Source organism: Bacillus cereus group sp. MS39, from assembly GCF_040448665.1.
Lineage (GTDB): Bacteria > Bacillota > Bacilli > Bacillales > Bacillaceae_G > Bacillus_A > Bacillus_A wiedmannii.
Window position 1 is genome coordinate 1148543 of the sequence record NZ_CP123058.1, and the last position, 113529, is coordinate 1262071.

The following is a 113529-nucleotide window of genomic DNA, read 5'->3' on the forward strand; positions in this document are numbered from 1 at the left end:
CGGTATGAAATTGTACAAGTATTGAAAGAGCGGCAGATTGATAAAAATTGGGGAAGAATTACACGTGCTCATTTTTTCCAAGGGTTGAGAGAGGGAACGTTTATTTTTGTGATTTCCGTGTACGTGTATTTAGCGACGGATAGCGAACTCGCCTTAGGAAAATATAGCTTAGTAAATTCTGCTGTATCATTTGTATGTTACTACTTAGTCACTCGTATGTTAAAGAAAGAGTGGCGGAAAAAAGCAATTTTGCTTGGAGGCATTATTTTATATGCTGTCGTATTTTTAGTTATATTCAACGTTACATACGCAAAATTACTTATTTATGCAGCGTGTATTGCGGTTGCATACCCTATTTTGCTTGTTCCGTACGGGTCCATGACATATGATGTAATTGGCAGAGCGAAAAATGCGAGAGAGTGGCGTGTAGAGTATGTAGTTGTCCGAGAATTATGGTTAAATGCAGGAAGAATTTGCTCGATTTTAAGTTTTTTATGTGCTGTACTATTCTTTCCGCCCGAAAAAAGTTTACCTTACTTATTATGTATTTTAGGTGCAGGACATTTTCTTATTTATTTTGCAGTTAAAAATGTCAAATATGATGAGGGAAATGCAAGTAAAACAAGTGTTGTAACGCAAGCAAATGCGCAGAATCAAACAGAACCAGAAGGTTAACTTCTCGGTTGTTTTATGCTAGAATAGAAAAAGATGTAAGACAGCAGTGAGGACACCTGTATGAAGGTGTCCCTTTCACATTACATAGCTGTTGGTAGAGGGGGTTTGTATGAGCAAGAAGCAGAAACAACAAAAGAAAAAGACTCACGTTCCTTTTCGGTTAAACGTGCTGTTTTTCTGCGTGTTTTTAATGTTCTCCGCGGTTATTGTAAGGCTAGGATATGTACAAATTGTTCGCGGTGAGGAATATAAGAATGAAGTGGAGAGGAAAGAGAACTCGACGATAAGTAATCCTGTGCCACGTGGGAAAATATTTGACCGTTATGGGCGAGCTGTAGTAGATAATGCAGCTGTACGTACGATTACATTTACAAAAATGAAAGGGTCAACTGCAGAGGCTCGCTTAGAAACAGCGAAAAAGCTGGCAGATTTGATTGAAGTACCGACAGATAAATTAACAGATCGTGATAAAAAAGATTATTGGCTTGCTATTCATAAAGAGGAAGCGAAAGAAAAAATTACGAATAAAGATCGTCAAGAGTTTAAAGATAAAAAAATTGACGATAAAGAATTAGATGAGCGTCAACGAAATCGCGTGACAGAAGAAGAAGTGAATCAATTATCCGCAAAAGATTTAGAAATACTAGCGATTAAAAGCAAAATGGACGGCGGATATGCGATGACGCCACAAGTCATTAAAAAGGATGCTACAGAAGAAGAATATGCGATTATTAGTGAAAATCTAGCAGCATTACCGGGTGTAGATACGAATGTTGATTGGGATCGGAAATATGTTTATGATGATTTATTCCGAAGTGTACTTGGCGGGGTGTCAACGTCTGATGAAGGTTTACCGAGAGAAAGACTAGATTACTATCTTGTTCGTGATTATAATCGAAATGAACGAGTAGGAAAAAGTTATCTTGAACAGCAATATGAAGATAGCCTACATGGTACGAAAGCGGAAGTGAAAAATATTACAGATAAAAATGGTAATATTTTAGAAACGATTAATGTATCAAAAGGGCAAAGTGGTAATGATCTGAATTTAACAATTGATATGGAATTACAAAAGCGTGTAGAAGAAATTATCACTAAAAGTTTATTGAAATATAAAGGTGGGCAACCACTTTTAGATCGTGCATTCGTTGTAATGATGAATCCGAAAAATGGTGAAGTTTTATCTATGGCAGGGAAACAGTTAGTGAATGAAAATGGTGAAACGAAAGTACAAGATTTCGCATTAGGAACAATGACAAGTTCTTATCCGATGGGATCGACTGTAAAAGGCGCTACAATACTTACTGGATATCAAACAGGCGCTATTCAACCAGGTTCGGTTCAACTTGATGAACCAATTGTATTAAAAGGACCGCTAAAAAAATCGTCTTGGAAGACGATGGGATATATTAATGACCTTACAGCGTTAAAAATGTCTTCAAACGTTTATATGTTTAAAACAGCGATGAATATTGCTGGTGTTCCCTATGTACGAGGCGGTACGTTAGATATAAAACAAAAATCATATGATACGATGCGTTACTATTTCGGTCAATTTGGACTTGGTGTAAAAACTGGCATTGATTTACCGAATGAAACGGCTGGACAAAGAGGTAGAACAGATCATATGCCAGGTTTCTTATTGGATTTATCAATTGGACAGTATGATACGTATACACCACTTCAATTAGCACAATATGTTTCAACAATTGCAAATGGTGGTTACCGTATGCAACCGCAAGTTGTAAAAGAAATTCGTCAACCGGCAGTGAAACAAGATGAAGTTGGAAAAGTGGTTCATTCAATGGAACCGAAAGTACTAAACCGTGTAGATATGCCTGAATCACAAATTAAACGTGTTCAAGAAGGATTTAGACAAGTATTTAACGATACTGGTGGTACAGCTACGAAATACTTTACAGGTGCACCATATAAAGCTGCTGGTAAAACAGGTACAGCTCAAACTGTGTATGGCGGAGATAAAGAGATTGGTAGAAATGCAAAAGGTGAGCGCAAAGAGACATATAACTTAACGTTAGTAGGTTATGCGCCATTTGAAGACCCTGAAGTAGCATTTTCTGTTGTTGTACCTTGGGTAGATGATAAATCAGGTATTAATGGATATATTAGCCGTGACATTATGGACGCGTACTTTGATTTGAAAAAGGTAGAAAATGGCGAAGCTACAAAAGATGAAATAGATAAGAAAAATAAAGAGCAAGATGATGAATAAAAAAGTTGTAAAAAAAGCACACTATCTGAAAAGATAGTGTGCTTTTTTTTATGGTTCATGCATACGTTTTAATAAAGTGGACAAGCATATCATATCGGGAAATTAAGGGACCTCGCAAATGATACGTATGCATTTCCCTATGGAGGATAAGGATTTTATGGACCAATCATTAGTGAAGATGAATGGTGGCTACGGATTAGAATTTCACCTAATGTTGATTCTTGTGGAACTTTACAAAACTTTTACAAACAATTAAAACCGAATTAATAGTTTAGCAGTATTCTTATATCTGTAATCCTGTTATTTCCGGTTACTTCTAGGAGGAAGAACACGTGAAATGGATAAGTGCATCGATTAAAGTTTTCATATTGTCGACATGTTTCTTTTATGTTGGCACGTCTACTGCATTTGCTGTGAATGAAATGGGAGAAGTGAGAGTTGATGGATCCTCAACAGTTTTTCCTATTATAGAAGCGGTAGCGGAGGAATATACAAAGGTGCATCCAAACGTGAAAATTTCCATCAGTGTTTCTGGAACAGGAGGAGGATTTAATCGTTTCAGTAAAGGAGAAGTAGATATAAATAATGCTTCGAGAGCAATGAAACAAGTGGAAGAAAATGAGATGAAAAAAAACTCCATTCAGTTTACACCGTTTGAAGTCGCTTACGATGGCCTTACGATCGTTGTGAGTCGCCAAAATACTTGGGTAGACAATATGACGGTAGACGAGTTACGTCTATTATGGAGTGAAGATGGAAGCGAAAAGCGATGGTCACAAATTCATTCATCATGGCCACGTGAACAGGTGAAGTTTTATGCGCCAGGTGTAGACTCTGGTACGTATGATTATTTTCAAAATGTCATCTTACAAAATAGTCGCATTGTAAAAAAAGTCTCTTTGTCTGAAGATGATCAAGTTATTATGCAAGGGGTAATGAATGATAAAAATGCCATTGCTTTTGTAGGATATGCTTATTATATGGCCAATCGAGATAAGGCGAGAGCAATAAAAGTGAATGGTGTACTTCCGACGAAAGATACCATTCAATCAGGTAAGTATAAGCCATTATCTAGGCCGTTATTTGCTTATGTAAATGATGCATCTATCCGAAATAAAATGAATGTAGCAAATTATATTGAGTTTATGATTCAGCATGTAGGTAATCTTGCTGAAGAGGTTGGATATGTAAAATTACCAAAAGAAAAATACAATGAACAGCTGCGGATGTTAACAGAAATAAAAAGGTAATGTCAGGGTGGAAAGGGGTTTTCATCTTTGGCTCATAATGACAAAAGTCAAATTACATTTTCTGTACAACATTTGATTGAAAGAAATACAAAACAAAGAAAAAAAACGCAGCGAATCAATCGAATCGTTCCATTATTACTAAAAATAATTGCTAGCGTGTCTATTGTAACGACACTTGGAATTATTTTTACATTGGCAAATGAAACATTGATGTTTTTTCAAAAAATACCATTACACTCCTTTTTGACGGGAAAAGAATGGTTACCTTTTTTTGAAGATCCTAAATTCGGTATATTACCACTTATATGTGGAACGTTCCTTGTAACAGCAATTGCCATGTTCGTAGCAATTCCTATCGGTTTAGCGTGTGCTGTATTTTTAAGCGAATATGCTTCAAACGGTGCAAGGAAAGTATTAAAACCGATGTTAGAACTATTAGCAGGTATTCCGACAATTGTATATGGTTTTTTTGCATTAACAGTTGTCACACCACTTTTACAACGGATTATACCAGATTTACAGTTTTTTAATGCGATTAGTCCAGGTATTGTTATTGGCTTTATGATGATACCTACAATTGCATCTCTATCTGAAGACGCGATGAGAGCTGTAGCGAAAGGAACGAAAGAAGCTTCGTTAGCACTTGGAGCAACTCGGTTTGAGATGGTAAAACAAGTCGTGTTTCCTTCGGCTTTTACAGGGATTATGGCAGCGATCATATTAGCTGTTTCCAGGGCAATTGGTGAAACGATGATCGTTGTAATTGCAGCGGGATCTACACCGAATGTATCGCTCGATCCGACACACTCTATTCAAACGCTAACAGCCTATATTGTGCAAGTGAGTTTAGGTGATGCTCCGCACGGAACAATTACGTATTACAGCATGTATGCTGTAGGCGCAACTTTATTCTTATTTACTTTTATCATGAACATCATTTCGCAGTCTATTATGCGCCGCTTTAGGAGGGTGACATAATATGCGAATGTTGGATCATAAAAAAATACAAGAGAATATGGCATCACGCTTTTTAAAAGACCGAGTTTACAAATTGTTATTTTATATAGCAATTTTGTTTTCAATAGTAATACTGCTTATTTTACTTTTTCAAATTTTTGAAAAAGGTATAAGTTACCTTTCGTTAGATTTCTTTACAAACTTCGCTTCGCGTAATCCGAAAGAAGCTGGGATTGCTGCAGCTTTGTCAGGAACAATATTATTTATGAGTATTGTTATACCAGTCTCCTTTATATTTGGAGTTGGAACTGCTCTTTATTTGGAGCAATATGCGAAGGAATCTATATTTAAAAAGGTAATAGAAATTAATAATCAAACGTTAGCAGGAGTACCTTCCGTTGTATTTGGATTACTCGGCTTAACTATTTTTGTATATGCTCTTCATTTAGGTGAGAGTATTATTGCGGCGGCACTGACGATGAGTTTACTCGTTTTACCGACAGTTGTTGTAGCGAGTCAAGAAGCGATACGATCTGTACCAAGTTCATTATTAGAAGCCTCTTACGGATTAGGTGCTACGAAGTGGCAAACGATGTATCAAATTGTATTGCCATCTGCTTTCCCAGGAATTATAACGGGTTGTACGTTAGCGATATCAAGGGCGATTGGAGAAGCGGCACCGCTATTAGTTATCGGGGCACTTGCATTTGCAAATTATGTTCCATTTAGTATGTTTGATAGATTTACAGTTTTACCAATTCAAATTTTTAATTGGATGAGTAGACCGCAAGAAGAATTTCAGTATGTAGCAGCTGCTGGGATGATTGTTTTGTTAGGTTTATTACTCTTTATCAATATATTTGTCTTATGGTTACGAAATCGAAAATAAGTTGGAAATGGATGAAAGGGGAATTCAAATGGTAGCAACAGTAGTAAATGTACAGGTGAAAAACGAGGAGAAAATCGAGACTGCACCAAAGAAAGTAGTATTTGATACGAAAAACTTAAATTTATGGTACGGAGAAGACCATGCTTTAAAAGATATTAACTTAAGCATTCATGAGAATGAAGTTACAGCAATTATCGGTCCAAGTGGTTGTGGTAAATCAACGTACTTAAAAACATTAAATCGTATGGTAGAGTTAGTACCAATCGTGCGAACTACAGGTGTAATTGAATACAGAGAGCGCAATATATTTGAAAAATCATACCCAGTTGAAGAATTAAGAACTCATGTGGGAATGGTGTTCCAAAAGCCAAACCCATTTCCGAAATCTATTTATGAAAATGTAGCATATGGCCCGAAAATTCATGGTATTCGTGATAAAAAAACATTGGATGAAATTGTTGAAAAAAGTTTACGTGGAGCAGCGATTTGGGATGAGTTAAAAGATCGTTTGCATGATAATGCATACGGTTTATCTGGTGGACAGCAACAGCGTCTATGTATCGCACGTTGTTTAGCAATTGAACCAGACGTTATTTTAATGGATGAGCCAACATCGGCACTAGATCCAATTTCAACATTAAAAGTAGAAGAATTAATTCAAGAGTTAAAGAAAGACTTTAGTATTGTGATCGTAACGCATAACATGCAACAAGCGGCACGTATTTCAGATAAAACTGCTTTCTTCTTAAGTGGAGAAGTTGTGGAGTATACAGATACAAATAAATTATTTACGACACCTTCAGATAAGCGTACAGAAGATTATATTACAGGCCGATTCGGTTGATATCGTTGCAAGGATAAGAGTAAATACCCTCTTAACAGAGGGTATTTCTTATTTTTACCTCATTTAATTAGAGAAGTAATACTTCTCCTATCTTAAGGCTTATTACAAGTAGGCTAGGTAGGAGATCTATATATAATGGCACATAATATTGAGGGGGAAGAAACGATGGTAAGAGAACAGTTTCAATGTGATTTAAAAATGTTACAGCAAAAGGTGATTGAGCTTGGAGAGCTAGCGAGGGAAGCTTTATTGCTTGCTATGGAAGGTCTTCATAAAAGGGATGTAGAGAAAGCGTTAGAGGTAATAGATGGTGATTATCGTATGGATAATTTAGAAGAGGAAATAAATGACCTTGCGCTTATGCTTATTACGAAGCAGCAACCTGTAGCAAGTGATTTAAGAAGGATTTTCATTTCAATTAAAACAGCGACAGATTTAGAGCGTATTGCAGATCATGCTGTTAATATTGCGAAATCAACAATTCGTCTCGGGGAAAAAGAGGTGGTTGTGAGTTTGCACAATCTTGATGAAATGTTTGCAATTGCAAATAAGATGCTACAGTTAGCGCTAGAAGCATATGAGCAAGAAAATTTAACTTTTGCGAAACAAATTGCCGAAATGGATGATTCAGTTGATGAAATATATGGGAAAGCGATTCGTGAATTTATATCTTCAGTTCCAGAACAACCAGAAGCAATTACACAAATTACACAATTATCCTTTGTGGCGAGATATATCGAGCGTGTAGCAGATCATATTACAAATATTGCTGAAAATATTTTTTATTTAGTAAAAGGAAAGCATTACTTATTAAATGAATAAAGAAAAAGGCAGGTGAAACATCACCTGCTTTTTTTAGTCAAAACATGACAAAAAAAGCTCGTTGTTTCCTTTAGTTTATGATGATAAGATGTATCATAATATAATGGAAAAAATAGGACATATATGTTGTTCACTTATTAAGGGATATTTTACTAAGTTAATGGTAAGCGCTTTCTTTTGTGGTGTTGAAAAGGTACATGTATATAGACAGTTTTACCGCCTGTAAAAGCCCGAGTGGTCAGGGCTAATAATCAGTGGGAGATGCACAAAATCCCTACTAATTAAAGTTTCATTTTATACTGCTAGTTAATGCGGGGTAGGTAATATACATATCGTATATGAAGTTACTGATCATTATATAAGTGGAGGCTGAAGTATATGAAGGGGGTTATTTTAGCTGGAGGAAAAGGACGACGCCTTAGACCATTAACATGTAATACTCCAAAGCCGATGTTACCATTATTAGAAAAGCCAGTTTTGGAATACAATATTGAATTATTACGTCAGCATGGTATTCGTGAAATTGCAATTACTGTTCAGTATATGAGTACAGCCATTAAACAATATTTTGGTGACGGTAGCAAATGGGGAGTTAACTTGTACTACTTTGAAGATTCTCCCCCGCTTGGAACCGCAGGGAGTATTAAACAAGCGGAAACATTTTTAGATGAAACGTTTGTTGTGATAAGCGGGGATGCGTTAACTGATTTTCAATTATCAGAAGGAATTATGTTTCATGAACAAAAGAAAAGAATGGTAACTATGTTTGTAAAGGAAGTAGAAAACCCACTCTCATTCGGTTTAGTTGTAATGAACAAAGAACAAGAGGTTACACGATATATAGAAAAACCTAGCTGGAATGAAGTAGTCTCTAATATTGTGAATACAGGTATATATATTATGGAGCCAGAAATTTTTTCTTACATACCGCCCCGAGAGTTTTTTGATTTCAGTCAAGATGTGTTTCCGCTATTGGCAAATAAGAACGCGTTATTTGCATATTTGTCAGAAGGTTATTGGTTAGATATCGGTACATTTGATCAATATCGACAAGCACAATTTGATTTGTTAACGAAAAAATTGCAAGTACCTATTCCTTACACGGAAGTATTGCCGATGGTATGGATGGGGGAAGGTGTGACGATTGGAAAAGGAACGAAAATTCACGGTCCTTCTTTTATTGGAGAAGGAGCAAAGATTGGTGCTGGAGTTGTAATTGAGCCATACTCTATTATCGGGAAAAATAGTGTGGTTTCAAGTTATTCTCATCTTCAAAAAAGTATTGTTTTTGCAAATGCGCACATTGGTCAGTATTGCGAGCTATTAGAAACGACCATAGGAGAGCATACAATGGTGGAAGATGACGTTACACTGTTTCAAAAAAGCATTGTAGCGGATCATTGTCATATAGGGAAAAGTACGGTAATTAAGCAAAAGGGAAAACTATGGCCATATAAGGCGATTGACAGCTATTCAGTAGTAGGATCGGCTGGTGTTCAAGAAAGTGAAAAGAGTGCAGGATGGTTGCAAAAAAGCCGCATTGTAGGAAGAGGTAATGTTGAAATCACTCCTCAATTTATTGTGAAGGTTGCGATGGCGTATGGATCTCTTTTTGCCAAAGGAGAAAGTATATTAATTGGGAGTCAAGAACATATAGAAACGACTTCTTATAAAAATCTCTTTCTTCATGCGATTCATGGTATCGGGATTCATACGATGGAATGCAAAGAAATAAATGAGTCACTTTTTCAGTATAGCATTCAGGATTTACAATGTGCAGGTGGGGTTTTCATTCAAGTGGAAAACGAAAAAGAGGTTGTTATAAAGTTATATGGTAAGGAGGGGGTACAATTAACGTATAAGCAGCAAAAAGCGATAGAACAAGTATATATGTCTGAGTCGTTTTATTACGTATGTGAGAAAGAAATGGGGCGGAATAAGCTAGTCCACGTTTCTTTACATGATTATATAGAGGCTGTATTAGAGCGCGTTGATATTGAGAAAATACAAAAACAAAAGTTTCATCTTCTTATTAATAAGAGGAATGATATGTTACAACATTTACTGATGCTCTTTTTACAAAGGCTCGGATGCACAGTTACATGGATTTATGCGGGCGAACAAAAGGATCATGTGAAAGCTTTGATGAAATCAAGCAAAGCAAATATGGCACTTATGTTTTCAGAGCAAGGAAATTATTTCGAGTTATATGATAATCATAGTAATATTTACCAAGGAACAGATTTTGAAGAGGTAGATATTCCAGATTTATTACTTGAATCAGCAGGAAATATTTACCCGATGTCTTTGAAATTAGGAGAATGTTACCTTCTATTTTATACGCAGGATGAAAAAAAGTCGTTTCAAGCGAGATGGAAGCGAGATATTTTATATCGAATTGGAAAATTATTCGAGTTAATAGCATTGCAGGGGAAAACATTTCTCAGCATAGTAGAGCAATCACCGCCGCTTTATCTACTTTGTGATGAAGTTGTATGTTCATGGAATGAAAAAGGAAAAGTAATGAGGAAATTATTGGCTGATATGGAAAGAAAGGAAGAAGGTATATTTGAAGGAGTACAGTTCAAATATACCGAAAAAGAGTGGTCTTATATCGTTTCTGACACAAAACAACCGAAATTTTTAGTGTATTCGCATGCCAGAAACCCAGTAATAGCAAGGGAAAACATGAAAAATCTTATAGAAAAAATTAGACAATATCAAAAGGTGTAGAATTTTTATTTTAAAAGTGGTATTATAGTATAGTCTGATTTAAGTTATTAGTACTGGAGGGAATAAGAATGCGTGTGAATATTACTCTAGCATGTACAGAATGCGGAGATCGTAACTATATCTCAAAGAAAAACAAACGTAACAACGCTGAGCGTATCGAGCTTAAAAAGTATTGCAAGCGTGACAAGAAGTCTACGTTACACCGTGAAACAAAGTAAGCAGTAGGAATATTTTCCTACTGTTTCTTTTTTTATTCGATTCCTCTGTTAAAAGTGATACACTATCATCGTAGAGCAAAGTATCACTGTGAGGGGGAAAGTGTGTGAGAGAAGAGAAAGTACGTTTACGTAAACAAATAATAGAGCACATGAATTCTTTATCAGAAGAACGGTATACAACTTTATCAGAGCAAATTGCATTTTCGTTGTATGCGCAAAAAGAGTGGGCTGAAGCTAAAACAGTTGGAATCACTCTCTCAATGGAAAATGAAGTGAATACATATGCTATTATCGAAAAAGCTTGGGAAGAAGGAAAGAAAGTTGTTGTTCCAAAGTGTAATAAAGAAACACGAACGATGTCTTTCCGGCAAATTAGTAATTTTGATCAATTAGAAATAGTGTATATGAATTTACGTGAACCAATTCCAGCGCGTACGGAAGAAGTGAATGCAAATGACATTGATCTTCAAATCGTGCCAGGTGTAGCTTATACAGAGCGAGGAGAACGGATTGGATATGGCGGTGGGTATTATGATCGTTATCTCTTGCATTATAAAGGGAAAACGCTATCATTAGCTTATAGTTTTCAAATAGTAGAACATATTCCAGTAGAGCCGTTTGATAAAAACGTAGAAAAAATTATTACAGAAAAAGGAACAATGGTTAAAAATGGGCTTGTATAGACAAATAAAAATTGACGAGACTTTTTCTTCTTGATTATAATAAAATATGTGAACGTTTTCTTATTATAATTTTTTATAGTAAGTGAGCATAGAGGGTGATAAAATGGTATCTATTTATGATATTCAGCAATTGCTAAAGAAATTTGGTACGATTATTTATACGGGTGATCGAATTGCAGATTTACAATTAATGCAAGATGAATTGCGTGAATTAAATCAATCACAGTTAATCGATCCACAAGACTATCAAACAGCTTTATTTTTATTGAAGCAAGAAATTCAAAAAGAGCTAAATAAGAATTAGATAAAGGTAGGTAAGCAACATGGAAGAGAAATGGTTAGTTGGGGTTGACCTTGGTGGTACAACAATTAAATTAGCATTTATTAATGTGTACGGTGAAATTTTACATAAGTGGGAAATCCCTACGAATACAAATGAGCAAGGAAAACATATTACGCTTGATGTAGCGAAAGCTATTGATAAAAAGTTAGAAGAGTTAGGTGAATTGAAAAGCAAGTTAATCGGTATTGGTATGGGAGCTCCTGGTCCTGTACACGTGGCGTCTGGAATGATTTATGAAGCGGTCAATTTAGGATGGAAAAACTATCCGTTAAAAGATTTATTAGAAGTAGAAACAGGATTACCTGTTGTTATTGATAATGATGCAAACTTAGCAGCGCTTGGTGAAATGTGGAAAGGTGCTGGTGAAGGAGCAAAAGATTTAATCTGTATGACACTTGGCACTGGTGTTGGTGGTGGTGTAATCGCCAATGGTGAGATTGTACACGGCGTAAGCGGAGCTGCTGGTGAGATTGGACATATTACAGTAGTTACAGAGAATGCTTTCCCATGTAATTGCGGGAAGTCTGGTTGCTTAGAAACTGTAGCATCTGCAACGGGTATTGTGCGTGTTGCTATGCAAAAAATACAAGAGACTAATAAAGAGAGTGTTCTACGTTCTATGTTAGCAGAAGAAGGGCGTATTACATCAAAAGATGTGTTTGAAGCACTTGGACAAGGTGACGAGCTAGCAGGCGAAGTAGTAGAAAAAGTAGCTTCTTATTTAGGGTTAGCTGTAGCGAACCTTGCTAGTACGTTGAACCCAGAGAAAATTGTTATTGGCGGGGGCGTGTCTAAAGCTGGAGATGCACTATTAGAGCCAATTCAACGTTATTTCGAGCAATATGCTTTCTCACGTGCTGTAAAGAGCACAAAGTTAGCGATTGCAATACTTGGTAATGATGCAGGTGTTATCGGAGGAGCTTGGCTTGTAAAAAAGCACAAATACGAAGCGAAGATGGTATAAGTTGTGAAATATGAAAAGAGGAAGGGGAAACCCTTCCTCTTTTTGTGTGAAATCTTGATGAAGAATAACATGTAAATGAATTAAGCTGCTGGTGGGTACCCGTTATATAGAACAGTCATGATCGTAAACCATCCGAAAACGAGTACAGTTGCAATTGCAAAGCCGCCCGCGAATAAGTTTTTTTCGCGAAGAGTTCTAAGCGTAGCGAATACAGCTAACAGAGTGACTAGCGCAAAAATAATAACAAGGCCCATACAATATCCTCCTCTGTCTACCTATTCCTCAATATGAGTTTTTAGAATATTAACTCTTTTATATTGTACATGTTTTAAAAATGATTGTCGAGATAGCATCCTTTCTTTTCCTAAGAGAAAAAAATGTTGTATCATTGAAAGTAAGTTTAATAATTGGAGGAGATTTTCATATGAAATGGATACAAATGCCGTTAGGCCCATTACAAACGAATGCTTATATTTTAACGAATGATCAAAATGAGTGTATTATCTTTGATCCTGGTCACGAAGGAGAGAAGCTCGTTACATATTTACAAGAAGAACAATTAAAGCCACTTGCTGTTTTATTAACACATGCTCATTTTGATCATATTGGTGCTGTTGACGCGGTAAGAGACGCTTTTCATATTCCTGTGTACGTACATAAAGAAGAAGCAGATTGGTTAGGCGATGCAACTGTAAATGGCTCTCAAATTTTTATGATGAATCGCAGTATTACAGCAAAACCAGCAGATCATATTATTAATGCAGAAGGTGCATTAGCAATTGGTTCATTTAATTTTGAGATTTTTGAGACGCCAGGACATTCTCCAGGCAGTATTTCTTATTATTGTAAAGAGGCGAATGCTGTATTTTCTGGTGATGTATTGTTCCAAATGAGCATCGGAAGAACAGATTTACCCGGTGGAAGTTTTGCTGAATTGATTGGAAGTATTGAAGAAAAATTATTTGTATTACCAGATGAAACAGCGGTGCTATGTGGACATGGTCCAGAAACAAGCATTGGTTTTGAAAAAGAAAATAATCCATTTTTACAGTAAGGAGCTAGTATGGAGATGGAGCTCATTTTAAAAGAATGGATGGAGAAAGAGAAGGATTATTCAATTTCATATAGTACGTATATGAACCTCGTATTGTACACAGAGGGACATGGCTATTATATGAAGGAACGTGAAAAAATTGGAAGACAAGGGGATTTTTTTACAAGTAGCAACGTATCCTCTGTTTTTGCAAAAACATTTGCTAAGTTTTTTATTCGTCTTGTTGAAAATGGTGAAGTTGCTCCGAATATTTGTGAGATTGGTGGGGGAACAGGAAGGTTTGCCTATGATGTTTTACAAGAGTGGAAGCAAGTATCTCCAAAAACCTTTATTGATTTAAACTATTCAATGATTGAAATGAGCCCTTTTCATAGAAACTTACAGCAGAAAAATCTTTGTTCGTTTTCTAATGTGTCGTATTATACGTCGCATAGTGAAATGGGAGAATCATTCGAAGGGATTCTTTTTTCGAATGAGTTATTTGATGCATTTCCTGTTGAAGTAATTGAGAAGAGAAATGGAATATTGTATGAAGTACGCATTACGTACACAGAGGAAGGGAAACTCGCAGAAGTATGTAGACCGCTACAGAAAAATATTGGTCGATACTTATTGAAATATAATATTCATCTTGCTGAAGGTCAACGTTTTGAAGTGCCACTTGCGATGGAAGAATATATAGTAGAAATTGCGAAATGGTTTCAACGAGGTGTATGTATTACCGTTGATTATGGATACACAAAAGAAGAATGGATGCAGCCTGCACATCAAGAAGGAAGTTTACGAGGATATTACGAGCATAAGTTAATCCGTAATCCTTTAGAGCATCCAGGTGAAATGGATCTTACTACTCATATTCATTGGGACGAACTGAAAGAGATGTTTAGCCTGCAAGGCATGAATATAGTATGGCATAAGAAGCAATCTGAGTTTTTGTTAGCAGCAGGAATATTAGATCAGCTTACGGGTCACCAAGATCGAAATCCTTTTTCTGAAACTCAAAAACAAAATCGTGCAGTTCGTTCTATGATTTTGAGCGGAGGATTAGGGAGTGCATTTGATGTTGTGATACATACGAAACATATGCAACAGTTACACTTGGATCAGTATTTGAAAATATAAAAAAACAAGACACAGCATATTTCTGTGTCTTGTTTTTTAATACGACTTTTTAATTATGTAGCATCATATATTTCCTCTCATGATATATATTTATATTAAAGATATGAGATAAAAAATATAAAATACGCCCTTTTTCTCTGTTTATGAGCTCTTAACCTAATAATACGCGAACGAGTTGAATAATTGTCTCGTTTTCTACTTTGTAATAAATTTCCAATCCTTTTCTTTCACTTGAAACGATTTTAGCACTTTTTAATTTTGCTAAATGCTGTGAAATTGTAGATTGTGGCATGTTTAAGCCAGTGTACATTGTTGAAACGTTGCTCGGACCACGTTCAATTAATCCTTTTACAATACATAAGCGAACAGGATGAGCAAGTACTTTCAATAATTCTGCATTGCTTTCATATAGTTCTATTTCTTTTTGAAAGGTTTCTAACATGTTCTTTTCCACCTCCGTGTGAGCTGTTATACCATACTATACATACCAAAAAATTAAAGAAAAGGAAACAGTTGTTGCAGAAAAAAAGTCCTAAAGTAAAGAAATTGTAAGAAAAGAGACCCTGATGTAAATAAAGTAGATAAATTTGCATGGTTTTGTAAAATGACATTTTTGGGCGAAAATTTCGATGCGTTTTAAAAATTGAAAGATATAGATATATTTGTAACACAATTTTATCATGATTTTCTTATTCTTTCAAATGAATATACAAAATTTTTAAAATAATAAGAAAAAGGAATTATAATGTTATATATAGAATATAAAACAGGTTAAAAGAAAGGAAGCTGAATATAGTCAGCTTCTTTATGGTGATAACAAAATATTTGAGTATAGCTGATAAATTTTAGAATTACCAAGACATTAGTTATATATTCTAGAGTTCATCTTTTATCAGCTTTAAAAATCTGCGGTTCCATATGTTCTCATAAAAATCAATTGTCTCTTTTGCGGACATAAATGGATTATTTAACGTAGAGGTTGCTTTCTGTACCATGAAGTTTTCGTATTCTAGTCCATGGGAAAATTTAATCGTAGCATCCATACAGTACTCTGTTTGGGCACCACAAAATTCAATACGGTGTACAGATAATTGTTCTAAAATCTCTTTCAAGTTTGTTTTATAAAATGAATTGGCATGTGTTTTTCTTACAAAAAAATCTTGTTCCTGAACATCTAGATCAGCATGAATAGCCCAAAGTTCTTTTTCGGGTACTAAATCATCGTCACAATGTTGAATAAAAATGATTGGTTTATTTGATTTTCTGTATGAAGAAATTCTTTTATTTACTTTTGTAAGTAAATTTTGTAAATCGAATAAATGCTCTTCGCTATAACATACTCCATTTTGTAAATCGATAACGATTAAAACATCTGCACAAGTATCCATTATTTTTGCCCCCTTTTTTACTTCTTAATATATCAATTAATTCATTATTTGGAAATAGATGGTGCTCTTTTGTTTTTTTTATGGACTATACGAAAAGTAAAAAATATACTTAACGGTATAAAAAAGAAGATATGAAAACTTAATTTCATATCTTCTGTTCGTTCTATGCATTTACAGGTTCTTCTACATAAGAAAGGGCATTTTCAAAATCGGATATTAAATCGTCAACATTTTCAAGGCCGACGGATAACCGAAGTAATGAATTAGAAATCCCTCTTTCATCACGAGCTTCTTGCGACAGTGCTGCATGTGACATTTTAGCTGGGTAGGAAAGAATCGATTCGACAGCTCCTAAACTAACTGCAAAGACAGGTAATTTTACTTTTGATAAAAATTGGCGGAGTGCGTCTTCTGATTGTAAAGTGAAAGATAGGACAGCTCCGGCTGATGTAGCTTGAGATTGTTGAATATCAAATCCAAGATGTGTTTGTAAGCCAGGATAATAGACATTTTTAACTTTAGCGTGCTCTTGTAAATAATGTGCAATTTTATTGGCGTTTGCAGCTGAATGCTCAAGACGTACATGCAATGTTTTTAGACCGCGAAGTACGAGAGAACAATCTTGAGGACCTAAAATAGCGCCGAATGCATTTTGTAAAAATCCAAGTTTTTGAGCGAGTTCGGCATCTTTTACAACCGCTAATCCGGCAGTAACATCACTATGACCGGCAATGAATTTTGTAGCACTATGAAGAACGACATCGGCGCCAAGATCAAGTGGTTTCTGGAATAGTGGTGTCAAAAATGTATTATCAACAAAAGTAAGGGCGTCAATAGATTTTGCAAGTTTAGAAACAGCACGAATATCTGTCACTTTTAAAAGTGGATTAGAGGGTGTTTCCACATAAAAGAGTTTTGTGTTTGGCTTAATGTTTTGCTTTATTTCTTCTACATTTGTCATATCAACAAATGTATGTGACACACCGTAACGGGAGAGCACTTCAGTTATAATTCGGTAAGTTCCTCCGTATACGTCTTCTGAAATGAGTACGTGATCGCCTTGTGAAAGAAGGAGGAATGCAGTAGAAATCGCTGCAATTCCTGATGCGAAGGCAAATCCCTTTGTTCCTCCTTCTAATAAAGCAATGATATCTTCAAGAGCTTCACGAGTTGGATTACCAGAGCGACTATAGTCATATTTTCCGAACGTATCTACATCAAACTGGTGGAATGTTGATGTATTATAGATGGGAACGTTAACAGCTCCTGTTTGCGAGTCATGTTTATATTGGTTGTGCAGTAAGAGTGTATCTATAGAATAACTCATATTCTTACACCTTCTTTTACAAGTTTAATGGCTTGCTTTAAGTCTTGGATTAAATCGTTACTATTTTCAATGCCAACGGAAAATCGCAGAAGACGATTACATACACCGTTTGCTGTTCTGATTTCTTCAGGAATATCAGCGTGTGTTTGCGTTGCTGGATACGTCATTAAACTTTCAACACCACCAAGACTTTCAGCAAATGTAATTAAGGATAAAGATTGTAAGAATGGATTAATCCATGTTTCATCTTTCAGACGAAATGAGATCATGCCGCCTCTTCCAGGATAAAATACATCTGTCACCCCGTCTTCATCATTTAAATAAGCAACAACTGCTTTTGCATTTTCTTCATGTTGTCTCATGCGAAGCGCTAACGTTTTCATACCACGAATTAATAGCCATGAGTCAAATGGACTTAAGACCGCACCAGAGGCATTATGATAATGAGCGATTTCCTCACAAAGTTCCTTTCCCTTTGCAACGACAAGTCCGCTTAGGACATCGTTATGTCCCCCTAAATATTTCGTTGCGCTATGAAGTACAATGTCGGCACCTTCTGTTAATGGCTGCTGTATATAAGGCGTATAGAATGTGTTGTCTACAATAAGAAGTAGTCCGTGTCTTTTCGCTACAGTTGCGACAGCGGCAATATCAGTAACTTGCATTAACGGATTAGTTGGAGTTTCTATGAAAATAGCTTTCGTTTCAGTTGTGATAGCTTGCTCAATTTGTTTAATAGATTGTGTATTTACGTATCTACATCGAACATTCCACTTTTTTTCGTGCTCAGAAAATAATCGATAAGTGCCCCCGTATAAATCTTCAGATACAATAAGTTCGTCTCCGGAACGGAATAGGGAAAGGACGAGGAGAACAGCTGCCATCCCTGAACTACAGGCATAACCTTGTTCACCGTACTCTAAATCTGCGATTGCCTGCTCTAAAAGACCGCGAGTTGGATTGCCAGTTCGTGAATAGTCAAAGCCAGTAGAGTTACCAATTCCTTCGTGACGATAAGCAGTTGAAAAATAAACAGGTGGGTTAACAGTTCCTGTTGTAGTTTCGCTCCGGTTTCCGATTTGTGCTAGTTTTGTTTCAATAGTTGACATGTGAAAATTCCTCCTTTTTAAATTAACAATTAAGTGAATGTAAAATAAAAAAAGCCTTCTAAAGAAGAAGGCTTTCGGTTTGAATAGAGTCTTCTTCTCATCTGTCAAATCTTTCACAATTTGCTGGAATTAGCACCTTATTAACAAATGTTAATGGTTGCTGAGGCGTCAAAGGGCCAGTCCCTCTACCTCTCTAGATAAGAATGTTCGTATGAAATTTTATTATGTTTTTAACTTTACAACAAAAGATAATTGAATTGCAACTTTATTTTAAATAATTTTTATTTTTCCGCAAGTGTCATTGACTTTTGCATTTGTGCATGCTAAATTTATTAAAAAATTAACAAACATTGTTAAAAGGGGAACGTATTTCCTTTTAGCTACATAAATAAAATAATAAAGACAAACTCTTATTGAGAGCGGTGGAGGGAAAGGCCCTGTGAAACCCGGCAACCTTTAAACGAAATGTTTGAAACGGTGCTAATACCTGCAAAACGAATGTTTTGCATAATAAGAGGAGGAACAATTATGTCCCCCTCTTCAAAGTGAAGAGGGGGTTTTTTATATTGATAGAAATGAGGGAGATTTGTGAAATTACTAGATTTATTATCAAAAGGAATTGTAATAGGTGATGGTGCGGTTGGGACGTTATTACATTCACATGGTTTGCAAAGTAGTTTTGAAGAATTGAATATATCTGATCCAGATTTAATTATATCGATTCATAAACAATATGTAGCTGCTGGGGCAGATGTGATTCAAACAAATACGTACGGAGCAAATGAAGCGAAATTACGTATGTATGGCTTAGAGAATCAAGTTGTTCAAATTAATAAAGCGGCAGTGAAGATTGCGAAAGCATCTGTTACAGATAGAAATGCAATTTTAGGGACAATTGGTGGTATGAAACATATCGGAGCTGTTACGACAACTGATATGGAGCGAGAATTTATGTTACTGGAACAGGCAAGTGCATTACTAGAAGAACAGGTTGATGGACTGCTATTAGAGACTTTCTATGATGAGTTTGAATTACTTCATGCTGTTCAGGTGTTACGAAAACAAACGAATATTCCAATTGTAGCTCAATTAGCGTTACATGAGGCAGGTACGACTCAAAATGGAAATGATGTAAATGAAATATTAAAACAGCTTTTAGATTACGGTGCAAATGTCGTTGGATTGAACTGTCAACTAGGGCCACTTCATATGACGGAAGCTTTTAAAATGATATCGATTCCTCAAAATGGCTACTTGTCAGCATATCCAAATGCAGGTCTCCCGAATTATGTGGAGGGACGCTACGTATATGAGGGAAGTCCGGCTTATTTCGAAGCGATGACACCGAAATTTATTGAGCAAGGTATCCGGTTATTGGGTGGTTGTTGTGGCACTACTCCAGAACATATTGAAAGTATGAAACGTGCTACTCTAAATATTACGCCTGTAATAGAAAAGGATACGATTCAAAGACCGAAAGTAGTTCATACACATGAAAAACGTTCGAAAGCTCATGTCACTTTAGCAGAGAAAGCAAAAAAACAAACGACATTAGTAGTGGAATTAGATCCACCGAAAACGTTAGATACGCAGCGATTTTTTGAAGGAGCAAGAGCATTGAAAAGAGCTGGTGCAGATGCTATTACTCTAGCAGATAATTCATTAGCATCGCCTCGCATCTCGAATATGGCAATGGGGGCATTATTAACGAAGCACGATATTCCGGTATTAACGCACTTAACGTGTAGAGACCATAACGTCATCGGACTACAATCTCATTTACTAGGCCTATCAGCATTAGGTATGGAAGAAGTGTTAGCTTTAACTGGGGATCCAGCACGCGTTGGTGATTTTCCAGGTGCCACTTCTGTATATGATTTGTCCTCTATTGAGCTCATTAAAATGATTAAAGAAATGAACGACGGGCGCTCGATTTTAGGGAAATCAATTGGTCCAGCAACAAGGTTTTCAGTGGGAGGTGCGTTTAATCCGCATGTAAGACATTTAAAAGCAGCGGTTAAGCGAATGGAACGGAAAATAGATGCTGGAGCGGAATATTTCTTAACTCAGCCAATTTATGATATTGCGTTAATTGAAGAAGTGTATGAAGCGACAAAGCATTTGGAACAACCTATTTTTATTGGGATTATGCCATTAATAAGTAAAAGGAATGCAGATTTCCTTCATTTTGAGGTACCGGGTATTACACTACCTGAAGAAATAAGGGAGAGAATGGATGGACATGAAACGAAAGAGGCAGCAATTGAGGAAGGAATTCTCATTTCACAAGAATTAATCGATGCGGCGATGAAGTATTTTAACGGCATTTATCTTATTACACCATTTCTAAAATATGAAATTACAGAACATCTTGTTAAATATGTGAGAGAAAAGCAAGAAGTGAAAGAAGGTATTAACTGATGAAATGTATAGAAGAAAAATTACAGAATAACATCTTAATATTAGATGGTGCAATGGGAACAATGATCCAGCAAGAGGACTTAACTGCGGAAGATTTCGGAGGAGAAGAGTACGAAGGCTGTAATGAATATTTAGTAGAAACAAGGCCTGATGTCATTTTAAAGATTCATAAAGCTTATATTGAAGCTGGAGCGGATATTATTGAAACAAATACATTTGGGGCGACGAATATTGTATTAAGTGATTATGAGTTGTCTCATTTAGATGAGGAATTAAATGAGAAGGCAGCACGTTTGGCGAAGCAAGCGGTCAAAGAAAGCGGGAAGGAAGTATATGTTGCGGGAGCAATGGGACCAACAACGAAAGCGATTAGTGTTACAGGTGGTGTGACGTTTGAAGAATTAATTGAAGCCTATACACGGCAGGCTAGAGGCTTATTGAATGGCGACGTAGATGTATTACTCGTTGAGACGAGTCAAGATATGCGTAACGTGAAGGCTGCTTATATTGGAATTCAAGCAGCTTTTGATGAGCTAAATAAAATTGTACCTATTATGATTTCGGGAACGATCGAACCGATGGGAACGACTCTGGCTGGGCAAACAATTGAGGCTTTTTACTTATCAGTAGAACATATGAAGCCATTATCTGTTGGATTAAACTGTGCGACTGGTCCAGAGTTTATGAGAGACCATATTCGTTCACTATCTGATTTGTCGGAGTGTTACATTTCTTGTTATCCAAATGCAGGTCTTCCTGATGAAGATGGACATTATCATGAATCTCCATCTTCTCTCGCTGAAAAAGTGAAGCGATTTGCTGAAGAAGGATGGGTTAATATTATCGGTGGTTGTTGTGGCACAACACCAGAACATATAAAAGCAATGAAATCCGCGTTAGCTTCTCTTAAGCCGCGTGAACACCACGAAAGAGCTGGACACGGGGTTAGTGGATTAGAGGCACTTCAATATGATGACTCTATGAGACCATTATTTGTTGGTGAAAGAACAAACGTTATTGGGTCACGTAAATTTAAACGATTAGTAGCAGAAGGGAAATTTGAAGAGGCTGCTGAAGTCGCAAGAGCGCAAGTGAAGAAAAATGCTCATATTATTGATATTTGTATGGCAGATCCTGATCGCGATGAAATAGAAGATATGGAAAACTTCTTGGCAGAAGTTACGAAAGTGTTAAAAGTACCGATTATGATTGATTCAACAGATGAAAATGTGATGGAGCGAGCTCTTACTTATATTCAAGGAAAAGCTGTTATTAACTCAATTAATTTAGAAGATGGAGAAGAACGATTTAAAAAAGTGACGCCGCTTCTTCAGAAATATGGTGCTGCTATTGTTGTAGGAACAATTGATGAAGATGGTATGGCGGTTAGTGCAGAACGAAAACTCGAAATCGCGAAAAGAAGTTATGAGTTATTGACGACGAAATATGGTATACGCCCGTCAGATATTATTTTTGATGCACTTGTATTTCCTGTAGGTACAGGTGATGAAGAATATATTGGTTCAGCGGCAGCGACGATAGAAGGAATTCGCCTTATTAAAGAAGCCTTACCAGAGTGTTTAACGATTTTAGGTGTAAGTAACATATCTTTTGGTTTACCACCAGCTGGCCGAGAAGTATTAAATTCCGTCTTTTTATATCACGCAACGAAAGCAGGATTAGATTACGCGATTGTGAATACGGAAAAATTAGAACGGTATGCGTCAATTCCAGAGGAAGAAAAACGTCTTGCTGATGCACTACTTTTTGAAACGACGCAAGAGACGTTAGAAGAATTTACAAATTTTTATCGCGCGGCAAAAAAGAAAGATGTCGTTACCCAAGAAAGATTAACTCTTGATGAAAGGCTGGCAAATTACATTGTAGAAGGTACGAAACAAGGGCTACAAGAAGATTTAAGTCTCGCACTTACAGAAGGGAGAAAACCTTTGGATATTATTAATGGCCCACTTATGACAGGAATGGATGAGGTGGGACGATTATTTAATAATAATGAGCTTATCGTTGCCGAAGTATTGCAAAGTGCTGAAAGTATGAAAGCTGCCGTAAGCTATTTAGAGCCACATATGGAATCTAGCGAGAGTGCGAAAAAGGGGAAAGTATTATTAGCAACTGTTAAAGGTGACGTACATGATATTGGGAAAAACCTCGTTGAAATTATTTTATCGAATAACGGATATGAGATTATTAATTTAGGAATCAATGTTCGTTCGGATCGAATTGTTCAAGAAGTACAAGAAAAGAAGCCTGACATTATTGGTCTTTCTGGTTTATTAGTAAAATCAGCGCAACAAATGGTAACGACTGCTGAAGATTTAAAAGCTGCAAATATTGATGTTCCAATCGTTGTAGGCGGGGCAGCGTTAACGAGAAAATTTACAGAAAATCGTATTTCACCATCATATAAAGGGCTCGTATGTTATGCGAGTGATGCGATGACTGGTCTTGATATTATTAATAAGCTTCAAAAAGAAGAAGAGCGTGAGAAGATGAAACAAGATAAAAAAGAGCGTCATCTTCATATCGTAAAAAAAGAGGAGAAGAAAGTAGAAATTCCAGCAGTAATTGAGCCATTAGCGAAGGCAGAGGTTATGATACCTGATTCAACAAAACGAATTGTATTACGTGATATCCCAGCCCTCCATCTCGCTCCATTTTTAAATAGACAAATGCTACTTGGACATCACCTTGGATTAAAAGGAAATGTGAAGAAGCTTTTGCGAGAGGGAGATAAGAGAGCACACGAATTAAATGATTTAATAGATGAATTATTGCAGGAAGGACAATCTTGGTTAAAACCGAAAGCGGTGTATCAATTTTTCCCAGCGCAAAGTGACGGACAAAACATTGTAATATATGATCCAGAAGATCATACGCGTGTTATAGAGCGTTTCACATTCCCAAGACAAGGAAAAGCACCATATCGTACTTTAGGTGATTATTTACGACCAGTTGGAGATGAGATGGACTATGTTGCTTTCCTATCTGTTACGGTTGGGGAAGGCGTTCGGGACATTGCTGAAGAGTGGAAGGCGAAGGGGGATTATTTACGCAGTCATGCCATTCAATCGTTAGCGCTTGAACTAGCAGAAGGTCTTGCTGAAAAAACACATATGCTCATTCGTGATCGCTGGGGTATTCCAGATTCACCAGAACTGACGATGGAAGAACGTTTCCGTACGAAATATAGAGGGATACGAGTATCTTTCGGTTATCCAGCATGTCCAGAACTTGCAGATCAAGAAAAGTTATTTCGCCTTATTCATCCAGAAGAAATAGGTATTTCATTAACAGAAGGATTTATGATGGAGCCAGAAGCATCTGTGACGGCTATGGTATTTTCTCACCCTGAGGCAAGATATTTTAGTGTATTATAGTGTAGAAGGGGGAGACGTATGAAGAAAATAGTCTTTACAGGTGGTGGTTCGGCAGGGCATGTAACACCTAATTTAGCCATCATTCCACATTTACAAGAACGGAATTGGGATATTTCTTATATTGGTTCTCATCAAGGAATTGAGAAAACGATTATAGAACAGGAAGGCATTCCGTACTATAGTATTGCAAGTGGAAAGCTACGTCGTTATTTTGATTTAAAAAATATAAAAGATCCTTTTCTTGTAATGAAGGGTGTTATGGATGCGTATGTAAGGATTCGAAAACTAAAACCGGATGTGATTTTTTCAAAAGGTGGTTTCGTATCTGTACCAGTCGTAATTGGAGGCTGGCTAAATAGAGTCCCTGTTTTATTACATGAATCTGATATGACGCCAGGACTAGCAAACAAAATTGCGCTCCGTTTTGCTTCGAAAATATTTGTTACATTTGAAGAAGCTGCGAAACATTTACCGAAAGAAAAAGTAATCTATACAGGATCTCCTGTACGTGAAGAAGTGCTAAAGGGAAATCGTGAAAAAGGTTTAGCGTTTTTAGGTTTTTTACGTAAAAAGCCAGTTATTACAATTATGGGAGGAAGTTTGGGCGCAAAGAAAATTAATGAAACGGTTCGAGAAGCGTTACCAGAACTTTTGAAAAAATATCAAATTGTTCATCTTTGCGGAAAAGGTAATCTTGATGAAAGCTTACAAAATAAAGAAGGATATAAACAATTTGAATATATACATGGAGAACTGCCAGACATATTAGCGATAACAGATTTTGTTATTTCACGTGCGGGCTCTAATGCCATTTTTGAGTTTTTAACATTGCAAAAGCCGATGGTTTTAATTCCGCTATCGAAATTTGCAAGTCGTGGAGATCAAATACTAAATGCAGAGTCTTTTGAAAGACAAGGATATGCTTCCGTATTGTATGAAGAAGATGTGACTGTGAAATCACTTATAAAGCATGTCGAAGAATTAAATCAAAATAATGAGATGTATAAAACAGCACTAAAAAAATATAATGGAAAAGAAGCAATTCAAACAATCGTTCAACATATTTCAGAGGCATGATGAAACAATCATGTCTTTTTTAGTAGGATGAAAGATTCCAAGGATTGATATTTTTATGTTACAATAACAAATGGATTAGTAGGGAAATTCCAATTAATGAAGCGTGAAAATACGAATGGATTAGGAGTGACTGTGTTGGAGCTAAGTCTCTATGAAAATACTGCACTTATTATATGCTTTGTGTTGTACGTTGGTAGTGTTATTGTTTATATTTCAAGGAAATTTTCGCAAGAAAGAGAGCTTGAAAAATCAGAAATAACAGCTGAACTAGAAATGTTAGCTGATGAAAGTTATAAAAAGAAGAAAATAAAAGAAGAGCATGAAGAATCCCATCATTTAAACGCAAATAAGTTTTAAAGATGGGGATTTTTTTTTGAAGTCGTTCTTTAGTTCTTTATTATGTTTATAGCAAGTAACGCTAAAAGGAGTTTCCCGTACATAATGAAGGAGTGTATATAAATGAATTTTTATGTCGCCTCAGGATTCCAAAATAAACATCTTGTACGTTCTATAGCAAATGAACTGAAACATGCAGGATGGCACCATACATATGATTGGACAAGAAACGAAAGAGCAGTGAATCAAGATCAATTAAGAGAAATTGGTCAGGCAGAAAAGAATGCTATTAAAGAAGCGGATGTCTTTTTACTTATATTAGATGGCGGAAACGGGAGCCATACAGAGTTTGGAATGGCGATTGCGCTAGAGAAAAAGATATATGTATATCATGAAAGAAACCCGCTTCAAACAACGTTCTATCATTTGCCAGAAATAAATATTTTTGAAGGAGATGCAACTGAATTTGCATCTTATGTTATGAATCATGTGAAATAATAATAACGACCTAAAAGGTTATAAAGGTGATCTTTTGGGAACAGTGATGATAAGAAACGTATATAAAGGAGTATATAATATGAAATTAGAAAATGGATGGGAAACGAGCTTTTTAGAAGTTGTACAAAATAGTGAATTTAAGAAAGGGGCCGTTCTTAGTCAATTGCTTTGTGAGGACAGTGAAGAAGTAGAAGAGCTTGTGGATGATTACGGATATGAAGAGATTATTGAACGCGAACATGATGATGAATTAGCAGAAGTTTTAGGTGAAGAACTTTTCGATGAGATGGAACGACACGTATTCTTATCTTCACAGCCAGAAGAAAAACTTATTTCATTCGTAAATGGATTAGGTTTTCATGTGTTAGATTGGATCGTTCTTCTTGAAACAGAATTTGGCATTGATAGTGTACACTTTACGTCGGACGCCGTGAAAATGTTAGAAAAGCGCTTTAGACAATTTCCATACATAGAGGATAAGACGATATTTGATATGACATTTGGAGAAGCAATGGATGTATTAGAATCCATTACAGGATTACAACTGAAGGAAAAGATGAACGTATAATGTAAAAAAAAGAACGTGATATTCTCACGTTCTTTTTTTTACATTATAATAATTTTGTCATCTAGTTTTGTTTGTCCGCTAAGAAGTGCGTTTAAATATTCCACTTTTCTTATACAGGCCTGTATATGTCTTTCAACCTCTTGTAACTCTGCTTGGTGATGTGTTTCAATCGGATGAATTTGTACGTTGAATTTTTCAAATTGACTACTATATGTTATTTCTGCATAGCCGCTCATAATATCCATTTCGTTATGAAATAAAAATTGTTTCGTTTTGTCACAGAATGATACATTCTGAAAGCCATATACTTTTAATGCGTCAATTACTTTGTTAATCATTTTTGTATTCATTTTTTTAACCCTCTTTGCGAAGTTCTACTTATATATTATAACATAAAAAATTACATAGAAAGCGCTTCCAAGTGTATTTTATTATAAACTTTACGTTTCAATCACAAAAATGAAACAAAGAAAAAATAATTGTAAAGAAGGGAGGACTCTTTTATTGTTTCGTCATATATATAGAGAAATAGTGCAAGGAAAGGAAAATTTCCGAATTTGAGTTCGTATTTCAAATTTAAGCGCAATAAAAGAGGTGAGAGACTTGAACTTTGATATTGTAGGACAAAAAGCATATATAAAAGATGGACCGCATCGGAACCGAATTGGAATTGTAAAGAACAGCGAGACAAAATTAGAATCGCAGTTTGCTATTGTAATTGGAGAACAAATCATTGATGTAGAGCTAAAGGATATCGTGTTAGTTGGAGTAGACGTAGGACAATTTCATAAATGGTGCGAACAAAATGGTTATTTGTGAGAAGGACGGGCTGTGAGGTAATAACAATAATTGTAGCAGCATAAGAATGAGAGAATACGAGATTGGTATTCTCTTTTTCGGTGTTTTAGGAGGCGAGAATGAAGTATAAAGAACAAGATTTTACATTGGAGTTAAAAGAGAAAATTCAGTGTATGGAGAAGGAAATAGAGAGAATATCATTTAAACTTTTTAAAGATTATTCACATTTGTACATAGAAAAAAACATGGAATTATTTATAGAACTCATCAGAGATAAAGAAGATCCTTTTGAAACAGGATATTCTTCATCCATTTCGATAGCTGTATTAGATGAAGAAGGAGCGATGATTGAATTTTATACAGTTCCTATCTGGGAATGTTGTAATTATTTTTTAGGAGTACCGCTTCAAATAATGTTTTGGGGAAGTAAGTTAAGTGGTGAACTTGTTGATGAAACTTATTGTGAGATAGAGGAGGAGTTAAAGGAGCGGTTGGAAGAGTTTTTACATTTTGCAGATGAGGAATAATAGTTAGTCTTTAGTTTATAATTAATAGTTATTAAAAAAATGAAAAATGGTAAATTTTCGTTATATCTATACGTAATGATATAGAAGTGGTGTTCTTATCATGGCTGAAGTAATTGGTAGAGCTTTACTTATAGTATTTGAGACAATATGTTATACCTTATGTATAAAAGAAAAAGAGGAAGATGAAAAGAACTAAAAAAGGACGCTAACAGTTTTTGTTAGCGTCCTTTTTATTATGAAGCAATTTCACCAGTTTTTGTATCATCTTGATTGTACGTATCTTGATCTAATTCACCAAGCCATTTACTAGAAATAAGACCTGCTGTCATAGAACCACTTACGTTAAGAGCTGTACGACCCATATCGATTAATGGTTCAACTGAGATAACAAGAGCGACAATACCGATTGGTAAGTTCATTGTAGATAGTACGATTAACGCTGCGAATGTTGCACCACCACCAACACCGGCAACACCGAATGAGCTAATAGCAACGACAGCGATTAAAGTTAAAATAAATTGTGGTTGTAATGGATCGATTCCTACAGTTGGAGCGACCATCATTGCAAGCATTGCTGGATAAATACCTGCGCAACCGTTTTGTCCGATAGATACTCCAAATGATGCTGCGAAGTTTGCAATCCCTTCGGAAATACCAAGCTTTTCTTTTTGCGCTTCAATATTTAATGGCATTGCACCAGCACTAGAGCGAGATGTGAATGCAAATGTTAATACAGGGAACACCTTTTTTAAATATTGAATTGGATTTAAACCAGATAGAGCAATTAATAATAAGTGGATAACGAACATTACGATAAGTGCCACGTAAGACGCTAACACGAAGTTACCAAGTTTTAAAATAGCATTAATGTCGCTACCAGCAACTGTTTTTGCCATAAGAGCTAATACGCCGTATGGAGTAAGACGTAAAATTAATGTTACCATACGCATTACGATTGCATATACAGCATCAAGCATTTTCTTAAATAGTTCTGCTTGTTCTGGATATTTTCGTTTTACACCTATAAAGGCGATACCGATAAAGGCTGCAAATATTACAACAGAAATTGTTGATGTTGGACGAGCTCCTGTTAAATCAAGAAACGGATTTGTAGGTAACAGCTCTAATAATTTATCTGGAATTGTTGTTTTTTCAATAGAAGTAAATCTTTCTTCAACTAGTTTCAGACGAGCAGATTCTGCATCACCTTGTTGCAGGCCTGTTGCAGATACATCAAATCCTGCACTTGCGGCGATACCGACAGCTGCAGCGATTCCTGTAGTAAGAATTAAAATTCCGATAATAAGACCACTAATTTTACCAAGGTTTTTCGTTAACTGTAATTTTGTAAAGGCTGAAATAATAGATACTAAAATAAGTGGCATAACGATCATTTGAAGTAATTTCACATAACCGTTACCGATCAAGCTAAACCAAGTATTTGATTCAATAATTACTTTAGAAGTTGGCTCATAAATAAATTGTAATATAAGACCGAATATAATTCCGACTCCTAAAGCAGTAAATACACGTTTATTAAAAGATACATGCTTACGTTGCATATAATATAGTACGCCAACTAAGATGATCATGACTGCAACGTTAATTCCGACAAGCAGTGTATTCATGTTGATTCCCCCTAATTCCAATCTGTTATATAGAATATAAGGTAATAAAACCTATAAGTCAACTAGGAAATTGCGGAATTAAAAAAAGATGGCAAAATGCCATCTTTAATGTCCAGCTCCAGGGACAAGTAAAAACGTCGTGTAGTATGTAAATCCTATGAAGAAAACAGTTAAATATGCCCCGAATACGTATATATACATACGCTCTGTTAAATTTAAATAGCTTAAAAGTACGAAGAAACCCGTTTGTCCTAAAAATAGTAGTGCAGCCTGTTGCATATCCCCTACGTAAAACATAACCGAGAAAATTCCAGTCCAAAAGCCGAGAACGCGAAACATGCGCTCCATGCCATCTCCCTCCTTTTCTAAAAAAAGTAAACCTCACCTCATTATAGTTCATTTTTCTTACTATTGTAAATATTCGTTCATATAAAAAGAAGCCAATTATAATTGGCTTCTTTTTATATGAGAAAATTAAATTGTTAGTTTGTAATTACAAGATTTACATCCATCTAGTAGACTATCATTTCGTGTTAATTCCGTGTTAGGGAATAGGATTTCAAAAATCCCTTTCATCATATCTCCGTGCATGTTACAAATTTCAGTTGGGTGATGAACAGCAACTTCTTTAAATGGACAATTGTGTACATCGTAGAAAATTTTCGTTCCATCTGCACTTAATTCAAATGCAGGTGATAAACCAGCTGTTGAGAAAGCTTCTTTTGCAATTTGGACTTTTTGCTCTACTGTTAAAGCATCTTCGTTCACATGTAAACGCTGCATATGTTGTTGCATTAACTCGGCCCCGAATTGTTTTCCTGTTTCGTATAGCGCTTTTTCACCAGCGGCGCCAAGACTAAGTAAAGAATTAAATGCTATTCTTGCTAACAATTGATAATCGCGGAATGGAAATTGTAATTGAATCACATCTTCAGATAATACATATAATCTGCTTGGTCTTCCGCCTTTTCCAGTTTTCTTTGTTTCCGATTTCAGCATATGAACATCTTCTAATTTAGATAAATGTAAACGCGCTACGTTTGGATGAATGTCGAACTCATCTGCAATTTCTTGTACAGTTACGTAACTATGTTTTTGAGAAATATATTTATAAATGTAATAACGAGTTGGGTCAGATAATACGCCTGTAATTTTTAAAGCTTGTTCCATGAGGATCTCCACCTTTATCACTTTATCCAAGATAATAACATTATAATACAGATAAACTTCCATATAGGTAATTTCAGACAATAATTCGGAAATTGTTCATAATTTCACAAACATATTTTTCCTTTTCTCTCTAGTGAAAATGTAAAAATACCGATTTTTCAGATGGATTTTTTCATGCTATATACATAGTGGGGAGGGAAAAATGATGAATGGAATTGAAAGCTTTGCGAATATGATTTTGAAAGAGGCGTGTAGGGTACAAGCTTCGGATTTACATATTGTGCCCAGGAAGAAGGATGTAGTGGTTCAACTGCGTATAGGAAAAGATTTAATGACGAAACACTGTATCGAGAAGGAATTTGGAGAAAAACTTGTTTCACACTTTAAATTTTTAGCATCCATGGATATAGGGGAGAGACGGAAGCCACAAAATGGTTCACTGTATTTACAAATGGATGGACAAGAAGTGTATTTACGCCTTTCCACGCTTCCAACCGTATACCAAGAAAGTCTCGTTATTCGTCTTCATTTACAAGCATCTATCCAGCCGTTATCTCATCTTTCGTTATTTCCAAGTACAGCGAAAAAACTACTCTCTTTTTTACATTATTCCCATGGATTACTCGTATTTACTGGACCGACTGGTTCTGGAAAGACAACAACAATGTATGCATTATTAGAGGTCATTAGAAAAAAGAAAACACGTCGCATCGTTACACTGGAAGATCCAGTTGAAAAAAGAAATGACGATGTATTACAAATTCAAATAAATGAAAAAGCAGGTATCACATATGAGGCAGGATTAAAGGCTATTTTACGTCATGATCCAGATATTATTTTAGTCGGTGAAATTCGTGATGAAGAAACAGCGAAAATCGCTATAAGAGCAAGTTTGACTGGCCATTTAGTAATGACGACACTGCATACTAATGATGCGAAAGGGGCGATACTCCGATTTATGGATTTCGGTATAACGAGGCAAGAGATTGAACAATCTTTATTGGCTATAGCTGCACAGCGACTTGTCGAATTGAAGTGTCCGTTTTGCAAAAGAAAGTGCTCAACTTTATGTAAATCAATGAGGCAAGTAAGACAAGCGAGTATTTATGAGTTGTTATATGGATATGAGTTAAAACAAGCGATTAAAGAAGCAAACGGGGAATGTGTCACGTACAAGCACGAAACATTAGAATCTTCGATACGAAAAGGATACGCTTTAGGATTTTTAGAAGAGGATGTGTATGTTTAAGAAAATATGGAGTTTAAGTGATCAAGTTGTATTGCTGAAACGACTAGGAGAACTATTAGAAAAAGGATACTCCCTTTTGCAGGCATTAGAATTTTTACGGTTTCAATTACCTTTAGAAAAGAAAGTACAAATGCAGCGCATGATTGATGGATTAAAAAATGGAAAAAGTCTACACGATTCTTTTCATCAATTAAAGTTTCATCAGGAGATGTTAAGTTATTTATTTTATGCCGAGAAACATGGTGATATTTCTTTTGCATTGCAACAAGGGAGCGCACTTCTTTATAAAAAGGATAAGTATAGGAAAGATATGATGAAAATAATGCAGTATCCTATGTTTTTGGCGCTCTTTTTACTAATCATGATTTTGATTTTTAATCGCATTTTATTACCACAGGTTGACATGGTATATAGTTCATTCGGTTCCACAGCACCGTTATTTACAGAACAAATATTAAGTACAATTAAGCTACTACCCTATCTTATTTTTAGCACTATTTTTATCGTTATGATTGGCTGTAGTCTATATATATTGTACTTTCAAAAACTCCCGCATATGAAGCAGGTAAAAATTAAGCTTTGTATCCCCCTCGTAAAAAAATTTCTTATTTTAAAGCATTCACATTATTTCGCCACTCAATTGAGCGGTTTATTACACGGCGGACTATCAGTACTTGAGGCTCTAACAATAATGATGGAGCAAAATTATCATCCGTTTTTTCAATATGAAGCGGGCCGAATTGAACGTCAATTAATTGCGGGAGAACCGTTGCAATCTATTATTGCTAAAAGCGGATATTATGAGGAAGAACTTTCTTATATTATTACGCATGGACAAGCAAACGGTAATTTGGCGATTGAATTAGGTGACTATAGCGATCTTATTATGGAAAAAATGGAGCAAAAAGTTAAACGTATGTTAGTGATCATTCAACCAATTTTATTTACGTGTATTGGGGGAATAGTCGTTCTTATGTATTTAGCAATGATTATGCCAATGTTTCAAATGATGAATTCTATTTAGGAGGCATTTACATGCAGAATGAAGAAGGGTTTACCCTTTTAGAAATGTTATTAGTTATGGTCGTCATAACTGTATTATTACTATTAATTATTCCGAATGTAGTTACACAGCGTTCATCCGTCGAAGGAAAAGGATGTAAAGCCTATGTGAAATCTATAGAAGCTCAAATACAAGCATACCATTTACAACATAATAAAATTCCCTCGCTAAAAGAGCTAAGGGATGCAAAATATATTACAGCTGATGAGTGTCCGAATGGTGAATCCATTCATATTTCAAATGATGGCACAGTAACAACTGGGAAACTGTGAAACAAAAAGGTTTTACTCTTTTAGAAATGCTACTCGTTCTATTTGCAATTTCTGTACTAAGTATGGTCACGTATTTTAACGTACATTCATTACATGAAAAACAAAAAGTGGAGCAATTTTTAAGACAGTTTTCAAACGATATTTTGTATATGCAACAATTAGCGATAAACCGTCAAAAACACTATACATTACGATGGTATAAAGATAGACATACGTATTATATAGGGGAGCTAAGTGAGAATCTTACTATCATTAAAAGAGAATATGATAGCGATATACAAATTGATTTGAATACTTTTCCAAATCCGATGACATATAATCCGAGTGGAAATATTAATAGAGGTGGCACTATTTTACTTTCGTATCGAAGTTATAAATATGAGATTGTATTTCAGCTTGGGAGAGGGAGATTTACGTATCGTGAAATGTCAAAAAGGGTCAGTGATGGCTGAGATGCTTGTAGCATTAAGTATAGTAATGATGGCAGTATCTTTACTACTTCCGCAAACAGTATTGGTTATGCAAGAACGAAAAAACATACAAATTCGTTATAAAGCATTTGTATTATTAAAAAGGGAAGCAGCTTTATATATGTATGAGAATGGGGCGAAACGACCGCAAGAAAAAGTCGTAAACGGAAATGTATATTACACATATTGGGGAGGAAATGAAGTTTGTGCTATGTGGAAAGATGTGAAAGGAAGAATGATGGAACAATGCTTTTATGCAGGAGAAAAAATAAATTAGAAGTTGGGTTTACATTAATAGAAATGATTGTATGTTTTTTTCTGTTATCACTGTTCTTTTTACTCTTACCACGTTTGAATTTTATTGGAATAGAAAACAACCAATCAAAAGGATTAAATAATTGGGAATGGGATGTGTTTATAGGACAAGTACAGTTAGAGTTTCGTGAAGTATCTTTTGTAGAAAAAATAGTCCCTGAAAATAAAGATAATCTTTTGCGCTTCCGTCTTCGCACTGGAGATGAAGTGACGTATGAAAAATTGAATAATCATCTTATAAGAAAAGTGAATATGCGCGGAAGAGAAGTTATATTACAAAATGTTGAAATGGTTTCGTATGAAGTAACACCTCATTTGCTCTTTATAAATGTGAAAGATATGAGTGGGAAAATATATGAAGGTGTAGCTGTAAGATATAGCGAAATGGAAATAAATACATGAGAAACCAAGCTGGATTTACGATGCCAGGAACAATCATTTTTCTTGTATTATTAACTTCGTTCTTTGTATACGAAACGAATATGTTGCTTATAGATAAAAAATTTTATATTGAAATAGAGCAAAAGTTTGTACTGGAAGAACTACTAAATCGATCTATTACAAATATAAAAAAAGACTTACAGCAAAAAGAAAAGGAAGATACTTTTTTCTTTCAATATGAAAAAGGCGAAGCAAGTGGGAATTACGTCTTTGAAAACGATGTTATACTCGTTTCGTTGCAGTGCAAAATAAAACAAGAAGTTTTCTACAAGGTTAGTTTCCGGTATAGAAAAAAGGATGAGAAAATATTCGATTGGATAGAAGGATAGTATGTAAAATATATGGATAAAACCATAATTTCTTATTTTAAAATAGGTTATTTTTTTATAGGAAATGGATAAATAAAACAATTGAAAGTTTAAATTTTCTCAAAAAAGAGAAAGGTAGAAAGAATATGATATATTCAAGCTATCCAAACATATTTTTTTAGGGAGAATAGGGAAATGACAAATAACAATCAAATAGGTGAAAATAAGGAACAAACTATTTTTGATCATAAAGGAAATGCAATTATGACGGAAGATAGGGAAATACACATTATTTCAAAATTCGAAGAACCTCTTATTGTCGTGTTAGGAAATGTATTAAGCGATGAAGAATGTGACGAATTGATTGAATTGTCTAAAAGTAAGTTAGCACGTTCTAAAGTTGGTTCATCACGTGATGTAAATGATATTCGAACGAGTAGTGGTGCATTTTTGGAAGATAATGAACTTACTGTGAAGATTGAAAAACGAATTTCATCTATCATGAATGTTCCTGCATCGCATGGAGAAGGATTACACATTTTAAATTATGAAGTGGATCAACAATATAAAGCGCATTATGATTATTTTGCAGAGCATAGTAGATCAGCTGCTAATAATCGTATTAGTACGCTTGTTATGTACTTAAATGATGTAGAAGAAGGCGGAGAAACGTTCTTCCCGAAATTAAATCTTTCTGTGCACCCTAGAAAGGGAATGGCAGTATACTTTGAGTATTTTTATCAAGATCAATCACTAAATGAGCTTACGTTACATGGAGGGGCACCTGTAACGAAAGGTGAGAAATGGATTGCAACGCAGTGGGTGAGAAGAGGCACTTATAAGTAAAAACGTGTATGTGACGTTTTGTTCTTCATTGTACAAGGAGAACAAAACGTTTTTTTATTAAATAATGTAATCTTTCGTTATAATAACAAATAATAACGGATGATTGAGAGGAACGAACATGAAATCTATATACATAACCGGTTATATGGGAGCTGGGAAAACAACAATTGGAAAAGCGTTAAGTAAAGAACTTCATATGGATGTTGTCGATACAGACCAAAAAATTGAAGAGAAGCAGGAGAAGGCGATTCGTAATATTTTTGCTGAAGAAGGCGAAATGGCTTTTCGGGAATATGAAAGTGAAATGTTACGTTCACTCCCCAGTTGTAATGTCATTATTACAACTGGCGGCGGAATCATTGAGCGAGAGGAAAACCGAAAGTGGATGAAGGAGAATGGAACTGTCGTGTATTTATATTGTGATCCACATCTAATTGCAGAAAGGCTTCGCGAAGATACGACACGTCCACTATTTCAGAAGAAAGATATAGAGGCATTTGTGACGAAATTTGAATCGCGCCGAGCTTATTATGAAGAGGCTCATATTCATATCGATACGACGAATAAGTCTGTAAAGCAAATTATGAATGAATTGAAAGAAAAGATTAATGCATAAAAAAGTGGACATACTAATCAAGTAGAGGTGATGATAATATGTCTACTAATGATTATGTTCGCTTTGTGACACAGCAGTTTGTGTCGTATATGGATGCTCCAAAAGAAGATCGTAAACAAAAGAAAGAACAACGCCGTGCTGAAAAAGAGCCATTTATGAATAAGTGGTTTGGTGTTATGCCGCTTAGTGCTGCTTTGTTTTATCGAAACGTAAAAAATAAAAGAAAAAAATCAAGTTAACGATTTCGTAATATGTATAGCAAAATGAAAATCCCCTAGTAGCATCATACTACTAGGGGATTTTTTATTTACTGCACGGATTCCTTTTCTTCTGTAACGGCATGTATTTTATTGTTTACCCAGACAAATCCAATTCCGATACAAATGGAAATGCCCCACCCAACAGCGGTCATAATTGCTCTCATTTCACCATAGCCATCTACACCGAAAACAGAGATGAAATAAATTTTTAAGAAGCTTTTTAATATGAATTGTAGGCCGAAAAATAGCGTTAAGTATTGTAGTGCTGGATAGATGCGACTATCACGATACAGTTCACGACTTTTATCACGGTCATGGCCTTGCAATGCGGCAATATCTGCTGCGAAATATAACATAAGTGGTTTTTTTATAAAAATGGTACATATAACGATAATACCGAGCACGATGTGATAATACGCATCGTTCCATAACATTCGTTCAGCTGATCCAGATAATAGGTCTACCGTTGTATTAGAAATGAGTGTAATTAAAATAAAGAATCCTGTTACGTTAAACTGTTTTTCTTTTTTAAAGGTATACAGTGTATAAATAATCCCCGGAACAGAGGAAAGTAACATCGCGTAATAAGGGTCGATATAAGGTTTTGCGAATTTCCAAATGAGGAATGGGATTACGAGATAAAAGACAAGATCCAATATAGCTTTTTTATTTTGATTCATACATGGCCTCCTTAAGTCATACATATATTTTATAATATAATTTCTGAAAATTATATAAGGTTTAGTGGGAAAAGCAAAAGTATATTCATATTTGAGGTATTGGTAGATTGAAAAATTGCCCCTAGCGTAGTAAGTTTTTTTAGTATATAATAAAGGAAACGCTTTCATTTTTTGGTTTGTTCACAAAATGGACGGAAAATCACATAGTTACTGTCGATATGTTGCTTTATAATGAAACTAATTAAATATACATGCATACAATATTGTGAAATAAATAACATAAATAATCTATATAAATGTAAACGTTATCAAAATAGAGAGGTGGAAACAATGAGTAAATTTTTCTTCAATCATAATCCAGCAACAGTAGAGGATGGAAGGCTTGTTAAGTATGCTGAAATTATTTATGGAGAAGGTGGCCGTTCTGTATTAGAAAATTTAATGGTGAAGGCATCTATCAGATTGCGTGATCGTTATCCGAATAAATCTGACGAACAGATCTCGAACCTCGTAAATAAAGGCATCCATGATATGTTTCGAAAATATGTGAGTGAGTAAGAGTAGCCGATGGCTACTCTTATTTTTTTTGCATAAGGATGGTGCCTCTAGCTGAAAATAAGGGTGTATTTTGAAAGATATAAAAGGAGTGAAACAGATGAGCAATGGAATTGGCCGTTCAAAAGAAAATCTTCCAACTGATGCAAATCATGTGAGTGCAAAGGATCGTGCGTATCAAAAACGTATGGCAAAGCAAAAACAACAAGAGCGTAATGGCGATAGAGGATAACGCAAAGTAAAGCTCCTTCTAAAACAGAAGGAGCTTTTTAAGATAGAAAATGATTCGCGGTAACATAAAAAAGTCCACCGTTAATAATTTGCACTGTAATGCGGGGTTCATACTGTTCTTGCAGTGCTTGTTTTTCAATTTCATAGCTTTCAGGAAGTTCATCACTTTCTTCATAAAAACGATTTAAAAGGTCCAAATCGTGATTCCAGCGCACCCTTGCTTCTTTCGCCCACGTATGGTCATCTTCTGCAATAATGCTTTTTAAAGCATCCTCTATACGTTGTAAACCGCTTTGCGGTTTAATGATAGGCGAGAGCGTAAAACAAAAGTCAGGTATTTTCGGTGTGAGTTTAATTTTAGCTAATGTTTCATGAAAGTTTGCAATCATTGTGCCAGAAATAAGATGAATTCCAATGGAGTGGAGGATATCTTTTTTTCGATCACATTGATAGGAAACTTTAATATTTACACCGAGCCACGGATGGAGCGGTGTATGTGTCGCCCCGCTATGCCGTACTTCCTCATATAAACGTATGTAAGACCCTAATTCTTTTGTCGTTTGAAAAATTTGATGAAGACGTGGTGAACCGTAGTGAATAAGCTCGCCATCGTTTTCTTCATTTTCTGGATTTGTAATAAGGGTAAGGCGCATCGGATTCGGTACGCCTCCTGTTTTCTCAAGATAGTGCCAATAAAAAGGGCGGTTCATTAATAATTTATCCATCTCAATTGTTAACTGCACGTCTAATAATTGAGGAGAACGCTCTAAAATTTCGCAGTTATTCGCCTCGAAAAAATTATATAAGTAATTATGAATTTCATGTTGCTGCATAGCCTTGCACCTCAGCTTCATTTCGTTTCGCGAAGTCGATAATAGATGTTAAGTTTTCCATCTTAATTCGGATTTCTCCTTCGCTTTTTGATTGCGCAAATATTTCTTGAATGTGCGCGTCGATGTTTTTCATATTAATTCTCGTTAAAATTTCATCGAGTTCACCGATAACACGCTCGAATAAATTGATTTTTTCATATAACAGTTTCAAAATATGTTCTTCAACAGTGTGTTTTGTAGCTAAGTTATAAATATGAACATCATTCTTTTGACCAAGACGGTGAATACGTCCGATTCTTTGTTCAAGGCGCATTGGGTTCCATGGTAAGTCGTAATTGATCATATGGCTACAAAACTGTAAGTTAATCCCTTCACCACCAGCTTCAGTTGCAATTAACACTTGCGCACGGTTTTGGAAAAGTTCCTTCATCCAATCTTTCTTCCCGCGTTTAAACCCACCGCGGAATGGTACGGAAGAAATACCGTGTTGTTGTAAAAACCATTGTAAGTACATTTGTGACGCTCTATATTCTGTGAAGATGATGACTTTATCGTCAATTTCTTTTATAAGCTCTAGAGCTTTATTCGCTTTTGAGTTAAAAGGAATATGATTAATTTTGTCCATTAGCACATCAATATGCGGGTCTTTTATGTAATGTTCATTTTCCTTCTGTCGTTTTTCCACATGTTTTTTTAATGAATAGTAAACAGCCTCACGACTACTGCACGCTTCCCGTTTTAAAGTTAACGATGAGAAAGCGGATGTGAAGGCATCTTGTCCTCTCCAATTTTCAATATCATTATATAAAGCTTGCTCTTCTTCATTAAACTCAACAAAAATTGTACGTACATGTCTCTTTGGCCAATCAATTCCGGTATTATGACGCCGATTTCGGACCATTACTTTGTTAATAAGAGCTTTTAAATCTTCATCAGATTCGGCAGAACGATTTTTTGAAGCGTAATATTCTTCAAAGTTGGATTGATTGCCTAAATGTCCTGGTTTTAATAAAGAAACGAGGTTGAAAATTTCATCAATCTTATTTTGAACAGGAGTAGCAGTTAATAATAAACAAAATTTCTTTTTTAATCGTTGTGCAAATTCATAGTTTTTTGTTTTATTATTTTTAAGTTTATGTGCTTCATCGATAATAATAAGGTCATATTCTAAGTTCAAAACGATATCACGATGCGGTGAACGTTTTGCAGTATCAATGGATGATACAATCACATCGGCTTGTTCCCATGAATAGCTTTTCTTTTGGGCTACAGCTGGAATGAAAAACTTTGTATTTAGTTCGTATGCCCATTGTGATACGAGAGAGGCCGGGACGAGTATAAGTACTTTTTTCACAAGGCCACGGACCATATATTCTTTTAAAATAAGTCCAGCTTCAATCGTTTTCCCAAGTCCTACTTCATCTGCTAGAATCGCTTTGCCATTCATTTGTTCAATGACATTTTGAGCCACTTCTAATTGATGAGGAAGCGGTGTGAAATGAGATAAATGTTTCGGTGCTTGTAGTCCATCGAAAGTAGGAACAAGTAACGATTTTTCTGTTTCATAAGCTAAATGGTATAAATCCCAGTTTGTCCAAGGGCCATCTTCGTCAATTCTATTTAAAAAATTGTTTTGCCACGTCCGATCTACGGAAATATCGACATTCATTATGACTCTCCCACCTTTTATAAACTAAAGTAATTATTAAAAAAATCTTTATTATATAAGCCTTGTAATAAGGCTCTATTACACTTGCTGAAAGTTAAAGAATAGGAAAAGATAAAGGGCTAAATTTTGAAAATTGTATTTAATAAGATTAAGAATGAAAAATTCTAAATTATTTTTTATGCTAGAATATTGATGAAATATAGCGAATAATGTTAGGATAATGGTGTGAAATGTGTGGAATCTTTCGTATTTTATCCAAGAAAGTGATTTTTTATTTACGCTTTCATAAAAAAATATAATGAGATTCCGTATATCCTATCTTTTCAGAGTGAAAATGTTTAGATATGGCGAGCAACTTTTATTGATTTGTCAAAGCATAAGGGGGAGAGAGCATGATTACATTACAACGTACACCGTTATTTGATGTATACGCGAAGTATGGTGGAAAAACAATCGACTTCGGTGGTTGGGAATTACCAGTTCAATTTTCAAGCATTAAAGAAGAACATGAAGCTGTACGTACGGCTGCAGGTTTGTTCGATGTGTCTCATATGGGAGAAGTTGAGGTAAAAGGTGTAGATAGTTTAGCATTTTTACAACGTGTTGTTACAAATGACGTTTCTACCTTAAAGGTAGGAGGCGCACAATATACAGCTATGTGCTACGAAAATGGTGGTACAGTAGATGATTTATTAATCTACAAACGTGGTGAAGAAGACTATTTATTAGTAATCAATGCATCAAATATCGAGAAAGATTACGAATGGTTAGCTAGCCATGTAGTTGGCGATGCGACAGTAGTCAATGTTTCTAGTGAAGTTGCACAGCTTGCAATTCAAGGTCCAAAAGCAGAAGGCATTTTACAAAAAGTTGTGTCAGAAGATTTGAAAGAAATTAAGTTCTTTAAATTTAAAAACGATATTCTTGTAGATGGAATTCCAGCACTTGTATCTCGTACAGGTTACACAGGTGAAGATGGATTTGAAATTTACTGTAAGAGTGAAGATGCTGCAAAACTTTGGGAGAAACTTCTTGAAGTTGGAGCAGAAGAAGGCTTAAAAGCATGTGGTTTAGGTGCTCGCGATACACTTCGATTCGAAGCAACATTACCACTTTATGGTCAAGAATTATCAAAAGATATTACACCGATTGAAGCTGGCATCGGCTTTGCGGTAAAACCAAATAAAGAAGCAGACTTCTTTGGAAAAGAAACGTTAAAAGAGCAAAAAGAAAACGGTGCGCCTCGTAAATTAGTCGGCATCGAAGTAATCGAACGTGGAATTCCTCGTACACATTACCCTGTATTTATTGGAGAAGAAAAAATCGGGGAAGTAACGAGTGGTACACAATCTCCAACGTTAAAGAAAAGCATTGGTTTAGCACTAATTGATGTAAAATACGCAGCAGTTGATACAGAAGTAGAAATTGAAATTCGTAATAAACGCGTCAAAGCAGTAGTTGTTCCAACACCATTTTATAAACGTTCAAAGTAACGGGGAGAGGGGTAGATTTCATGTTGCATCGTTATCTTCCAATGACAGAAGAAGACAAAAAAGAAATGTTACAAACGATCGGCGTTCAAACGATCGATGAGTTATTCTCTGATATTCCAGAGAGTGTTCGTTTTAAAGGGGATTTAAAAATTAAAGAAGCAAAATCAGAGCCAGAGCTTTTAAAAGAGTTAACTCAAATGGCTAGTAAAAATGCTAACTTAAAAGAATACGCTTCTTTCTTAGGAGCAGGTGTATACGATCATTACGCTCCAGTAATTGTAGATCACGTTATCTCTCGTTCAGAATTTTATACAGCTTACACGCCATACCAACCAGAAATTTCACAAGGGGAATTACAAGCGATCTTTGAATTCCAAACAATGATTTGTGAATTAACAGGAATGGATGTAGCAAACTCTTCTATGTACGACGGAGGTACAGCTTTAGCTGAAGCGGCAATGCTAGCAGCTGGCCATACTCGCAAAAAGAAAATTCTTGTATCTAGTGCAGTTCATCCAGAATCAAGAGCAGTACTTGAAACGTATGCAAAAGGTCAACATCTTGAAGTTGTTGAAATTAATCATAAAGATGGTGTAACAGATTTAGACGTATTACAAAGTGAAGTAGATGATACAGTTGCTTGTGTAATCGTTCAATATCCAAACTTCTTCGGACAAGTTGAAAAATTAGCTGATATTGAAAAAATCGTTCATCAACAAAAATCATTATTTATCGTTTCTTCAAATCCATTATCATTAGGCGCATTAACACCACCAGGAAAATTTGGTGCTGATGTTGTAATCGGTGATGCACAACCATTTGGTATTCCGACGCAGTTTGGTGGACCACACTGTGGTTACTTTGCAACAACGAAAGCATTTATGCGTAAAATTCCAGGACGTCTTGTTGGACAAACTGTAGATTCAGATGGTAAACGTGGATTTGTATTAACGTTACAAGCACGTGAACAGCATATTCGCCGTGATAAAGCGACGTCTAACATTTGTTCAAACCAAGCGTTAAATGCATTAGCAGCATCAGTTGCAATGACGGCACTTGGTAAACAAGGTGTGAAAGAAATGGCACGTCAAAACATTTCTAAAGCACAATATGCAAAACGTCAATTTGAAGCGAAAGGCTTCACTGTAACATTTGCTGGACCATTCTTCAATGAGTTTGTTGTAGATTGCAAGCGTCCAGTGAAGGAAGTAAACGATGCATTATTACAAAAGAATATTATCGGCGGTTACGACCTAGGCCGTGATTATAAAGAGCATGAGAACCATATGCTTGTAGCAGTAACTGAGCTTCGTACAAAAGAGGAAATTGACACACTTGTAAACGAAATGGGGGCTATCCAATGAAGAATCAAGACCAAGCACTTATCTTTGAAGTGAGTAAAGAAGGACGCATAGGATATAGCCTACCAAAATTAGATGTAGAAGAAGTGAAACTAGAAGATGTGTTTGAGAGCGATTATATTCGAGGAGAAGATGCAGAGCTACCAGAAGTATCTGAACTTGACATTATGCGCCACTATACAGCACTTTCAAACCGTAACCACGGTGTAGATTCTGGATTCTATCCACTTGGATCTTGTACGATGAAATATAATCCGAAAATTAATGAGAATGTAGCTCGTTTCGCAGGATTTGCAAATATTCATCCATTACAAGATGAAAAGACAGTACAAGGTGCAATGGAATTAATGTACGACTTACAAGAGCACTTAATTGAGATTACAGGTATGGATACTGTTACATTGCAACCAGCAGCGGGTGCACACGGAGAATGGACAGGCTTAATGTTAATTCGTGCATACCATGAAGCAAATGGTGACTTTAACCGTACGAAAGTAATTGTTCCTGACTCTGCTCACGGAACGAATCCAGCATCTGCAACTGTAGCTGGTTTTGAAACAATTACAGTAAAATCAAATGAACATGGTCTTGTTGACTTAGAAGATTTAAAACGTGTTGTAAACGAAGAAACAGCAGCACTTATGTTAACAAATCCTAATACATTAGGTCTATTCGAAGAAAATATTTTAGAAATGGCAGAAATCGTCCATAACGCAGGCGGTAAATTATACTATGATGGTGCAAACTTAAATGCGGTATTAAGCCAAGCGCGCCCAGGAGATATGGGATTTGACGTTGTGCATTTAAACCTTCATAAAACATTTACAGGTCCTCACGGCGGCGGTGGCCCAGGTTCGGGTCCAGTAGGTGTGAAAGCTGATTTAATTCCGTACTTACCAAAACCAATTTTAGAGAAAACGGAAAATGGCTATCACTTTAACTATGATCGTCCAGAAGCAATTGGACGCGTAAAACCATTCTATGGTAACTTCGGAATTAACGTTCGTGCATACACATACATTCGTTCTATGGGTCCAGATGGACTACGTGCAGTAACGGAGTATGCGGTATTAAATGCGAACTATATGATGAGAAGATTAGCACCATTCTATGATCTTCCGTTCGATAGACATTGTAAGCATGAGTTTGTATTATCAGGTCGTCGCCAAAAGAAACTTGGCGTACGTACATTAGATATCGCAAAACGCCTGCTTGATTTCGGTTACCATCCACCGACAATTTACTTCCCATTAAATGTGGAAGAATGTATTATGATTGAGCCGACAGAAACAGAATCAAAAGAAACATTAGATGGTTTCATTGATAAGATGATTCAAATTGCTAAAGAAGTAGAAGAAAATCCAGAAGTTGTACAAGAAGCGCCACATACAACGGTAATTAAACGTTTGGATGAAACATTGGCCGCTCGTAAACCAGTTTTACGTTATGAAAAGCTAGCTCCTGTACAAGTTTAATTAGAATAACAAAGGAAGAACTCGCTATATGCGGGTTCTTTTTTTTGTATGGAGAATTTGTCCCGCGATTTGTGGGCTGATAATCAATGGGGATGAACAAAAATCCCCCGCTGATTAAAGTTTCACTTTATGCAGAACTAGTGAAGAAAATGTTAAAATTTTATATTTTTTGTTTCATAATGGTGTAAAGAAGTAGTTTCATAGGTGATTTTGTTGAAAAAGTCAGTTTGATAAAAGTATTTATTTTTGTTAGAATTTTATTGAAATTAAGAAGATGCAATGAGATAGGAATGACTCATTTTTATGTATATGTGAAAAAACGAGCAAGTTGGGGGTGAAAATGTGGGATATCGGTGTTATAGAATGATATACCATTTAGAAAACGGAAAAACGATTAAAGATGTAAAAGAATTTTGTTATCGAGACCAAGGAAAAGTATTAGAAAGAGTAGCACATCGTGTAATGGATAATAGAGAAGTGACGGCAATTGATAAGAAAGGAACCATCATTTCAATAGCATGTGAGGACATTGTAAAGGTGGAACTTGATTACATAACAGAAAGTTAACCTTGAGTCATATCGAATTATTCGATACAATATACTGTTGAATGGTGACGAGAGAAGAGAGGAGTTTATTATGGGTAGTACAAGACACTTTTATATGTTTATCTTAGCGTTTGTTCTTGTTGTAGCATTAACGATTTATTTAATTGTTGATAGCACTTGGTACAACACAGTTCATCCGGCTTTCCTTCTGTTTATGTATGTAGGAATTGCGGTAGTGAGTTTTGGAATGAGAGATGAGATGTTAGATCGCTTTGAAAAGTGATACATATACGAAAGACCAACAGGAAAATGTTGGTCTTTTTTTCTTGCCAAAAATAGGATAGTGTGTATATACTGTATATATAAGGTATATACAGTATATACACACACTGGAGGAAAACATGAATATTATTATTTCGAATTCTTCCCAAGACCCTATTTATGTGCAAATAAGAAAACAATTAAGCCAGCTTATTTTAAATGGTGGTTTAAAGGGTGGAGACCAATTACCGTCTATTCGTAGCTTAGCGAAGGAATTACAAGTTAGTGTAATTACAACGAAGCGTGCGTACGAGGAGCTTGAAAAAGAAGGATATATAGAAACTGTTGCTGGGAAGGGGACTTATGTTTCACGTAAAAATAATGAACTACTAAAAGAACAGCGGCTACGTCTATTGGAAAGTAAAGCGGAAGAGGTTGTAAATGAAAGTAAAGCGTTGCAGCTTTCACTTGAAGATTTACAGCAGATGATTGCGTGTTTATATGAGGGGGAATAAGAAATGTTAGAGCTAAAAAACGTTTGTAAAAGTTATCAAGATTTTGCAGTGAAAAATATAAGTTTTACGTTACCACGCGGATATATTATGGGATTTGTCGGACCGAATGGAGCAGGGAAAAGTACGACGATTAAAATGATTATGAATTTAATTAGAAAAGATAGCGGTGATATAAAAATTTTTGGTAAGGACAATAAAAAAGTCGAGAAGGAAATAAAACAAAATATCGGTTTTGTATATGATGAAAATCATTACTACGAAGATTTAACGTGTGAACAAATGAAACGTATTATTGCACCGCTATATAAAAAGTGGGACGAAGAGCAGTATCAATCGTATATGCATAGATTGCAAGTTCCGAAGTATAAAAAAATTAAAGAACTATCAAAAGGGATGAAAATGAAATTTGCGATTGCTATCGCACTTTCGCACCACGCGGAGTTTATCATTATGGACGAACCGACAGCAGGATTAGATCCAGTTGTTCGAAGTGAATTACTTGATATGTTGCAAGAAATTGTAATGGAAGATGAAGTATCTGTATTATTCTCAACGCACATTACAACAGATTTAGAGCGCATCGCAGATTATATTACGTTCATCAATGATGGAGAAATTATATTTACTGGTGAGAAAGATGAACTAATGGAGAACTACGTAATCGTAAAAGGAAGTAATGACTTATTAGACCGGGAAGGAAAAGAATTATTTGTTGGATTACGAAAAAATAAATTTGGTTTCGAAGGTTTAGCAAAGGATAAACAAGCAATTATCGATTGGTTTGGAAATGAGGTTGTACTAGAAAAGCCTACATTAGATGATATTATCGTTTACACCGCAAAAGGGAGAGGTGCCTATGCGTCAGCTCATCTATAAAGATTTGTTCTTTTTTCGGGGGATATGGCCAGTGTATCTTATTATACCCTTTATATTCTTTTTATTTGAAAACGGTGATGGAATGCTGTTTCCTATGAGTTGTTTATTTATAACTCTTTCCGCAGTTATGATATTAGTCGCAATAGATGAACGAAATACAAGTGACATTATTATGAATAGTTTACCGTTAAGCAGAAAGGATATCATAATTGCTAGATATATTTCCTGTGCAATATTTATTGTAGGTGGCATGTTCTCTACGATGTTGGTTGCTTTTCTTATAAGAGGTATCGCTGTTATTGGTGATATAGGTGCATATCATCCTAATTTATACATTGAAATTCCATGGTATGGAGTAGTAAATGGGCTTATTTACGCCGTGTTTTTAGTTGTCACCTTTTACCCTAGTTATTATGGTACAAAATCGAAGATAGTAAGAAGTATAATATCAGCAGCCTCAATAGGAGTGGGTGGGATACTTTGGATATTTATTAGTGATGGACTGAATAAAACAGCACCTTCGTTCATTGAGTGGATTATGAATCCTATGCATGTTGGTATGTTTATAGTTGGAATTATTACATTAGTTAGTATTTACATTGCTTCTATGTTTCTTACAATTAAAATTTATGAAACGCGTGATTTATAGAGAGGAGAATTCAGATGCAACAGTTGATTTTGAAGGAGTTTTTCTTACAGAAGAAGATATTTCCTTTCTATTTTTTAATACCTATGTTATCTATTTTTAAGGATTCCGTTCAACCAATGGGGGTTGCAATAGGATTATTTATAACATGTAGTACAATTATTTATATTTCTTTTTATCATGAGGAGAAAAGTAAAGCAGAAAAAGTATTAGTGAGTTTGCCTATAACGAGACAAGAGATAGTTATAGCTAAGTATATTTCAAGCACAGTATTTATTATGGTTGGTTTGAGTGCAACTTTTATAGTCATAATATTAAAAAATATTTTGTTGGACGGGGATATAGTTATGCCTGGATATGCAGTGTTTTCAGGAATAGTAGCAACTTTGATTTATTGTGTAGTAACGATACCTACTAATTACATTGGAGGATATAAAGCTATTACTGTCTTGAATGTGATTATGGTTTTTCCTTTAATGGGTATGATTGGCTTTATGTGCAATATTTTTGGTGATGAAATAATCATGTTAAAAGTACTTCACTCTGAAGATGCTACATTATCAATGAGTGTTCTTGGTATCGGAGTGTTAGTAAGTATAGTCATATCAATGTTGCTCTCAATGAAAATGTTTCAGGAGGCAGAGTTATAGAAGGGGCATTTTCATATTAGGAGGTGTAATACATGATCAAGCAATTAGTTTTAAAAGATATGATGATGCAAAGAAAGTTAGGGTTTGTTTATCTTATATGTTTCTTGTTCCTGCTCATTGTTGATTTTCGTAGTGATAGTTTTTTGATGACGTTTAGCATGTTTGTACCTGCTCTTGGCATGATACTGTCAATGAGTTATGAGGGGAAAAATAAAAGTGAACTGATAGTAAATAGTTTACCGTTTGACCGTAAAGATATTGTCATAGGAAAATACATATTTGTAAGTATTTTAGTTGCTCTAGGTGGATGTTTTTCACTAGTGGTTGGTTTAATACAGCTACAAGATGGGCATATGACTGGATTTATGCTGTGGGGAGAAATTCTCGGAGGTATAACAGGTGGGTTTGTTTGTAGCATAATTGTACTTCCGATTGAATTCTCAGTAGGATATAGCAGTGCAAAACAAATTGCTCCGTTCGCCGGACTTGCGTTGGGGTATTTAAGTGGACTGATTGTAAGTAACGTCTGGTTAGATGTAGAAAATGTTTGGAGCACGAGTCTAGTTGTAAATGTTTGTTTTATAGCAGGACTTATTCTTTTGTATATTATGTCCATGTTGCTTTCAGTTAGCTTGTATAATGAACGTGATTTATGAGGGGAGGAGTAATCGTGAGGCAACTCATAATAAAAGATTTTATTATGCAATGGAAGCATTTAATATGGTGCTTAATATACCCTCTTTTTTTGTATATGACATTAACAGATATTAAAAGCTTTTACGTAATTATGTCAGCTATAATTCCAGTTATAGCAATTTTAAAAACATTTAATGACGATAAAAAATATAATAGTGAAGTAATATTAAATAGTTTACCGCTAGCGAGAAAGCAAATTGTGTTAGCTAAATACATAATGGCACTTATTATTTTTATTATAAGTATGATAGTGTCTAGTCCTGTAGTAATCAATCGATTTGAAGATGGAACTTTTGAATTTATAACGACAACAGTAATTACGATTTCTGGCTTTGTTTTTATATATTTTAGCATTGTTTTACCGATATTGTTTTGGTTTGGCTATAAAAAAGCTTCTTTTATTACGTTTTTCATACTAATAGCACCGACAGCAATTGGTACTATGTTCTTTGAAATCAGCATGGAACAAATTCAACTATACAACAGCGTGTTATTCGTTAGTTCAATATGCATATTCATAGCATCTGTCTTCGTTTCAGTGAAATTGTATGAGAAGAGAGAATTTTAAAAGGTGCCCTATAAAAGGCACCTTCTTCAATAACGACAATATGAAAGTAAGAGTTTATAAACAGAGAGGCTACTCGGTACAACATCTTTTGGAGTATGTAATATAAAGCTGAAAACGATAACGAGAATAAGAAAGAGAAAAAATAAAAATAGGATCTGCTTATGTATAGAATTTTGCATATTATCCACTCCTTTTTTAGGTAGTATGTCCAAAAGAAAGGAGTGTATGAAAAATTTTAGGAGGGGAGAATGATGAACAAAAGAAAATGGTTATATAGAATAGGGGTATTTTTCGTTTCAATCGGTCTCATATTAGCAAATGTTTATTCAGATATACCACCGCTATTTCCTAGTTTGCATAAAGGGATTGGTATGAGCGTTGCTATAATTGGCCTGTTTTGTCTTATCGCATCAAATTTTTATAGAAAATCTAAATAGACGTAAAAAAAGGACAGTTACTCTTTTTCAGAAGTACTGTCCTTTTTAAATAATTTATTCCATAGTTTGGCGATACTCCATATAATGACGATTGCAATGGAGGCAATAATAGACCAAGCAATAGATGCAATTTCAAGTGCCATGCTAGGAAGGAAGGTAAAAATGGATACTACTTTATGAAACAACCATTCTATTATATGAAAACTGATTTGCAATAGAATGACGATCCCGAGTGTAATCCATGCTAACATTTGTTTTCCTTTTTCTTTCCACATGACATTCACCTCACGTTAGCTTAATAGTTTTAAGCCAACAGCGCCGCATAGAATGCAGCTTAAGAAGGCAAGACGACGCCAATCCGCTGATTCACGGAAAATAAGAATACCTAGAAGTGCACTTCCGGCAGTTCCGATTCCAGTCCAAATCGCGTAAGCAGTTCCCATCGGTAACGTGTCCATCGCGAGAGATAAGAAGAAGAAGCTTACGCCGAAGTTAGCGATTAAAATAACTTTTGGTGCCCAGCCTTTCTTTTCAGTGGCTACTTTCATAAAGAGTACACCAATAATTTCACAAATACCAGCTAGAATTAAAAATAACCAAGCCATTTTATGCGGCCTCCTTCGCTTCTTTTTCTTCTGTTACTCGTTTTAGCCCAATTACTCCGAAGAAGATTAAACCGATTAATAAAACTTTTACAATAGAGAAAGGTTCTCCGAAGACGAAAATCTCTGTAAGAACGATCCCACCAGCTCCAATTCCTGTAAAGACTGCGTATACAGTGCCGACAGGTAAATCTTTATAAGCTCTAAATAATAAGACGAAACTAATTGTAATTAATAACGCAACACCAGCCCATTCAAGTGGTGCCTCCGCTTTTTTAAGTCCAATAACCCAAAAGATTTCAATAATACCAGCTATGATTACATAAATCCATGCCATATGTCATTTCTCCTTCCTACCAGTCGTTAGGTAAAGGGCTTAAAAACGACGCATTGCAAAGGAGCAATCCGTCAGTTTGAAAGACCTCGCCAAAATACTTGCCAAGAGGCGTTTAAACGAGTCTCAAAGCGATTTAAACCTGCGAATAGTAGTTCCACCATAAGTCCGTCCAGTAAGCATAGAAAAGCTTCTAGAGCGTCTTTTACTTCAATGTTATGCAGTTCACTTTGCTCGTTTGCCTGTTTAAATATAGGGAATAAAAGTTTTCCGACGTTTTCAATGTGTGCATTCGCTTTTTCGATAATTTGTACGCGGAATGCATCAGGCGGAAAATAAGAAGTTCGTAACCAAAACATTGATTCTTCACTTTCACCAAATCGTTTTGCGTAGCCCTTTAGTAACTGTAAGAGCAATTCTTCAGTAGACGAATTTGAAAATTTTTCGATATCGTCTGTGAAGCTTTGTAAATCTTTTTGAAGAGCAGATTCTAAACATATAAAATATAGCTCTTCTTTTCCTTTAAAGTGTGCGTAAATCGATGGTTTTTTAATCCCAACTTCTTGAGCAATATTTGCCAATGAAGTTCCTTCATAGCCGTAGCGTGCGAAATGAGAAAGTGCTACAGCTTTAATGCGGTTTGCTGTCATTTTCATCCCCTACCTACCGTTCGTTAGGTTCATTATATGAGATGGAAAATATAAAGTCAATAGGTGAAGAGCTGAAAAAGAGCGCTACAGGTAACGCTCTTTTTTTAGACAGTATCTCGCTCAATTAAATGGAATGAAAGCTCTTCTGCCTTCCCGGCAATTTGCTCGCTTTGGATTTGTTTATGGAATAAAGAAAAAGCATGTGAGCCCATTGCGAGACCGGGGTGTTCAATTGTGGAAATTTCTAACGCCTTTGAAATTTCATGATTATCAAATCCAAGGATAGCAAGTTCTTCAGGGACTCGAATGCCATGTTTTCGCGCCTCTGTTAATAAACCAGCTGCAACTTGATCGTTCGCTGTAAAAATAGCGGTTGGGCGATTTTTCATGTTTAAAATGCGATGAAGTATTTTTGCACCATCCTGCATCGTATAGCATTGATGAAAAATCCAATCTGGATGTACCGTTTTACCTTCGTTATGCAGCGTATCAGCAAATGCTTTTTCGCGCTCCATAGAATTTGCACTCGTTTTTCTTGCTAAACAGATTCCGATTTTTTCATGGCCTTTACTGAGTAAATAGGCAGTGCCGAGACGGAAGCCTTCATAGTGATCTACGTAGACGGATGAAATGAGGGGATGCTTTATCTTTTCACATGAAATAATAGGGGCAAATTTCGCGAAAGGTTCAATTTGTTCCCAAGAACTCGTTCGAGAGCAAATAATCATTCCGTCGAATTGTTTCATTTTCATCATTTCAAGAACACGAATCTCTTCGAGGCTATCGTAATTTGTTTGACATAAATTAATGTGATATCCAGCTGTTAACGCTTCGTTTCCGATTCCTTCAATAATTGTACTGAAGTATGGAAGATTAATGAAAGGGAGCATAACCCCGATTGTATATGTTTTTCCCTTTATTAAATGAATAGCATTTATATTTTTTGCATAGTTCAATTCTTCAACAGCATCTAGAACACGCTTACGTTTTTCTTCTTTTACGTAAGGGTGATTATTAAGGACGCGGGAAACAGTTGATATGGATACACCAGCGGTTTTTGCAATTTGTTTTATATTGGCCATATGTATCACCTCTCTCCCTTATTATAAGGGGAAAATAATAAGAATGAAAAAATCTTGACCTGAAAAGCTTTTCACAATCTATGTTATAAACATGACTTCTGTTATTCGCGTAACCTTTTTAGTTGAGCGTGAGAATGATGGGGGTCTTTTTTGCGTCTATAAAAGAGTTTTTGTCAAAATGTGTGAGAATAACGTGGAAAGTTTTCAAAGGGGGAGTTTGTTAATGAAGCGAATATGAATAGCATACAAAGTGAAACTTTAATCAGTCGGGCATCTCCCGCGGGTTATTAGCCCCACCAATCGGGCATTAACGCTTTATTCATAAAGAGAGCGGTATGAAGAAAGGGCGGAAACAAATTGAAAAAAAGAATCATTTGTTTCGTGTTTTCTAGTCTAGTGCTAAGTTCATGTTCGTTTCAGCAAACGATGCAAGAAGAAAAAAACTTTGTGGGAACAACAGGGGGAGCGATGGATCGTGTTACGGATCCTATTCCGCTAAAGGAGCTTCCGAAATATTTTCCAGTGAAATTTAAAGTTCCGGCGTTTTTACCGTATGACATTACGAGTGATGTGAAGGGGGAAGTCAGAACGATTGGGAAAAAGAACGCTGTTTTAATCATTAAATATAAACAGCGGGAGCCAGGTAGAAATGAGTATATTGAGTTAAATGTTGCGAACTTTCCTTATAGTTTTCCGGATCTCGTGGAAGAGAAACGATTTCAAGAACAAATGAAATTGAATAGTGGAGCATTCGCTTATATTAAAAATAAAGATGACTCTGGGCGAGGAGATGAATTCGCTACGCTTATTTGGAAAGAGAAAGGACTTGAATATCAGCTGCTGTATCGTAATGTGCAAGAGAATGATAAAGATGTGATTAAGCAAAATTTATTATACATTGCGAATAATATGGAATGAAAAAACTAGCTGAATGATTCAGCTAGTTTTTGTATGTTATTATTTCTTTTTAATTTTTCCAGTCCACGTTTTAAATCCACCTTGTAACTGGTAGAAATCTTTGTAGCCTTGTTTTTTTAAGTATTGAGCTGCACGACCAGTACGAAATCCGCTTTGGCAGTATAAGTAAACTGGTTGATCTTTGCGAAGTTCTTTATGACGAAGGCGAATTTGTGATAATGGAATGTTACGTGCGCCTAAAATATGTCCTGCAGTATATTCGTCTGCTTCGCGAATATCGATAAGCTGTGCTTTACGGTAGCCAGCGCGAAACTCTTCTTCTGAAAGTGTTTTAATTAATTTTCTCTGATAGAAATACATCCATACAGTGTAGCCGATGAACGCTACGATTACGGCTAATAAAATAATCCAAGTTGTTGACACGGTTCTATCGCTCCCTTTTTTCTTATCCTACTTTCAATATTATAATGCCCGTATGTATTTATGCAACAGATTCATTTGCATATAAGAAGAAATTTCGTATTCTTTCACAAATTTTGTCGAATTTGGTAGACTAGAGAATGTGAAAAATAATTGGTTATATGAGGTGCAGGATGGGAAAAGAAAAATGGTGTTATATTAACTCTGGTCAATGTTCACCGGCATTTAATATGGCGTTAGATGAATGTTTATTAAATTGGCAAAGTGAAAAGAAAATGCCACCAACCATTCGTTTTTATGAATGGGAAGTACCAACATTAACAGTTGGGTATTTCCAGCGTGTTGAAAAAGATATTAACATGGATGTAGTTAACGAAAAGAAATATGGATTCGTTCGTCGTCAAACAGGCGGCAGGGGTGTACTACATGATAAAGAATTAACGTACAGTGTTATTGTGTCTGAAGATCATCCAAATATGCCAAAAACAGTTACAGAAGCGTATCGTATTATTTCGCAAGGTTTATTAGACGGTTTTAAGGCATTAGGATTAGAAGCGTATTATGCAGTTCCAAAAACAGAAGCAGACCGTGAAAATTTAAAAAATCCACGTTCAGGCGTATGCTTTGATGCACCATCTTGGTATGAAATTGTAGTAGAAGGAAGAAAAATCGCAGGTAGTGCTCAAACACGTCAAAAAGGTGTGATTTTACAGCACGGCTCGATTCCGTTAGAAATAGATTTAGATGAATTATACGATCTGTTTTTATTCCCGAGTGAACGTGTAAAAGAGCGTATGAAGAGTATGTTCTCTTCTAAAGCGGTAGCCATTAATGAATTAACAGACCGCACGTTTACAATCGAGCAGTTAATTAAAGCGTTTGAGGTTGGGTTTGAAAAAGGATTAGATGTAGAGCTTGTTCCGTATGAATTAACAGAAGAACAGTTACATGAAGTCCAAACATTAGCAAAAGAGAAGTATGAAAGTAAGGAATGGAATTATAAAAAATAAGAGGTGGCAATTGCCACCTCTTATTTTTTTATAGTAAATTAAGTACTTTTTCTACTTTGATTCCTTTATCTTGTAAAGAACGAAGGCGATTTACAACGTCCATAATTTCTTTGTCAAATGTAACGCTAATACCTTGGCTTTGTAGTTCTTTTTTTAAGCTTTCAATAGAATCATCTATGTCGATGCCAAGCTCGTAATCTTGACAAACTTCAATTGTCTTTTTCACAAGTTTAACATAATTTTCTTGTAGTTTTGTATTTGTTTCAGTCAAAGCAGGTTGCTTCGGTTTTGCAGGAGCGACCGGTGCTGTCTCTTGCTTTGTAACTGGAGTTGGTGCTGCTTTTTTCACAGGTGCTGGAGTAGATAGTTCCACGGCTGCTTCTACACTTACTGGCTTCGGTGTCGGTACCGGAGTAGGTTTAGATGCTGCAGGTGTTTCTACTCGCGTAACAGGTTTTGGAGCAGGTGTAACTGCTTTTGGAGCTTCTACAACTACTTCTTTTTTCGGAGTAGCTTCTACAACAGTTTCTTCTTGCTCAGCAGCTTCTTTATTTTCTTTGCTCCACATAACGCGTTCAACTTCTAGAGAAACATTATTTTTGTTCATCGCTGTTAATGTAACTTTACCAACTTCAGCGTTCCCAGTGAAATCAACAATTTTATAAATAACACTCTTGTTCCAATCCACGTTTCCGCTCAAAAATAATTCTTCGTTACATTTCGGCGTTAAGCCCTCGATTTTAATTTCTGCGTTTACACCGTTTTCACTATATACCATAATTAGCGAAGCATTTACATCTTCGTCTGCTAACATTAGTTCACGTACCATTTTGCCGGTGCGTACTTGCGTTTTCTTCTTAACTGACATTTAATTTCTCCTCTCAAAAATTCAGTAATAATAAAAAAATCGTATAACGAAAAATAATTGCTCACGAAGATTTATGATACCGATAATAAAAGCATCACGTCAACAATTAACTTTAATTATTTTGCATTTTTCTTATTTTCTTTATGAAATTTTTCAATTTGTAAAATTAGACAGAAGAAAAACAGCCTTTTGAAAGGCTGTTAAAAATTTGATTTTTTGTATAGTAATTTATATAAAACAAAAAATAAGATAGCGATTAAGGCGTTTTGCCAAAAGGTTAGATGATAAATGAGGTAAGGTTGTTTTCTAAAATAAATATTTACGAATATAGCTGAACAAAATGGAGTAGCAAAAGCGAGCCCGAATAGAATTCGTCTTTTCCAATTTATTTTTTGATCAAAGGAGTAACGCTTTAATAAATATAAAATAAGTAGTACTCCTAGTACAATTAGTGAAACAGACAAAGTAGTCCCAGGGATGCTAAAAGGTGGGCTTATTATATCGGTATCTTTTTCAAACAGGAAAATGAAAAGAGAAGCAAGGGCATCCATTCCAAACTGTATAGCAAGAAGTAAGCTAATAACAAAACCGATTAAAGAAGTTTTTTCTAATTTTGTTTGGACAGGCAAAGCTGATATAAGTTCATCGCAATAAGAGCGTAAATCATTTCCACAAATGTCATAAGCATTTTTATTTTCTGCTTGTGCTTCGATAAGGTGGTCTAATATTTCTAATAAAAGTTCTTCTACTTGATGTTCGGGTACATTAGATAATCGAAGATATACTAGCATATCGCCATAAGCGGTTTCATTTTCGGAAGTTAGAAGCTCACGTTTTTTATTATTCAATTCAATCATGTCTTGTGCATTCATCCCTATCACTCCCCTTGTAATAAATTGTTCACCGTAGTTGAAACCATTCCCCAGCTTTGTTTAAATTCTTCAAGTTGTTCTAATCCTTTAGCGGTTACGTGATAATATTTTCGCTTTGGACCGAGTGAGGAGGCTTTTAATGTCCCTTCAATCAATTTTTCTTTTTGCATACGTAACAATAACGGATATATGCTTCCTTCGCTTACGAATGTAAATCCTTGTTTATTTAATTTTGTACTCAGTTCATATCCGTACACTTCTTCTTGTGAAATGATGTATAGGATGCAACCTTCGAGCACACCTTTTAACATTTGGCTGTGCATGATTTCACCACCTTTCACTCAGGTAACTTGCGTTGCAAGGTAGCTGTTATCCAAATTATAACATTCAGTAACTTGCAACGCAAGTTACTGAAGTGGAAAACTTTAATGAGTGTTAATTTTTCATCGTTTCCCATACTAACGAGAGGAGGGAAGTATATGAAACCATTTATGCCAAAACTCGTTTACTTTGAACCGAAGGCACTCGAATATCCGCTTGGAAAAGAGCTGTATGAGAAGTTTACGAAGATGGGATTAGAAATTCGTGAAACGACATCCCATAATCAAATTAGAAATTTGCCAGGTGAAAATGACTTGCAAAAGTATCGTAATGCAAAGGCAACACTTGTCGTTGGGGTGAGGAAAACATTAAAGTTTGATACGTCAAAACCGTCAGCTGAATATGCAATCCCGCTCGCAACGGGGTGTATGGGACATTGTCATTATTGCTATTTGCAAACGACACTTGGGAGTAAGCCTTACGTTCGCGTGTATGTCAATCTTGATGAAATATTTGAGAAGGCAAAGCAGTATATGTATGAAAGAGCACCAGAAATAACAAGGTTTGAAGCGGCTTGTACATCAGATATTGTTGGAATTGATCATTTAACACATGCATTAAAGCGGGCGATTGAATTCATTGGAGAAAGTGAGCATGGGCGTTTACGTTTCGTTACGAAATATTCGCACGTTGATCATTTATTAGATGCAAAACATAATGGGAAAACTCGTTTTCGATTTAGTATTAATTCACGGTATGTAATCAAAAATTTTGAGCCGGGGACATCACCTTTTGAAGAACGAATTGAAGCAGCTCGTAAAGTAGCAGGTGCGGGTTATCCACTTGGGTTTATAGTTGCGCCACTTTATATGCATGAAGGATGGGAAGAAGGATACCGTGAACTATTTGAGCGACTGTACAATGCGCTAAAAGATTTGTCGATACCGAATTTAACATTTGAATTAATTCAACATCGCTTTACAAAACCAGCAAAAAAAGTCATTCAAGAGCGTTATCCGAATACGAAGCTTGAAATGGATGAAGAGAAGCGCAAATATAAATGGGGACGATATGGCATCGGGAAATACGTATATAAAAAAGATGATGCAGAAGTATTGGAAGAAACGATTAGAGGATATATTCATCACTTTTTTCCTAACGCAGAAATTCAATATTTTACATGAAAAGAACTTGTATTGGAATGCAAGTTCTTTTTTCTTTTAAATATTTAGGCTTGTTTTCAACTTGTCACGTTATTCTTTCTGGTGTATCATTTTATTGATTGCTTCGTACGGAATGAGCAAAATGAAATTGGATGGAGGAAACCGATGCCTACCCCTAGTATGGAAGATTATATTGAACAAATTTATTTGTTGATTGATGAAAAGGGTTATGCCCGCGTATCTGATATTGCTGAAGCGCTGAGTGTACATCCATCCTCTGTAACAAAAATGGTGCAAAAATTAGACAAAGATGAATATCTAATTTATGAAAAATATAGAGGGCTTGTATTAACATCAAAAGGTAAAAAAATCGGAGAGCGTCTCGTATACCGTCATGACTTGCTAGAGCAATTTATGCGTATTATCGGTTTGGATGAAAGTAAAATTTACAATGATGTAGAAGGAATTGAACATCATTTAAGTTGGGAAGCAATTGACCGCATTGGTGATCTAGTGCAATATTTTGAACAAGATGAGATTCGAGTGGAAACACTTCGTGGCGTTCAAAAAGCAAATGAAGAGAAAAGTAATTAAGGGGGAACGTATGTCGTTTCCTTTTTTATTTCAACCGAAAAGGATGGGGAAATTATGAAAGCAATTATTTTTGATTTTGATGGATTAATTGTGGACACAGAAACAATATGGTTCCACTCTTTCAGAGATGCCGTTCGTGAGTACGGTGGGGAGTTACCTTTAGAGGAATTTGCAAAATGTATTGGAACGACAGATGATGTACTATATGCATATTTAAATGAGCAATTAAAAGAGAAGTTTAACAAGGATGCATTAAAAGAAAAAGTGAAAACTTTACATAAAGAGAAAATGAAAATACCAGAAGCTCGTGACGGGGTAAAAGAATATTTAGAGGAAGCGAAAGAAATGGGATTGAAAATCGCATTAGCTTCCAGTTCATCTAGAGAATGGGTTACTTCTTTTTTGGAAGAGCTACAAATTCGAGATTATTTTGAAGTCATTAAAACAAGGGAGGATGTTGAGAAGGTAAAACCGGATCCAGCACTTTATCGAATTGCGATAGAAGATTTAGGGATTGATCCGTCTGAAGCTGTTGTATTTGAAGACTCGTTAAACGGATTAAAAGCAGCGATTGCAGCAGGATTAAAGTGCGTTGTTGTACCTAATGATGTGACACGGAATTTACCATTTGAAAATCATCATCTTCGAATTGAAAGTATGAAAGTTAAAAGTTTGAAAGAAGTACTACAAAATATAAAAAAAGACCGTATTTCCTAAAAGGAAGCACGGTCTTTCTTTTTGTTTTTTTTGCCTTCAATGACAGTTAAATGGGATTGTTTTCTCTTTCGCTTCAAAGTGGAAGGAGCGCCTTTCTTACCTTTGTCATTAGAAGCGTTTGATTTCAAGAAAGAATTGCTTAGGGGTGCTACATTTTGTTTCCCATGTTTGCGGTTCGATTGTTTCGCTGCACGCTTATAAGAGCTTTGCGAATTTGCAGAACCACTAGAATTTGTAAACATCTTGTATAGCAAATAAAAGATACCGACAACAAGTAACATGTACCCGATATTTCTTAATACACCCATTGGATTTGTAATGACAGATGAAACAAGGCCGAATATTGCTAATCCGATAATAAGCATAACTATAGCGAATGTAAACGAACGACCGTTCATAAGGGACACCTCCTAAAAACATATATTAAAATTAGTATATTAACGATGAGGAAAGGAGTTGAACACCAATTTTAAATAATTATTGTTTGTTTTCTAAACGTAATAATTCTTCAAACGATGCAATGGCTACTTCCACTTGATCATCTGTTGGTTCTTTCGTTGTTAATAGTTGCAGCCATAATCCGGGATATCCAAGTATGCGTAATACTGGAATATCGCGTAATCGATTTGTAAATTGTAACACTTCAAAAGAAATGCCGAGAACGACTGGAATTAATAAAATTCGGTTTACGACTCTGGCCCAAAGTGGATCTGTAGGGACAAGGAAATAAACAAACATTCCAATAATGACTGTAAATATAATAAAGCTACTGCCGCAGCGATAATGAAGGCGAGTTTGTTTTTGCACATTTTCTACAGTCATTGGAAGATTATTCTCATAGGCATTAATTACTTTATGCTCCGCACCATGGTACTGAAATACCCGCTTAATAAGTGGGGTTAAAGAAATAAAGTATATATAGCTCAATAATAGCATGAGCTTAATGACACTTTCGACAATGATTTGCCCTGTATGAGAAGGGAAAATTGGTCTCGTTAATTCAGCTAGTAGTGCAGGAACTGCTGTGAAAATGACTTTACCGAATATGAAAGATAAAACGCCAACTGCTGCAACTCCTAATACCATCGTTAATTTCGATTGTTCTTCTTTGTTATTTGCAATTTGTTCGTCTTCTTCTGGGTGGACATCAAATCGTTCTGAAGCAAAGTTTAAATGTTTTGCTCCATTCGCACTTGCATCCACAATAGCGGCAATCCCTCGTAAAAATGGAATTTTTTTCAGGATAGATAATGCTTTATTACGAACGCGTGGTAATCGATAAAATTCAATCGATTTATCTTTACGACGAACCGCTGTAACAGTATATTCTCTACCGCCAAACATAACTCCTTCTATGACTGCTTGCCCGCCATATATTTGTTTTGACTCTTCTGCCATGTTAACACCAACCTGTATTTGTTTCTCTCTTATGTAGAAAAAGAGGCAATTGTCATACTGGGTTCTGTCATTTTGAAATAAGACAATCACCGAGTTTCCTTTATTTTATCGACAAATACAAGTATATGACAAGGAAAAATGTTACGAGAGTCGGACATTTCTTATTCTTTTTATAGACAAATTTCGCAGTATTTAAACATGGTTCAAAATAGTTTCGGGCATACTATTGAGCGGAGGTGTCGATGTGAGTCAAGAACAATTAGGAACAAGGAATTTTGTACAAATTGGTTTATTTGGTGGAATCTTTTGGGGAGGGATATGGTATTTCCTTCATATATTTTCATTTACGGAAGCAGGACCGAACTATTTACTTTTACCATTTGCCTTTGGAAGCTGGAAAGAAGGGGTATGGGGCAATGTGTCAGGAATTGTTTGTATGGGACTACTTTCGATTTTAATTGCCTTTTTGTATAAAGCGTTTTTGGCAAAGTTTGAAGGAATTATTCCAGGGATGATTTATGGGCTATTTTGGTGGGCGTTACTATTTTTCGGAATGGGATTAATAGCGCCTGCCATTAAAAGTGCACTCCATTTACCGAAAGAAACAATTGTGACGACGGTATGTATTTTTATATTGTATGGTGTGTTTATAGCATACTCTGTTTCCTACGCAGTAAATACGAATAAAGCTGAGCGAGAAGGGGAAGAGAAGACAAACTATTCAAATAAGTGACTCCTATGTTAAAATGTTATATAGATATTTAATATTAAGGAGTTTTAAACATATGAAAAAGGTACTGCTCGTAAACGGTCCTAACCTAAATCGCCTCGGTGTCAGGGAGGTAAATGTATATGGAAAGGGCACGCTAGCGACACTTGAAGCAGATATGAAGCAAGAAGCAGAAACAATGGGAGTGGAGTTAGAATGTTTCCAATCGAATCATGAAGGTGCGATTATCGATCGTATTCATGAGGCGGAAGATATATATGAAGGGATCATTTTAAATCCTGGAGCATTTACGCATTATAGCTATGCGATTCGAGATGCAATTGCGAGCATTTCGATTCCTGTTATTGAAGTACATATTTCTAACATTCATCAGCGTGAGTCGTTCCGTCATGAATCTGTGACGGCAGCTGTTTGTGCGGGACAAATTGTTGGATTTGGTTTTTATGGCTATAAGTTAGCGTTATTTGCATTAATGGAGAAATTGAGGGAGGCATAAAGTAATGGAGAAAATCGAAAGAGTAAGAAATGCATTTGATGAGGCTGGTATTGACGGTATTTTGTTAACAAATGAACATAGTCGTAGATATATGGCTAACTTCACAGGAACAGCTGGTGTTGTACTGATTTCGAAAAATCGTGCTCAATTTATTACAGATTTCCGTTATGTAGAGCAGGCTAGTAAACAAGCGGTTGGATACGAGATTGTACAGCATGCAGGATTAATCATTGATGAAGTTGCAAAGCAAGTGAAGGAACTGGGAATTCAAAAGCTTGGCTTTGAGCAAGATACTCTTACATATAGTTCTTATTCAGCGCATAAAGAAGTAATCGATGCTGAATTTATCCCAACTTCTGGGCTTGTAGAAAAGTTACGCTTGATAAAGACTGATTCAGAGATTAAGATATTAAAGGAAGCTGCACAGATTGCAGATGCTGCCTTTGAACATATTCTATCATTCATTCGCCCGGGAGTATCTGAAATTGAAGTGTCAAATGAACTTGAATTTTTCATGAGAAAACAAGGAGCAACATCTTCTTCGTTTGATATTATCGTTGCTTCAGGTCTTCGTTCGGCATTACCGCACGGCGTGGCATCTGAAAAAGTGATAGAAACAGGAGATTTCGTTACATTAGACTTCGGCGCTTATTACAAAGGATATTGTTCTGATATTACTCGTACGATTGCAGTTGGTGAACCATCTGATAAATTGAAAGAAATTTATAATATCGTTTTAGAAGCACAATTACGTGGTGTGAACGGTATTAAAGCTGGTTTAACAGGCCGTGAAGCGGATGCGTTAACGCGCGATTACATAACGGAAAAAGGATATGGTGAATACTTTGGACACTCTACTGGTCATGGAATTGGTCTTGAAATCCATGAAGCACCAGGTTTAGCGTTCCGTTCTGATACAGTACTTGAACCAGGAATGGCTGTAACAGTAGAACCAGGTATTTATATTCCAGGTATTGGCGGCGTACGTATTGAAGATGATATCATTGTAACAAGTGAAGGTAATGAAGTAATTACGAAATCACCAAAAGAACTTATTATTTTGTAATATACAGGAGGATTTTTTTACATGATTTCAGTAAACGATTTTCGTACAGGTTTAACAATTTCAGTGGACAATGCCCTTTGGCAAGTAATGGATTTCCAACACGTAAAGCCAGGTAAAGGTGCTGCATTCGTTCGCTCTAAACTACGTAACCTTCGCACAGGATCTGTTCAAGAGAAAACATTCCGTGCAGGTGAAAAAGTAGAAAAAGCACACATCGAAAACCGTCGTATGCAATACTTATACGCGAGCGGTGAGTCTCACGTATTTATGGATAACGGAACTTACGAGCAAATCGAACTTGGTGAAAACCAAATCGAGCGCGAACTTAAATTCCTAAAAGAAAACATGGAAGTATCTATTATGACATACCAAGATGAAGTACTTGGTGTTGAACTTCCGAACACAGTTGAATTAAAAGTGTCAGAAACAGAGCCTGGTATTAAAGGCGATACGGCTTCTAACGTAACAAAACCAGCTACATTAGAAACTGGTCTTGTTGTACAAGTACCAATCTTCATTAACGAAGGCGAAATGCTTATCATCAACACTGGTGAAGGTAAATACGTTTCTCGTGCATAGTAGAAAAGCACTCGTGATCATCACGAGTGCTTTTTTTTATAGGAAATAGGGTAGATAGTAAATAGTAGTGATAATAAAACTAACTAAAACAAGTGAAAGAGTACCCGCCATATATGGAGTGAAAACAATTTGAAATGGTTTTATTTCGCCAGTCTCAACGCCAGTCAGTGTTTTACTGATTGCGTGATCCGTAATGTTGTTTCTATGAGTATTCATAATAATTAACCACATAATTGCAAATATCGCTAAACTTCCAAGGAAAAAGGTCTCCATAAATGACCAACCGACCAATTTTGAAAAAAGATAAATAAGAGCTAATTCTACTACGACTGTTAAACTAATTTTTACTACCTTCATATTTTTCCTTCTCCTTTTGTAGGTCTAGCCAATTTAGAAATTTTTCACGTGACACGACATGTAGTACGCAAGAAGATTTTACTTCATTCTCTAAGGCAGAATGTTCACCAGGGAATCTATCTTCCACATGCAATGAAATATAAGGCAGTTTTTCTTGTGCTTTTAACGAGCGGACATTATTCGTTTTAGCTCCAGCAAATACGTAGGAAAGTTGTAAGTCCAAAAAAGCAATTTTAAAGATTTCTTTTTTAGCAGCCTCATTATATCCTTTTCCCCAGTATGGATAGCCGAGCCAACTACCAATGTGAGATTGTTTCTTCTCATAATTAATATGTTTAAGTGTGGTGAGACCAATTATTTCGTTTTCTTCATTTACAATCATTCTTGATAAAGACCTCTTTTGGCGCTCTTCTTCTATTGCGAAAAGAAGAAATGCTTTCGTGTCTTCGATCTTTTCTACTTTTATTCCTAATGCATTTTTTACGTGTGGATCACTTGATAGCTTGAAAATCACATTTGCATAGCGTAAATCGAGTGGTACTAAAGTAACGTGTTGCATCGTCTATCCCCCTTTTAAATTAAATATACCATAAAGTAATATGAATATTCAGATTTAATAAAAGTGTTAGAGAAAAGTTATGTTTTTAATTCTGAAATAGACAACCCCTGCATATGGTTGTACAAATATATTCTTTTTTGGAATGTAGCAATAGTAACCGTTATGGGAGAAGGTGGGAGAATGAAACAGTGGCTAGCGGCAATGGAAACATCCGTGCTTGTAATGGGGTTACTTCGGTTGTTTTCAGGTAGCGCGGAAATATTCGCCGCTTTGCTTATGCTTTATGTGAATGATGCGAAGAAAGCATTGTTTATAAATGGTATGTTGGCGTTTGTTGGACCGACCGTATTAATTTTAACAATGACAATAGGCATAGCGAGTGTGGCAAGTGAGATTTCTTTCTTGAAACTCTTTTTTCTAGCGCTTGGAATTGGCTGCATTTTTATCGCGTTGTTGAAATAGTAAGTCGAGTATAGTGGGGAGAAGCTGATGAAAGAAGTATTAGAAGTTTTACCGAAAACGATGAAGCGGCTAGTGGAAAGTTGTAAGCAATATGATGCTCTAGAGGAAATTCGTGTTCGAATTGGAAGACCGCTAGAGTGTATTGCTCATGGCGAAGTGTTTTTTTATGACTATATCGTTACAGCAGAGGATGCCATTTACTTATTGAATAAGTTAAGTCAATTCTCAATTTATACGATGGAAGAGGAATTAAAACGTGGGTATGTGACACTTCGAGGAGGACATAGAATCGGCTTAGCTGGAAAAGTCATTACAGAAAAAAGCGCAGTGAAAATGATTCGAGATGTCTCTTCCTTTAATATTCGTATCGCTCGTCAAAAAATAGGAATTGCTGAACCACTTTTGCCGTATTTGTATGAATCACGATGGTTAAACACGATGGTAATTGGCCCACCGCAAACGGGGAAAACAACACTTTTAAGAGATGTAGCACGTTGTATGAGTCAAGGTGTAAGTGCTTCGAAAATTCCTTCTTGTAAAGTGGGGATTGTTGATGAGCGGTCAGAAATTGCAGGTTGTGTGAAAGGTATTCCGCAATATGACTTTGGAGCGCGAGTAGATGTGTTAGACGCATGTCCAAAAGCTGAAGGAATGATGATGATGATTCGTTCTATGAGTCCAGATATTTTGATTGTAGATGAAATTGGGCGTAAAGAAGATAGTGAAGCAATTATGGAGGCGGTGCATGCTGGGGTTCAGCTTTTTATAAGCGCACATGGATTTTCTTATGATGATGTTGTGAAACGTCCATCACTAAAAGCGGTGCTGGAGCTCGGTATATTTGATAGGTTTGTGGAGCTATCAAAAGCAAGAGGGCCAGGAACAGTTATGCAAGTAAAAGATAAATATGGAAAATCGGTATTACCTCATAGAAAGGCGCAAAGCGTATGGTGAAAATATTTGGTGCAGTGTTAATCGTTGCGGTCAGCACCTTTTTCGGATTTTCATACGCTAAAAGATACAGTGAGAGACCAAGGCAACTTAGATTATTAAAAGCGGCACTTCAATCATTAGAGGCAGAAATTATGTATGGGCACACACCTTTGTCTGAAGCTGCCGAGCGATTAGTGAAACAAATGCCTAAGCCGTTAAATTGGATATTTCAAAGTTTCGCTAGAAGGCTAGAAGGCGGAGAACAAACAGTAAGAGAAGCTTGGATAGATAGTTTGAAAGAAAATTGGAAGCTAACAGCATTTCAACAAACTGAGTACGAGATTTTGCAGCAATTTGGTGAAACGCTCGGACAACATGATCGTGAATCACAACAAAAACATATTCGCTTATGCATTACACATTTAGAGAGAGAAGAAGAAGAAGCGAAAGCATTACAACTGCAATACGAAAAAATGATCAAGAGCTTAGGGGTACTAGCGGGGCTACTTATCGTAATTTTACTACTATAGGAGGGAGAAAGGCGATGTCCATTGATGTTGGATTAATATTTCAAATCGCCGGAATCGGCATTGTTTTAGCTTTTATTCATACCGTACTAAAAGAATTAAAGCGAGAGGATATTGCAAATTGGGTTATCCTTGTCGGTTTTGTCGTTATTTTATTTCATGTGGCATTTTTAATTAATACGCTATTCGACAAGATTAAGAGTGTCTTTCTCTTCCAGTAAAGGAGGCGGTTCGAATCGAAATTATACAAATTGTCGGATTAGGCCTCGTTGCTACGTTTTTAGCGGCTGTATTAAATCAGCATAAATCTAGCATTACGTCGTTATTTATTGTGTTCGTAGGTAGCGTGATGTTTCTTATTTTAATTGATCAAATTCACTCTATTTTACAAATGATTGAGAGAGTAGCGAGTGAAGCGAAAGTTAGCAACGTATATGTAGAAACGTTGCTAAAAATTATTGGGATTGCTTATATTGCTGAGTTTGGAGCACAAATTACAAAAGATGCAGGGCAGGGTGCAATCGCTTCAAAAATTGAATTAGCTGGAAAAATCTTAATTTTAGTAATGGCGATTCCTATTTTGACGGTTGTCATTGAAACTATTCTCGGATTTTTACCGACGGGATAAGGGGGAGTGAATGTTGAGGGGGTTTGGAGCTAAGCTGCTATTTGCTTGCTTCCTTTTCTTTTCTTTACCGGTTGTTGTACAAGCTTCTCCTGTAGAAACAAACGTCGTTGATCAACAATTGGATAAGCTCGGAATTGAAGATGTGAAGCAATTTTGGGACGGGCTTGTTACAAAATATGGAGGTTATTTACCAGAGAGTCAAAAAGGTAGTTTTATGGAGTTTGTAAAGGGAGAAAAAGAAATTTCTATAAAAGAGTGGATGCTAGGTTTATTAAAGTATTTATTTCACGAGCTTGTTGCAAATGGGAAGCTACTTGGAACGCTCATTATGCTTACAATTTTTAGTGCATTGTTGCAATCACTGCAATCTGCATTTTCAAAGAGCAGTGTAAGTAAAATTGCCGATGCTGTTGTATATATGGTACTTATTATTTTCGCTTTAAATAGTTTTTATGTCGTCATGACATATGCAAGAGAAACGATACAAACAATGGTAGATTTCATATTAGCGCTATTGCCAATCTTGCTTGCACTTATAGCAACTGGAGGTGGTGTTGTATCTGTATCGTTTTTTCATCCGATTATTATCTTTTTAATGAACACGAGCGGGCTTTTGATGAATTATATCGTTCTACCACTTTTATTACTTGCAACGATATTAAGTATTGTAAGTACGATGAGTGATCAATATAAAGTTACGAAATTGTCCAAGCTTCTGCAAAACGTTAGCGTTGGGATTATCGGTATTTTTTTAACGATTTTTTTAGGGGTATTATCTGTACAAGGAACAGCGACAGCTGTTGCTGATGGAATCGCTGTGAAAACTGCTAAATTTGTAACAGGGAACTTTATTCCCGTAGTAGGAAGAATGTTTACAGAGGCGGCGGATACTGTTATTAGTGCATCGGGATTATTAAAAAACACAGTCGGAATTATCGGGCTCGTCATTCTATGCTTAATTGTTGCTTTTCCAGCGATTCAAATTTTTTGTATTGCGTTTATTTATAAATTCGCAGCAGCAGTATTACAGCCAGTTGGCAGCGGAGCAATTATTCAATGTTTAGATATTATTGGGCGAAGCATCATTTATGTATTTGCTTGCTTAGCTATCGTATCATTTATGTTCTTTTTAAGTATCACAATTATTATCGCTGCGGGGAACATTACACTTATGATGCGGTAGGAGGTGAAGGGTATGCAATTTGTTACAGAGTGGATTAGAAACATTATCGTTTTTTTACTCTTAGCGACAATGCTTCATCTTATTCTTCCAAATTCAAATTTGCAAAAGTACGTTAAATTCGTTGTAAGTCTATTATTAGTTGTTTTAATCTTAACGCCCCTTTTTAAACTACTGCAAACAGATGTGAATGAAGTAATCGCAAATTTTAATGAAGAGAAGTACGTAGCAGAAGGATCTGTAAAAAATTCAATAGATTCGAAGAAAAAAGAAATACAAGCTCTAACACGTGCATATAGTTTAGAAGAGATGGCTACCAAAATGAAAAAAGAAGTAGGAAAAGAATTCGAGAAAAAGTATGGTATGACAGTCTCTGAAATACAAATAGTCGCAGCGGAAAGTACAGCGGAAGTAAAGTCAGCAAAAGATATTCAAACTGTTGTTGTGACGTTGAAAGAAAAAGAACGTAGTAAAAATGATGCAATCGAAACAGTAAAACCAGTTGAAATTAACACGAAGGAACCTCCGAAAAAAGTAGAAGAAACGAATGTAGAAATGAAAGATTTCTTTTCAAGCAGGTGGCAACTAGAGAATAAACAAATCCAAGTTCAAATGGAAGGGAGGACAGGTAGAGTAAATGGACAATAAAGATAAAAATTCGAAGTTCTCATTTTTTCGAAACTTATTGAATGGGGATGAAAAAGAAAGCAATGAGAAGGGAAAAAAGATAACACCTAAGTTTTTACTTGTCCTACTCATTCTTGGGATTTTGCTTATGTTTTCTAGTAGTCTTTTTTCAAGTAAAAAAGAAGAAGTACCTGTATTTAAAGAACAAAAAACGCAAAACCAAGAAAAAGACGTACCAACTTTTGGACAAAAAAATAATGATAGTATGTCAAATGTAGAAAAGTATGAAAAAGCGTATGAACAAGAATTAAAAGCAGCCTTAGAAGAAATAGCGGGAGTAAAAAATGTAACGATTAAAGTAAATTTAGATTCATCTGAGGAAAAAATATTAGAAAAAAACACAGTGAAACGTTCACAAACAACAGGTGAAACAGATAAGACAGGTGGTAAGAGGGAAGTAGAAGATGAGTCCCTTGATGAAAAGACAGTCATTATACGTGAAGGTGATAAAGAAACTCCCGTTGTTTTACGAACAGAGAAACCGAAAGTACGAGGTGTTCTTGTCGTAGCAAAAGGAGTGGATAATATACAAGTTAAAGCGATGGTAAAAGAAGCTGTAATACGGCTGCTAGATGTACCAGCTCATCGTGTTTCAGTATCACCGAAAAATTGATAGGGAGGAAATAAAGTGTTAAAAAAACAAACGGTTTGGCTATTAACGATGTTAAGTTTAGTTGTTGTACTATCTGTTTATTACGTAACAACTCCTGACAAAATGAATACAGCATCGCCGGCAACAGGTGAAAAGATTGGACAAGAAAAACAAGGTACTGATAAAGCAGTAACAAATGAAGCACCTAAAGAAACGCCAAAAAAAGAAAATACAAGCAAGGAAACATCAAATAAAGAAACAAACAAAGAAACGAACAAAAAAGAGAGTGCTCAAAAAGAAACAAGTAAAAAAGATGCTAACGTAACAGTTCAATCCAGTGATGAAAATTTCACAGCGTTACGTATGCAAATGGAAGATCAGCTAAGTGAACAAAAATCAAGATTACAAGAAGTGATGAATTCAGCAAAATCTTCAGCAACAGAAAAGAGTAAAGCGAAAGATAATTTTGATGCAATTACTACAATGGAAACGAAGCAAGAATTACTTGAGACAGTGATTAAGTCTCAAGGAGGATATAAAGATGCCCTTGTAAGAGCTGATGGAACTGACATTAAAGTAACTGTGAAAGCAGCAAAGCATTCACAAAAAGAAGCGAATAAAATTATACAGCTTGTAAGAAGTGAAGGCGGATCAAAAGATGTAGGTGTGAAATTTGATCCACCAACAAAATAAAAACTAATAATCCGCGAGGGAATCCCTCGCGGATTATTAGTTTTTACGAATCGGATTGTTTGAAAATAGTTATAGAAAAAAGCTATCATTTTCGATAGCTTTTTTCTGTTTCGTCTTTGTAGTTGTTTTTATTATGTTCAACTCGGAACGGAGAAATACGTTGTGAGTAAAAGATTAGCGGTTCATGGTAATGATGATTACTTTTTCCAGATTTGACGTGGATGAAGAGAACGAATGCCCAGACCATTACGGCAGGTAAGAAGAGAATGAGCCATATCATATGTCCACACCTCGATACGATATATTTTCTACACTTTGAACATACTATTCTTATATGAAGGAATGATGAACGGTGTGTAAACAAAAAAATAATATTTGGTAAAAATATGTTGTTGACTATAGATGAAGTGAAGAGTGGAGCGGTAATGATCTGTTTATTGTGTAGCATTTTGAAAAAGTAAGGAATGTTTTTTAGGAAGTGGTCTTGCCAATTTTGTGTGAAACTTGGTATTATTACTAGGTAATAAATTTTTATTGAAATAATATTTTTACAGGAGTTTCGATTTATTATAAAGAAATATAAATTGGAATGTTTAAAAAATTTATCGTAAGATGGAAATAGCAATTATTTCTATTAGTAAATGAAATACATTTTCTAATAGAGTACATCGTATTTTTACAGTCAATCTAGTTTTAGTGACGAGAATCTGTAAAAACGAGACAAACAAGAGTATGGGAGTGGATTTTACATGTTTAAAATTCAAGAAGTTCGTGAATTAATTAAATTAATTGATAGCTCTAATATTGATGAATTTGAATACAAAAAAGATGGTACGACAATCAAAATGAAAAAGCGTGGTAATGAAGTTGTTGCGGTGCAAGCACCTGTAGCAAAACAAGTCGTGCAACCAGTAGCACCTGTTGAAGTTGAAACAACAGTAGCGGCAGCACAAGTGGAAGTACCAAAACAAGAAGAGCAAAAAGTGGTTCAAAATGAAAACCTACATAAAATTACATCACCGATGGTAGGTACATTCTATTCTTCATCTTCGCCTGATACACCTGCATATGTAAGTGTAGGAGACAGAGTATCAAAAGATTCTATCGTATGCATTGTTGAGGCTATGAAGTTATTTAACGAAATCGATGCAGATGTAGATGGTGAAATTGTTGAGATTCTTGTTAATAATGGACAGCTTGTTGAGTATGGACAACCGCTATTTCTTGTAAAAGCGTAATAAGGGAGTCTTTGTGATGATAAAAAAAGTATTAATAGCCAATCGTGGGGAAATTGCTGTACGAATTATTCGTGCTTGTAAAGAAATGGATATTGAAACAGTCGCAATTTATTCAGAAGCAGATAAAGAGTCACTTCACGTACAAATTGCTGATGAGGCGTATTGTGTAGGACCAACGATTTCGAAAGAAAGCTATTTAAATTTGACGAACATTATTAGTGTTGCGAAGTTAACAGGCTGCGATGCTATTCATCCAGGATACGGATTTTTAGCAGAGAATGCAGATTTTGCAGAGCTATGCCGTGAATGTAACTTGATTTTTATCGGTCCAAGTCCAGAAGCTATTTCAAAGATGGGCACAAAAGACGTTGCTCGTGATACAATGAAAGAAGCAGGGGTTCCGATTGTACCAGGTTCACAAGGGATTATTAAAAATACCGAAGAAGCGATCGAGCTTGCTAATCAAATTGGATATCCAGTTATTATTAAAGCGACTGCAGGTGGCGGCGGAAAAGGTATTCGTGTTGCACGCCATGAAGAAGAGCTTGTAAAAGGAATTCAAATTACACAGCAAGAAGCTAGTACCGCTTTTGGGAACCCTGGTGTATACTTAGAAAAGTACGTTGAAGATTTCCGCCATGTTGAGATTCAAATAATGGCAGATACACATGGAAATGCCATTCATTTAGGAGAGCGTGATTGTACAATTCAGCGCCGCTTGCAAAAACTACTAGAAGAAAGTCCATCACCTGCACTTGATGAAAATGTTCGCAAGCAGATGGGTGATGCGGCAGTTAAAGCGGCGGTAGCGGTTGATTATACAGGTGCTGGTACGGTTGAGTTTATTTATGAATATAGAACGAAAAGCTTTTATTTCATGGAGATGAATACGAGAATTCAAGTTGAGCATCCAGTTACTGAAATGGTAACAGGGATGGATTTAATTAAAGAACAAATTCGTGTTGCTTCTGGAGAAAAGTTATCGTTACAGCAAGAAGAAGTACAATTTAATGGTTGGGCAATTGAATGCCGAATTAATGCGGAAAACCCTGCCAAAAAATTCATGCCATCCCCAGGTAAAGTAGAAATGTACTTGCCACCAGGCGGATTTGGTATTCGCGTCGATTCAGCTGTATATCCGGGATATTCAATCCCACCTTTCTATGATTCGATGGTTGCTAAATTAATTGTTCACGGAAAAACACGTGAAGAGGCAATTGCAAAAATGAAGCGTGCACTCAGTGAGTTTGTCATTGAAGGCGTACATACAACAATCCCGTTCCATTTGCAATTGCTAGATCATCCTGATTTTGTAAAAGGTGAGTTTAATACGAAGTTTTTGGAAGAGCATGAACTTGTGACGCAGTGATACATTAAAGGAGGTTTTTTTTCATGGCTGAACATATGTTAGATATGGGTCAAGATACAACTCTTGGTAAAGTAGAAATTGCACCAGAAGTAATTGAAGTAATCGCAGGTATTGCAGCTGCTGAAGTAGAAGGTGTAGCGGCAATGCGTGGTAATTTTGCTACAGATGTTGTTGAGAAGTTAGGTAAGAAAAATCATGGTAAAGGTGTAAAGGTTGAATTAGCAAACGAAGATATTATCGTTGACCTTTATGTTGTAATGTATTTTGGCGTAGCAATTCCAGTTGTTGCACAAAAGATTCAAGACAACATTCGCCAGGCACTCTTTACAATGACAGGGCTTGAGCCAAAAGAAGTGAATGTTCACATCGTTGGCGTAACATTCGAAACACAAAAAACAGAAATTGAACCAGTGTAAGAATGAAAAAGGTGCCTAGTAACATAGGCATCTTTTTTATCGTTTCATTTCTTCACAAATTAAAACCCTCTAATTATTATACTATTTCAAAAAATAAGAAATCAAAAAGAAGATGTTTCGTTTTTCCAAAAAACGTACATTGTGATAAGATATGGAACTTGAAGTTAATCTTTTTATTATTTTTCAGCCTTGTAACCCGTGTGTGAAACGATAAATTGTGTTATTATCATTGTATTATAAGGTTGGAAAATCAATGAAAACTGTAAGAGTAAGTGAATTGACGGCTTATAAATTATAATAATATAACAAAGCATAAGGAAAGACTTGAAGCATAAAGGAGAGTTACAATGAAACGTAGGACGGCTAGAGAAAGAGCTATGCAAGCATTATACCAAATGGATATTACAGGTGAATTAGAACCGAAAGTAGCGGTGGAAAACACGCTAGATGAAGGTGAAGAAACAAATGATTTTCTAGAATCACTTGTAGTAGGTTTTGTAGAAAATAAAGAAGTAATTGATGAAGCGATTCGTCAAAACTTAAAAAAATGGAAGCTGGAGCGTATTAGTATTGTTGATCGCAGTATTTTACGTGTAGCTGTGTATGAAATGAAATACATGGAAGAAATTCCACACAACGTAACAATTAACGAAGCGATTGAAATTGCTAAAACATTTGGGGATGAGGAATCTCGTCGTTTTATTAACGGCGTTTTATCTAATATAAAAGATACACTGTAATTTCTTTAAGGGGGAATCTTAAAATGGTAGCAGTAATCATCAAAGGAAATGAAGTTGCGGAGAAAAAACGAGCACAATTAACAGAAGAAGTTGTGAAGTTGAAAGAGCAAGGGATTGTACCAGGATTAGCAGTTATTCTAGTTGGAGAAGATCCAGCATCTCGTTCTTATGTAAAAGGAAAAGAAAAGGGCTGTGAACAAGTAGGAATCTATTCAGAGCTAATTGAACTTCCTGAAACAATTACTGAGGAGCGTTTGCTTACTGAAATCGATCGCTTAAATGGCGATGACCGTATTAATGGCATTTTAGTGCAATTACCTTTACCAAAACATATTGAAGAAAAAGCTATCATTGAAAGAATTTCACCAGAAAAAGATGTAGATGGATTTCACCCAATCAGCGTGGGACGTATGATGACGGGACAAGATACATTCCTTCCATGTACACCGCACGGTATCGTAGAATTAGTAAAAGAAACAAATCTTGATATCTCAGGAAAACATGTTGTAGTAATTGGAAGAAGTAATATTGTCGGCAAGCCAGTGGGGCAATTGTTCTTAAATGAAAATGCAACTGTAACATATTGTCATTCTAAAACGCAAAATATGAAAGAGTTAACGAAGTTAGCTGATATTTTAATCGTAGCTGTTGGACGACCTAAAATGGTAACAGCTGATTATATTAAAGAAGGAGCGGTTGTAATCGACGTTGGTGTGAACCGTTTAGAAACCGGTAAACTTTGTGGTGATGTTGACTTTGACAACGTGTTAGATGTTGCAGGTTACATTACACCTGTGCCAAAGGGTGTTGGTCCAATGACGATCACAATGCTTCTTCATAATACTGTTGAATCTGCTAAGCGTGCAGGTGTCGTTTGTAAATAATTTGAGTCGGCTATGAGGAGAGAGAAATGGAAAAACAATATTTAACCGTTACAGCGTTAACACGCTATATAAAAACAAAAATAGAATATGATCCGCATTTGCAGTCTGTTTGGTTAAAAGGTGAAATTTCCAACTTTAAAAATCATAGTCGTGGCCACATGTACTTTACATTGAAAGATGAAAATGCAAGAATCGCAGCGGTTATGTTTGCGGGTCATAATCGTAATATTAAATTCAGACCTGAAAATGGGATGAAGGTACTTGTGAAAGGGAAAATTTCCGTTTACGAGGCGAGTGGTTCTTATCAAATTTATATTCAAGACATGCAGCCTGACGGAGTCGGAAACCTGCATTTAGCTTACGAACAATTAAAGGTTCGTTTAGAGGAAGAAGGTTTGTTTTCTCAAGTTTATAAAAAAACAATTCCTCCTTATGCTAAAACAATAGGTGTGATTACGTCGCCAACAGGGGCAGCGATTCGTGATGTTATAACAACGATTAAACGTCGTTATCCAATTGGAAATGTTATTGTGTTTCCGGTACTTGTACAGGGGGAGTCAGCAGCTCCCTCAATTGTACAAGCGATTCGTACAGCGAATGAAATGGGAGAGATAGATGTCCTAATCGTTGGGCGAGGGGGAGGCTCTATTGAAGAGTTATGGGCTTTCAATGAAGAAATGGTAGCAAGGGCAATCTTTAAGAGTGAGATCCCTATTATTTCGGCAGTAGGCCATGAAACGGACTTTACAATTGCGGATTTTGTTGCCGATTTACGTGCGCCAACACCGACTGCAGCAGCTGAGCTGGCAGCGCCTAACATTATAGAGTTACAAGAAAAGGTATTACAAAGAACTCTAAGATTGCAAAGAGCAATGAGAGAGTTAGTACATAAAAAAGAAGAAAAACTACAAGTATTGCAAAAATCTTATGCGTTCCGTTATCCAAGACAAGTATATGAGCAAAAAGAAGAGCAATTAGATAGAGCGTTAGAACAGCTTGTTTTAGCGAAAGAGCGCTATATTGATAAAAAGGTAAATCAGTTAAAACAGCTTTCATTTTATTTAGAGAAGCACCACCCAGCTCAAAAAATTATGCAAACGAAGGTAGCGGTTGAAACATTGCAAAAGCAATTGCAACGTGAAATGCAAACATTACTTCAAACGAAAGAATTTGCCTTTGTAAGAGCTGCTCAAAAACTTGAAGCGTTAAGTCCGCTTAAAGTAATGATGAGAGGGTACGGGCTTGTATATGATGAAGAGAAGCAAGTGTTAAAAAGTGTGAAAGATGTTAGCCTTGGAGATGCTGTTTCAGTTCAATTACAAGATGGAATACTAGATTGTAGCGTATCAGGCATAGAGGAGCGTGAATTGAATAATGGAAAATAAATTAAGCTTTGAAGAGGCAATTTCGCAACTTGAGCACCTCGTTTCTAAGCTAGAGCAAGGTGACGTACCTTTAGAAGAAGCAATTTCTTATTTTAAAGAGGGTATGGAATTATCTAAGCTTTGTGATGAGAAGTTGAAGAACGTACAAGAACAAATGGCAGTTATTCTTGGGGAAGATGGAGAGCTTGAACCGTTTACTGCTTTAGGAGATGAAGCATAGTGACTATTGCTTTTGATACTTTTTTGAAAGAAAGTAAAACTTTCGTAGAAGAGAAGCTTGTAAGCTATGCGAATGAATTACAATGTCCAAATGTACTTCGTGAAGCGATGGCATATTCTTTGGAAGCGGGTGGAAAGCGTCTCCGCCCGTTACTTTTATTTGCGACATTACAAGCGTTTGGTAAAGAAAAAAATCTTGGAATAGGTGCAGCTTGTGCTCTTGAAATGATACATACATACTCGTTAGTTCATGATGATTTACCTTGTATGGATGATGATGATTTAAGAAGAGGTAAGCCCACAAATCATAAAGTATTTGGTGAAGCGATGGCAGTTTTAGCAGGCGATGGTTTGTTGACGTATGCTTTTCAAGTTATTATGGCATATGAACAAAAGGAAATCTCTGCTGAAAAAAAAGTAAGACTTGTACTTGAGCTTGCAAAAGCGGCAGGACCAGAAGGAATGGTTGGCGGACAAGTGGCAGATATGGAAGCTGAAGGGAAACAGCTTACGATTGATGAGTTGGAGTATATTCATAAGCATAAGACTGGGAAACTACTTGAATTCGCTGTACTTGCAGGATCGATACTTTCTGATGCCACAGAAGAACAAGAAGAAAAGTTACTTGCGTTTGCAAAATATATCGGCCTAGCTTTCCAAATTCGAGATGATATTTTAGATGTGGAAGGAACCGAAGAAGAGATTGGAAAACCGATTGGTAGTGATGTTTCCAACGAAAAGAGCACATATACGACGTTATTTACTGTAGATAGAGCAAAGGATATTTTAGAAGAAACAATTGCAAAAGCAAAAGGTGCTATTCGTTCCTTGCAATTACAAGATGAATATTTACTATCTATTTGCGATTTGATTGCAAAACGTAATAACTAATATAACAGCGTTTCCATTTGTTGAGTCATTCATCATTTTATGATATAAATGTAGGAAAAGGTTTTTCTTTTCTTGTTATTGGCAAAAATATATGTAGATTACATTGCCGTTATCACTTCGTGTTAGCGGCTATTTTTTTCATCGCCTAAAGAAATATGGTTTATAATAGGATTAGGGCGCAATAGACTGGTTAATTGCAGGACAAGGTGAAAAATAAAAAAAAGATAATTTCTTGTTTTGTGTAAATGTTTTTTATAATATTTGACATGTTGACAGATTATGAAATGAAAGTGAGTGATCCATGTGGATCTAACGCAAATTCAAAACCCTAGTTTTTTGAAAGATATGTCTATCGGTGAACTAGAGGGATTGAGTGAGGATATTCGTAAGTTTTTAATTGAAGAGCTCTCTCAAACAGGTGGACATATTGCACCTAATTTAGGTGTAGTAGAACTCACAATTGCTCTGCATAAATTATTTGATAGTCCGAAAGATAAATTTTTATGGGACGTAGGACATCAATCCTATGTACATAAAATTTTAACAGGACGTGCAAAGGAATTCGGTACATTAAGGCAATATCAAGGTCTATGTGGTTTCCCAAAACGTTGCGAGAGTGAGCATGATGTATGGGAAACTGGCCATAGCTCGACATCATTATCTGCTGCAATGGGAATGGCTCTAGCACGTGATTTAAAGAAAACGAAAGAATATGTTATACCAATCATTGGAGATGGTGCTCTAACCGGCGGAATGGCTTTAGAGGCATTGAACCATATTGGACATGAAAAAACGGACATGATTGTTATTTTGAATGATAATGAAATGTCAATTGCACCAAACGTTGGTGCGCTTCATAATGTACTTGGACGTCTACGTACCGCAGGGAAATACCATTGGGTAAAAGATGAACTAGAGTATATATTAAAGAAAATCCCAGCAGTCGGTGGGAAAGTTGCTGCGACAGCAGAGAAAATAAAAGATAGTCTTAAATATTTACTAGTATCCGGTGTCTTTTTCGAAGAATTAGGCTTTACATATTTAGGTCCAGTTGATGGGCACGATTATGAAAAGTTATTCGAAACGTTGCAATATGCAAAGAAAACAAAAGGCCCAGTGCTTGTTCATGTTATTACGAAAAAAGGAAAAGGTTTTAAACCAGCTGAGAGTGATGTTATTGGAACTTGGCATGGAACAGGGCCTTATAAAATTGAATCAGGTGACTTCGTTAAACCGAAAGAAGTTGCACCAGCATGGAGTGCTGTTGTTAGTGATACAGTACTTAAGCTAGCGAGAACGGATGAGCGTATCGTTGCAATTACACCTGCAATGCCTGTTGGATCGAAACTTGAGAAATTCCAAAAAGAATTCCCCGATCGTATGATTGATGTAGGTATTGCAGAACAGCATGCTACAACAATGGCGGCGGGTATGGCAACGCAAGGAATGAAGCCATTCTTAGCGATTTATTCAACATTTTTACAAAGAGCATATGATCAAGTTGTTCATGATATATGCCGCCAAAATTTAAATGTCTTCATCGGAATCGATCGCTCTGGTTTAGTAGGAGCAGATGGTGAAACGCATCAAGGTGTATTTGACATCTCATTCTTACGTCATTTGCCGAACATGGTACTTATGATGCCGAAAGATGAAAATGAAGGGCAACATTTAGTATATACGGCGATGCAATATGAAGATGGACCAATCGCATTACGTTATGCGCGCGGTAATGGACTTGGTGTTCATATGGATGAAGAATTAAAGGCGATTCCAATCGGTACTTGGGAAACGTTAAAAGAAGGTACACAAGCGGCTATTTTAACATTTGGTACGACAATACCAATGGCAATGGAAGCAGCTGAGCGTCTTGAAAAGGCTGGAGTTTCAGTAAAAGTAGTGAACGCTCGCTTTATTAAACCGATGGATGAAGCATATTTACATGATCTCTTAGGGAAAAATATACCGATTTTAACGATTGAAGAAGCTTGTTTAATTGGTGGTTTTGGAACGGGAGTAGTTGAATTTGCATCTGAGAACGGGTACCATAGTGCGTTAATTGAACGAATGGGTATTCCAGACCGTTTCATAGAGCACGGTAGTGTAACAAAATTATTAGAAGAAATTGGTTTAACGACAGATGCTGTTGTAGACCGTATTCATACAATGATTCCATCAAAACAAAAAAGGGCGTAACAAATGAGTGCAAAAAAAGAAAGAGTAGATGTACTATTAGTAGAGCGAGGGCTTATAGAAACACGTGAGAAAGCAAAACGCGCCGTTATGGCCGGACTTGTATATGCGAATGAGATGAGACTTGATAAGCCAGGAGAGAAGATCCCACAAGATACAGAGATTACGGTGAAGGGACAAGTTATGCCGTATGTAAGCCGTGGTGGTTATAAACTTGAAAAGGCATTAGAGACATTTCACCTGGATTTACAAGATAAAGTTATGATAGATATTGGTTCATCAACTGGTGGCTTTACAGATTGTGCGCTTCAAAACGGAGCGAAATTATCTTATGCATTAGATGTAGGATACAATCAACTTGCGTGGAAATTGCGTCAAGATGAGCGTGTTGTCGTAATGGAACGGACAAACTTCCGTTACGTGACACCAGCAGACTTAGACCGTGGTTTACCGCAATTTGCTAGTATCGATGTTTCATTTATATCATTAAAGCTTATACTGCCGGTTTTAAAAACAATGCTTATGCCTAATGGGGATGTAGCAGCGTTAATTAAACCACAGTTTGAAGCTGGAAGAGAGCAAGTTGGGAAAAAAGGTATCGTTCGTGATCGAAAAGTACATGAGGCTGTCGTAGAAATGATTGTCGACTTTGCTATAAAAGAAGGATACGACGTAGAAGGTTTAACATTCTCACCAATTACGGGCGGGGATGGTAATATTGAATTTTTAGTTCATCTGAAATGGCATGGTGAACGTGAGAATGGCGAAAATCATTCTCCAGTTTCTGTTGAGCAAGTAGTTACAGAGGCGCATGATGTCCTAAAACAAAAAGGAAAAGGGGAATAACATATGTTGTTCCTCTTTTTGTTGTAATTGTATAATGATTGTAAAAACAATTGTGTACAAGCAACGAATTATAAGTTAACATAAATAAGTGAAGTATACCAATGTTTAAACTATGGTAAGAGATAGTGTGAGGTGCAAATGTATGAATAAAGGTCAGCGCCATATTAAAATCAGGGAAATTATTGCGAACAAAGAAATTGAAACACAAGATGAATTAGTTGATATTTTACGTAATGAGGGATTTAATGTAACGCAAGCAACAGTATCGCGCGATATTAAAGAACTGCACTTAGTGAAAGTGCCATTACATGATGGGCGCTATAAATATAGCTTGCCAGCAGATCAACGATTTAACCCGTTACAAAAATTAAAACGCAATCTAGTGGATTCATTTGTAAAATTAGACACGGCAGGACATATGCTTGTGCTAAAAACACTGCCTGGTAACGCTCATTCACTTGGAGCACTTATTGATCATTTAGAGTGGGATGAGATCATCGGAACCATTTGTGGTGATGATACTTGCTTAATTATTTGCCGTACACCTGAAGATACAGGTGTTGTCTCTGATCGTTTCTTAAATATGTTGTAAAAAAAATCTTGTTTACTTTCCTCTGTAAAGTGGAAAGTGAACAGGATTTTTTTATTGGTTAAAAATGTGAATTCTTAATTGTAATATAATATTTTCTTTGAATAAAATTAGAAAATAGGTGGATTGACCCGTAAAACGAATGTTTGGTACAATGGAGCGGTTAGAAAAGTAATTTATACATACAAACATATAGTTTGACTATTTGAATGAAGAACTGAGAAAAGCCCTTAATAGGGGATTAGTTTATAACGAGGTGAATGGGGCATTGTTATCGGAATTATCGATTAGAAACTTTGCTATTATTGAGGCATTAAATATTTCTTTTCAAAAAGGGTTAACGGTTTTAAGTGGTGAAACAGGGGCCGGAAAATCGATTATTATTGATGCGATTAGTTTACTTGTAGGTGGCCGTGGTTCAGCGGAATTTGTTCGATACGGAACAGAAAAAGCTGAGATAGAAGGGCTATTTTATGTAGAAGATGATAAGCATCCGTGTATTGAAAAGGCAGAAGAGTTGGATATAGAAATAGAAGACGGCATGATTATTTTGAAGCGTGATATCGCTGCAAACGGAAAAAGTGTATGTCGTGTAAATGGGAAACTGGTCACCCTTAGTATATTAAAGGAAATTGGAAAAACACTTGTTGATATTCATGGGCAGCACGAAACACAAGATTTAATGAATGAAGAGCGTCATCTATTTATGCTTGATCATTTTGATGGAGATCGCATTGTTAAACAATTGGGTATATATCAAAATGTATACGCTGACTATGAGAAATTAAAAAAACAGTTAAAATCGTTAAGTGAAAATGAACAACAAATGGCGCATCGCTTAGATTTAATTCAATTCCAGCATGAAGAAATCAGTAAGGCGGATTTAAAGATGGATGAAGAAATTGAATTAACTGAAGAACGATTGCGAATTTCTAATTTTGAAAAAATTTATAAAGCATTAGGCGATGCATATCGCTCATTAAGCGCTGACGGACAAGGGTTAGATAATGTACGAAGCGCAATGGGACAAATGGAGAGTATTACACATTTAGATGAAGTTTATCAAGAAAATCATGATTCAATTGCAAATAGCTACTACTTATTAGAAGAAGTTGCATATCAACTTAGAGAAAAGCTCGATATGATGGAATATGATCCGAAGCGTTTAGACGAAATTGAAACGCGTTTAAATGAAATTCGTATGCTAAAGAGAAAATATGGAAATACTGTAGAAGAGATTTTAGCGTATGCTGATAAAATTGAACAAGAAATTTTTACGATTGAAAATAAAGACGTTCATATTGAAACGACGAAGAAGCAATTAAAGGAATTAGAAAGTGTTATTCTGCAAGAAGCAACGTCGTTAAGTAATATGCGTCATGAGCTTGCAGAGCATCTTACAAATGCCATTCATCAGGAATTAAAAGAATTATATATGGAGAAAACAAAATTTGAAGTGAGAATCATGAAGAGAGAAGGAAATGCTGAAGAGCCTCTTGTTGAGGGTGCCCCGGTAAGACTTACGGCGGATGGCTACGATCATGTGGAATTTTATATTTCAACAAATCCAGGTGAGCCGCTAAAACCACTTTCAAAGGTCGCTTCTGGCGGAGAGTTATCTCGTATTATTTTAGCTTTAAAAAGCATTTTTTCTAAGCATCAAGGTGTTGCATCTGTTATTTTTGATGAAGTGGATACTGGTGTAAGTGGTCGGGTTGCACAGGCTATTGCGGAAAAAATTTATCGAGTATCAGTAAACTCGCAAGTACTTTGTATTACGCACTTACCTCAAGTAGCTTCAATGGCGGATTCACATTTATTTATTCGAAAACAAGTAGCGAATGATCGGACAATTACATCAGTTACCGTTTTAACTATGGAGGATAAAGTAACAGAAATAGCTCGAATGATTTCTGGTGTGGAAATTACAGATTTAACGACAGAACATGCGAAAGAATTACTTACGCAAGCGCATCATTTTAAACAGACAGCAGAGGCTATCCAGTAATGGATAGCTTTTTTTCTCAAATAATGATTTCTTAATTCTTCCGGTTATAAATAAAGCACTGCAAGGAGAGATTAAAAAGTGAAGCCAAGAGGCTGAATGTGGGGTAGGAGCGAGGAGAGTGAACAAATTGAGATTAGAAAGATTTCGCAAAATAATAGGTCTTTGTCTCCTTGTTTCTTTAGTTTTTATTGGGTGTTTTAAACCGCTTCGGACGTTTATTTCATCCCCGAAGCAACTTGTTGTTTTTGAAGGGCAACAATCAGAAATAGCTTCATTACCAGTTTTTCAAGCTTCATCTACAGATCGTCATGTGTTTACAGTAAGTTCCAATGAACGAAAACAAGGACTTATGGTAAATCCTCATCAAAATGGTGAAGCAGATATGGTGTTTCAGCTTGCTGGTTTTCCAGTGAAAAAAGTAAATGTGAAAGTATTGAAAGATTTTAAAGTTATTCCAGGTGGACAATCAATTGGTGTGAAGTTAAATACAAAAGGGGTACTTGTTGTAGGCCATCATTTAATTCAAACTGAAAAAGGGAAAGTATCTCCTGGTGAAACAGCTGGTGTGCAAATTGGAGATATGATTACTGAAATTAATGGTAAAACAATTGAAAGGATGAGTGATGTAGCACCATTTATTCATAATAGTGGTGAAACAGGTGAACCGCTTAATCTTGTTTTGTTAAGAGATGGAAAACATATTCGCACTAAGTTAACACCACAAAAAGACAGTGGAGAATCGTCTTATCGTATTGGTTTATATATTCGTGATTCGGCAGCTGGAATCGGAACAATGACATTTGTTCATCCTGATTCTATGAAATATGGGGCACTTGGACATGTCATTTCTGATAACGATACGAAAAAGCCGATTCAAGTCGAAGATGGACAAATTATGCGTTCGACAGTTACATCAATTGAAAGAGGTAGTCATGGGAATCCAGGAGAGAAATTAGCGAGGTTCTCACCAGATCGTGAAGTGATTGGTAATATTACAATAAATAGTCCATTTGGTATATTCGGGAAATTAAATACAAATATACCAAATGGCGTAATGGATAAAGCGATGCCTATTGCACTATCTCATCAAGTAAAAGAGGGACCGGCAAAAATATTAACAGTTATTGATAAAGATAAAGTGGAAGCGTTTGATATTGAAGTTGTAAGTACAGTACCGCAAAAGTTTCCAGCTACAAAAGGCATGGTAATAAAAGTAACAGACAAACGTTTATTAGCGAAAACGGGTGGTATCGTACAAGGCATGAGCGGAAGTCCAATTGTACAAAACGGGAAAGTAATTGGTGCTGTTACACATGTATTTGTAAATGATCCAACATCAGGATATGGTGTTCATATTGAATGGATGTTACATGAGGCTGGAATTAACATTTATGAACAAGAAAGAAAAGCGAGCTAATTATTAATTAGCTCGCTTTTCTGTTGAAAAATTCGTTGAAATTTTGTAAAAGCTCCGCAAGAGGTGTTTTTTGTTGTAAAATAAAAGAAAAGGGTTGAACGTTTCGTTGTATTTCTATGATGGAATGTGTTGCGAAAGGGAATAAATGAACGATAAACATATTTTTTTGTGATTTTATCGGAAAGTAACAAACTTTAAAAGGGAATTTTCACACAATTGTCGAACAATTCATGTAGCCTAGAAGGATACACATGTCGGAGAATCGATTCGGTAAGGGAGGAAAAGCTGTGGAGAAAATTAAAGTCTGTCTTGTGGATGATAATAAAGAATTAGTATCAATGCTAGAGAGTTACGTAGCTGCTCAAGATGATATGGAAGTAATCGGTACTGCTTATAATGGTCAAGAGTGTTTAAATTTATTAAATGATAAGCAGCCGGATGTACTTGTTTTAGACATTATTATGCCACATTTAGATGGTTTAGCTGTACTAGAGAAAATGCGAAATATTGAAAGGCTAAGACAGCCTAGCGTAATTATGTTGACAGCATTTGGACAAGAAGATGTGACGACAAAAGCAGTTGACTTAGGTGCTTCATATTTCATATTAAAACCATTTGATATGGAGAATTTAACGAGTCATATTCGTCAAGTGAGCGGTAAGGCGAACGCTACCATTAAACGTCCACTTCCATCTTTCCGTTCAGCAACTACAATAGATGGAAAACCGAAAAACTTAGACGCGAGCATTACGAGTATCATTCATGAAATCGGTGTACCTGCTCATATTAAAGGGTATATGTACTTAAGGGAAGCAATCTCTATGGTGTACAATGATATCGAATTACTTGGATCTATTACGAAAGTATTGTATCCAGATATCGCGAAGAAATATAATACAACAGCAAGCCGCGTCGAGCGTGCAATCCGTCACGCAATTGAAGTAGCATGGAGTCGTGGGAATATTGATTCTATTTCGTCCTTATTCGGTTATACAGTATCCATGTCAAAAGCAAAACCTACGAATTCCGAGTTCATCGCTATGGTTGCGGATAAGCTTAGACTTGAACATAAGGCTAGCTGAGAGTAAAGATAGTAAGGGATTTAAGTTTTAGTAAAGCTTAATCATTCTTTAAATTTATACTCGATATTAAATGTAAAACCAATGAACTTTTTATTTAATGACCAATGAATTTTAGAATTCGTTGGTCTTTTTATTTTATTGAGAACAAGAGATCATTTGATATCATGGAAGATAAATCCTGTTTTTAGTAATATTACATATAAGTGAGTTTTTTTATAAGATAATTAAATAGGTATTGATAGGGAGAAGGGGAATGAAAAATAAAATATTAACTTGGCTAGGAATAGTAGCAGCTATGGGAGTTCTTGCTGGTGCAGTTACATTTGGAATGTTAGAACTTGCCGATAATCTAGTAGATAAAGAAGTGAATGCTCAAATAGATAAAAAAGAAGATCCAACGATAGTAGGTAGAGAGGTAGATGGAGTCTTTGTTGATGTGTATGTTACTGAAAATTCTACTGAAAGCGAAGTCATTACAGTGATGCATCATATGACTCATCAAAAAGTAGTGGCAGAACGAAAATCAGAATCCATTCCAATGATTCAAAATAATGCTGAAAAATTAAAAAATATCATAAATAAGAGTGGCTTTGCGAAAAAAAATGAGCTTTTAGAGATTACTGATAGATGGGCGAAAAAAGATTTTAGTCAAATTGTAGAAGATCACAATTATTTCTCGGATACCCAAGAAGGTAGCACTTGTAAAGCGACTAGAGCGATGGATGCGGCAGAAGAGCAACATTATATTTTAACTACATTCGGGGAGGGAAAAGCGAAAGAACTGTACGAATCAGGGGATACTCCGCACGTTCAATAAAAAATAATATAAGGGGCTTCTAGTTTTTTTATTATCGTGTCTTAAGGACGCAATGGGACTTATAAATAAATAGTCTGCTTTCTTTATGACGTGTAACAAAAAAGAAAAGATGTAATTCATTATTAAATGATGAAGGAACGGCTAAATCGCATCGTAGTACATCTGTTAAAGGATTTTAGTAGGGAAGTCATCCGTGATATAATAGAAAATAATAAAAAGCCCTGCAAAACAGGACTGTATTATTCTTCGTCTTTATTTTGTTTTTCTAATTCAACTAACTTTTGAATTAGAATGTGCTGCGGCATATGCATAAGTTGTTCAAGTGGAACACCTAATGCTTTTGATAGGCGGACTGCAGTGTCTGGAGAAATTTGTAATGGTCTCATAGAAGTACCTCCTTTTTCGTATAGTATAGCATAAGATTGGGGGAGTGAGGATGACTCTTATATTTGCACATCGTGGTGCAGCGGGAACGTACCCAGAAAATACAATGATTTCATTTGAAGCAGCTGAATCTTTTAGAGCAGATGGAATTGAGCTTGATGTTCAATTAACGAAAGATGGAGAAGTTGTCGTCATTCATGATGAAACAGTGGACCGGACAACAAATGGAAAAGGTGCGGTTCGTAATTATTTATATGAGGATTTATGTAAATTAGATGCGAGCTATAAATTCGGTGATAAAGTAGGCTTTTGTAAAATACCTCTTTTAGAAGAGGTGTTAGAATGGATTGATAAAACAGAGTTGCTACTTAATATTGAACTGAAAAATAATAAAATTCCATACAGAGGTTTAGAGGAAGAAGTTATAACGCTTGTACGGAAATGTAATCTAGAAGATCGTGTTATATTTTCTTCATTTAATCACTACAGTATGAAAAGGTGTCATATGATGGCTCCTGATATTCAAACAGCGATTTTATATCGCGAAGGTTTGCATAGTCCGTGGGCGTATGCGAAAAAAATGGGCGCTACAGCAGTGCACCCTAATTATCGTTATCTTCAAGATGCTGTTGCTGAATTAACGATGGAGAGTGGTGTAGAGGTTCGCCCTTATACAATTAATGAAGAAACGCTTATGCGTAAATATTTTGATATGAATATTTCGGCGATTATTACTGATTATCCTGAAACGGCAAGAATGTTATTGCCAATAAAAAAATGAGACCGCGTGTAACGGTCTCATTTTTTATTTATAAATAGTGGAGCCTTCCTATCTTTTAAAGCGAGCTTGTACTTTATTTCGTTTACGGTCTCGGTGTAAGACGAAGCCTCCGAAGATATAAAACCCGAGCGCGAAGCAGAGAGCGCCAATTAAAAATTGTAACCACAGTATAGAGAGTGGAGGAAATAGAATCCCGAATACAGTATCTCTCATTAACTTAATGCCAAATACAGCTAATGAAATAGGGATGAGTGCTAATGATAGAGCAAGGTAACGCTGCATATAAACGCTCCTTTTCAGATTATTTTGTTTATTTCAATGATGTTATATGAAAAGGGGGTTTGTCAAGAGGGGGCTGAACGAGTAAGATAAGGGTGTGAAAAATTTTGCAGAGATACTTCGAGAGGAAGTGTAATATATGAAACAAAAAGTTTTAATTGTTGGTGCAGGTGAAGGTGGTAGTACACTGCTGAATCTGTTACAAAGTTCAAATATATTTCAAATTATAGGAATTATTGATATAAATCCGATAGCAAAGGGATTACAAATGGCTAAGGAATATGGGGTTACAATTGGAGAGAGTGTAACGCCGTTTCTTTCTATGCATATTGATGTAATGTTTGATATGACGGGTGACGATGATTTACATAAAGATTTAATAAAGAAAAAGCATAAAGATACTCTTCTTATACCAGGTGATATTGCGAAAATTGTTACGAGATTAGCACATGAGAAGGAAGGTTTAATTGGAAAGTTAGAAGAACAGACGCAGCAAGGGGATTTAATTTTAAATTCTACGCATGACGGTATGATTGTGATTGATCGAGAGGGACAAGTCCGCCTATTTAATAAAAGTGCAGAGCGTATTATCGGATATAAAAAAGAAGATGCGGTAGGGAAATATATTTTAGAAGTTATTCCGACTAGTAAGTTGCTTCGTATTATACGTACGAAACAAATAGAAGTAAATTATGAACTGACATTAGAAAATGAAAAGAAAATTATTACAACCCGTATTCCAATATTAAAAGAGGGAGGAGAGGTACAAGGAGCATTTGCGATTTTTAAAGATATAACAGAGGTTGTAGATCTTGCGGAAGAAGTTACAGATTTAAAGGAGATTCAAACGTTACTTGAGGCGATTATCAACTCGTCTGAGGAAGCAATTTCGGTCGTGGATGAAAAGGGAAGAGGATTAGTAATTAACCCTGCCTATACGAAATTAACAGGTTTAACAGAAGAGGACATTATTGGGAAACCGGCTACAACTGATATTGTAGAAGGTGAAAGTATGCATATGAAAGTACTTCGAACGCGTAGGGCGGTACGCGGAATACATATGAAGATTGGACAAAAGAAGCGTGATGTAATTGTAAACGTAGCGCCAGTTATAGTGGATGGGATATTGAAAGGAAGCGTTGGTGTAATTCGTGACGTATCAGAAATTCAAAAGTTAACAAATGAATTGAATAGAGCAAGGCAAATTATTCGAACGTTAGAAGCGAAATATTCATTTGATGACATTGTCGGAAATTCAGATGAAACAACGGCCGCTATTGAACAGGCGAAACTTGGAGCGAATACACCAGCAACAGTATTACTACGCGGAGAATCTGGAACGGGTAAAGAATTGTTTGCACATGCAATTCATAATGGAAGTAATCGAAAATATAATAAATTCGTCCGGGTAAACTGTGCTGCCATTTCCGAGACTTTATTAGAAAGTGAATTATTCGGTTATGAGGAAGGTGCATTCTCAGGAGCAAAAAGAGGCGGAAAACGAGGTTTTTTTGAGGAAGCGAATAACGGTAGTATCTTTTTAGATGAAATAGGAGAATTGTCTGCAAATACGCAAGCGAAACTCCTTCGCGTGTTGCAAGAAAAAGAAATTGTAAAAGTGGGTGGAACGAAAGCGATACCTATAAATGTCCGGGTAATTGCAGCGACACATGTGAATTTAGAAAGGGGCATTCTAGAAGGAGAGTTTAGAGAGGATTTATATTATCGATTAAATAAAATTCCAATTCACATTCCGTCTCTTCGTCAGCGAAAAGGAGATATACCGGCAATTGCAGACAGATTGATTCAAAAAATTAACCAAGATTATGGTCGGAATGTAGAGGGGCTCACTGATTCGGCTATTTCATATTTACAATCATATGAATGGCCAGGAAATGTGAGGGAGCTTGAAAATATTTTAGGACGAGCTATTATCTTTATGAATTATAACGAAATATATATTGATGTCCATCATTTACCACCTTTACATACAGAAGAGCAGACTGAGGTAAAACAAAATAACTTATTACCTGAATTAGAAGAAAAGCCACTTGAACAATTAGTGACAGAGTTTGAAGGGCATATCATTCATGAATGTTTAGAGAGGTTTGATGGAAATAAAACAAAAACTGCAAGAGCATTAGGAATTTCGGTTCGAAATTTATATTACAAGCTAGAAAAGTATGAGTGTGCAAAAAATAGCATGCAATAAATTGCGTACCGTGCAATTTATTGCATGGTATACAAAAAGCGACATAAAAAGACAGAATGTTTTGTTATTTTCCAAAGTATTGATTTTACTGCATTTTGAATGCGTTTTCATTATTGGTAAGACCACTTTTGAAAGTTGGCACGGTATTTGCTTTATAAATAGACGAGGGACGACGGAAAGGGTTGATTACAAAATATGAAGTTAGAACACTTAATTGATCAAGCAGCAGGACAGCCTAAAAAAACTGTGGCTGTAGCAGTAGCTGAAGATCATGAAGTAATTGAAGCTGTAGCGAAAGCAATTAAATTACAGCTAGCTCAATTTCGTCTATATGGAAATCAAGAAAAAATAATGGGGATGCTACAAGAACATGGTTTACAAACTTCAGAACACATTGAAGTGATTGCAGCAGCGTCAAGTGCTGAGGCTGCAGAACTTTCTGTTAAAGCTGTAAGAAATGGCGAAGCAGATGTGCTTATGAAGGGAAACATCCCAACAGCAAATATTTTGAAAGCTGTATTAAATAAAGAGTGGGGACTTCGTAAAGGTAGCGCACTTTCACACGTTGCAGCATTTGAAGTTCCAAATTACGATCGTCTTATCTTTGTTACAGATGCAGCGATGAACATTGCACCTGATGTAACACAAAAAGCTGCTATTATACAGAATACTGTAGAAGTTGCCCAGGCAATAGGAATAGATTTGCCAAGGGTAGCACCAATTGCAGCAGTAGAGGTTGTGAATCCTGCGATGCAAGCGACAATTGATGCCGCGATGTTAACTCAAATGAATCGCCGCGGACAAATTAAAAATTGTGTCGTTGATGGACCACTTGCTTTAGATAATGCAGTATCACAAATTGCAGCAGAACATAAAGGCATAGTAAGTGATGTAGCAGGTAAAGCAGACATTTTACTCGTCCCAACGATTGAAGCTGGAAATGTGCTATACAAATCACTCGTATACTTTGCGGATGCAAAAGTAGGAGCTATGATTGCTGGCGCAAAAGCACCGATTGTTTTAACATCTCGTGCTGATTCAGCAGAAACAAAAGTATATTCATTAGCATTGGCAGTTACGACTGCTTCAAAATAAACCAAACAGGGTAAAACACTAGGGGGAAACGACAATGACATTAGAAATCTTCGAATACTTAGAAAAATATGATTATGAGCAAGTAGTATTTTGTCAAGATAAAGAATCTGGTTTAAAAGCAATCATCGCAATTCATGATACAACACTTGGACCAGCTCTTGGTGGAACAAGAATGTGGACATATGATTCTGAAGAAGCGGCGATTGAAGATGCATTGCGTCTTGCAAAAGGGATGACATACAAAAACGCAGCAGCCGGCTTAAACTTAGGTGGTGCGAAAACAGTAATTATCGGTGATCCACGTAAAGATAAGAGCGAAGCGATGTTCCGTGCATTAGGACGATACATTCAAGGACTAAACGGACGTTACATTACAGCTGAAGATGTTGGTACAACAGTAGATGATATGGATATTATTCACGAAGAAACTGATTTTGTAACAGGTATTTCACCATCATTCGGTTCTTCTGGTAACCCATCTCCAGTAACTGCATACGGTGTTTATCGTGGTATGAAAGCAGCTGCGAAAGAGGCTTTCGGTACTGATAATTTAGAAGGAAAAGTAATTGCTGTTCAAGGTGTTGGTAACGTAGCGTATCACCTATGCAAACATTTACATGCTGAAGGAGCAAAATTAATCGTTACAGATATTAATAAAGAAGCTGTACAACGCGCGGTAGAAGAATTCGGTGCATCAGCAGTTGAGCCAAATGAAATTTACGGTGTTGAATGTGATATTTACGCACCATGTGCATTAGGCGCAACAGTTAATGACGAAACTATTCCACAACTTAAAGCAAAAGTAATCGCAGGTTCTGCAAATAACCAATTAAAAGAAAATCGTCACGGCGACATGATTCATGAAATGGGTATTGTATACGCACCAGACTATGTTATTAATGCTGGTGGTGTAATTAACGTAGCAGACGAATTATATGGATACAATAGAGAACGTGCACTAAAACGTGTTGAGTCTATTTATGACACAATTGCAAAAGTAATCGAAATTTCAAAACGCGATGGCATTGCAACTTATGTAGCAGCAGATCGTTTAGCTGAAGAGCGCATTGCAAGCTTGAAAAACTCTCGTAGCACATACTTACGCAACGGTCACGACATTATTAGCCGTCGCTAATCATTCATATATTACTTTTACAAAAGGTGTGGTTACCTCTTATGAGGTTTCCACCTCCTTTTGAATTTATTAGTGGAGGTAGCAACAGTGTCTTTAAATCGAATTCTTGTTATTAATCCGGGTAGTACATCCACAAAAATTGGTGTTTTTGATAATGAAAGGCCCGTTTTAGAAGAAACTATTCGTCATGACGAAGAACAAATTGGAAAATATAAGAGAATTATCGATCAATATGAGTTTCGCAAAGAAACGATTTTAGAAGTTCTACATTCTCACGGTATTAACATTTCAAAGTTAAACGCAGTTTGTGGACGTGGGGGATTACTTCGTCCAATCGAAGGCGGAACATACACAGTAAACGATTCGATGTTAGAAGATTTGAAAAATGGGTTTAGCGGTCATCATGCTTCAAATCTTGGAGGCATTTTAGCATATGAAATCGCTTCTGGATTAAATATTCCGGCATTTATAGTAGATCCTGTCGTTGTAGATGAAATGGAGCCGGTTGCTCGTATAAGTGGTATTGCTGGTATGGAACGTAAAAGTATTTTCCATGCATTAAACCAAAAAGCAGTTGCTCGTAAAGTGGCTGAAGAATTAAATCACAAATACGAGGATTTAAATTTATTAGTTACACATATGGGTGGCGGTATTACAGTTGGTGCTCATAAAAAAGGAAAAGTTATTGATGTGAATAACGGTTTAAACGGAGAAGGCCCATTTAGTCCAGAGCGTGCGGGTACAGTACCGGTAGGGCAATTAGTGGAGATGTGTTTCTCTGGTGAGTATTACCGTGACGAAATGGTTAAAAAACTTGTTGGACAAGGTGGACTTGTAAGCCTAATCGGTACAAATGATGCGATCAAAGTAGAACAAATGGTTGAAAAAGGTGATCCGGAAGCAACTCTTATTTATAAAGCAATGGCATATCAAGTTGCAAAAGAGATTGGCGGAGCTAGCGCTGTACTTCACGGGAAAATTGATGCAATCGTTTTAACTGGTGGACTTGCGTACAGTAAAATTCTTGTTGATGAAATAAAAGAACGTGTTGACTGGATTGCAGATGTTATCGTACATCCAGGGGAAGATGAATTACAAGCATTAGCAGAAGGAGCACTTCGTGTATTACGTGAAGAAGAAGCGCCGAAAGAGTATGTTGTACGAGAAAAACAAACAGTAGCTAGGGGTTGAGATAATGGCAAGAGAATATGATTTAGTCATCGTTGGCGGCGGTACTGGTGGATATGTTGCTGCTATTCGAGCATCACAACTAGGATTAAAAACTGCACTTGTTGAAAAAGAAAATCTTGGTGGTACTTGTTTGCACAAAGGATGTATTCCTAGTAAAGCTCTTTTACGTAGTGCGGAAGTATACGCAACTGCTAAAAAAAGCGAAGAGTTCGGAGTTATTGCAAGTAATGTAGAACTAAACTTTGCGAAAGTGCAAGAGCGTAAAGAGAAGATTGTAACGCAACTTCATAAAGGTGTTCAACACTTAATGAAACAAGGTAAAATTGATGTGTTTGAAGGTATCGGCCGTATTCTTGGCCCATCTATTTTCTCTCCAATGCCAGGGACAATTTCAGTTGAACTTGCAAGTGGAGAAGAGAATGAAATGTTAATTCCAAAAAATGTACTTGTTGCAACAGGTTCTCGTCCGAATTCATTACCAGGTTTAGAATTAGACGGAGAGTATGTAATGTCTTCCGATCATGCCCTAAAAATGGAAACGCTTCCTAGCTCAATTATTATCGTTGGTGGCGGTGTAATCGGTATTGAGTGGGCATCTATGCTTGCTGACTTCGGTGTAGAAGTTACAGTATTAGAGTATGCGAAAACGATATTACCACTAGAAGATCAGGACGTTTCAAAAGAAATGCAACGTCTATTCAAGAAAAAAGGTATTAAAGTGGTAACTGGTGCAAAAGTATTACCAGAAACATTGGTAAAAGATAACGGAGTAACAATTCAAGCTGAACATAACGGTGAGAATAAAGAATTTAAAGCAGAAAAAATGCTTGTATCTGTAGGAAGACAAGCCAATACGCAAAATATTGGTTTAGAGAATACGGATATCGTTGTGGAAAAAGGATACATTCAAACAAATGAGTTTTATCAAACGAAAGAATCTCATATTTACGCAATCGGAGATGTAATCGGCGGCTTACAACTTGCTCACGTTGCTTCTCATGAAGGAATTGTTGCAGTAGAACATATTGCTGGTAAAGAAGTTACACCAATTGATTACTCTATGGTATCAAAATGCGTATATAGCAGTCCAGAAGTTGCTTCTGTCGGTTTAACAGAACAAGAAGCGAAAGAAAAAGGCTATAAGTTAAAAGTAGGTAAGTTCTCATTCCGTGCAATCGGAAAAGCACTTGTATACGGCGAATCAGATGGTTTCGTAAAACTTGTAGTTGATGAAGAAACAAATGACATTCTTGGTGTTCATATGATTGGACCACATGTAACAGATATGATTTCTGAAGCTGGTCTTGCAAGAGTACTTGATGCAACACCGTGGGAAGTAGCACATACAATTCATCCGCATCCATCATTATCTGAGGCGATTGGTGAAGCGGCATTAGCTGTAGATGGAAAAGCGTTACACGCATAAAAATGTGGATTTAGGAGGTTATGAAAAATGGCAGAAGTAAAAGAAAAGCGCCATGAAGAGCTTGGCTTAAGTGATGAGCAAGTATTAGAAATGTTCCGTACGATGTTACTTGCACGTAAAATCGACGAACGTATGTGGTTATTAAACCGTGCGGGTAAAATTCCATTCGTAATTTCTTGTCAAGGACAAGAGGCTGCGCAAGTTGGAGCAGCATTCGCTCTTGATAGAGAGAAAGATTATGCATTACCATACTACCGTGATATGGGTGTTGTACTAGCGTTCGGTATGACGGCTAAAGAGCTTATGTTGTCTGCTTTCGCGAAAGCTGGAGATCCAAACTCTGGTGGTCGTCAAATGCCTGGTCACTTCGGTCAAAAGAAAAATCGTATTGTGACAGGATCATCTCCAGTAACAACGCAAGTACCACATGCAGTTGGTATTGCATTAGCTGGAAAAATGGAAAAGAAAGATTTAGTAACGTTCGTTACATTTGGAGAAGGTTCTTCAAACCAAGGTGACTTCCATGAAGGGGCAAACTTTGCTGGTGTACACAAACTACCTGTTATTTTCATGTGTGAAAATAATAAATACGCAATCTCTATTCCAGTTGAAAAACAATTAGCATGTAAAAACGTATCAGACCGTGCAATTGGTTACGGAATGCCTGGATATACAATAGACGGAAACGATCCACTTGCAGTATATAAAGCTGTAAAAGAGGCAGCAGACCGCGGCCGTCGTGGTGAAGGCCCAACTTTAATTGAAACAGTATCATATCGTTTAACAGCACATTCTAGTGACGACGATGATCGTGTTTATCGTGATAAAGAAGAAGTAGAAGAAGCAAAGAAAAAAGATTCAATCATAACATTTGCAGCTTATTTAAAAGAAGCTGGCGTGTTAACTGAGGAATTTGAAAAACAAATGTTAGACGAAATTATGCATATCGTAAATGAAGCAACAGAATATGCAGAAAATGCTCCGTATGCAGCACCTGAAGATGCATTGAAGCACGTATACGCAGAATAGGGGGGAACGTTTCATGGCTGTAATGTCTTATATTGATGCTATTACATTAGCAATGCGCGAAGAAATGGAACGCGATGAGAAAGTATTTGTTTTAGGTGAAGATGTTGGTAAAAAAGGTGGCGTATTTAAAGCGACACACGGATTATATGATCAATTTGGTGAAGATCGTGCGCTTGATGCACCGCTTGCAGAATCTGCAATTGCTGGGGTAGCAATTGGTGCGGCAATGTATGGTATGCGTCCAATCGCTGAAATGCAGTTTGCTGATTTCATCATGCCAGCAGTAAACCAAATTGTTTCTGAGGCAGCAAAAATTCGTTATCGTTCTAATAACGATTGGACTTGTCCAGTTACAATTCGTGCGCCATTTGGCGGCGGTGTTCACGGTGCATTGTATCATTCACAATCTGTGGAAGCGATGTTTGCGAACCAACCAGGTTTAAAAATTGTCATTCCTTCTACACCGTATGATGCAAAAGGTTTATTAAAAGCAGCAATTCGTGATGAAGATCCAGTATTATTCTTTGAGCATAAGCGTGCATATCGCTTAATTAAAGGTGAAGTGCCAGAGGATGATTACGTATTACCAATCGGAAAAGCAGATGTAAAACGCGAAGGTGATGATATTACTGTTATCACGTACGGATTATGTGTTCACTTTGCTCTTCAAGCAGCTGAAAAGTTAGCGCAAGATGGCATCTCTGCACATGTTCTTGATTTACGTACTGTATATCCATTAGATAAAGAAGCAATCATTGAAGCAGCTTCTAAAACAGGTAAAGTTCTTCTTGTAACAGAGGACAATAAAGAAGGAAGTATTATAAGTGAAGTGGCAGCAATTATTGCTGAAAACTGTCTGTTTGATTTAGATGCGCCAATCGCACGTCTTGCGGGTCCAGACGTTCCAGCAATGCCATATGCACCAACAATGGAAAAATTCTTTATGGTAAATCCAGATAAAGTTGAAAAAGCAATGCGTGAACTTGCGGAATTTTAATCGGGGGGACTATACATGGCTGTAGAAAATATCACAATGCCTCAGCTCGGGGAGAGCGTTACAGAGGGGACAATTAGTAAATGGCTCGTTAATGTTGGCGATCATGTAAACAAGTATGATCCACTTGCAGAAGTAATGACTGATAAAGTAAATGCTGAAGTACCATCTTCTTTCACTGGTATTGTGAAAGAATTAATTGCTGGTGAAGGTGAGACGTTAGCTGTAGGTGAAGTAGTTTGTGTTATTCAAGTAGAAGGCGCAGATGAAGTAGCAGCGACAGCTGTTGAGGAAAAAACAAAAGAAGAACCAAAGTCAGAAGTAGCTACGTCTGAAAAAGCACCGAAAGCAAAACAACCAACTGATGGAAAACCACGTTTTTCACCAGCTGTTTTAAAACTTGCAGGTGAGCATAATGTTGATTTAGATTTAGTAGAAGGTACGGGAGCAAATGGCCGTATCACTCGTAAAGATATTTTAAAGCTAGTGGAATCTGGAAATATTCCGCAAGCAGGTGCGAAGAAAGAGGAAGCGGTAGCAGCAGTAGTAGAAGCGCGTCCAGAAGCACCAAAAGCAGCGCCAGTAGCACAAAAAGTAGAAGCTGCAAAACCAGTTTCTGTACCAACAATGCCTGGCGATATCGAAATTCCAGTAACAGGTGTGCGTAAAGCAATTGCAGCGAACATGTTACGTAGTAAACACGAAGCACCACATGCTTGGATGATGATTGAAGTAGATGTGACAAACCTTGTGTCATACCGTAATTCAATTAAAGGTGATTTCAAAAAGCGCGAAGGCTTTAATTTAACGTTCTTTGCTTTCTTCGTAAAAGCAGTAGCGCAAGCGTTAAAAGAGTATCCTCAAATCAATTCAATGTGGGCTGGCGATAAGATCGTTCAGAAGAAAGATATTAACCTTTCTATCGCTGTTGCAACAGAGGACGAACTATTTGTACCAGTAATTAAACACGCGGATGAGAAGACGATTAAAGGTATCGCTCGTGAAATTACAGAGCTTGCAGGAAAAGTACGTACGAAATCGTTAAAAGCGGACGAAATGCAAGGTGGAACATTTACAATTAATAACACAGGATCATTCGGTTCTGTTCAATCTATGGGTATTATTAATTATCCACAAGCGGCTATTTTACAAGTTGAATCAATTGTAAAACGCCCAGTAATTATGGATAATGGTATGTTCGGTGCTCGCGACATGGTTAACTTATGTTTATCACTTGATCACCGTGTACTAGATGGCTTAATTTGTGGTAAGTTCTTAGGACGTGTAAAAGAAATTTTAGAAAATACGTCAGAAAATAATACATCTGTATATTAATAAAAAGCTCGCTTATGCGAGCTTTTTATCATCTTATTTCTTCATCTACATCCTACTATATGTATAATATCTTCCCCAGTAATCTTACAATGAACGATTATGTATTAGGAATTTATGAAAATACATTGCTGATATATGGTATATGGATATAAAATAAGAAAAGAATAATTTTTTTGGCAAATCTTACTGACGAAACTGTAGTATAATATATTGTATTGTATGAAAAAGAGAGTTATTCTATATAAGTGTTTTATAGATAATGTGTAATCAGTCGTCAAAACATGAAGAATGTTGACTCCTGGTTTTTTATTTTGCTGTAACAATGTTTCAGGAGGATGTCATGAAAAGAAGTACCGAGTTTCTAAAAAGTTTAGATGTAAAATTAATATTAATTTTGTTAGCATTATGTGTTACGAGTATAGCTGCTATATATAGCAGTCAGCAAACTGGCCAATATGGAGAGGCAAACTTTGCGATGAAACAGGGTTTGAACTACATAATTGGAGTTGTATTGTTATTGCTTGTTGCAAGCATCGACTTAGATCAATTACAAAAATTGTCTTGGCCACTTTATATCGTCGGATTTGGTTCACTTATTCTTTTGAAAATACTACCGGTTTCCACTTTCACACCTGAAAAATTAGGTGCAAAAAGATGGTTTGTATTTCCGTTAGTTGGACAAATTCAACCATCTGAGTTTTTCAAAATTTCATTGCTTCTCGTAGTAGCAAGTATAGCAGTGAAACATAATGCACAGTATATGGCAAGGACATTCCAAACGGATTTACAATTAGTAGGTAAAATTGTGCTTGTATCCCTTCCGCCTATGGCTGTTGTATATAGCCAACCGGATACAGGGATGGTGTTCTTATATGCTGCTGCAATTGCATGTATTTTATTTATGTCAGGTATTCAGAAGAAATTGATAGCGTTATGTACAGTTATTCCAGTCACCATATTATCTGCGTTAATATTTATTTACGTAAGGTATGAGGATTTCTTCTTTAATAATTTAGTTACTTTACTAAAACCTCACCAACAATCACGTATTTTAGGTTGGTTAGATCCATTTGAACATACAGATCAAGGTTATCAAACACAGCAATCGATTTTAGCTGTAGGTAGTGGCGGTATGGAAGGGAAAGGATTTGGCGAAGGGAACGTCTATATCCCTGAGAAGCATACTGACTTTATTTTCGCTACAATTGCCGAAGAAGGTGGATTTATCGTAGCAGCGTTAGTTGTATTCTTATTCCTATTACTACTATATCGAACAATTATTATCGGTTATTCTGCTGATAATTTATTCGGTACATTATTATGTGCTGGATCAATTGGGATATTAACGGTTCAAATATTCCAAAACATCGGTATGATCGTTGGATTAATGCCTGTAAAAGGGATTGCATTACCGTTCTTATCATATGGGGGGAGTTCCTTGTTCTCGAATATGATTATGATGGGTCTCATATTATCCGTACGAAAAACGTATAAAAAGTATATGTTTTCCGTCAAGTAAGAAAAGCTGATTCGTTTAAAAACGAATCAGCTTTTTTACATATATGCTCTTAAACGTTGCAAACTAAAGCAAAGTAGCAGTTTGAGATGGGTAAGGAGTGCAAAGTGATGCATATGCATATTTTTGAAGGGGCACGGCATCTTTCTAATAGTGAATGGGTTATTCGGGCTATTATAGCATACATATTTTTAATATTAGTTGCGAAAGCGATGGGGCAAAGGTCCATCGCGCAACTTCGTTTTTTAGATGTTGTATTAGTGTTATTGCTTGGTGGGAATATTTCTAACGCATTATCTGATGAAAAAGTGGGATTATTCGGCTCGATGATTACAACGTTCATACTCGTTGTACTTCACATTATAAGCTCAGTCTTAATGTTGAAATGGGATAGATGGAGACGCTTTTTAGAGCCAGCACCTATTATTCTTATACACAATGGTTCCATTGATTTTAGCAATTTGAAAAAAGCGAGAATTACGGTGGAATATTTATTTTCGGAACTTCGCATGCGAAATGTGAGCGATATTCAAACGATTAGATTAGCATTATGGGAAGCGAATGGTGTTGTTTCTATATTTCGGTATCCAGAATATGAAGCAGTTTCGCGGCTTGATCTGAAAGTGGCGGGAAAAAAATCTCCAGTTTCTTTTGTATTAGTAAAGGATGGGAGGATTCAGCAAGATGTTCTAGCTTTAGTAGGAAAAACAGAAGAGTGGGCGAGAGAATTTCTAGAGAAGAGTGCAGAAGTCGAATCCATTATGTTAGCTACAGTAGATGAAGCTCATAAAATAAATATTTTGTTAAAAAAATGAAAAATATACGCATTTTGTCGTTTCATACATATGATACAATAGTGTGGACAACGAAAAAGGAGGGATACGATGGGATATGTAGAGGAGTTACGAAAAGTAGTTGGTCATCGCCCTTTAATTTTAGTTGGTGCTGTTGTACTCGTTATAAATGAAAATGGATATGTATTATTACAGCAAAGAACAGAGCCTTACGGAAAATGGGGGCTACCTGGCGGATTAATGGAGCTTGGCGAATCACCAGAAGAAACAGCTTGCCGTGAAGTATATGAAGAGACAGGAATAAAAGTGAAGAACTTACGATTAATTAATGTATTTTCTGGAGCGAACTATTTTACAAAATTAGCAAATGGTGATGAATTTCAATCCGTAACGACAGCCTATTATACCGAGGAATATGAAGGGGAGTTTGTTATGAATAAAGAAGAAGCGGTTCAGCTTACATTCTTCCCACTAACAGAACTACCTGAATATATTGTAGGATCGCATAAAAAAATGATTGCTGAATATATGAAAATTATGGAAAAAAAGATATAATAATAGTGAAAGAAATACAAAAACACAGTTCTGGTCGGTAGTCCAGACGCATGATTTCATGTCAGTAACCTTCCCCTCCGGGATGTCCTGTATTTCTAATTTTTTTAAAGGAGGGGCTGTCAATGGATTTGACAGTATATTACGATGGCCAATTTTTTGTTGGAATCATTACATGTAAAGAAACAGGGAAATTGTATGGAGCAAGGCATATTTTTGGAACGGAGCCGTCAGACGAAGAAGTACTTATATTTGTGAATGGTCCAATGTTAGCATATTTCCAGCACGTTGCAAAATGCGGTGTGGAAGTGAAAGAAAAACAGCGTCCAAAAAATATAAAACGTATCATACGACAAGCGGCAAAAGAAGTAAATGTAAAACGTTTTACTAAGGCACAAGAGGCAATTAGCTTATCTTATGAACTGCATAAACAAGAAAAGAAAGTGCAGTCTAAAGAGAAGCGAGAAGCTGAAAAACAAAGAAGACGTTTAATTAAAGTACAAAAAGCAAAGCAAAAGCATCGTGGCCATTAAGAAAAGGTGTTAGAGCAAGAGCTCTAACACCTTTTCTATACCCAAATACAAGTAAACTTACTTGTATTTCATAAACATTAACTGGTAAGATACAAATAGATAGTTTTAGAGGAGGGAAAAGATTGATTAATTTTAACTTTTTTATGAATGATGTTGTCCGCCAAGCACGTGAAGAGATTGTCTCTGCTGGATATACAGAATTGACGACGCCGGAAGCAGTAGAAGAAGCGTTTAAAAGAAATGGAACAACACTTGTAATGGTAAACTCTGTATGTGGTTGTGCAGGTGGTATTGCTCGTCCTGCTGCTGCGCATTCCGTACATTATGATAAACGTCCTAACCATCTTGTAACGGTGTTTGCAGGTCAAGATAAAGAAGCAACAGCAAAAGCTCGTGAATATTTCGAAGGATATCCACCTTCTTCTCCATCATTCGCTTTATTAAAAGATGGAAAAATTGTAACGATGGTAGAACGTCATGAAATTGAAGGTCATGAACCAATGCAAGTTATTGCAAAACTACAATCTTATTTCGAAGAGAATTGTGAAGAACTATAAAGTGAAACTTTAATCAGTGGGGGTGGTTTATCCCCACCGATTATCAGCCCTCACCAATCGGGCTTTTACGGGCAGTTGATCCCCATCTAACTTCTTTGTTTTTGCTAAATGTTGAGATGGAGTCTTACTGCCCGTTAAAGTGGGATAAAAATAAGCAAAAAGGCGGTACGTCCACAATCAAGTGGATGTACCGCCTTTTTTATTTAGTATTAAAATTTATGGGACATGCATATTCATGTTATTTTATGCATTATTTTATACATGTTAAACATTGTTAATAGTGTTTTTAAATCTATTTTTATTTTATATATTGCATAAAAATAAAAGTGCTGATACAATACAAACATCGAATAAATATTCTATTGAACTTTTAAATATACATCATTAGGGGGAAGAAAGATGAAGAAGTTATTATCAATATCGTTTGCACTTATTTTAATTGTAAGTATGTTCAGCGCATGTAGTAATGGGGAAGAAAAAGCTACTGGAAAAAATAAAAAAGTACTGGTTATGGGGACTTCAGCAGATTATAAACCATATGAATACGTAGAAGCTTCAAAAAGTGATGAAATTATCGGCTTTGATGTTGATGTTGCTAAATATATCGGAAAAGAACTTGGTTATGAAGTGAAAGTGAAAGATATGGATTTTGGTGGTTTATTAGCATCTCTTAGCTCAGGAAAAGTTGATTTCGTAATGGCAGGTATGACGCCAACGGCAGAGCGTAAAAATAATGTTGATTTCACAGATATTTATTTTGTTGCAAAAAACATGGTCGTTTCTAAAAAGGATTCTAACATTAAATCTGTAGAGGATTTAAAAGGAAAAAAAGTAGGAGTACAAACAGGATCTATTCAAGAAGAGAAAGCAGCAGAATTTAAAAAACAAGTAGATTTCAAAGTTGAGGGACGTGACCGTATACCAGAAATCGTACAAGAAATTAAAGCTGGTCGTTTTGACGCTGCAATTATAGAAGACACAGTTGCTAAAAATTATTTAGAAAAAATGAAAGAATTACAAGGAATTGAAATTAAAGAAGCACCAGAAGAAGTAGGAGCAGCAATTGCCCTTCCGAAAAACAGTGATAAAACAGCAGAATTTAATAAAGTAATTAAAAAAATGCAAGAAAATGGAGAAATGGATAAATTAGTGAAGAAATGGTTTGGCAGCGAGAAGTAAGCTGCCTTTCACTTTTCTGTGAGGGGAATGAAAAGAATGAACTTAGATTTTTCGGCGATTACGCCTTCGATACCATATATACTAAAAGGCCTAGAAGTTACTTTGAAAATTGTAGCAGTATCAGCGTTAGTTGGGTTTATTTTAGGAACGTTATTAGCACTTTGCAAAATTGCTAGAATACGAGCATTAAATATAGCGGCAGATTTTTATACATCAATTTTCCGTGGTACACCACTTGTATTGCAATTAATGATTATTTATTTCGGTGTCCCGCAAATAATTGGTTATGAAATACCAGCATTCGTAGCAGCTGTATTAGCATTTAGCTTAAATTCAGGTGCATATATGTCAGAGGTAATTCGTGCCGGCATTCAAGCGGTTGATAAAGGACAAACAGAAGCAGCGATGGCTTTAGGGATTCCTTACGGGAAAATGATGCGAAATATCATTTTCCCTCAAGCATTAAAAAATATATTACCAGCGCTTGTGAACGAGTTTGCGACACTTACGAAAGAATCGGCTGTAGTAACAGTAATAGGAGCGACCGATTTAATGCGCCGTGCTTACATTGTAGGCGGTGAGACGTTTAAATATCTTGAACCATTACTTTTTGTTGGACTAATTTATTATATGCTAGTCATTATTCTTACATTAGTCGGGAAGGCAATTGAAGGGAGAATGAAGAGAAGTGATTAAAATTGAAAACCTTCATAAATCATTTGGAAAAAACGAAGTATTAAAAGGGATTACAACAACGATTGAAAAAGGGGAAGTAGTAGCAATTATTGGACCGTCTGGATCAGGGAAATCAACATTTTTACGTTGTATGAATGTGCTAGAAGCACCGACAAATGGTCACATTTGGATTGGAACGGAAGAAGTAACGAATCCGAAAACGAATATTATGCACGTTCGTGAAAATGTCGGGATGGTATTTCAGCATTTTCACCTATTTCCTCATATGACTGTATTAGAAAATATTACGTATGCTCCTATCAATGTAAAAGGAGTAACGAAACAAGAAGCTGACAAGAAAGCCGAGAAACTTTTAGAAAAGGTCGGTTTATTAAATAAAAAAGATACGTATCCCAATCGTCTTTCTGGAGGACAAAAGCAACGTGTAGCAATTGCGAGAGCGTTAGCGATGGAACCAGAAGTTATGTTATTTGATGAACCAACATCAGCACTAGATCCAGAGATGGTAAAAGAAGTGTTAGAAGTTATGAAATCATTAGTTACGACAGGAATGACAATGGTGATTGTTACACATGAAATGGGATTTGCAAAAGAAGTAGCAGATCGTGTTCTCTTTTTAGATGGTGGAAAGCTTGTAGAAGATAGTGCGCCAGCAGAATTTTTTGTAGCACCGAAAAGTGAACGTGCGCAACAATTTTTACAAAAAATATTGTAATATGTAAAGGTTGCGTGAATAATAAGAAGAAAAGGATGACATTGTGTCATCCTTTTTTTATACTAACTGTAAATACGTTTATACATATAGGAGCAGTGCTATGTTCAAAATTGGATACCGTACAGTAAAAACAGCAATAGGGACAGGCGCAGCAGTTTTTATTGCGCAGTTATTAGGATTAGAATTTTATAGTTCAGCGGGCATTTTAGTTATATTATGTGTACAAAATACGAAACGTAAATCACTTCAAGTGTCGTTACATCGTTTTTTAGCTTGTGTATTATCAATGGTATTCGCTTTTTGTATTTTTGAAACAATTGGATATACACCACTTGCAATTAGTATATTATTACTTACATTTATTCCGACTGCAGTTATGCTTAAAATTCAAGAAGGTATTGTCACAAGTTCAGTTATTGTGATGCATCTATATTCATTGAAACAAATTACATGGCTTATTGTTGGGAATGAAATTGCGATATTAACGATAGGAATTAGCGTGGCTTTATTAGTGAATATGTATATGCCAAGTAGTGAAAATAAGCTAAAAGAGTATCAGGATACAATAGAAAGTAATTTTAAAACAATTTTGTTTGAAATGGTCGTGTATTTACGAAACAGAGAAAGTAGCTGGAGCGGGGCAGAACTTATTGAAACTGAAAATATGCTAAATGAAGCAAGGGATTTATCGTTTAAGAAACTTGAGAATGCATTTATGCGAGAAGATGGCTATTATTATCGTTATTTTAATATGCGCATGCAACAATTCGAAATTTTAGAACGGATGATACCATTAGCAGCTTCTTTATCATGGACATATGAACAAGCTGATATGATTGCGGATGTGGTTGAAAACATTGGAAATGCTATTAGCCCTGAGAGTACTGGGGTTATTTCCTTAAGACAGCTTCAAGAAATGAGAGAATTATTTAGAGACATGCCATTGCCCGTTACACGTGAAGAATTTGAGATACGTGCGAAGCTTGTTCAACTTGTGTATGAAATGGAACAATATTTACTCATTAAAAGCCGTTTTAAGGGAAAGGATAATATAAAAGAACTTATATAGAAGGTAGGAATTATTATGCCGTATCTTCTCTCTTTCATATTATGTCTTTCTTTATCGCCTATTTGGCCTCTTGGTGACAATCCACGTGCCGGAGATCCTTTTATTATTGTAAATAAAGCGACGAATAAACTAGCTTATATTGACGATGGAAAGATTCAAAAGGTTTTTCCAGTAGCGACAGGGAAGACAAATGAATTAACTCCAGAGGGAACTTTTGATGTTGTAATGAAAGCGAAGGATCCGTATTATATTGCGAAGGATATTCCAGGTGGGTCACCGAAAAATCCACTTGGGTCAAGGTGGATTGGATTTAATGCAAGAGGAACTGATGGAAGTAAATATGGAATACATGGAACAAACCAACCTAGTTCAATTGGAAAGTATATTTCACAAGGATGTATAAGAATGAAGAAAAACGATGTGGAGTATTTATTTGACCGCATTCCAATTGGAACGAAAGTATGGATTGTGAAGTCGAAAAAATCATTTCAGCAATTGGCAAAACAAAAAGGAGCCATTGCATATGAAAAAGCCAACGAAAAGGTTGGCTTTTTCTACTGTAATAAGTTGTCTTGACATGTGTACATAACCATGAGTTAATGAGAGTATAGAAAGATAAAGTGAAACTTTAATCAGTGGGATGTTTTTTACCCGCGGATTATCAGCCCTCACCAATCGGGATAAAAAATTAGATAAAGGGGTTGCTCATATGTACTTGAATCCAAAAATTTCGTATATGCAATTTTTTATGGGATTTCTATTTGTTATTACATTCATATTGGCAACTTTTAATATATGTTCTTATCTTGTAGCAATTGTATGTATGGCATTACTCAATCTTACTTTTGTTATTGGAGCATTTCAGCAGAAACAATATACAAGTTTTATAACAGCACTTGTAATGTCATTTTCCTTTAGTATTGTAGCGATTGTGCTTTATATAAAATAAACCATCTCGATATCGAGATGGTTTATTTTATTATGTTATGTGTAAAAAGTAAAAAAAGGACGAATACATCGTCCTTTTTACCAAAACATACTTGCGCCAGCAAGTAATGTTGTTACAAGCATAGAAATTAGCATTACATAAATCATAACTTTTTGAGCTTTTTTATGCATCGTTAAACCTCCTTGCAAATCAGTACAATATCATTGTAACGAGAAATGATATTGTGGACAAGGGGAGAGAAGTGACAAAATTCGAGAAGTGCATGTAAAGTATAACAGGAAATTTGTATGTATGTAGAGAATATATAATTAATGATAGAGTATAAGTTTTTTGTTATGCAAGCTGAAGAATGGAGATACGATGATGAAAATATATGAAACAAATCGTTTACATTTAAGGGAAATTGATGAGTCGTATGCTGAAAAAGTTCTTCAATATTACGACAGGAATCGTGAATTTTTAAAAGCTTGGGAAGAGTATAGACCGGATGATTTTTTTACGTTAGATTATCAGAAGAAAAAGTTACAAAAGGATAGAAAAGAGTTTGCAGAAGGTAAAATCATCAGGCTTTGGATTTTTAAAAAGGGTGATGATACGAAAATAATTGGATGTATTTCATTTAATTTAATTGTTCGCGGAATTTATCAATCTTGTGTACTCGGCTATAAATTAGATAAGGCAGAGTTAAACAAAGGTTATACGACAGAAGCGCTTAGAAAAGCGATTCAAGTTGCTTTTGAGGAATTTCAGTTACATCGTATAGAAGCACCGATTATGCCACGAAATTTAGCATCTATACAAGTCGTGACGAAGATAGGCTTTCAATATGAGGGCGTGTCTAGGAAAATGTTAATGGTAAATGGAGTATGGGAAGATCATATGCGCTGGGTATTGTTAAATGAGTAATAGAAAGCAGATGGTTATCTAGACATATAAACCGTCTGTTTTTTGTCTTGTATTTCGAAACTTTTGCGAAATTCTGTTATAATTAATAGTGTTACATACATAATGGTAGTGCAGGAGGCGCAGTCTTATGATTAATCAAGAACGTTTAGTAAATGAATTTATGGAATTAGTACAAGTAGATTCTGAAACGAAATTTGAAGCAGAAATTTGCAAAGTATTAACAAAGAAGTTTACAGATTTAGGTGTAGAAGTATTTGAAGATGACACAATGGCTGTTACTGGGCATGGTGCAGGTAATTTAATTTGTACATTACCAGCAACAAAAGATGGCGTTGATACAATTTACTTTACTTCTCATATGGATACAGTAGTTCCTGGTAATGGAATTAAGCCTTCTATTAAAGATGGATATATCGTATCAGATGGTACTACGATTTTAGGTGCGGATGATAAAGCAGGATTAGCATCCATGTTCGAAGCAATCCGTGTTTTAAAAGAGAAAAATATCCCTCATGGTACAATTGAATTTATTATTACAGTTGGAGAAGAATCTGGTCTTGTTGGTGCAAAAGCATTAGATCGTGAGCGCATTACAGCGAAATACGGTTATGCATTAGATAGCGATGGAAAAGTTGGTGAAATCGTTGTTGCAGCTCCAACACAAGCGAAAGTGAATGCGATTATTCGTGGGAAAACAGCTCATGCTGGTGTAGCACCAGAAAAAGGTGTATCTGCAATTACTATCGCAGCGAAAGCAATTGCGAAGATGCCACTTGGTCGTATTGATTCTGAAACAACTGCAAATATTGGACGTTTTGAAGGTGGTACACAAACAAATATCGTTTGCGATCATGTACAAATCTTTGCAGAGGCGCGTTCTTTAATCAATGAAAAAATGGAAGCACAAGTTGCAAAAATGAAAGAAGCATTTGAAACAACTGCAAAAGAAATGGGTGGTCATGCAGACGTTGAAGTAAACGTTATGTACCCAGGATTTAAATTTGCTGAGGGCGATCACGTTGTAGAAGTTGCAAAACGTGCAGCTGAAAAAATTGGTCGTACACCTTCTCTTCACCAAAGTGGTGGCGGAAGTGATGCAAATGTAATTGCAGGACATGGTATTCCAACAGTTAACTTAGCGGTTGGTTATGAAGAAATTCATACAACAAACGAAAAGATTCCTGTTGAAGAATTAGCAAAAACAGCAGAATTAGTTATAGCAATTATTGAAGAAGTAGCGAAGTAATGTAATAGAAAAAGCGTGTAAATCACAATTGATTTACACGCTTTTTATTTTGATTCGATTACTTTTACAAGCCGGATCAGCCAATACAAGAAAATCCATGGCAATATATAAGTTGTTGCTATATGTACTAGACGAGGGAAGAATCCAAATGTATTAAAGTTGAGAATAGGAAGTAGTAAATAATTAATGGCTATGATTAATATAATCACAAGGAACGTATAGTTGAGTTTATTAGTTGACTTCATCACAATCACCCCTTTTTACAATTATATCTATTTTATGTAAATTATATCGAATATATAAAGGGAAAAGAACAAGTAATTATTATAACTATTATGCAAAATTTGATATAATGAAAGAACGAACGTTCTGATTAGGGAGTGAGTACTATGCGAGAAATGTATCCGAAAAATGGTCGTGTTATTTTGCATGTAGATATGAATTGTTTTTTCGCATCTGTTGAAATTGCTCATGACCCATCATTACAAGGGAAGCCGTTAGCAGTTGCTGGAAATGAAAAAGAAAGAAAAGGAATTATTATAACATGTAGTTATGAGGCAAGAGACTATGGAATACGTACAACGATGCCTCTTTGGGAAGCAAAAAGGTTATGCCCGCAATTAGTTGTAATGCGTCCTAATTTTACATTATATCGTGAAGCTTCATTTCAAATGTTTCAAATCCTTTCCCGTTTTACGGAAAAAATACAACCAGTCTCTATAGATGAGGGGTATTTAGATATTACAGATTGCTACGCACTCGGTTCACCTCTTGAAATAGCAAAGATGATTCAGCAGGTGTTATTAACAGAGTTACAGCTTCCGTGTAGCATCGGAATTGCTCCTAACCTTTTCCTAGCAAAAACAGCTTCTGATATGAAAAAGCCTCTCGGTATTACCGTGCTTCGAAAACGAGATATTCCAGAAATGATTTGGCCACTTCCAGTTGAAGCGATGCATGGAATTGGAGAAAAAACAGCTGAAAAATTAAATGATATTCATATACAAACAATTGAGCAGTTAGCAAAAGGGAACGAACATATCATTCGCGCTAAAATTGGAAAGCATGGTGTTGATTTACAAAGGCGGGCAAAAGGTATGGATGATAGGGAAGTTGACCCGAGTCAAATGGGACAACATAAAAGTGTCGGTAATTCGATGACTTTTTCAAAGGATATGGATGAAGAGAAAGAATTACTTGATATGTTAGAACGGCTATCAAAATCAGTGAGTAAAAGATTACAAAAGCGAACTCTTGTCAGCTATAATATTCAAATTATGATTAAATATCATGATAGGCGGACAGTAACGCGGAGTAAGCAATTGAAAAATGCGATTTGGGAAGAACGAGATATTTTTCAGGCAGCATCTCGTTTATGGAAGCAACATTGGGACGGTGATTCCGTTCGTTTACTAGGTGTTACAGCTACTGAAATAGAGTGGAAGACAGAATCGGTGAAACAATTAGATTTGTTTTCATTTGAAGAAGATGCGAAAGAAGAGCCGCTACTTGCTGTCATCGATCAAATTAATGATAAGTATGGAATGCCGATTTTACAACGAGGTAGTCAATTATTACGTAAGCAAGAAAAGTCTTTTCAGCAAAAATTAGAAAATAAGTTTATGTAGAAGGTGTCATGACGTAGTAAATATCATGACACCTTTTATTTTTACAATTAACTATGAAATTTTTTACTATAAAGTTTTTATAGAAAATAAATTGTTTCTTTTGCACTACAAGCAAAGGAATTATTAAATAAATTAAGTGAAAGGATAAATTTAGATGAGTTTGATAGAAGTATGTATAAAGATCTTGGGGCGGAATATGACGATTTGCTAAATAAGTATAAATAAAAAAGCACTGTAACCAGTGCTTTTTTATGATAGATTAAGAGATTGTAACATTTTCAAAAATAACAATTTCTGAACTGTTTGTTGTTGAAACGCGTTGTGCGTAATATGTTAAAGCTGAAGAAATATATGTTGGTAATGAATCATTTGTATGTGTTGTTGTATATTCATGGATTAATTCTTTCAAAGTCGTCCATTCTAATTGTGCTGGGTGATCAGACACGAAAGAACTTACCCAGCGATCAAATGAAGATGAAAAATCAGTTTGTAAACGAAATGCTTCTTTCATAATAAAACGCTCCCTTAAAATGTAGTATAATCATTTTAACATAAAACACGAACGATTACTAAGTTTTTTGAGTATAACGTTCGTGATATATAGTTGTCTAGATGATTGGTTATGTAAATTCGATTTGCCATTTGAAATAACATTCCGTAAGATGAAAGGTAGATTATATAAAGAGCTGGAGGAAAGAAAGTGGAATTTGTATTTTTAGGAACTGGTGCAGGTGTTCCTTCGAAAGGAAGGAACGTTTCGGCAATTGCTTTGCAATTGTTAGAAGAACGAGGACAGACTTGGTTATTTGATTGTGGCGAGGCGACGCAACATCAAATATTACATACATCAGTACGCCCACGCCGCATTGAAAAAATATTTATTACGCATTTACATGGTGATCATATTTTTGGCTTGCCTGGTTTATTAGGAAGCCGTTCATTTCAAGGAGGGACTACACCTTTAACAGTGTATGGACCAAAAGGAATTAAACAATTTATTGAAGTGGCATTATCAGTAAGTACGACACATGTAAAATATCCACTTGAAATTGTGGAGATAACAGAAGAAGGTACTGTATTTGAAGATAATGAATTTCACGTGGAAACGAAAAGATTGTCACATGGTATTGAATGTTTTGGGTATCGTATTGTAGAGAAAGATATACAAGGTGCTCTTTTAGTCGATAAATTGCTGGAGATGGGGGTGAAACCTGGCCCGCTCTTTAAACGTTTAAAAGATGGAGAAGTAGTTGAATTAGAAAATGGTACGATACTAAATGGAAAAGACTTTATTGGTCCACCTCAAAAGGGAAGAATTATTACCATTTTAGGTGATACAAGATATTGTGAAGCGAGTAGAGAGCTGGCACAAGACGCTGACGTACTTGTTCATGAAGCCACTTTTGCAGCAGAAGATGAACAACAAGCGTATGATTATTTTCATTCTACATCTAAGCAAGCTGCGAGTATTGCACTTCAGGCAAATGCAAAAAGATTAATATTGACTCATATTAGTTCTCGTTATCAAGGAGATACATATAAGGAATTATGGAAAGAGGCAAGAGAGCTATTTTCTAATACAGAAATAGCTACGGATTTGAAATCATTTCCAGTAGATAGATAATAATGGTGTGAAAAAATGGTGACGAATGGTTGCCATTTTTTTATTTCTAAAAAAATTTAAAATAAAACTGTTATCATTTTATGTTTATATTGGATGAAACAGAAAGTTTTAATGATGTGAAGAGATAGGATAAAAATACATAGTACCGATTGTTTAGAAAAACTGTTATATAAGTCAGATGACATACGAGTGGTACAAATAGCAAAAATGGATCGTTATTCAGAACTTTTAAAATTTATTAAAAGTAAGCGTTTTATTAAAAACAAGCTATAATGAGGGCAGATTATAATTTATTGTAGGCTACATGCGTTTTAGCCATTTGTCGTAACAAGTGGAGTTGACTAAATCGTGAGAGGGAAACATGAGAATTATAAATAAGAAGGATATTACTATTATTTGTACTAAGTCTTTTTTCACTTTTTAGCTTTAAAGCACTAAAAGGTATGAAAGCAATGGGAGTTTCACTTGTTTATCCGACATTAACGGGCAGTAAAACTCCCACCTCAAAATTCGGCTGGGGTAAAGAAGTTAGGTGGGAGATCAACTGCCCGTAAACGTCCGATTGGTTCAACTAATAATCAGTGGGGGATGAACAAAACCCCCACTGATTATAGGTTCACTTTATGCTATGCTTGTAAGGGGTTCTGTGTTAAACTTTGGATTGCCACCAGACTTTATTCTGGATTAGCTTATATTATTTTTAAATGAAGGTAATGCTAAGTTTCTTATTTATTGTGATAATTGGTATTATTTCAGGATATATTGTTTCACTGTTATTCAAAAACTATCCAATTCGTATAGCGTAACA

The 113529-nt window shown here is 35.9% G+C and carries 134 protein-coding genes, 1 pseudogene and 2 riboswitches (1 of these 137 running past the window's edge); of the genes and pseudogenes, 103 read left to right on the forward strand and 32 right to left on the reverse strand.

The features are described 5' to 3' along the window. The 12 genes from QEP67_RS05985 to glcK form a co-directional block, all read left to right on the forward strand. On the forward strand, positions 1 to 675 hold the 3' portion of the coding sequence (locus tag QEP67_RS05985; RefSeq protein WP_000871369.1) for an MFS transporter. 603 nt of this gene lie to the left of the window's left edge; only the last 675 of its 1278 coding nucleotides appear in the window; its start codon lies beyond the left edge, outside the window; the stop codon is at positions 673 to 675. Positions 676 to 784: 109 nt separating this feature from the next. After that, on the forward strand, positions 785 to 2908 hold the full coding sequence (locus tag QEP67_RS05990; RefSeq protein WP_048565715.1) for a penicillin-binding protein 2: 2124 nt from the start codon (positions 785 to 787) through the stop codon (positions 2906 to 2908). 332 nt (positions 2909 to 3240) lie between these two features. Next, positions 3241 to 4158 carry a phosphate ABC transporter substrate-binding protein PhoX gene (gene phoX, locus QEP67_RS05995; protein ID WP_341056830.1) on the forward strand — a complete coding sequence of 306 codons (918 nt, stop codon included), beginning with the start codon at positions 3241 to 3243 and terminating at the stop codon, positions 4156 to 4158. 27 nt (positions 4159 to 4185) lie between these two features. Then, positions 4186 to 5136, forward strand: coding sequence for a phosphate ABC transporter permease subunit PstC (gene pstC, locus QEP67_RS06000; protein WP_000940907.1), 951 nt, complete (start codon positions 4186 to 4188; stop codon positions 5134 to 5136). Between the two features lies 1 nt (position 5137). Further along, entirely contained in the window at positions 5138 to 6004 is an 867-nt protein-coding gene (gene pstA, locus QEP67_RS06005) for a phosphate ABC transporter permease PstA (RefSeq protein WP_282894544.1), read from the forward strand. Between the two features lie 28 nt (positions 6005 to 6032). After that, positions 6033 to 6848 (forward strand): phosphate ABC transporter ATP-binding protein, encoded by an 816-nt coding sequence (gene pstB, locus QEP67_RS06010; protein WP_000226689.1) that lies wholly within the window; start codon positions 6033 to 6035, stop codon positions 6846 to 6848. 165 nt (positions 6849 to 7013) lie between these two features. Continuing rightward, on the forward strand, positions 7014 to 7670 hold the full coding sequence (gene phoU, locus QEP67_RS06015; protein WP_033658807.1) for a phosphate signaling complex protein PhoU: 657 nt from the start codon (positions 7014 to 7016) through the stop codon (positions 7668 to 7670). 378 nt (positions 7671 to 8048) lie between these two features. After that, positions 8049 to 10403, forward strand: a complete 2355-nt coding sequence (locus tag QEP67_RS06020; protein WP_061672366.1) for a sugar phosphate nucleotidyltransferase — start codon at positions 8049 to 8051, stop codon at positions 10401 to 10403. 68 nt (positions 10404 to 10471) lie between these two features. Beyond that, positions 10472 to 10621 (forward strand): 50S ribosomal protein L33, encoded by a 150-nt coding sequence (gene rpmG, locus QEP67_RS06025; protein WP_001265616.1) that lies wholly within the window; start codon positions 10472 to 10474, stop codon positions 10619 to 10621. Between the two features lie 104 nt (positions 10622 to 10725). After that, positions 10726 to 11304, forward strand: coding sequence for a 5-formyltetrahydrofolate cyclo-ligase (locus tag QEP67_RS06030; protein ID WP_353706543.1), 579 nt, complete (start codon positions 10726 to 10728; stop codon positions 11302 to 11304). Positions 11305 to 11407: 103 nt separating this feature from the next. Further along, positions 11408 to 11608, forward strand: coding sequence for a YqgQ family protein (locus QEP67_RS06035; RefSeq protein ID WP_000253699.1), 201 nt, complete (start codon positions 11408 to 11410; stop codon positions 11606 to 11608). A gap of 19 nt (positions 11609 to 11627) precedes the next feature. Then, the gene (glcK, locus tag QEP67_RS06040; protein ID WP_000391711.1) at positions 11628 to 12611 is read left to right on the forward strand and encodes a glucokinase; all 984 of its coding nucleotides are present in this window, start codon (positions 11628 to 11630) and stop codon (positions 12609 to 12611) included. Between the two features lie 80 nt (positions 12612 to 12691). On the opposite strand, the gene QEP67_RS06045 is transcribed toward glcK, so the two are convergent. Continuing rightward, complete coding sequence (locus tag QEP67_RS06045) at positions 12692 to 12865, reverse strand: DUF2759 domain-containing protein (protein WP_000524847.1); 174 nt, start codon at positions 12863 to 12865, stop codon at positions 12692 to 12694. A gap of 170 nt (positions 12866 to 13035) precedes the next feature. On the opposite strand from QEP67_RS06045, the gene QEP67_RS06050 reads away from it, so the two are divergent. Beyond that, complete coding sequence (locus QEP67_RS06050; RefSeq protein ID WP_000871245.1) at positions 13036 to 13665, forward strand: MBL fold metallo-hydrolase; 630 nt, start codon at positions 13036 to 13038, stop codon at positions 13663 to 13665. 9 nt (positions 13666 to 13674) lie between these two features. Beyond that, a complete protein-coding gene (locus QEP67_RS06055; protein WP_000425117.1) occupies positions 13675 to 14787 on the forward strand; it encodes an SAM-dependent methyltransferase in 1113 nt (370 codons plus the stop codon). A gap of 151 nt (positions 14788 to 14938) precedes the next feature. Here the strand turns inward: QEP67_RS06055 and QEP67_RS06060 are convergent, their stop codons facing one another. The 4 genes from QEP67_RS06060 to metI form a co-directional block, all read right to left on the reverse strand. Beyond that, complete coding sequence (locus tag QEP67_RS06060; RefSeq protein WP_000894375.1) at positions 14939 to 15229, reverse strand: metalloregulator ArsR/SmtB family transcription factor; 291 nt, start codon at positions 15227 to 15229, stop codon at positions 14939 to 14941. 433 nt (positions 15230 to 15662) lie between these two features. Next, positions 15663 to 16175, reverse strand: coding sequence for a cysteine hydrolase family protein (locus QEP67_RS06065; protein ID WP_000379163.1), 513 nt, complete (start codon positions 16173 to 16175; stop codon positions 15663 to 15665). A gap of 163 nt (positions 16176 to 16338) precedes the next feature. Next, positions 16339 to 17502: a cystathionine beta-lyase gene (metC, locus tag QEP67_RS06070; protein ID WP_000122285.1), complete on the reverse strand. Its 1164-nt coding sequence runs from the start codon at positions 17500 to 17502 to the stop codon at positions 16339 to 16341. Then, entirely contained in the window at positions 17499 to 18611 is a 1113-nt protein-coding gene (gene metI / locus QEP67_RS06075) for a cystathionine gamma-synthase/O-acetylhomoserine thiolyase (protein ID WP_000103901.1), read from the reverse strand. The genes metC and metI overlap by 4 nt, the downstream gene beginning before the upstream one ends. 94 nt (positions 18612 to 18705) lie before the next feature. After that, positions 18706 to 18815: riboswitch (SAM riboswitch) on the reverse strand. Positions 18816 to 19018: 203 nt separating this feature from the next. Beyond that, positions 19019 to 19128, forward strand: a riboswitch (SAM riboswitch). 71 nt (positions 19129 to 19199) lie between these two features. Here metI and QEP67_RS06080 point away from each other — a divergent pair. The 6 genes from QEP67_RS06080 to QEP67_RS06105 all read left to right on the forward strand — a co-directional run bounded on the left by QEP67_RS06080 (position 19200) and on the right by QEP67_RS06105 (position 26909). Continuing rightward, positions 19200 to 21032, forward strand: a complete 1833-nt coding sequence (locus tag QEP67_RS06080) for a bifunctional homocysteine S-methyltransferase/methylenetetrahydrofolate reductase (protein ID WP_000770342.1) — start codon at positions 19200 to 19202, stop codon at positions 21030 to 21032. Further along, a complete protein-coding gene (metH, locus tag QEP67_RS06085) occupies positions 21032 to 24430 on the forward strand; it encodes a methionine synthase (protein WP_000649697.1) in 3399 nt (1132 codons plus the stop codon). The genes QEP67_RS06080 and metH overlap by 1 nt, the downstream gene beginning before the upstream one ends. Before the next feature lie 18 nt (positions 24431 to 24448). After that, entirely contained in the window at positions 24449 to 25507 is a 1059-nt protein-coding gene (gene murG, locus QEP67_RS06090) for an undecaprenyldiphospho-muramoylpentapeptide beta-N-acetylglucosaminyltransferase (protein WP_000724756.1), read from the forward strand. Between the two features lie 96 nt (positions 25508 to 25603). Next, entirely contained in the window at positions 25604 to 25864 is a 261-nt protein-coding gene (locus tag QEP67_RS06095; protein WP_000817963.1) for a DUF3966 domain-containing protein, read from the forward strand. 102 nt (positions 25865 to 25966) lie between these two features. Further along, positions 25967 to 26341 carry a nucleoside 2-deoxyribosyltransferase gene (locus QEP67_RS06100; RefSeq protein WP_001012499.1) on the forward strand — a complete coding sequence of 125 codons (375 nt, stop codon included), beginning with the start codon at positions 25967 to 25969 and terminating at the stop codon, positions 26339 to 26341. A gap of 79 nt (positions 26342 to 26420) precedes the next feature. After that, positions 26421 to 26909: a hypothetical protein gene (locus QEP67_RS06105; protein WP_000764276.1), complete on the forward strand. Its 489-nt coding sequence runs from the start codon at positions 26421 to 26423 to the stop codon at positions 26907 to 26909. Between the two features lie 38 nt (positions 26910 to 26947). Here the strand turns inward: QEP67_RS06105 and QEP67_RS06110 are convergent, their stop codons facing one another. Further along, positions 26948 to 27259: a hypothetical protein gene (locus tag QEP67_RS06110; RefSeq protein WP_353706544.1), complete on the reverse strand. Its 312-nt coding sequence runs from the start codon at positions 27257 to 27259 to the stop codon at positions 26948 to 26950. A gap of 253 nt (positions 27260 to 27512) precedes the next feature. Between QEP67_RS06110 and QEP67_RS06115 the strand changes: the two genes are divergently transcribed. Both QEP67_RS06115 and QEP67_RS06120 read left to right on the forward strand, forming a co-directional pair. Beyond that, the gene (locus QEP67_RS06115) at positions 27513 to 27728 is read left to right on the forward strand and encodes a DUF3912 family protein (protein ID WP_001008334.1); all 216 of its coding nucleotides are present in this window, start codon (positions 27513 to 27515) and stop codon (positions 27726 to 27728) included. 98 nt (positions 27729 to 27826) lie between these two features. After that, positions 27827 to 28234 (forward strand): hypothetical protein, encoded by a 408-nt coding sequence (locus QEP67_RS06120; RefSeq protein ID WP_064459833.1) that lies wholly within the window; start codon positions 27827 to 27829, stop codon positions 28232 to 28234. A gap of 233 nt (positions 28235 to 28467) precedes the next feature. Here the strand turns inward: QEP67_RS06120 and QEP67_RS06125 are convergent, their stop codons facing one another. The 3 genes from QEP67_RS06125 to QEP67_RS06135 form a co-directional block, all read right to left on the reverse strand. After that, positions 28468 to 29862, reverse strand: a complete 1395-nt coding sequence (locus tag QEP67_RS06125; protein WP_001094324.1) for an L-cystine transporter — start codon at positions 29860 to 29862, stop codon at positions 28468 to 28470. A 105-nt stretch (positions 29863 to 29967) separates the two neighbouring features. Beyond that, the gene (locus QEP67_RS06130) at positions 29968 to 30210 is read right to left on the reverse strand and encodes a DUF2626 domain-containing protein (protein ID WP_000440719.1); all 243 of its coding nucleotides are present in this window, start codon (positions 30208 to 30210) and stop codon (positions 29968 to 29970) included. A gap of 126 nt (positions 30211 to 30336) precedes the next feature. After that, a complete protein-coding gene (locus QEP67_RS06135) occupies positions 30337 to 31032 on the reverse strand; it encodes a helix-turn-helix domain-containing protein (protein WP_000434122.1) in 696 nt (231 codons plus the stop codon). Positions 31033 to 31237: 205 nt separating this feature from the next. Here QEP67_RS06135 and comGA point away from each other — a divergent pair, with 205 nt between their 5' ends. The 10 genes from comGA to QEP67_RS06185 all read left to right on the forward strand — a co-directional run bounded on the left by comGA (position 31238) and on the right by QEP67_RS06185 (position 36851). Next, positions 31238 to 32281, forward strand: a complete 1044-nt coding sequence (gene comGA / locus QEP67_RS06140; protein ID WP_001013192.1) for a competence protein ComGA — start codon at positions 31238 to 31240, stop codon at positions 32279 to 32281. Continuing rightward, a complete protein-coding gene (gene comGB / locus QEP67_RS06145; RefSeq protein ID WP_353706545.1) occupies positions 32274 to 33305 on the forward strand; it encodes a competence type IV pilus assembly protein ComGB in 1032 nt (343 codons plus the stop codon). The genes comGA and comGB overlap by 8 nt, the downstream gene beginning before the upstream one ends. Before the next feature lie 11 nt (positions 33306 to 33316). After that, entirely contained in the window at positions 33317 to 33616 is a 300-nt protein-coding gene (gene comGC, locus QEP67_RS06150) for a competence type IV pilus major pilin ComGC (protein WP_001178692.1), read from the forward strand. Beyond that, positions 33613 to 34068, forward strand: a complete 456-nt coding sequence (comGD, locus tag QEP67_RS06155; protein WP_000810391.1) for a comG operon protein ComGD — start codon at positions 33613 to 33615, stop codon at positions 34066 to 34068. The genes comGC and comGD overlap by 4 nt, the downstream gene beginning before the upstream one ends. After that, on the forward strand, positions 34061 to 34363 hold the full coding sequence (locus QEP67_RS06160; RefSeq protein WP_000829516.1) for a hypothetical protein: 303 nt from the start codon (positions 34061 to 34063) through the stop codon (positions 34361 to 34363). Before comGD ends, QEP67_RS06160 begins: the two co-directional genes overlap by 8 nt. Continuing rightward, the gene (gene comGF, locus QEP67_RS06165; protein ID WP_048562311.1) at positions 34333 to 34803 is read left to right on the forward strand and encodes a competence type IV pilus minor pilin ComGF; all 471 of its coding nucleotides are present in this window, start codon (positions 34333 to 34335) and stop codon (positions 34801 to 34803) included. Before QEP67_RS06160 ends, comGF begins: the two co-directional genes overlap by 31 nt. After that, positions 34800 to 35171: a competence type IV pilus minor pilin ComGG gene (gene comGG, locus QEP67_RS06170; RefSeq protein ID WP_001245749.1), complete on the forward strand. Its 372-nt coding sequence runs from the start codon at positions 34800 to 34802 to the stop codon at positions 35169 to 35171. The genes comGF and comGG overlap by 4 nt, the downstream gene beginning before the upstream one ends. 174 nt (positions 35172 to 35345) lie before the next feature. After that, positions 35346 to 35996: a 2OG-Fe(II) oxygenase gene (locus QEP67_RS06175; protein WP_000183841.1), complete on the forward strand. Its 651-nt coding sequence runs from the start codon at positions 35346 to 35348 to the stop codon at positions 35994 to 35996. 118 nt (positions 35997 to 36114) lie between these two features. Beyond that, a complete protein-coding gene (aroK, locus tag QEP67_RS06180) occupies positions 36115 to 36612 on the forward strand; it encodes a shikimate kinase AroK (protein WP_000836634.1) in 498 nt (165 codons plus the stop codon). A 38-nt stretch (positions 36613 to 36650) separates the two neighbouring features. Continuing rightward, positions 36651 to 36851 (forward strand): YqzE family protein, encoded by a 201-nt coding sequence (locus QEP67_RS06185; protein WP_000106081.1) that lies wholly within the window; start codon positions 36651 to 36653, stop codon positions 36849 to 36851. Between the two features lie 68 nt (positions 36852 to 36919). On the opposite strand, the gene QEP67_RS06190 is transcribed toward QEP67_RS06185, so the two are convergent. Beyond that, positions 36920 to 37552, reverse strand: a complete 633-nt coding sequence (locus QEP67_RS06190) for a VC0807 family protein (protein ID WP_001073110.1) — start codon at positions 37550 to 37552, stop codon at positions 36920 to 36922. A gap of 139 nt (positions 37553 to 37691) precedes the next feature. Further along, positions 37692 to 37809, reverse strand: a pseudogene (locus tag QEP67_RS06195) (GTP pyrophosphokinase). A 73-nt stretch (positions 37810 to 37882) separates the two neighbouring features. On the opposite strand from QEP67_RS06195, the gene QEP67_RS06200 reads away from it, so the two are divergent. Beyond that, on the forward strand, positions 37883 to 38110 hold the full coding sequence (locus QEP67_RS06200; RefSeq protein WP_000032704.1) for a hypothetical protein: 228 nt from the start codon (positions 37883 to 37885) through the stop codon (positions 38108 to 38110). 97 nt (positions 38111 to 38207) lie between these two features. Next, complete coding sequence (locus tag QEP67_RS06205) at positions 38208 to 38339, forward strand: hypothetical protein (protein WP_000064669.1); 132 nt, start codon at positions 38208 to 38210, stop codon at positions 38337 to 38339. 37 nt (positions 38340 to 38376) lie between these two features. Here QEP67_RS06205 and QEP67_RS06210 read toward each other — a convergent pair whose 3' ends face one another. Both QEP67_RS06210 and QEP67_RS06215 read right to left on the reverse strand, forming a co-directional pair. After that, on the reverse strand, positions 38377 to 39171 hold the full coding sequence (locus QEP67_RS06210; protein WP_001183975.1) for a YqhG family protein: 795 nt from the start codon (positions 39169 to 39171) through the stop codon (positions 38377 to 38379). Further along, complete coding sequence (locus QEP67_RS06215) at positions 39158 to 40840, reverse strand: SNF2-related protein (RefSeq protein WP_001100033.1); 1683 nt, start codon at positions 40838 to 40840, stop codon at positions 39158 to 39160. The genes QEP67_RS06210 and QEP67_RS06215 overlap by 14 nt, the downstream gene beginning before the upstream one ends. A 392-nt stretch (positions 40841 to 41232) precedes the next feature. On the opposite strand from QEP67_RS06215, the gene gcvT reads away from it, so the two are divergent. The 12 genes from gcvT to QEP67_RS06275 all read left to right on the forward strand — a co-directional run bounded on the left by gcvT (position 41233) and on the right by QEP67_RS06275 (position 50364). Beyond that, positions 41233 to 42333, forward strand: a complete 1101-nt coding sequence (gcvT, locus tag QEP67_RS06220; RefSeq protein WP_064459834.1) for a glycine cleavage system aminomethyltransferase GcvT — start codon at positions 41233 to 41235, stop codon at positions 42331 to 42333. Positions 42334 to 42353: 20 nt separating this feature from the next. Further along, positions 42354 to 43697 carry an aminomethyl-transferring glycine dehydrogenase subunit 1 gene (gene gcvPA, locus QEP67_RS06225; protein WP_000903246.1) on the forward strand — a complete coding sequence of 448 codons (1344 nt, stop codon included), beginning with the start codon at positions 42354 to 42356 and terminating at the stop codon, positions 43695 to 43697. Then, positions 43694 to 45169 (forward strand): aminomethyl-transferring glycine dehydrogenase subunit 2, encoded by a 1476-nt coding sequence (gene gcvPB, locus QEP67_RS06230; RefSeq protein ID WP_000795688.1) that lies wholly within the window; start codon positions 43694 to 43696, stop codon positions 45167 to 45169. The genes gcvPA and gcvPB overlap by 4 nt, the downstream gene beginning before the upstream one ends. A 363-nt stretch (positions 45170 to 45532) precedes the next feature. Beyond that, positions 45533 to 45736 (forward strand): DUF3929 family protein, encoded by a 204-nt coding sequence (locus QEP67_RS06235; protein ID WP_000639158.1) that lies wholly within the window; start codon positions 45533 to 45535, stop codon positions 45734 to 45736. Positions 45737 to 45806: 70 nt separating this feature from the next. Next, positions 45807 to 45998, forward strand: a complete 192-nt coding sequence (locus tag QEP67_RS06240; protein ID WP_000535935.1) for a hypothetical protein — start codon at positions 45807 to 45809, stop codon at positions 45996 to 45998. 118 nt (positions 45999 to 46116) lie between these two features. Further along, positions 46117 to 46491: a GntR family transcriptional regulator gene (locus QEP67_RS06245; protein WP_001021362.1), complete on the forward strand. Its 375-nt coding sequence runs from the start codon at positions 46117 to 46119 to the stop codon at positions 46489 to 46491. A 3-nt stretch (positions 46492 to 46494) separates the two neighbouring features. Next, complete coding sequence (locus QEP67_RS06250; RefSeq protein ID WP_000891319.1) at positions 46495 to 47367, forward strand: ABC transporter ATP-binding protein; 873 nt, start codon at positions 46495 to 46497, stop codon at positions 47365 to 47367. After that, positions 47348 to 48016, forward strand: coding sequence for an ABC-2 transporter permease (locus QEP67_RS06255; RefSeq protein WP_001249420.1), 669 nt, complete (start codon positions 47348 to 47350; stop codon positions 48014 to 48016). Before QEP67_RS06250 ends, QEP67_RS06255 begins: the two co-directional genes overlap by 20 nt. Positions 48017 to 48030: 14 nt before the next feature. Further along, a complete protein-coding gene (locus tag QEP67_RS06260; RefSeq protein ID WP_353706546.1) occupies positions 48031 to 48663 on the forward strand; it encodes an ABC-2 transporter permease in 633 nt (210 codons plus the stop codon). A 32-nt stretch (positions 48664 to 48695) separates the two neighbouring features. After that, on the forward strand, positions 48696 to 49319 hold the full coding sequence (locus QEP67_RS06265) for an ABC-2 transporter permease (RefSeq protein ID WP_000595378.1): 624 nt from the start codon (positions 48696 to 48698) through the stop codon (positions 49317 to 49319). A 14-nt stretch (positions 49320 to 49333) separates the two neighbouring features. Next, on the forward strand, positions 49334 to 49927 hold the full coding sequence (locus tag QEP67_RS06270) for an ABC-2 transporter permease (protein WP_001249397.1): 594 nt from the start codon (positions 49334 to 49336) through the stop codon (positions 49925 to 49927). Between the two features lie 251 nt (positions 49928 to 50178). Beyond that, the gene (locus tag QEP67_RS06275; RefSeq protein ID WP_001042442.1) at positions 50179 to 50364 is read left to right on the forward strand and encodes a hypothetical protein; all 186 of its coding nucleotides are present in this window, start codon (positions 50179 to 50181) and stop codon (positions 50362 to 50364) included. A 17-nt stretch (positions 50365 to 50381) separates the two neighbouring features. On the opposite strand, the gene QEP67_RS06280 is transcribed toward QEP67_RS06275, so the two are convergent. The 5 genes from QEP67_RS06280 to QEP67_RS06300 all read right to left on the reverse strand — a co-directional run bounded on the left by QEP67_RS06280 (position 50382) and on the right by QEP67_RS06300 (position 53032). Further along, positions 50382 to 50639, reverse strand: a complete 258-nt coding sequence (locus QEP67_RS06280) for a DUF3975 family protein (protein ID WP_000265389.1) — start codon at positions 50637 to 50639, stop codon at positions 50382 to 50384. A gap of 15 nt (positions 50640 to 50654) precedes the next feature. Beyond that, positions 50655 to 50969 carry a multidrug efflux SMR transporter gene (locus QEP67_RS06285; RefSeq protein ID WP_000312377.1) on the reverse strand — a complete coding sequence of 105 codons (315 nt, stop codon included), beginning with the start codon at positions 50967 to 50969 and terminating at the stop codon, positions 50655 to 50657. Position 50970: 1 nt separating this feature from the next. After that, on the reverse strand, positions 50971 to 51303 hold the full coding sequence (locus tag QEP67_RS06290; protein ID WP_000312344.1) for a multidrug efflux SMR transporter: 333 nt from the start codon (positions 51301 to 51303) through the stop codon (positions 50971 to 50973). A gap of 71 nt (positions 51304 to 51374) precedes the next feature. Then, positions 51375 to 51956 carry a TetR/AcrR family transcriptional regulator gene (locus QEP67_RS06295; RefSeq protein WP_002107720.1) on the reverse strand — a complete coding sequence of 194 codons (582 nt, stop codon included), beginning with the start codon at positions 51954 to 51956 and terminating at the stop codon, positions 51375 to 51377. A 98-nt stretch (positions 51957 to 52054) separates the two neighbouring features. After that, positions 52055 to 53032, reverse strand: coding sequence for a LacI family DNA-binding transcriptional regulator (locus tag QEP67_RS06300; RefSeq protein ID WP_001273975.1), 978 nt, complete (start codon positions 53030 to 53032; stop codon positions 52055 to 52057). A 381-nt stretch (positions 53033 to 53413) separates the two neighbouring features. Between QEP67_RS06300 and QEP67_RS06305 the strand changes: the two genes are divergently transcribed. Then, positions 53414 to 53950 (forward strand): hypothetical protein, encoded by a 537-nt coding sequence (locus tag QEP67_RS06305; protein ID WP_033658811.1) that lies wholly within the window; start codon positions 53414 to 53416, stop codon positions 53948 to 53950. Between the two features lie 39 nt (positions 53951 to 53989). Here QEP67_RS06305 and QEP67_RS06310 read toward each other — a convergent pair whose 3' ends face one another. Beyond that, on the reverse strand, positions 53990 to 54373 hold the full coding sequence (locus QEP67_RS06310; protein ID WP_000108656.1) for a rhodanese-like domain-containing protein: 384 nt from the start codon (positions 54371 to 54373) through the stop codon (positions 53990 to 53992). A gap of 170 nt (positions 54374 to 54543) precedes the next feature. Here QEP67_RS06310 and QEP67_RS06315 point away from each other — a divergent pair, with 170 nt between their 5' ends. Beyond that, a complete protein-coding gene (locus tag QEP67_RS06315; RefSeq protein ID WP_000514072.1) occupies positions 54544 to 55380 on the forward strand; it encodes a biotin/lipoate A/B protein ligase family protein in 837 nt (278 codons plus the stop codon). 28 nt (positions 55381 to 55408) lie between these two features. Here the strand turns inward: QEP67_RS06315 and QEP67_RS06320 are convergent, their stop codons facing one another. The 3 genes from QEP67_RS06320 to QEP67_RS06330 form a co-directional block, all read right to left on the reverse strand. Next, a complete protein-coding gene (locus QEP67_RS06320) occupies positions 55409 to 56248 on the reverse strand; it encodes a hypothetical protein (RefSeq protein WP_000111931.1) in 840 nt (279 codons plus the stop codon). A 200-nt stretch (positions 56249 to 56448) separates the two neighbouring features. After that, on the reverse strand, positions 56449 to 57120 hold the full coding sequence (locus tag QEP67_RS06325; protein WP_000993593.1) for a hypothetical protein: 672 nt from the start codon (positions 57118 to 57120) through the stop codon (positions 56449 to 56451). 5 nt (positions 57121 to 57125) lie between these two features. Continuing rightward, positions 57126 to 57443, reverse strand: coding sequence for a PadR family transcriptional regulator (locus tag QEP67_RS06330; protein WP_000556089.1), 318 nt, complete (start codon positions 57441 to 57443; stop codon positions 57126 to 57128). Between the two features lie 156 nt (positions 57444 to 57599). Here QEP67_RS06330 and splB point away from each other — a divergent pair, with 156 nt between their 5' ends. The 3 genes from splB to QEP67_RS06345 all read left to right on the forward strand — a co-directional run bounded on the left by splB (position 57600) and on the right by QEP67_RS06345 (position 59915). Then, positions 57600 to 58625, forward strand: coding sequence for a spore photoproduct lyase (gene splB, locus QEP67_RS06335; protein ID WP_000802113.1), 1026 nt, complete (start codon positions 57600 to 57602; stop codon positions 58623 to 58625). 144 nt (positions 58626 to 58769) lie between these two features. Further along, a complete protein-coding gene (gene mntR / locus QEP67_RS06340; protein WP_001143070.1) occupies positions 58770 to 59198 on the forward strand; it encodes a transcriptional regulator MntR in 429 nt (142 codons plus the stop codon). A 54-nt stretch (positions 59199 to 59252) separates the two neighbouring features. Then, positions 59253 to 59915, forward strand: a complete 663-nt coding sequence (locus QEP67_RS06345) for an HAD family hydrolase (protein ID WP_000643920.1) — start codon at positions 59253 to 59255, stop codon at positions 59913 to 59915. Here QEP67_RS06345 and QEP67_RS06350 read toward each other — a convergent pair. Both QEP67_RS06350 and QEP67_RS06355 read right to left on the reverse strand, forming a co-directional pair. Beyond that, on the reverse strand, positions 59912 to 60313 hold the full coding sequence (locus QEP67_RS06350; protein ID WP_001014467.1) for an SA1362 family protein: 402 nt from the start codon (positions 60311 to 60313) through the stop codon (positions 59912 to 59914). The genes QEP67_RS06345 and QEP67_RS06350 overlap by 4 nt on opposite strands. Positions 60314 to 60392: 79 nt before the next feature. Further along, positions 60393 to 61313 (reverse strand): DUF1385 domain-containing protein, encoded by a 921-nt coding sequence (locus tag QEP67_RS06355; protein WP_000807116.1) that lies wholly within the window; start codon positions 61311 to 61313, stop codon positions 60393 to 60395. 244 nt (positions 61314 to 61557) lie between these two features. Between QEP67_RS06355 and QEP67_RS06360 the strand changes: the two genes are divergently transcribed. From QEP67_RS06360 to efp, 4 genes are read left to right on the forward strand one after another with little or no spacing between them, the layout of a single operon-like run. After that, on the forward strand, positions 61558 to 62046 hold the full coding sequence (locus QEP67_RS06360; protein ID WP_000076891.1) for a YqhR family membrane protein: 489 nt from the start codon (positions 61558 to 61560) through the stop codon (positions 62044 to 62046). Positions 62047 to 62098: 52 nt separating this feature from the next. Then, on the forward strand, positions 62099 to 62539 hold the full coding sequence (gene aroQ, locus QEP67_RS06365) for a type II 3-dehydroquinate dehydratase (RefSeq protein WP_000757087.1): 441 nt from the start codon (positions 62099 to 62101) through the stop codon (positions 62537 to 62539). A 4-nt stretch (positions 62540 to 62543) separates the two neighbouring features. Next, positions 62544 to 63605, forward strand: coding sequence for a Xaa-Pro dipeptidase (gene pepQ, locus QEP67_RS06370; protein ID WP_000411060.1), 1062 nt, complete (start codon positions 62544 to 62546; stop codon positions 63603 to 63605). Between the two features lie 21 nt (positions 63606 to 63626). Next, entirely contained in the window at positions 63627 to 64184 is a 558-nt protein-coding gene (gene efp, locus QEP67_RS06375; protein ID WP_000626521.1) for an elongation factor P, read from the forward strand. A 36-nt stretch (positions 64185 to 64220) separates the two neighbouring features. Here efp and QEP67_RS06380 read toward each other — a convergent pair whose 3' ends face one another. Then, on the reverse strand, positions 64221 to 64541 hold the full coding sequence (locus tag QEP67_RS06380) for a hypothetical protein (RefSeq protein WP_000869697.1): 321 nt from the start codon (positions 64539 to 64541) through the stop codon (positions 64221 to 64223). Further along, a complete protein-coding gene (locus QEP67_RS06385) occupies positions 64522 to 65100 on the reverse strand; it encodes a GNAT family N-acetyltransferase (protein WP_001165002.1) in 579 nt (192 codons plus the stop codon). Before QEP67_RS06385 ends, QEP67_RS06380 begins: the two co-directional genes overlap by 20 nt. A 180-nt stretch (positions 65101 to 65280) precedes the next feature. On the opposite strand from QEP67_RS06385, the gene QEP67_RS06390 reads away from it, so the two are divergent. Genes QEP67_RS06390 through QEP67_RS06430 form a run of 9 tightly spaced genes read left to right on the forward strand, consistent with a single transcriptional unit; the run spans position 65281 to position 70802 of the window. Beyond that, positions 65281 to 65562 carry a YqhV family protein gene (locus tag QEP67_RS06390; RefSeq protein ID WP_000816054.1) on the forward strand — a complete coding sequence of 94 codons (282 nt, stop codon included), beginning with the start codon at positions 65281 to 65283 and terminating at the stop codon, positions 65560 to 65562. Between the two features lie 27 nt (positions 65563 to 65589). After that, positions 65590 to 66516: a stage III sporulation protein AA gene (spoIIIAA, locus tag QEP67_RS06395; RefSeq protein WP_000665902.1), complete on the forward strand. Its 927-nt coding sequence runs from the start codon at positions 65590 to 65592 to the stop codon at positions 66514 to 66516. Further along, entirely contained in the window at positions 66510 to 67025 is a 516-nt protein-coding gene (gene spoIIIAB / locus QEP67_RS06400) for a stage III sporulation protein SpoIIIAB (RefSeq protein ID WP_000238693.1), read from the forward strand. The genes spoIIIAA and spoIIIAB overlap by 7 nt, the downstream gene beginning before the upstream one ends. A gap of 14 nt (positions 67026 to 67039) precedes the next feature. Beyond that, complete coding sequence (gene spoIIIAC / locus QEP67_RS06405; protein WP_000020914.1) at positions 67040 to 67243, forward strand: stage III sporulation protein AC; 204 nt, start codon at positions 67040 to 67042, stop codon at positions 67241 to 67243. A 23-nt stretch (positions 67244 to 67266) separates the two neighbouring features. Further along, positions 67267 to 67650 (forward strand): stage III sporulation protein AD, encoded by a 384-nt coding sequence (gene spoIIIAD / locus QEP67_RS06410; protein WP_077393170.1) that lies wholly within the window; start codon positions 67267 to 67269, stop codon positions 67648 to 67650. Positions 67651 to 67660: 10 nt separating this feature from the next. Next, entirely contained in the window at positions 67661 to 68833 is a 1173-nt protein-coding gene (gene spoIIIAE, locus QEP67_RS06415; RefSeq protein ID WP_000943696.1) for a stage III sporulation protein AE, read from the forward strand. A 12-nt stretch (positions 68834 to 68845) separates the two neighbouring features. Next, positions 68846 to 69478 carry a stage III sporulation protein AF gene (gene spoIIIAF / locus QEP67_RS06420; RefSeq protein ID WP_001161039.1) on the forward strand — a complete coding sequence of 211 codons (633 nt, stop codon included), beginning with the start codon at positions 68846 to 68848 and terminating at the stop codon, positions 69476 to 69478. After that, the gene (gene spoIIIAG, locus QEP67_RS06425) at positions 69468 to 70130 is read left to right on the forward strand and encodes a stage III sporulation protein AG (protein WP_000368870.1); all 663 of its coding nucleotides are present in this window, start codon (positions 69468 to 69470) and stop codon (positions 70128 to 70130) included. Before spoIIIAF ends, spoIIIAG begins: the two co-directional genes overlap by 11 nt. A 15-nt stretch (positions 70131 to 70145) precedes the next feature. Then, on the forward strand, positions 70146 to 70802 hold the full coding sequence (locus tag QEP67_RS06430) for a SpoIIIAH-like family protein (protein ID WP_000914707.1): 657 nt from the start codon (positions 70146 to 70148) through the stop codon (positions 70800 to 70802). A gap of 85 nt (positions 70803 to 70887) precedes the next feature. On the opposite strand, the gene QEP67_RS06435 is transcribed toward QEP67_RS06430, so the two are convergent. After that, positions 70888 to 71082 carry a hypothetical protein gene (locus QEP67_RS06435; RefSeq protein ID WP_002107729.1) on the reverse strand — a complete coding sequence of 65 codons (195 nt, stop codon included), beginning with the start codon at positions 71080 to 71082 and terminating at the stop codon, positions 70888 to 70890. Positions 71083 to 71551: 469 nt separating this feature from the next. Here QEP67_RS06435 and accB point away from each other — a divergent pair, with 469 nt between their 5' ends. From accB to QEP67_RS06510, 15 genes are all read left to right on the forward strand, one after another. Then, positions 71552 to 72040: an acetyl-CoA carboxylase biotin carboxyl carrier protein gene (gene accB / locus QEP67_RS06440; RefSeq protein WP_000472875.1), complete on the forward strand. Its 489-nt coding sequence runs from the start codon at positions 71552 to 71554 to the stop codon at positions 72038 to 72040. A 16-nt stretch (positions 72041 to 72056) separates the two neighbouring features. Further along, positions 72057 to 73409 (forward strand): acetyl-CoA carboxylase biotin carboxylase subunit, encoded by a 1353-nt coding sequence (accC, locus tag QEP67_RS06445; RefSeq protein WP_000592872.1) that lies wholly within the window; start codon positions 72057 to 72059, stop codon positions 73407 to 73409. Positions 73410 to 73432: 23 nt separating this feature from the next. Continuing rightward, positions 73433 to 73825, forward strand: a complete 393-nt coding sequence (locus QEP67_RS06450; RefSeq protein ID WP_000807630.1) for an Asp23/Gls24 family envelope stress response protein — start codon at positions 73433 to 73435, stop codon at positions 73823 to 73825. Positions 73826 to 74172: 347 nt separating this feature from the next. Then, positions 74173 to 74565 (forward strand): N utilization substance protein NusB, encoded by a 393-nt coding sequence (nusB, locus tag QEP67_RS06455; protein ID WP_000830244.1) that lies wholly within the window; start codon positions 74173 to 74175, stop codon positions 74563 to 74565. A gap of 23 nt (positions 74566 to 74588) precedes the next feature. Then, positions 74589 to 75449, forward strand: coding sequence for a bifunctional methylenetetrahydrofolate dehydrogenase/methenyltetrahydrofolate cyclohydrolase FolD (gene folD / locus QEP67_RS06460; RefSeq protein WP_000226739.1), 861 nt, complete (start codon positions 74589 to 74591; stop codon positions 75447 to 75449). Between the two features lie 26 nt (positions 75450 to 75475). After that, positions 75476 to 76834, forward strand: a complete 1359-nt coding sequence (gene xseA / locus QEP67_RS06465) for an exodeoxyribonuclease VII large subunit (RefSeq protein WP_000415269.1) — start codon at positions 75476 to 75478, stop codon at positions 76832 to 76834. After that, positions 76824 to 77054, forward strand: a complete 231-nt coding sequence (gene xseB, locus QEP67_RS06470; protein ID WP_000428423.1) for an exodeoxyribonuclease VII small subunit — start codon at positions 76824 to 76826, stop codon at positions 77052 to 77054. Before xseA ends, xseB begins: the two co-directional genes overlap by 11 nt. Then, positions 77054 to 77944 (forward strand): (2E,6E)-farnesyl diphosphate synthase, encoded by an 891-nt coding sequence (ispA, locus tag QEP67_RS06475; protein ID WP_000150358.1) that lies wholly within the window; start codon positions 77054 to 77056, stop codon positions 77942 to 77944. Before xseB ends, ispA begins: the two co-directional genes overlap by 1 nt. Positions 77945 to 78247: 303 nt before the next feature. Further along, the gene (gene dxs / locus QEP67_RS06480) at positions 78248 to 80140 is read left to right on the forward strand and encodes a 1-deoxy-D-xylulose-5-phosphate synthase (RefSeq protein ID WP_000366437.1); all 1893 of its coding nucleotides are present in this window, start codon (positions 78248 to 78250) and stop codon (positions 80138 to 80140) included. A 3-nt stretch (positions 80141 to 80143) separates the two neighbouring features. Continuing rightward, positions 80144 to 80983 carry a TlyA family RNA methyltransferase gene (locus QEP67_RS06485; RefSeq protein ID WP_001274750.1) on the forward strand — a complete coding sequence of 280 codons (840 nt, stop codon included), beginning with the start codon at positions 80144 to 80146 and terminating at the stop codon, positions 80981 to 80983. Between the two features lie 142 nt (positions 80984 to 81125). Continuing rightward, positions 81126 to 81575 carry an arginine repressor ArgR gene (argR, locus tag QEP67_RS06490; protein WP_001032581.1) on the forward strand — a complete coding sequence of 150 codons (450 nt, stop codon included), beginning with the start codon at positions 81126 to 81128 and terminating at the stop codon, positions 81573 to 81575. Positions 81576 to 81840: 265 nt separating this feature from the next. Then, positions 81841 to 83580, forward strand: coding sequence for a DNA repair protein RecN (gene recN / locus QEP67_RS06495; RefSeq protein ID WP_000947735.1), 1740 nt, complete (start codon positions 81841 to 81843; stop codon positions 83578 to 83580). A gap of 118 nt (positions 83581 to 83698) precedes the next feature. Beyond that, positions 83699 to 84997 carry a SpoIVB peptidase gene (gene spoIVB / locus QEP67_RS06500; protein WP_002107735.1) on the forward strand — a complete coding sequence of 433 codons (1299 nt, stop codon included), beginning with the start codon at positions 83699 to 83701 and terminating at the stop codon, positions 84995 to 84997. A gap of 287 nt (positions 84998 to 85284) precedes the next feature. Then, positions 85285 to 86079 carry a sporulation transcription factor Spo0A gene (gene spo0A, locus QEP67_RS06505; RefSeq protein ID WP_033658812.1) on the forward strand — a complete coding sequence of 265 codons (795 nt, stop codon included), beginning with the start codon at positions 85285 to 85287 and terminating at the stop codon, positions 86077 to 86079. Positions 86080 to 86332: 253 nt separating this feature from the next. Next, positions 86333 to 86896 (forward strand): PRK06770 family protein, encoded by a 564-nt coding sequence (locus QEP67_RS06510; RefSeq protein ID WP_074651143.1) that lies wholly within the window; start codon positions 86333 to 86335, stop codon positions 86894 to 86896. Positions 86897 to 87135: 239 nt separating this feature from the next. Here QEP67_RS06510 and QEP67_RS06515 read toward each other — a convergent pair whose 3' ends face one another. Next, positions 87136 to 87282 carry a YycC family protein gene (locus tag QEP67_RS06515; RefSeq protein ID WP_001247671.1) on the reverse strand — a complete coding sequence of 49 codons (147 nt, stop codon included), beginning with the start codon at positions 87280 to 87282 and terminating at the stop codon, positions 87136 to 87138. Between the two features lie 50 nt (positions 87283 to 87332). Here QEP67_RS06515 and QEP67_RS06520 point away from each other — a divergent pair, with 50 nt between their 5' ends. Then, positions 87333 to 88061: a glycerophosphodiester phosphodiesterase gene (locus QEP67_RS06520; RefSeq protein WP_064459836.1), complete on the forward strand. Its 729-nt coding sequence runs from the start codon at positions 87333 to 87335 to the stop codon at positions 88059 to 88061. A gap of 48 nt (positions 88062 to 88109) precedes the next feature. Here QEP67_RS06520 and QEP67_RS06525 read toward each other — a convergent pair whose 3' ends face one another. Next, the gene (locus QEP67_RS06525; RefSeq protein ID WP_001190196.1) at positions 88110 to 88343 is read right to left on the reverse strand and encodes a DUF2627 domain-containing protein; all 234 of its coding nucleotides are present in this window, start codon (positions 88341 to 88343) and stop codon (positions 88110 to 88112) included. A 136-nt stretch (positions 88344 to 88479) separates the two neighbouring features. Between QEP67_RS06525 and QEP67_RS06530 the strand changes: the two genes are divergently transcribed. The 19 genes from QEP67_RS06530 (at position 88480) to QEP67_RS06620 (ending at position 107317) form a co-directional block, all read left to right on the forward strand. Further along, entirely contained in the window at positions 88480 to 90552 is a 2073-nt protein-coding gene (locus QEP67_RS06530) for a sigma-54-dependent Fis family transcriptional regulator (protein ID WP_048565700.1), read from the forward strand. Between the two features lie 195 nt (positions 90553 to 90747). Further along, positions 90748 to 91647, forward strand: a complete 900-nt coding sequence (yqiS, locus tag QEP67_RS06535) for a phosphate butyryltransferase (RefSeq protein WP_074651142.1) — start codon at positions 90748 to 90750, stop codon at positions 91645 to 91647. Between the two features lie 34 nt (positions 91648 to 91681). Further along, the gene (locus tag QEP67_RS06540) at positions 91682 to 92782 is read left to right on the forward strand and encodes a leucine dehydrogenase (RefSeq protein ID WP_000171359.1); all 1101 of its coding nucleotides are present in this window, start codon (positions 91682 to 91684) and stop codon (positions 92780 to 92782) included. 87 nt (positions 92783 to 92869) lie between these two features. Beyond that, positions 92870 to 93973 (forward strand): butyrate kinase, encoded by a 1104-nt coding sequence (buk, locus tag QEP67_RS06545; protein WP_000056197.1) that lies wholly within the window; start codon positions 92870 to 92872, stop codon positions 93971 to 93973. A gap of 4 nt (positions 93974 to 93977) precedes the next feature. Beyond that, positions 93978 to 95399, forward strand: a complete 1422-nt coding sequence (gene lpdA / locus QEP67_RS06550) for a dihydrolipoyl dehydrogenase (RefSeq protein WP_000090438.1) — start codon at positions 93978 to 93980, stop codon at positions 95397 to 95399. Between the two features lie 27 nt (positions 95400 to 95426). Further along, a complete protein-coding gene (gene bfmBAA, locus QEP67_RS06555) occupies positions 95427 to 96428 on the forward strand; it encodes a 3-methyl-2-oxobutanoate dehydrogenase subunit alpha (protein ID WP_000852549.1) in 1002 nt (333 codons plus the stop codon). Between the two features lie 13 nt (positions 96429 to 96441). Further along, on the forward strand, positions 96442 to 97425 hold the full coding sequence (gene bfmBAB / locus QEP67_RS06560; RefSeq protein WP_000290073.1) for a 3-methyl-2-oxobutanoate dehydrogenase subunit beta: 984 nt from the start codon (positions 96442 to 96444) through the stop codon (positions 97423 to 97425). 15 nt (positions 97426 to 97440) lie between these two features. After that, positions 97441 to 98757 carry a dihydrolipoamide acetyltransferase family protein gene (locus QEP67_RS06565; protein WP_000257677.1) on the forward strand — a complete coding sequence of 439 codons (1317 nt, stop codon included), beginning with the start codon at positions 97441 to 97443 and terminating at the stop codon, positions 98755 to 98757. Positions 98758 to 99097: 340 nt separating this feature from the next. Further along, the gene (locus QEP67_RS06570) at positions 99098 to 100276 is read left to right on the forward strand and encodes an FtsW/RodA/SpoVE family cell cycle protein (protein WP_000831202.1); all 1179 of its coding nucleotides are present in this window, start codon (positions 99098 to 99100) and stop codon (positions 100274 to 100276) included. Positions 100277 to 100383: 107 nt separating this feature from the next. Beyond that, positions 100384 to 101088, forward strand: coding sequence for a YetF domain-containing protein (locus tag QEP67_RS06575; RefSeq protein ID WP_000550954.1), 705 nt, complete (start codon positions 100384 to 100386; stop codon positions 101086 to 101088). Positions 101089 to 101157: 69 nt separating this feature from the next. Then, positions 101158 to 101622 carry an NUDIX hydrolase gene (locus tag QEP67_RS06580; protein WP_002107742.1) on the forward strand — a complete coding sequence of 155 codons (465 nt, stop codon included), beginning with the start codon at positions 101158 to 101160 and terminating at the stop codon, positions 101620 to 101622. A 122-nt stretch (positions 101623 to 101744) separates the two neighbouring features. Next, entirely contained in the window at positions 101745 to 102152 is a 408-nt protein-coding gene (locus QEP67_RS06585) for a YjdF family protein (RefSeq protein WP_002107745.1), read from the forward strand. 143 nt (positions 102153 to 102295) lie between these two features. Then, the gene (locus QEP67_RS06590; RefSeq protein ID WP_002003484.1) at positions 102296 to 102709 is read left to right on the forward strand and encodes a BrxA/BrxB family bacilliredoxin; all 414 of its coding nucleotides are present in this window, start codon (positions 102296 to 102298) and stop codon (positions 102707 to 102709) included. Between the two features lie 399 nt (positions 102710 to 103108). Continuing rightward, positions 103109 to 103888: a transporter substrate-binding domain-containing protein gene (locus tag QEP67_RS06595; protein ID WP_000735474.1), complete on the forward strand. Its 780-nt coding sequence runs from the start codon at positions 103109 to 103111 to the stop codon at positions 103886 to 103888. Positions 103889 to 103924: 36 nt separating this feature from the next. Continuing rightward, on the forward strand, positions 103925 to 104584 hold the full coding sequence (locus QEP67_RS06600) for an amino acid ABC transporter permease (RefSeq protein ID WP_001046923.1): 660 nt from the start codon (positions 103925 to 103927) through the stop codon (positions 104582 to 104584). After that, positions 104577 to 105299 carry an amino acid ABC transporter ATP-binding protein gene (locus tag QEP67_RS06605; protein WP_000590215.1) on the forward strand — a complete coding sequence of 241 codons (723 nt, stop codon included), beginning with the start codon at positions 104577 to 104579 and terminating at the stop codon, positions 105297 to 105299. The genes QEP67_RS06600 and QEP67_RS06605 overlap by 8 nt, the downstream gene beginning before the upstream one ends. Before the next feature lie 100 nt (positions 105300 to 105399). After that, complete coding sequence (locus QEP67_RS06610; protein ID WP_000472675.1) at positions 105400 to 106368, forward strand: aromatic acid exporter family protein; 969 nt, start codon at positions 105400 to 105402, stop codon at positions 106366 to 106368. Between the two features lie 15 nt (positions 106369 to 106383). Then, positions 106384 to 106944, forward strand: a complete 561-nt coding sequence (locus QEP67_RS06615; RefSeq protein ID WP_001146549.1) for a L,D-transpeptidase — start codon at positions 106384 to 106386, stop codon at positions 106942 to 106944. 133 nt (positions 106945 to 107077) lie between these two features. Further along, a complete protein-coding gene (locus QEP67_RS06620; RefSeq protein WP_000281162.1) occupies positions 107078 to 107317 on the forward strand; it encodes a DUF3894 domain-containing protein in 240 nt (79 codons plus the stop codon). Between the two features lie 77 nt (positions 107318 to 107394). Here QEP67_RS06620 and prli42 read toward each other — a convergent pair whose 3' ends face one another. Further along, positions 107395 to 107487, reverse strand: a complete 93-nt coding sequence (prli42, locus tag QEP67_RS06625; protein WP_000549038.1) for a stressosome-associated protein Prli42 — start codon at positions 107485 to 107487, stop codon at positions 107395 to 107397. A gap of 190 nt (positions 107488 to 107677) precedes the next feature. Here prli42 and QEP67_RS06630 point away from each other — a divergent pair, with 190 nt between their 5' ends. Next, a complete protein-coding gene (locus QEP67_RS06630) occupies positions 107678 to 108223 on the forward strand; it encodes a GNAT family protein (protein ID WP_002008488.1) in 546 nt (181 codons plus the stop codon). Between the two features lie 127 nt (positions 108224 to 108350). Next, complete coding sequence (locus QEP67_RS06635; protein ID WP_000609809.1) at positions 108351 to 109469, forward strand: tripeptidase T; 1119 nt, start codon at positions 108351 to 108353, stop codon at positions 109467 to 109469. A 44-nt stretch (positions 109470 to 109513) separates the two neighbouring features. On the opposite strand, the gene QEP67_RS06640 is transcribed toward QEP67_RS06635, so the two are convergent. Beyond that, positions 109514 to 109714, reverse strand: coding sequence for a hypothetical protein (locus QEP67_RS06640; RefSeq protein ID WP_048565696.1), 201 nt, complete (start codon positions 109712 to 109714; stop codon positions 109514 to 109516). 144 nt (positions 109715 to 109858) lie between these two features. Here QEP67_RS06640 and QEP67_RS06645 point away from each other — a divergent pair, with 144 nt between their 5' ends. After that, complete coding sequence (locus QEP67_RS06645; protein ID WP_001208849.1) at positions 109859 to 111097, forward strand: DNA polymerase IV; 1239 nt, start codon at positions 109859 to 109861, stop codon at positions 111095 to 111097. Positions 111098 to 111356: 259 nt separating this feature from the next. On the opposite strand, the gene QEP67_RS06650 is transcribed toward QEP67_RS06645, so the two are convergent. Then, positions 111357 to 111608 carry a DUF3932 family protein gene (locus QEP67_RS06650; RefSeq protein WP_000656497.1) on the reverse strand — a complete coding sequence of 84 codons (252 nt, stop codon included), beginning with the start codon at positions 111606 to 111608 and terminating at the stop codon, positions 111357 to 111359. 189 nt (positions 111609 to 111797) lie between these two features. Here QEP67_RS06650 and rnz point away from each other — a divergent pair, with 189 nt between their 5' ends. Next, entirely contained in the window at positions 111798 to 112721 is a 924-nt protein-coding gene (rnz, locus tag QEP67_RS06655; protein WP_000397451.1) for a ribonuclease Z, read from the forward strand. Positions 112722 to 113529 lie beyond the last annotated feature (808 nt).

Coding starts and splice junctions, on each gene's coding strand:
- QEP67_RS05990 (WP_048565715.1), top strand. CDS start 785: ATGAGCAAGAAGCAGAAACAACAAAAGAAAAAGACTCACGTTCCTTTT.
- pstA (WP_282894544.1), top strand. CDS start 5,138: ATGCGAATGTTGGATCATAAAAAAATACAAGAGAATATGGCATCACGC.
- pstB (WP_000226689.1), top strand. CDS start 6,033: ATGGTAGCAACAGTAGTAAATGTACAGGTGAAAAACGAGGAGAAAATC.
- phoU (WP_033658807.1), top strand. CDS start 7,014: ATGGTAAGAGAACAGTTTCAATGTGATTTAAAAATGTTACAGCAAAAG.
- QEP67_RS06020 (WP_061672366.1), top strand. CDS start 8,049: ATGAAGGGGGTTATTTTAGCTGGAGGAAAAGGACGACGCCTTAGACCA.
- rpmG (WP_001265616.1), top strand. CDS start 10,472: ATGCGTGTGAATATTACTCTAGCATGTACAGAATGCGGAGATCGTAAC.
- QEP67_RS06035 (WP_000253699.1), top strand. CDS start 11,408: ATGGTATCTATTTATGATATTCAGCAATTGCTAAAGAAATTTGGTACG.
- glcK (WP_000391711.1), top strand. CDS start 11,628: ATGGAAGAGAAATGGTTAGTTGGGGTTGACCTTGGTGGTACAACAATT.
- QEP67_RS06045 (WP_000524847.1), bottom strand. CDS start 12,865: ATGGGCCTTGTTATTATTTTTGCGCTAGTCACTCTGTTAGCTGTATTC.
- QEP67_RS06050 (WP_000871245.1), top strand. CDS start 13,036: ATGAAATGGATACAAATGCCGTTAGGCCCATTACAAACGAATGCTTAT.
- QEP67_RS06055 (WP_000425117.1), top strand. CDS start 13,675: ATGGAGATGGAGCTCATTTTAAAAGAATGGATGGAGAAAGAGAAGGAT.
- QEP67_RS06060 (WP_000894375.1), bottom strand. CDS start 15,229: ATGTTAGAAACCTTTCAAAAAGAAATAGAACTATATGAAAGCAATGCA.
- QEP67_RS06065 (WP_000379163.1), bottom strand. CDS start 16,175: ATGGATACTTGTGCAGATGTTTTAATCGTTATCGATTTACAAAATGGA.
- metC (WP_000122285.1), bottom strand. CDS start 17,502: ATGAGTTATTCTATAGATACACTCTTACTGCACAACCAATATAAACAT.
- metI (WP_000103901.1), bottom strand. CDS start 18,611: ATGTCAACTATTGAAACAAAACTAGCACAAATCGGAAACCGGAGCGAA.
- metH (WP_000649697.1), top strand. CDS start 21,032: ATGAAATGTATAGAAGAAAAATTACAGAATAACATCTTAATATTAGAT.
- murG (WP_000724756.1), top strand. CDS start 24,449: ATGAAGAAAATAGTCTTTACAGGTGGTGGTTCGGCAGGGCATGTAACA.
- QEP67_RS06095 (WP_000817963.1), top strand. CDS start 25,604: ATGAAGCGTGAAAATACGAATGGATTAGGAGTGACTGTGTTGGAGCTA.
- QEP67_RS06100 (WP_001012499.1), top strand. CDS start 25,967: ATGAATTTTTATGTCGCCTCAGGATTCCAAAATAAACATCTTGTACGT.
- QEP67_RS06105 (WP_000764276.1), top strand. CDS start 26,421: ATGAAATTAGAAAATGGATGGGAAACGAGCTTTTTAGAAGTTGTACAA.
- QEP67_RS06110 (WP_353706544.1), bottom strand. CDS start 27,259: ATGAATACAAAAATGATTAACAAAGTAATTGACGCATTAAAAGTATAT.
- QEP67_RS06120 (WP_064459833.1), top strand. CDS start 27,827: ATGAAGTATAAAGAACAAGATTTTACATTGGAGTTAAAAGAGAAAATT.
- QEP67_RS06125 (WP_001094324.1), bottom strand. CDS start 29,862: ATGAATACACTGCTTGTCGGAATTAACGTTGCAGTCATGATCATCTTA.
- QEP67_RS06130 (WP_000440719.1), bottom strand. CDS start 30,210: ATGGAGCGCATGTTTCGCGTTCTCGGCTTTTGGACTGGAATTTTCTCG.
- QEP67_RS06135 (WP_000434122.1), bottom strand. CDS start 31,032: ATGGAACAAGCTTTAAAAATTACAGGCGTATTATCTGACCCAACTCGT.
- comGA (WP_001013192.1), top strand. CDS start 31,238: ATGAATGGAATTGAAAGCTTTGCGAATATGATTTTGAAAGAGGCGTGT.
- comGB (WP_353706545.1), top strand. CDS start 32,274: ATGTTTAAGAAAATATGGAGTTTAAGTGATCAAGTTGTATTGCTGAAA.
- comGC (WP_001178692.1), top strand. CDS start 33,317: ATGCAGAATGAAGAAGGGTTTACCCTTTTAGAAATGTTATTAGTTATG.
- QEP67_RS06160 (WP_000829516.1), top strand. CDS start 34,061: ATGGCTGAGATGCTTGTAGCATTAAGTATAGTAATGATGGCAGTATCT.
- comGF (WP_048562311.1), top strand. CDS start 34,333: ATGCTTTTATGCAGGAGAAAAAATAAATTAGAAGTTGGGTTTACATTA.
- comGG (WP_001245749.1), top strand. CDS start 34,800: ATGAGAAACCAAGCTGGATTTACGATGCCAGGAACAATCATTTTTCTT.
- QEP67_RS06175 (WP_000183841.1), top strand. CDS start 35,346: ATGACAAATAACAATCAAATAGGTGAAAATAAGGAACAAACTATTTTT.
- aroK (WP_000836634.1), top strand. CDS start 36,115: ATGAAATCTATATACATAACCGGTTATATGGGAGCTGGGAAAACAACA.
- QEP67_RS06185 (WP_000106081.1), top strand. CDS start 36,651: ATGTCTACTAATGATTATGTTCGCTTTGTGACACAGCAGTTTGTGTCG.
- QEP67_RS06190 (WP_001073110.1), bottom strand. CDS start 37,552: ATGAATCAAAATAAAAAAGCTATATTGGATCTTGTCTTTTATCTCGTA.
- QEP67_RS06200 (WP_000032704.1), top strand. CDS start 37,883: ATGAGTAAATTTTTCTTCAATCATAATCCAGCAACAGTAGAGGATGGA.
- QEP67_RS06205 (WP_000064669.1), top strand. CDS start 38,208: ATGAGCAATGGAATTGGCCGTTCAAAAGAAAATCTTCCAACTGATGCA.
- QEP67_RS06210 (WP_001183975.1), bottom strand. CDS start 39,171: ATGCAGCAACATGAAATTCATAATTACTTATATAATTTTTTCGAGGCG.
- QEP67_RS06215 (WP_001100033.1), bottom strand. CDS start 40,840: ATGAATGTCGATATTTCCGTAGATCGGACGTGGCAAAACAATTTTTTA.
- gcvT (WP_064459834.1), top strand. CDS start 41,233: ATGATTACATTACAACGTACACCGTTATTTGATGTATACGCGAAGTAT.
- gcvPA (WP_000903246.1), top strand. CDS start 42,354: ATGTTGCATCGTTATCTTCCAATGACAGAAGAAGACAAAAAAGAAATG.
- gcvPB (WP_000795688.1), top strand. CDS start 43,694: ATGAAGAATCAAGACCAAGCACTTATCTTTGAAGTGAGTAAAGAAGGA.
- QEP67_RS06235 (WP_000639158.1), top strand. CDS start 45,533: ATGATATACCATTTAGAAAACGGAAAAACGATTAAAGATGTAAAAGAA.
- QEP67_RS06240 (WP_000535935.1), top strand. CDS start 45,807: ATGGGTAGTACAAGACACTTTTATATGTTTATCTTAGCGTTTGTTCTT.
- QEP67_RS06245 (WP_001021362.1), top strand. CDS start 46,117: ATGAATATTATTATTTCGAATTCTTCCCAAGACCCTATTTATGTGCAA.
- QEP67_RS06250 (WP_000891319.1), top strand. CDS start 46,495: ATGTTAGAGCTAAAAAACGTTTGTAAAAGTTATCAAGATTTTGCAGTG.
- QEP67_RS06255 (WP_001249420.1), top strand. CDS start 47,348: ATGCGTCAGCTCATCTATAAAGATTTGTTCTTTTTTCGGGGGATATGG.
- QEP67_RS06260 (WP_353706546.1), top strand. CDS start 48,031: ATGCAACAGTTGATTTTGAAGGAGTTTTTCTTACAGAAGAAGATATTT.
- QEP67_RS06265 (WP_000595378.1), top strand. CDS start 48,696: ATGATCAAGCAATTAGTTTTAAAAGATATGATGATGCAAAGAAAGTTA.
- QEP67_RS06275 (WP_001042442.1), top strand. CDS start 50,179: ATGAACAAAAGAAAATGGTTATATAGAATAGGGGTATTTTTCGTTTCA.
- QEP67_RS06280 (WP_000265389.1), bottom strand. CDS start 50,639: ATGTGGAAAGAAAAAGGAAAACAAATGTTAGCATGGATTACACTCGGG.
- QEP67_RS06285 (WP_000312377.1), bottom strand. CDS start 50,969: ATGGCTTGGTTATTTTTAATTCTAGCTGGTATTTGTGAAATTATTGGT.
- QEP67_RS06290 (WP_000312344.1), bottom strand. CDS start 51,303: ATGGCATGGATTTATGTAATCATAGCTGGTATTATTGAAATCTTTTGG.
- QEP67_RS06295 (WP_002107720.1), bottom strand. CDS start 51,956: ATGAAAATGACAGCAAACCGCATTAAAGCTGTAGCACTTTCTCATTTC.
- QEP67_RS06300 (WP_001273975.1), bottom strand. CDS start 53,032: ATGGCCAATATAAAACAAATTGCAAAAACCGCTGGTGTATCCATATCA.
- QEP67_RS06315 (WP_000514072.1), top strand. CDS start 54,544: ATGGGAAAAGAAAAATGGTGTTATATTAACTCTGGTCAATGTTCACCG.
- QEP67_RS06320 (WP_000111931.1), bottom strand. CDS start 56,248: ATGTCAGTTAAGAAGAAAACGCAAGTACGCACCGGCAAAATGGTACGT.
- QEP67_RS06325 (WP_000993593.1), bottom strand. CDS start 57,120: ATGAATGCACAAGACATGATTGAATTGAATAATAAAAAACGTGAGCTT.
- QEP67_RS06330 (WP_000556089.1), bottom strand. CDS start 57,443: ATGCACAGCCAAATGTTAAAAGGTGTGCTCGAAGGTTGCATCCTATAC.
- splB (WP_000802113.1), top strand. CDS start 57,600: ATGAAACCATTTATGCCAAAACTCGTTTACTTTGAACCGAAGGCACTC.
- mntR (WP_001143070.1), top strand. CDS start 58,770: ATGCCTACCCCTAGTATGGAAGATTATATTGAACAAATTTATTTGTTG.
- QEP67_RS06345 (WP_000643920.1), top strand. CDS start 59,253: ATGAAAGCAATTATTTTTGATTTTGATGGATTAATTGTGGACACAGAA.
- QEP67_RS06350 (WP_001014467.1), bottom strand. CDS start 60,313: ATGAACGGTCGTTCGTTTACATTCGCTATAGTTATGCTTATTATCGGA.
- QEP67_RS06355 (WP_000807116.1), bottom strand. CDS start 61,313: ATGGCAGAAGAGTCAAAACAAATATATGGCGGGCAAGCAGTCATAGAA.
- aroQ (WP_000757087.1), top strand. CDS start 62,099: ATGAAAAAGGTACTGCTCGTAAACGGTCCTAACCTAAATCGCCTCGGT.
- pepQ (WP_000411060.1), top strand. CDS start 62,544: ATGGAGAAAATCGAAAGAGTAAGAAATGCATTTGATGAGGCTGGTATT.
- efp (WP_000626521.1), top strand. CDS start 63,627: ATGATTTCAGTAAACGATTTTCGTACAGGTTTAACAATTTCAGTGGAC.
- QEP67_RS06380 (WP_000869697.1), bottom strand. CDS start 64,541: ATGAAGGTAGTAAAAATTAGTTTAACAGTCGTAGTAGAATTAGCTCTT.
- QEP67_RS06385 (WP_001165002.1), bottom strand. CDS start 65,100: ATGCAACACGTTACTTTAGTACCACTCGATTTACGCTATGCAAATGTG.
- QEP67_RS06390 (WP_000816054.1), top strand. CDS start 65,281: ATGAAACAGTGGCTAGCGGCAATGGAAACATCCGTGCTTGTAATGGGG.
- spoIIIAA (WP_000665902.1), top strand. CDS start 65,590: ATGAAAGAAGTATTAGAAGTTTTACCGAAAACGATGAAGCGGCTAGTG.
- spoIIIAB (WP_000238693.1), top strand. CDS start 66,510: ATGGTGAAAATATTTGGTGCAGTGTTAATCGTTGCGGTCAGCACCTTT.
- spoIIIAC (WP_000020914.1), top strand. CDS start 67,040: ATGTCCATTGATGTTGGATTAATATTTCAAATCGCCGGAATCGGCATT.
- spoIIIAE (WP_000943696.1), top strand. CDS start 67,661: ATGTTGAGGGGGTTTGGAGCTAAGCTGCTATTTGCTTGCTTCCTTTTC.
- spoIIIAF (WP_001161039.1), top strand. CDS start 68,846: ATGCAATTTGTTACAGAGTGGATTAGAAACATTATCGTTTTTTTACTC.
- spoIIIAG (WP_000368870.1), top strand. CDS start 69,468: ATGGACAATAAAGATAAAAATTCGAAGTTCTCATTTTTTCGAAACTTA.
- QEP67_RS06435 (WP_002107729.1), bottom strand. CDS start 71,082: ATGATATGGCTCATTCTCTTCTTACCTGCCGTAATGGTCTGGGCATTC.
- accB (WP_000472875.1), top strand. CDS start 71,552: ATGTTTAAAATTCAAGAAGTTCGTGAATTAATTAAATTAATTGATAGC.
- accC (WP_000592872.1), top strand. CDS start 72,057: ATGATAAAAAAAGTATTAATAGCCAATCGTGGGGAAATTGCTGTACGA.
- QEP67_RS06450 (WP_000807630.1), top strand. CDS start 73,433: ATGGCTGAACATATGTTAGATATGGGTCAAGATACAACTCTTGGTAAA.
- nusB (WP_000830244.1), top strand. CDS start 74,173: ATGAAACGTAGGACGGCTAGAGAAAGAGCTATGCAAGCATTATACCAA.
- folD (WP_000226739.1), top strand. CDS start 74,589: ATGGTAGCAGTAATCATCAAAGGAAATGAAGTTGCGGAGAAAAAACGA.
- xseA (WP_000415269.1), top strand. CDS start 75,476: ATGGAAAAACAATATTTAACCGTTACAGCGTTAACACGCTATATAAAA.
- xseB (WP_000428423.1), top strand. CDS start 76,824: ATGGAAAATAAATTAAGCTTTGAAGAGGCAATTTCGCAACTTGAGCAC.
- QEP67_RS06485 (WP_001274750.1), top strand. CDS start 80,144: ATGAGTGCAAAAAAAGAAAGAGTAGATGTACTATTAGTAGAGCGAGGG.
- argR (WP_001032581.1), top strand. CDS start 81,126: ATGAATAAAGGTCAGCGCCATATTAAAATCAGGGAAATTATTGCGAAC.
- QEP67_RS06510 (WP_074651143.1), top strand. CDS start 86,333: ATGAAAAATAAAATATTAACTTGGCTAGGAATAGTAGCAGCTATGGGA.
- QEP67_RS06515 (WP_001247671.1), bottom strand. CDS start 87,282: ATGAGACCATTACAAATTTCTCCAGACACTGCAGTCCGCCTATCAAAA.
- QEP67_RS06520 (WP_064459836.1), top strand. CDS start 87,333: ATGACTCTTATATTTGCACATCGTGGTGCAGCGGGAACGTACCCAGAA.
- QEP67_RS06525 (WP_001190196.1), bottom strand. CDS start 88,343: ATGCAGCGTTACCTTGCTCTATCATTAGCACTCATCCCTATTTCATTA.
- QEP67_RS06530 (WP_048565700.1), top strand. CDS start 88,480: ATGAAACAAAAAGTTTTAATTGTTGGTGCAGGTGAAGGTGGTAGTACA.
- yqiS (WP_074651142.1), top strand. CDS start 90,748: ATGAAGTTAGAACACTTAATTGATCAAGCAGCAGGACAGCCTAAAAAA.
- QEP67_RS06540 (WP_000171359.1), top strand. CDS start 91,682: ATGACATTAGAAATCTTCGAATACTTAGAAAAATATGATTATGAGCAA.
- lpdA (WP_000090438.1), top strand. CDS start 93,978: ATGGCAAGAGAATATGATTTAGTCATCGTTGGCGGCGGTACTGGTGGA.
- bfmBAA (WP_000852549.1), top strand. CDS start 95,427: ATGGCAGAAGTAAAAGAAAAGCGCCATGAAGAGCTTGGCTTAAGTGAT.
- bfmBAB (WP_000290073.1), top strand. CDS start 96,442: ATGGCTGTAATGTCTTATATTGATGCTATTACATTAGCAATGCGCGAA.
- QEP67_RS06565 (WP_000257677.1), top strand. CDS start 97,441: ATGGCTGTAGAAAATATCACAATGCCTCAGCTCGGGGAGAGCGTTACA.
- QEP67_RS06570 (WP_000831202.1), top strand. CDS start 99,098: ATGAAAAGAAGTACCGAGTTTCTAAAAAGTTTAGATGTAAAATTAATA.
- QEP67_RS06575 (WP_000550954.1), top strand. CDS start 100,384: ATGCATATGCATATTTTTGAAGGGGCACGGCATCTTTCTAATAGTGAA.
- QEP67_RS06580 (WP_002107742.1), top strand. CDS start 101,158: ATGGGATATGTAGAGGAGTTACGAAAAGTAGTTGGTCATCGCCCTTTA.
- QEP67_RS06585 (WP_002107745.1), top strand. CDS start 101,745: ATGGATTTGACAGTATATTACGATGGCCAATTTTTTGTTGGAATCATT.
- QEP67_RS06590 (WP_002003484.1), top strand. CDS start 102,296: ATGAATGATGTTGTCCGCCAAGCACGTGAAGAGATTGTCTCTGCTGGA.
- QEP67_RS06595 (WP_000735474.1), top strand. CDS start 103,109: ATGAAGAAGTTATTATCAATATCGTTTGCACTTATTTTAATTGTAAGT.
- QEP67_RS06600 (WP_001046923.1), top strand. CDS start 103,925: ATGAACTTAGATTTTTCGGCGATTACGCCTTCGATACCATATATACTA.
- QEP67_RS06610 (WP_000472675.1), top strand. CDS start 105,400: ATGTTCAAAATTGGATACCGTACAGTAAAAACAGCAATAGGGACAGGC.
- QEP67_RS06615 (WP_001146549.1), top strand. CDS start 106,384: ATGCCGTATCTTCTCTCTTTCATATTATGTCTTTCTTTATCGCCTATT.
- QEP67_RS06620 (WP_000281162.1), top strand. CDS start 107,078: ATGTACTTGAATCCAAAAATTTCGTATATGCAATTTTTTATGGGATTT.
- prli42 (WP_000549038.1), bottom strand. CDS start 107,487: ATGCATAAAAAAGCTCAAAAAGTTATGATTTATGTAATGCTAATTTCT.
- QEP67_RS06630 (WP_002008488.1), top strand. CDS start 107,678: ATGATGAAAATATATGAAACAAATCGTTTACATTTAAGGGAAATTGAT.
- QEP67_RS06635 (WP_000609809.1), top strand. CDS start 108,351: ATGATTAATCAAGAACGTTTAGTAAATGAATTTATGGAATTAGTACAA.
- QEP67_RS06640 (WP_048565696.1), bottom strand. CDS start 109,714: ATGAAGTCAACTAATAAACTCAACTATACGTTCCTTGTGATTATATTA.
- QEP67_RS06645 (WP_001208849.1), top strand. CDS start 109,859: ATGCGAGAAATGTATCCGAAAAATGGTCGTGTTATTTTGCATGTAGAT.
- QEP67_RS06650 (WP_000656497.1), bottom strand. CDS start 111,608: ATGAAAGAAGCATTTCGTTTACAAACTGATTTTTCATCTTCATTTGAT.